The 110,575-nt window shown below is 67.2% G+C and carries 114 protein-coding genes, 1 pseudogene and 1 riboswitch (1 of these 116 running past the window's edge); of the genes and pseudogenes, 77 read left to right on the forward strand and 38 right to left on the reverse strand.

Features of this window, described 5'->3' with window-relative positions; translation table 11 throughout:
- From rpsL to rpsQ, 15 genes and pseudogenes are all read left to right on the forward strand, one after another.
- Positions 1 to 69, forward strand: a pseudogene (gene rpsL / locus WKR98_RS08050) (30S ribosomal protein S12); the annotation flags it as partial.
- 152 nt (positions 70 to 221) lie between these two features.
- Positions 222 to 692: a 30S ribosomal protein S7 gene (gene rpsG, locus WKR98_RS08055; protein ID WP_087838326.1), complete on the forward strand. Its 471-nt coding sequence runs from the start codon at positions 222 to 224 to the stop codon at positions 690 to 692.
- 78 nt (positions 693 to 770) lie between these two features.
- Positions 771 to 2,873, forward strand: a complete 2,103-nt coding sequence (fusA, locus tag WKR98_RS08060) for an elongation factor G (RefSeq protein WP_124687614.1) — start codon at positions 771 to 773, stop codon at positions 2,871 to 2,873.
- Between the two features lie 55 nt (positions 2,874 to 2,928).
- Positions 2,929 to 4,119, forward strand: coding sequence for an elongation factor Tu (gene tuf, locus WKR98_RS08065; RefSeq protein WP_124687615.1), 1,191 nt, complete (start codon positions 2,929 to 2,931; stop codon positions 4,117 to 4,119).
- Between the two features lie 138 nt (positions 4,120 to 4,257).
- The gene (gene rpsJ / locus WKR98_RS08070; protein ID WP_087779994.1) at positions 4,258 to 4,569 is read left to right on the forward strand and encodes a 30S ribosomal protein S10; all 312 of its coding nucleotides are present in this window, start codon (positions 4,258 to 4,260) and stop codon (positions 4,567 to 4,569) included.
- A 248-nt stretch (positions 4,570 to 4,817) separates the two neighbouring features.
- Positions 4,818 to 5,510: a 50S ribosomal protein L3 gene (rplC, locus tag WKR98_RS08075; protein WP_087838323.1), complete on the forward strand. Its 693-nt coding sequence runs from the start codon at positions 4,818 to 4,820 to the stop codon at positions 5,508 to 5,510.
- A gap of 2 nt (positions 5,511 to 5,512) precedes the next feature.
- Positions 5,513 to 6,136 (forward strand): 50S ribosomal protein L4, encoded by a 624-nt coding sequence (rplD, locus tag WKR98_RS08080; protein WP_087838322.1) that lies wholly within the window; start codon positions 5,513 to 5,515, stop codon positions 6,134 to 6,136.
- Entirely contained in the window at positions 6,133 to 6,432 is a 300-nt protein-coding gene (gene rplW, locus WKR98_RS08085) for a 50S ribosomal protein L23 (RefSeq protein WP_087779997.1), read from the forward strand. The genes rplD and rplW overlap by 4 nt, the downstream gene beginning before the upstream one ends.
- On the forward strand, positions 6,433 to 7,260 hold the full coding sequence (gene rplB / locus WKR98_RS08090; protein WP_124687616.1) for a 50S ribosomal protein L2: 828 nt from the start codon (positions 6,433 to 6,435) through the stop codon (positions 7,258 to 7,260).
- A gap of 12 nt (positions 7,261 to 7,272) precedes the next feature.
- Positions 7,273 to 7,548 (forward strand): 30S ribosomal protein S19, encoded by a 276-nt coding sequence (gene rpsS, locus WKR98_RS08095; protein ID WP_087838320.1) that lies wholly within the window; start codon positions 7,273 to 7,275, stop codon positions 7,546 to 7,548.
- Positions 7,549 to 7,553: 5 nt separating this feature from the next.
- Positions 7,554 to 7,883, forward strand: a complete 330-nt coding sequence (gene rplV, locus WKR98_RS08100; RefSeq protein WP_087838319.1) for a 50S ribosomal protein L22 — start codon at positions 7,554 to 7,556, stop codon at positions 7,881 to 7,883.
- Between the two features lie 9 nt (positions 7,884 to 7,892).
- Positions 7,893 to 8,753: a 30S ribosomal protein S3 gene (gene rpsC, locus WKR98_RS08105; RefSeq protein ID WP_341432597.1), complete on the forward strand. Its 861-nt coding sequence runs from the start codon at positions 7,893 to 7,895 to the stop codon at positions 8,751 to 8,753.
- Positions 8,754 to 8,755: 2 nt separating this feature from the next.
- Complete coding sequence (gene rplP / locus WKR98_RS08110; RefSeq protein WP_087780002.1) at positions 8,756 to 9,172, forward strand: 50S ribosomal protein L16; 417 nt, start codon at positions 8,756 to 8,758, stop codon at positions 9,170 to 9,172.
- A gap of 10 nt (positions 9,173 to 9,182) precedes the next feature.
- Entirely contained in the window at positions 9,183 to 9,374 is a 192-nt protein-coding gene (gene rpmC, locus WKR98_RS08115; protein WP_087838317.1) for a 50S ribosomal protein L29, read from the forward strand.
- A 2-nt stretch (positions 9,375 to 9,376) separates the two neighbouring features.
- On the forward strand, positions 9,377 to 9,640 hold the full coding sequence (gene rpsQ, locus WKR98_RS08120; RefSeq protein ID WP_124687618.1) for a 30S ribosomal protein S17: 264 nt from the start codon (positions 9,377 to 9,379) through the stop codon (positions 9,638 to 9,640).
- 92 nt (positions 9,641 to 9,732) lie between these two features.
- Here rpsQ and WKR98_RS08125 read toward each other — a convergent pair whose 3' ends face one another.
- Positions 9,733 to 10,575 carry an IclR family transcriptional regulator gene (locus WKR98_RS08125; protein WP_341432598.1) on the reverse strand — a complete coding sequence of 281 codons (843 nt, stop codon included), beginning with the start codon at positions 10,573 to 10,575 and terminating at the stop codon, positions 9,733 to 9,735.
- Between the two features lie 170 nt (positions 10,576 to 10,745).
- Here WKR98_RS08125 and WKR98_RS08130 point away from each other — a divergent pair, with 170 nt between their 5' ends.
- Positions 10,746 to 11,534 carry an RraA family protein gene (locus tag WKR98_RS08130; protein WP_124687620.1) on the forward strand — a complete coding sequence of 263 codons (789 nt, stop codon included), beginning with the start codon at positions 10,746 to 10,748 and terminating at the stop codon, positions 11,532 to 11,534.
- A 56-nt stretch (positions 11,535 to 11,590) separates the two neighbouring features.
- A complete protein-coding gene (locus WKR98_RS08135) occupies positions 11,591 to 12,556 on the forward strand; it encodes a Bug family tripartite tricarboxylate transporter substrate binding protein (RefSeq protein WP_341432599.1) in 966 nt (321 codons plus the stop codon).
- A gap of 33 nt (positions 12,557 to 12,589) precedes the next feature.
- On the opposite strand, the gene bglX is transcribed toward WKR98_RS08135, so the two are convergent.
- Complete coding sequence (gene bglX / locus WKR98_RS08140) at positions 12,590 to 14,884, reverse strand: beta-glucosidase BglX (protein ID WP_341432600.1); 2,295 nt, start codon at positions 14,882 to 14,884, stop codon at positions 12,590 to 12,592.
- A 419-nt stretch (positions 14,885 to 15,303) separates the two neighbouring features.
- On the opposite strand from bglX, the gene WKR98_RS08145 reads away from it, so the two are divergent.
- Positions 15,304 to 16,824 (forward strand): glucan biosynthesis protein G, encoded by a 1,521-nt coding sequence (locus WKR98_RS08145; RefSeq protein WP_124692193.1) that lies wholly within the window; start codon positions 15,304 to 15,306, stop codon positions 16,822 to 16,824.
- Positions 16,825 to 16,864: 40 nt separating this feature from the next.
- Positions 16,865 to 17,815 carry a dioxygenase family protein gene (locus tag WKR98_RS08150; RefSeq protein ID WP_124687623.1) on the forward strand — a complete coding sequence of 317 codons (951 nt, stop codon included), beginning with the start codon at positions 16,865 to 16,867 and terminating at the stop codon, positions 17,813 to 17,815.
- A 10-nt stretch (positions 17,816 to 17,825) separates the two neighbouring features.
- On the opposite strand, the gene WKR98_RS08155 is transcribed toward WKR98_RS08150, so the two are convergent.
- Positions 17,826 to 19,004: an MFS transporter gene (locus WKR98_RS08155; RefSeq protein ID WP_124687624.1), complete on the reverse strand. Its 1,179-nt coding sequence runs from the start codon at positions 19,002 to 19,004 to the stop codon at positions 17,826 to 17,828.
- Positions 19,005 to 19,112: 108 nt separating this feature from the next.
- Here WKR98_RS08155 and WKR98_RS08160 point away from each other — a divergent pair, with 108 nt between their 5' ends.
- From WKR98_RS08160 to yghX, 20 genes are all read left to right on the forward strand, one after another.
- Entirely contained in the window at positions 19,113 to 20,102 is a 990-nt protein-coding gene (locus tag WKR98_RS08160) for a LysR family transcriptional regulator (protein ID WP_341432601.1), read from the forward strand.
- Positions 20,103 to 20,394: 292 nt separating this feature from the next.
- Positions 20,395 to 20,763 (forward strand): 50S ribosomal protein L14, encoded by a 369-nt coding sequence (gene rplN, locus WKR98_RS08165; protein WP_087780015.1) that lies wholly within the window; start codon positions 20,395 to 20,397, stop codon positions 20,761 to 20,763.
- Positions 20,764 to 20,773: 10 nt separating this feature from the next.
- Positions 20,774 to 21,091 (forward strand): 50S ribosomal protein L24, encoded by a 318-nt coding sequence (rplX, locus tag WKR98_RS08170; RefSeq protein ID WP_124687626.1) that lies wholly within the window; start codon positions 20,774 to 20,776, stop codon positions 21,089 to 21,091.
- Between the two features lie 15 nt (positions 21,092 to 21,106).
- A complete protein-coding gene (gene rplE, locus WKR98_RS08175) occupies positions 21,107 to 21,646 on the forward strand; it encodes a 50S ribosomal protein L5 (protein ID WP_124687627.1) in 540 nt (179 codons plus the stop codon).
- Positions 21,647 to 21,657: 11 nt separating this feature from the next.
- Entirely contained in the window at positions 21,658 to 21,963 is a 306-nt protein-coding gene (gene rpsN, locus WKR98_RS08180) for a 30S ribosomal protein S14 (RefSeq protein ID WP_124687628.1), read from the forward strand.
- 11 nt (positions 21,964 to 21,974) lie between these two features.
- Entirely contained in the window at positions 21,975 to 22,370 is a 396-nt protein-coding gene (gene rpsH / locus WKR98_RS08185) for a 30S ribosomal protein S8 (RefSeq protein WP_087838306.1), read from the forward strand.
- Positions 22,371 to 22,379: 9 nt separating this feature from the next.
- Entirely contained in the window at positions 22,380 to 22,913 is a 534-nt protein-coding gene (rplF, locus tag WKR98_RS08190) for a 50S ribosomal protein L6 (protein WP_124687629.1), read from the forward strand.
- A gap of 18 nt (positions 22,914 to 22,931) precedes the next feature.
- On the forward strand, positions 22,932 to 23,297 hold the full coding sequence (rplR, locus tag WKR98_RS08195; RefSeq protein ID WP_124687630.1) for a 50S ribosomal protein L18: 366 nt from the start codon (positions 22,932 to 22,934) through the stop codon (positions 23,295 to 23,297).
- 11 nt (positions 23,298 to 23,308) lie between these two features.
- Positions 23,309 to 23,830, forward strand: coding sequence for a 30S ribosomal protein S5 (gene rpsE / locus WKR98_RS08200; RefSeq protein ID WP_087838303.1), 522 nt, complete (start codon positions 23,309 to 23,311; stop codon positions 23,828 to 23,830).
- A 3-nt stretch (positions 23,831 to 23,833) separates the two neighbouring features.
- Positions 23,834 to 24,022 carry a 50S ribosomal protein L30 gene (gene rpmD / locus WKR98_RS08205; protein ID WP_124687631.1) on the forward strand — a complete coding sequence of 63 codons (189 nt, stop codon included), beginning with the start codon at positions 23,834 to 23,836 and terminating at the stop codon, positions 24,020 to 24,022.
- Between the two features lie 10 nt (positions 24,023 to 24,032).
- A complete protein-coding gene (gene rplO, locus WKR98_RS08210; RefSeq protein ID WP_124687632.1) occupies positions 24,033 to 24,464 on the forward strand; it encodes a 50S ribosomal protein L15 in 432 nt (143 codons plus the stop codon).
- 17 nt (positions 24,465 to 24,481) lie between these two features.
- Positions 24,482 to 25,807 carry a preprotein translocase subunit SecY gene (gene secY / locus WKR98_RS08215; RefSeq protein WP_124687633.1) on the forward strand — a complete coding sequence of 442 codons (1,326 nt, stop codon included), beginning with the start codon at positions 24,482 to 24,484 and terminating at the stop codon, positions 25,805 to 25,807.
- 7 nt (positions 25,808 to 25,814) lie between these two features.
- On the forward strand, positions 25,815 to 26,033 hold the full coding sequence (infA, locus tag WKR98_RS08220; RefSeq protein WP_124687634.1) for a translation initiation factor IF-1: 219 nt from the start codon (positions 25,815 to 25,817) through the stop codon (positions 26,031 to 26,033).
- 36 nt (positions 26,034 to 26,069) lie between these two features.
- The gene (gene rpmJ, locus WKR98_RS08225) at positions 26,070 to 26,183 is read left to right on the forward strand and encodes a 50S ribosomal protein L36 (RefSeq protein WP_087780027.1); all 114 of its coding nucleotides are present in this window, start codon (positions 26,070 to 26,072) and stop codon (positions 26,181 to 26,183) included.
- Between the two features lie 42 nt (positions 26,184 to 26,225).
- Positions 26,226 to 26,591, forward strand: coding sequence for a 30S ribosomal protein S13 (gene rpsM / locus WKR98_RS08230; protein ID WP_087838299.1), 366 nt, complete (start codon positions 26,226 to 26,228; stop codon positions 26,589 to 26,591).
- A 29-nt stretch (positions 26,592 to 26,620) separates the two neighbouring features.
- Positions 26,621 to 27,022 (forward strand): 30S ribosomal protein S11, encoded by a 402-nt coding sequence (gene rpsK, locus WKR98_RS08235; protein WP_087838298.1) that lies wholly within the window; start codon positions 26,621 to 26,623, stop codon positions 27,020 to 27,022.
- A 322-nt stretch (positions 27,023 to 27,344) separates the two neighbouring features.
- On the forward strand, positions 27,345 to 27,968 hold the full coding sequence (gene rpsD, locus WKR98_RS08240; RefSeq protein ID WP_124687635.1) for a 30S ribosomal protein S4: 624 nt from the start codon (positions 27,345 to 27,347) through the stop codon (positions 27,966 to 27,968).
- Positions 27,969 to 28,147: 179 nt separating this feature from the next.
- Positions 28,148 to 29,134 (forward strand): DNA-directed RNA polymerase subunit alpha, encoded by a 987-nt coding sequence (locus tag WKR98_RS08245; protein WP_124687636.1) that lies wholly within the window; start codon positions 28,148 to 28,150, stop codon positions 29,132 to 29,134.
- Between the two features lie 211 nt (positions 29,135 to 29,345).
- Positions 29,346 to 29,735: a 50S ribosomal protein L17 gene (gene rplQ, locus WKR98_RS08250; protein ID WP_124687637.1), complete on the forward strand. Its 390-nt coding sequence runs from the start codon at positions 29,346 to 29,348 to the stop codon at positions 29,733 to 29,735.
- A 128-nt stretch (positions 29,736 to 29,863) separates the two neighbouring features.
- Positions 29,864 to 30,751 (forward strand): YghX family hydrolase, encoded by an 888-nt coding sequence (gene yghX / locus WKR98_RS08255; RefSeq protein WP_341432602.1) that lies wholly within the window; start codon positions 29,864 to 29,866, stop codon positions 30,749 to 30,751.
- A gap of 31 nt (positions 30,752 to 30,782) precedes the next feature.
- On the opposite strand, the gene WKR98_RS08260 is transcribed toward yghX, so the two are convergent.
- From WKR98_RS08260 to WKR98_RS08285, 6 genes are read right to left on the reverse strand one after another with little or no spacing between them, the layout of a single operon-like run.
- Positions 30,783 to 31,637, reverse strand: a complete 855-nt coding sequence (locus WKR98_RS08260; protein WP_341432603.1) for a fumarylacetoacetate hydrolase family protein — start codon at positions 31,635 to 31,637, stop codon at positions 30,783 to 30,785.
- Positions 31,638 to 31,656: 19 nt separating this feature from the next.
- The gene (locus WKR98_RS08265) at positions 31,657 to 32,610 is read right to left on the reverse strand and encodes a VOC family protein (RefSeq protein WP_341432604.1); all 954 of its coding nucleotides are present in this window, start codon (positions 32,608 to 32,610) and stop codon (positions 31,657 to 31,659) included.
- A gap of 10 nt (positions 32,611 to 32,620) precedes the next feature.
- Positions 32,621 to 33,604 carry a Bug family tripartite tricarboxylate transporter substrate binding protein gene (locus WKR98_RS08270; protein ID WP_341432605.1) on the reverse strand — a complete coding sequence of 328 codons (984 nt, stop codon included), beginning with the start codon at positions 33,602 to 33,604 and terminating at the stop codon, positions 32,621 to 32,623.
- Entirely contained in the window at positions 33,601 to 34,608 is a 1,008-nt protein-coding gene (locus WKR98_RS08275) for an alpha/beta hydrolase (RefSeq protein ID WP_341432606.1), read from the reverse strand. Before WKR98_RS08275 ends, WKR98_RS08270 begins: the two co-directional genes overlap by 4 nt.
- Entirely contained in the window at positions 34,605 to 35,942 is a 1,338-nt protein-coding gene (locus WKR98_RS08280; protein ID WP_341432607.1) for an amidohydrolase family protein, read from the reverse strand. The genes WKR98_RS08275 and WKR98_RS08280 overlap by 4 nt, the downstream gene beginning before the upstream one ends.
- Positions 35,939 to 37,447, reverse strand: coding sequence for an FAD-dependent monooxygenase (locus WKR98_RS08285; protein ID WP_341432608.1), 1,509 nt, complete (start codon positions 37,445 to 37,447; stop codon positions 35,939 to 35,941). Before WKR98_RS08285 ends, WKR98_RS08280 begins: the two co-directional genes overlap by 4 nt.
- A gap of 125 nt (positions 37,448 to 37,572) precedes the next feature.
- Between WKR98_RS08285 and WKR98_RS08290 the strand changes: the two genes are divergently transcribed.
- The gene (locus WKR98_RS08290; RefSeq protein WP_124687649.1) at positions 37,573 to 38,529 is read left to right on the forward strand and encodes a LysR family transcriptional regulator; all 957 of its coding nucleotides are present in this window, start codon (positions 37,573 to 37,575) and stop codon (positions 38,527 to 38,529) included.
- On the opposite strand, the gene WKR98_RS08295 is transcribed toward WKR98_RS08290, so the two are convergent.
- Both WKR98_RS08295 and WKR98_RS08300 read right to left on the reverse strand, forming a co-directional pair.
- Positions 38,526 to 39,008: a cupin domain-containing protein gene (locus WKR98_RS08295; protein WP_341433825.1), complete on the reverse strand. Its 483-nt coding sequence runs from the start codon at positions 39,006 to 39,008 to the stop codon at positions 38,526 to 38,528. The genes WKR98_RS08290 and WKR98_RS08295 overlap by 4 nt on opposite strands.
- Positions 39,009 to 39,197: 189 nt before the next feature.
- On the reverse strand, positions 39,198 to 40,148 hold the full coding sequence (locus WKR98_RS08300) for a LysR family transcriptional regulator (RefSeq protein ID WP_341432609.1): 951 nt from the start codon (positions 40,146 to 40,148) through the stop codon (positions 39,198 to 39,200).
- Positions 40,149 to 40,254: 106 nt separating this feature from the next.
- Between WKR98_RS08300 and WKR98_RS08305 the strand changes: the two genes are divergently transcribed.
- The 5 genes from WKR98_RS08305 (at position 40,255) to WKR98_RS08325 (ending at position 46,423) form a co-directional block, all read left to right on the forward strand.
- Positions 40,255 to 40,806 (forward strand): TRAP transporter small permease, encoded by a 552-nt coding sequence (locus tag WKR98_RS08305; RefSeq protein WP_341432610.1) that lies wholly within the window; start codon positions 40,255 to 40,257, stop codon positions 40,804 to 40,806.
- A complete protein-coding gene (locus WKR98_RS08310) occupies positions 40,803 to 42,080 on the forward strand; it encodes a TRAP transporter large permease (protein ID WP_124687653.1) in 1,278 nt (425 codons plus the stop codon). The genes WKR98_RS08305 and WKR98_RS08310 overlap by 4 nt, the downstream gene beginning before the upstream one ends.
- A 38-nt stretch (positions 42,081 to 42,118) precedes the next feature.
- A complete protein-coding gene (locus tag WKR98_RS08315; RefSeq protein ID WP_341432611.1) occupies positions 42,119 to 43,114 on the forward strand; it encodes a TRAP transporter substrate-binding protein in 996 nt (331 codons plus the stop codon).
- Positions 43,115 to 43,163: 49 nt separating this feature from the next.
- Positions 43,164 to 44,636 carry an aldehyde dehydrogenase family protein gene (locus WKR98_RS08320; RefSeq protein ID WP_124687655.1) on the forward strand — a complete coding sequence of 491 codons (1,473 nt, stop codon included), beginning with the start codon at positions 43,164 to 43,166 and terminating at the stop codon, positions 44,634 to 44,636.
- A gap of 107 nt (positions 44,637 to 44,743) precedes the next feature.
- Positions 44,744 to 46,423 (forward strand): GMC family oxidoreductase, encoded by a 1,680-nt coding sequence (locus WKR98_RS08325; protein WP_341432612.1) that lies wholly within the window; start codon positions 44,744 to 44,746, stop codon positions 46,421 to 46,423.
- Positions 46,424 to 46,429: 6 nt separating this feature from the next.
- Here the strand turns inward: WKR98_RS08325 and WKR98_RS08330 are convergent, their stop codons facing one another.
- Both WKR98_RS08330 and WKR98_RS08335 read right to left on the reverse strand, forming a co-directional pair.
- The gene (locus WKR98_RS08330) at positions 46,430 to 47,722 is read right to left on the reverse strand and encodes a D-amino acid dehydrogenase (protein WP_341432613.1); all 1,293 of its coding nucleotides are present in this window, start codon (positions 47,720 to 47,722) and stop codon (positions 46,430 to 46,432) included.
- Positions 47,723 to 47,769: 47 nt separating this feature from the next.
- Positions 47,770 to 47,879: riboswitch (glycine riboswitch) on the reverse strand.
- A gap of 133 nt (positions 47,880 to 48,012) precedes the next feature.
- On the reverse strand, positions 48,013 to 49,110 hold the full coding sequence (locus tag WKR98_RS08335; RefSeq protein ID WP_341432614.1) for a helix-turn-helix transcriptional regulator: 1,098 nt from the start codon (positions 49,108 to 49,110) through the stop codon (positions 48,013 to 48,015).
- Between the two features lie 145 nt (positions 49,111 to 49,255).
- Between WKR98_RS08335 and WKR98_RS08340 the strand changes: the two genes are divergently transcribed.
- The 4 genes from WKR98_RS08340 to dsbD all read left to right on the forward strand — a co-directional run bounded on the left by WKR98_RS08340 (position 49,256) and on the right by dsbD (position 53,409).
- Positions 49,256 to 50,215 (forward strand): ATP-binding cassette domain-containing protein, encoded by a 960-nt coding sequence (locus WKR98_RS08340; RefSeq protein WP_124687659.1) that lies wholly within the window; start codon positions 49,256 to 49,258, stop codon positions 50,213 to 50,215.
- A 116-nt stretch (positions 50,216 to 50,331) separates the two neighbouring features.
- Positions 50,332 to 51,126: an ABC transporter permease gene (locus tag WKR98_RS08345; protein ID WP_341432615.1), complete on the forward strand. Its 795-nt coding sequence runs from the start codon at positions 50,332 to 50,334 to the stop codon at positions 51,124 to 51,126.
- Positions 51,127 to 51,142: 16 nt separating this feature from the next.
- On the forward strand, positions 51,143 to 51,484 hold the full coding sequence (cutA, locus tag WKR98_RS08350; RefSeq protein ID WP_124687661.1) for a divalent-cation tolerance protein CutA: 342 nt from the start codon (positions 51,143 to 51,145) through the stop codon (positions 51,482 to 51,484).
- A complete protein-coding gene (gene dsbD / locus WKR98_RS08355; RefSeq protein ID WP_341432616.1) occupies positions 51,484 to 53,409 on the forward strand; it encodes a protein-disulfide reductase DsbD in 1,926 nt (641 codons plus the stop codon). The genes cutA and dsbD overlap by 1 nt, the downstream gene beginning before the upstream one ends.
- A gap of 18 nt (positions 53,410 to 53,427) precedes the next feature.
- Here dsbD and WKR98_RS08360 read toward each other — a convergent pair whose 3' ends face one another.
- From WKR98_RS08360 to WKR98_RS08380, 5 genes are all read right to left on the reverse strand, one after another.
- Positions 53,428 to 54,540 carry a helix-turn-helix transcriptional regulator gene (locus WKR98_RS08360; RefSeq protein ID WP_341432617.1) on the reverse strand — a complete coding sequence of 371 codons (1,113 nt, stop codon included), beginning with the start codon at positions 54,538 to 54,540 and terminating at the stop codon, positions 53,428 to 53,430.
- Positions 54,541 to 54,543: 3 nt separating this feature from the next.
- Positions 54,544 to 55,749 carry a magnesium transporter CorA family protein gene (locus WKR98_RS08365; protein ID WP_341432618.1) on the reverse strand — a complete coding sequence of 402 codons (1,206 nt, stop codon included), beginning with the start codon at positions 55,747 to 55,749 and terminating at the stop codon, positions 54,544 to 54,546.
- 4 nt (positions 55,750 to 55,753) lie between these two features.
- Complete coding sequence (hemB, locus tag WKR98_RS08370) at positions 55,754 to 56,764, reverse strand: porphobilinogen synthase (RefSeq protein WP_124687665.1); 1,011 nt, start codon at positions 56,762 to 56,764, stop codon at positions 55,754 to 55,756.
- Between the two features lie 81 nt (positions 56,765 to 56,845).
- Positions 56,846 to 57,469 (reverse strand): ribosome biogenesis GTP-binding protein YihA/YsxC, encoded by a 624-nt coding sequence (yihA, locus tag WKR98_RS08375; protein ID WP_341432619.1) that lies wholly within the window; start codon positions 57,467 to 57,469, stop codon positions 56,846 to 56,848.
- A gap of 72 nt (positions 57,470 to 57,541) precedes the next feature.
- The gene (locus tag WKR98_RS08380) at positions 57,542 to 58,066 is read right to left on the reverse strand and encodes a gamma carbonic anhydrase family protein (RefSeq protein ID WP_124687667.1); all 525 of its coding nucleotides are present in this window, start codon (positions 58,064 to 58,066) and stop codon (positions 57,542 to 57,544) included.
- A 334-nt stretch (positions 58,067 to 58,400) separates the two neighbouring features.
- Here WKR98_RS08380 and WKR98_RS08385 point away from each other — a divergent pair, with 334 nt between their 5' ends.
- The 6 genes from WKR98_RS08385 (at position 58,401) to WKR98_RS08410 (ending at position 64,901) form a co-directional block, all read left to right on the forward strand.
- Entirely contained in the window at positions 58,401 to 59,081 is a 681-nt protein-coding gene (locus WKR98_RS08385) for a c-type cytochrome (RefSeq protein WP_124687668.1), read from the forward strand.
- Between the two features lie 128 nt (positions 59,082 to 59,209).
- Positions 59,210 to 61,342 carry a cytochrome c biogenesis protein ResB gene (locus WKR98_RS08390; protein WP_192901818.1) on the forward strand — a complete coding sequence of 711 codons (2,133 nt, stop codon included), beginning with the start codon at positions 59,210 to 59,212 and terminating at the stop codon, positions 61,340 to 61,342.
- A 57-nt stretch (positions 61,343 to 61,399) separates the two neighbouring features.
- A complete protein-coding gene (ccsB, locus tag WKR98_RS08395; RefSeq protein WP_341433829.1) occupies positions 61,400 to 62,674 on the forward strand; it encodes a c-type cytochrome biogenesis protein CcsB in 1,275 nt (424 codons plus the stop codon).
- Between the two features lie 178 nt (positions 62,675 to 62,852).
- Positions 62,853 to 63,818 carry a protein-methionine-sulfoxide reductase catalytic subunit MsrP gene (msrP, locus tag WKR98_RS08400; RefSeq protein WP_124687670.1) on the forward strand — a complete coding sequence of 322 codons (966 nt, stop codon included), beginning with the start codon at positions 62,853 to 62,855 and terminating at the stop codon, positions 63,816 to 63,818.
- 10 nt (positions 63,819 to 63,828) lie between these two features.
- Positions 63,829 to 64,479 carry a sulfite oxidase heme-binding subunit YedZ gene (locus WKR98_RS08405; RefSeq protein WP_124687671.1) on the forward strand — a complete coding sequence of 217 codons (651 nt, stop codon included), beginning with the start codon at positions 63,829 to 63,831 and terminating at the stop codon, positions 64,477 to 64,479.
- A 74-nt stretch (positions 64,480 to 64,553) separates the two neighbouring features.
- Positions 64,554 to 64,901 (forward strand): DUF4870 family protein, encoded by a 348-nt coding sequence (locus WKR98_RS08410; RefSeq protein ID WP_124687672.1) that lies wholly within the window; start codon positions 64,554 to 64,556, stop codon positions 64,899 to 64,901.
- A gap of 17 nt (positions 64,902 to 64,918) precedes the next feature.
- Here WKR98_RS08410 and WKR98_RS08415 read toward each other — a convergent pair whose 3' ends face one another.
- From WKR98_RS08415 to WKR98_RS08430, 4 genes are all read right to left on the reverse strand, one after another.
- Positions 64,919 to 65,500, reverse strand: a complete 582-nt coding sequence (locus WKR98_RS08415; RefSeq protein WP_341432620.1) for a hypothetical protein — start codon at positions 65,498 to 65,500, stop codon at positions 64,919 to 64,921.
- An 18-nt stretch (positions 65,501 to 65,518) separates the two neighbouring features.
- Positions 65,519 to 66,019, reverse strand: coding sequence for a hypothetical protein (locus tag WKR98_RS08420; protein WP_341432621.1), 501 nt, complete (start codon positions 66,017 to 66,019; stop codon positions 65,519 to 65,521).
- Positions 66,020 to 66,151: 132 nt separating this feature from the next.
- Positions 66,152 to 67,387 carry an MFS transporter gene (locus WKR98_RS08425; RefSeq protein ID WP_341432622.1) on the reverse strand — a complete coding sequence of 412 codons (1,236 nt, stop codon included), beginning with the start codon at positions 67,385 to 67,387 and terminating at the stop codon, positions 66,152 to 66,154.
- A 44-nt stretch (positions 67,388 to 67,431) separates the two neighbouring features.
- Positions 67,432 to 68,367, reverse strand: a complete 936-nt coding sequence (locus tag WKR98_RS08430) for a LysR family transcriptional regulator (RefSeq protein WP_161567679.1) — start codon at positions 68,365 to 68,367, stop codon at positions 67,432 to 67,434.
- Between the two features lie 99 nt (positions 68,368 to 68,466).
- On the opposite strand from WKR98_RS08430, the gene WKR98_RS08435 reads away from it, so the two are divergent.
- The 6 genes from WKR98_RS08435 to WKR98_RS08460 all read left to right on the forward strand — a co-directional run bounded on the left by WKR98_RS08435 (position 68,467) and on the right by WKR98_RS08460 (position 76,058).
- A complete protein-coding gene (locus WKR98_RS08435) occupies positions 68,467 to 70,182 on the forward strand; it encodes a thiamine pyrophosphate-requiring protein (protein ID WP_124687677.1) in 1,716 nt (571 codons plus the stop codon).
- Between the two features lie 70 nt (positions 70,183 to 70,252).
- Positions 70,253 to 71,224: a Bug family tripartite tricarboxylate transporter substrate binding protein gene (locus tag WKR98_RS08440; protein ID WP_161567680.1), complete on the forward strand. Its 972-nt coding sequence runs from the start codon at positions 70,253 to 70,255 to the stop codon at positions 71,222 to 71,224.
- A gap of 17 nt (positions 71,225 to 71,241) precedes the next feature.
- Positions 71,242 to 72,372, forward strand: coding sequence for a mandelate racemase/muconate lactonizing enzyme family protein (locus WKR98_RS08445; protein WP_341432623.1), 1,131 nt, complete (start codon positions 71,242 to 71,244; stop codon positions 72,370 to 72,372).
- Between the two features lie 54 nt (positions 72,373 to 72,426).
- Positions 72,427 to 73,401: a tripartite tricarboxylate transporter substrate binding protein gene (locus tag WKR98_RS08450; RefSeq protein WP_341432624.1), complete on the forward strand. Its 975-nt coding sequence runs from the start codon at positions 72,427 to 72,429 to the stop codon at positions 73,399 to 73,401.
- Positions 73,402 to 73,410: 9 nt separating this feature from the next.
- Entirely contained in the window at positions 73,411 to 74,604 is a 1,194-nt protein-coding gene (locus WKR98_RS08455) for an alpha-hydroxy acid oxidase (protein ID WP_341432625.1), read from the forward strand.
- Positions 74,601 to 76,058: an aldehyde dehydrogenase family protein gene (locus WKR98_RS08460; protein WP_341432626.1), complete on the forward strand. Its 1,458-nt coding sequence runs from the start codon at positions 74,601 to 74,603 to the stop codon at positions 76,056 to 76,058. Before WKR98_RS08455 ends, WKR98_RS08460 begins: the two co-directional genes overlap by 4 nt.
- Before the next feature lie 260 nt (positions 76,059 to 76,318).
- Here the strand turns inward: WKR98_RS08460 and fdhF are convergent, their stop codons facing one another.
- A complete protein-coding gene (gene fdhF, locus WKR98_RS08465; protein WP_341432627.1) occupies positions 76,319 to 79,129 on the reverse strand; it encodes a formate dehydrogenase subunit alpha in 2,811 nt (936 codons plus the stop codon).
- A gap of 1 nt (position 79,130) precedes the next feature.
- A complete protein-coding gene (locus WKR98_RS08470; protein WP_341432628.1) occupies positions 79,131 to 80,867 on the reverse strand; it encodes an NADH-ubiquinone oxidoreductase-F iron-sulfur binding region domain-containing protein in 1,737 nt (578 codons plus the stop codon).
- Positions 80,868 to 80,994: 127 nt separating this feature from the next.
- On the opposite strand from WKR98_RS08470, the gene WKR98_RS08475 reads away from it, so the two are divergent.
- Positions 80,995 to 82,095 (forward strand): helix-turn-helix transcriptional regulator, encoded by a 1,101-nt coding sequence (locus WKR98_RS08475; RefSeq protein WP_124687685.1) that lies wholly within the window; start codon positions 80,995 to 80,997, stop codon positions 82,093 to 82,095.
- Here the strand turns inward: WKR98_RS08475 and WKR98_RS08480 are convergent.
- Positions 82,083 to 83,360: an NYN domain-containing protein gene (locus tag WKR98_RS08480; RefSeq protein ID WP_341432629.1), complete on the reverse strand. Its 1,278-nt coding sequence runs from the start codon at positions 83,358 to 83,360 to the stop codon at positions 82,083 to 82,085. The two genes, WKR98_RS08475 and WKR98_RS08480, sit on opposite strands and share 13 nt — an antisense overlap.
- A 197-nt stretch (positions 83,361 to 83,557) precedes the next feature.
- Here WKR98_RS08480 and WKR98_RS08485 point away from each other — a divergent pair, with 197 nt between their 5' ends.
- Together WKR98_RS08485 and WKR98_RS08490 are read left to right on the forward strand one after the other, a co-directional pair.
- Positions 83,558 to 84,523: an ABC transporter ATP-binding protein gene (locus WKR98_RS08485; RefSeq protein ID WP_124687686.1), complete on the forward strand. Its 966-nt coding sequence runs from the start codon at positions 83,558 to 83,560 to the stop codon at positions 84,521 to 84,523.
- Entirely contained in the window at positions 84,523 to 85,284 is a 762-nt protein-coding gene (locus tag WKR98_RS08490; protein WP_124692196.1) for an ABC transporter permease, read from the forward strand. Before WKR98_RS08485 ends, WKR98_RS08490 begins: the two co-directional genes overlap by 1 nt.
- A gap of 26 nt (positions 85,285 to 85,310) precedes the next feature.
- Here WKR98_RS08490 and WKR98_RS08495 read toward each other — a convergent pair whose 3' ends face one another.
- Positions 85,311 to 85,835 carry a MarR family winged helix-turn-helix transcriptional regulator gene (locus WKR98_RS08495; RefSeq protein ID WP_341432630.1) on the reverse strand — a complete coding sequence of 175 codons (525 nt, stop codon included), beginning with the start codon at positions 85,833 to 85,835 and terminating at the stop codon, positions 85,311 to 85,313.
- Between the two features lie 133 nt (positions 85,836 to 85,968).
- Between WKR98_RS08495 and WKR98_RS08500 the strand changes: the two genes are divergently transcribed.
- The 10 genes from WKR98_RS08500 (at position 85,969) to WKR98_RS08545 (ending at position 96,340) form a co-directional block, all read left to right on the forward strand.
- Positions 85,969 to 87,105, forward strand: coding sequence for a Rieske 2Fe-2S domain-containing protein (locus tag WKR98_RS08500; RefSeq protein WP_341432631.1), 1,137 nt, complete (start codon positions 85,969 to 85,971; stop codon positions 87,103 to 87,105).
- A 17-nt stretch (positions 87,106 to 87,122) separates the two neighbouring features.
- Positions 87,123 to 88,091: a Bug family tripartite tricarboxylate transporter substrate binding protein gene (locus WKR98_RS08505; protein ID WP_124687689.1), complete on the forward strand. Its 969-nt coding sequence runs from the start codon at positions 87,123 to 87,125 to the stop codon at positions 88,089 to 88,091.
- Positions 88,092 to 88,330: 239 nt separating this feature from the next.
- Positions 88,331 to 89,467, forward strand: coding sequence for an ABC transporter substrate-binding protein (locus WKR98_RS08510; RefSeq protein ID WP_238160276.1), 1,137 nt, complete (start codon positions 88,331 to 88,333; stop codon positions 89,465 to 89,467).
- Positions 89,468 to 89,492: 25 nt separating this feature from the next.
- Positions 89,493 to 90,365, forward strand: coding sequence for a branched-chain amino acid ABC transporter permease (locus WKR98_RS08515; RefSeq protein WP_341432632.1), 873 nt, complete (start codon positions 89,493 to 89,495; stop codon positions 90,363 to 90,365).
- Between the two features lie 118 nt (positions 90,366 to 90,483).
- Entirely contained in the window at positions 90,484 to 91,557 is a 1,074-nt protein-coding gene (locus WKR98_RS08520) for a branched-chain amino acid ABC transporter permease (protein ID WP_341432633.1), read from the forward strand.
- Complete coding sequence (locus WKR98_RS08525) at positions 91,554 to 92,351, forward strand: ABC transporter ATP-binding protein (protein WP_341432634.1); 798 nt, start codon at positions 91,554 to 91,556, stop codon at positions 92,349 to 92,351. Before WKR98_RS08520 ends, WKR98_RS08525 begins: the two co-directional genes overlap by 4 nt.
- The gene (locus WKR98_RS08530; protein ID WP_341432635.1) at positions 92,348 to 93,082 is read left to right on the forward strand and encodes an ABC transporter ATP-binding protein; all 735 of its coding nucleotides are present in this window, start codon (positions 92,348 to 92,350) and stop codon (positions 93,080 to 93,082) included. Before WKR98_RS08525 ends, WKR98_RS08530 begins: the two co-directional genes overlap by 4 nt.
- Before the next feature lie 112 nt (positions 93,083 to 93,194).
- Positions 93,195 to 94,421: an FAD-dependent monooxygenase gene (locus WKR98_RS08535; RefSeq protein WP_124687693.1), complete on the forward strand. Its 1,227-nt coding sequence runs from the start codon at positions 93,195 to 93,197 to the stop codon at positions 94,419 to 94,421.
- 16 nt (positions 94,422 to 94,437) lie between these two features.
- Positions 94,438 to 95,262: an alpha/beta fold hydrolase gene (locus tag WKR98_RS08540; RefSeq protein ID WP_341432636.1), complete on the forward strand. Its 825-nt coding sequence runs from the start codon at positions 94,438 to 94,440 to the stop codon at positions 95,260 to 95,262.
- Positions 95,263 to 95,275: 13 nt separating this feature from the next.
- Positions 95,276 to 96,340 (forward strand): 2,5-dihydroxypyridine 5,6-dioxygenase, encoded by a 1,065-nt coding sequence (locus WKR98_RS08545; RefSeq protein WP_124687695.1) that lies wholly within the window; start codon positions 95,276 to 95,278, stop codon positions 96,338 to 96,340.
- On the opposite strand, the gene WKR98_RS08550 is transcribed toward WKR98_RS08545, so the two are convergent.
- From WKR98_RS08550 to WKR98_RS08575, 6 genes are all read right to left on the reverse strand, one after another.
- Entirely contained in the window at positions 96,337 to 97,038 is a 702-nt protein-coding gene (locus WKR98_RS08550) for a TetR/AcrR family transcriptional regulator (RefSeq protein WP_124687696.1), read from the reverse strand. The genes WKR98_RS08545 and WKR98_RS08550 overlap by 4 nt on opposite strands.
- Before the next feature lie 70 nt (positions 97,039 to 97,108).
- Positions 97,109 to 98,101: an ABC transporter substrate-binding protein gene (locus WKR98_RS08555; protein ID WP_124687697.1), complete on the reverse strand. Its 993-nt coding sequence runs from the start codon at positions 98,099 to 98,101 to the stop codon at positions 97,109 to 97,111.
- A gap of 4 nt (positions 98,102 to 98,105) precedes the next feature.
- Entirely contained in the window at positions 98,106 to 99,113 is a 1,008-nt protein-coding gene (locus WKR98_RS08560) for a Bug family tripartite tricarboxylate transporter substrate binding protein (protein ID WP_341432637.1), read from the reverse strand.
- A gap of 70 nt (positions 99,114 to 99,183) precedes the next feature.
- On the reverse strand, positions 99,184 to 100,392 hold the full coding sequence (locus WKR98_RS08565; protein ID WP_124687699.1) for a M24 family metallopeptidase: 1,209 nt from the start codon (positions 100,390 to 100,392) through the stop codon (positions 99,184 to 99,186).
- Positions 100,389 to 101,369, reverse strand: a complete 981-nt coding sequence (locus WKR98_RS08570; protein WP_124687700.1) for a D-2-hydroxyacid dehydrogenase — start codon at positions 101,367 to 101,369, stop codon at positions 100,389 to 100,391. The genes WKR98_RS08565 and WKR98_RS08570 overlap by 4 nt, the downstream gene beginning before the upstream one ends.
- A gap of 164 nt (positions 101,370 to 101,533) precedes the next feature.
- Positions 101,534 to 102,223: a GntR family transcriptional regulator gene (locus WKR98_RS08575; RefSeq protein WP_124687701.1), complete on the reverse strand. Its 690-nt coding sequence runs from the start codon at positions 102,221 to 102,223 to the stop codon at positions 101,534 to 101,536.
- Between the two features lie 194 nt (positions 102,224 to 102,417).
- On the opposite strand from WKR98_RS08575, the gene WKR98_RS08580 reads away from it, so the two are divergent.
- Complete coding sequence (locus WKR98_RS08580; protein ID WP_202865583.1) at positions 102,418 to 103,176, forward strand: HD domain-containing protein; 759 nt, start codon at positions 102,418 to 102,420, stop codon at positions 103,174 to 103,176.
- Positions 103,177 to 103,210: 34 nt separating this feature from the next.
- On the opposite strand, the gene WKR98_RS08585 is transcribed toward WKR98_RS08580, so the two are convergent.
- The 6 genes from WKR98_RS08585 to WKR98_RS08610 all read right to left on the reverse strand — a co-directional run bounded on the left by WKR98_RS08585 (position 103,211) and on the right by WKR98_RS08610 (position 108,986).
- Positions 103,211 to 103,903, reverse strand: a complete 693-nt coding sequence (locus WKR98_RS08585) for a helix-turn-helix domain-containing protein (protein ID WP_124687702.1) — start codon at positions 103,901 to 103,903, stop codon at positions 103,211 to 103,213.
- Between the two features lie 59 nt (positions 103,904 to 103,962).
- Positions 103,963 to 105,039, reverse strand: a complete 1,077-nt coding sequence (locus WKR98_RS08590; protein WP_341432638.1) for a porin — start codon at positions 105,037 to 105,039, stop codon at positions 103,963 to 103,965.
- Positions 105,040 to 105,215: 176 nt separating this feature from the next.
- Positions 105,216 to 105,719 carry a RidA family protein gene (locus WKR98_RS08595; RefSeq protein WP_341432639.1) on the reverse strand — a complete coding sequence of 168 codons (504 nt, stop codon included), beginning with the start codon at positions 105,717 to 105,719 and terminating at the stop codon, positions 105,216 to 105,218.
- 30 nt (positions 105,720 to 105,749) lie between these two features.
- Entirely contained in the window at positions 105,750 to 106,142 is a 393-nt protein-coding gene (locus WKR98_RS08600; protein WP_341432640.1) for a c-type cytochrome, read from the reverse strand.
- A 23-nt stretch (positions 106,143 to 106,165) separates the two neighbouring features.
- Positions 106,166 to 107,770, reverse strand: a complete 1,605-nt coding sequence (locus WKR98_RS08605) for a flavin monoamine oxidase family protein (protein WP_341432641.1) — start codon at positions 107,768 to 107,770, stop codon at positions 106,166 to 106,168.
- 334 nt (positions 107,771 to 108,104) lie between these two features.
- The gene (locus tag WKR98_RS08610) at positions 108,105 to 108,986 is read right to left on the reverse strand and encodes an ABC transporter substrate-binding protein (RefSeq protein WP_124687706.1); all 882 of its coding nucleotides are present in this window, start codon (positions 108,984 to 108,986) and stop codon (positions 108,105 to 108,107) included.
- A gap of 200 nt (positions 108,987 to 109,186) precedes the next feature.
- On the opposite strand from WKR98_RS08610, the gene WKR98_RS08615 reads away from it, so the two are divergent.
- Complete coding sequence (locus WKR98_RS08615; protein ID WP_161567682.1) at positions 109,187 to 109,957, forward strand: FadR/GntR family transcriptional regulator; 771 nt, start codon at positions 109,187 to 109,189, stop codon at positions 109,955 to 109,957.
- 142 nt (positions 109,958 to 110,099) lie between these two features.
- Positions 110,100 to 110,575, forward strand: the 5' portion of a protein-coding gene (locus tag WKR98_RS08620) for an ABC transporter ATP-binding protein (protein WP_202865584.1). 364 nt of this gene lie beyond the right edge of the window; the window shows 476 of its 840 coding nt (coding positions 1-476); the start codon lies at positions 110,100 to 110,102; its stop codon lies beyond the right edge, outside the window.

The following is a 110,575-nucleotide window of genomic DNA, read 5'->3' on the forward strand; positions in this document are numbered from 1 at the left end:
CTGCAAGGCGTGAAGGATCGCAAGCAGTCCCGCTCGAAGTACGGCGCCAAGCGCCCCAAGAAGGCCTGATCTCCGGGTCTTGCCGCTTTACCCGTTGCGTTGCCGCGTCCTGATTCGCAGGGGCGGCGCGAGTAAGGGGCCCGTCGGGGCGCAAGCCCAACATGACAGGCCACGGCCGTAGGCGAAAGCCCGCGGTTCAACTGAAGACATAGGAAGTAGAAATGCCTCGTCGTCGCGAAGTACCCAAGCGTGAAATCCTGCCCGATCCCAAGTTCGGCAGCGTTGAACTCGCCAAATTCATGAACGTCGTCATGCTCTCCGGCAAGAAGGCCGTTGCAGAGCGGATCGTTTACGGCGCCCTCGAACAAATCCAGACCAAGACCGGCAAGGACCCCATCGAGGTGTTCGGTCAGGCGATCGGCAACGTCAAGCCCATCGTCGAGGTCAAGAGCCGCCGGGTCGGCGGCGCCAACTACCAAGTGCCGGTTGAAGTGCGCCCCGTGCGCCGCCTGGCCTTGGCTATGCGTTGGGTTCGCGAGGCCGCCAAGAAGCGTGGCGAGAAGTCCATGGACCTGCGCCTGGCCGGCGAGCTGATGGACGCATCCGAAGGCCGCGGCGGCGCGGTCAAGAAGCGCGACGACACGCACAAGATGGCCGAAGCCAACAAGGCATTCAGCCACTTCCGCTGGTAAGCAGCACTCTTCGTTTCTCAAATGGCCCGCGGCTGATCGCCGTGGGCCAACCAGTCCAGTCACCAAGGAAATCCGATCATGGCCCGCAAGACCCCGATCGAGCGCTACCGCAACATCGGCATCTCTGCGCACATCGACGCAGGGAAGACCACTACCACCGAACGTATCCTGTTCTATACGGGCGTCAACCACAAGCTTGGCGAAGTGCACGACGGCGCCGCCACGATGGACTGGATGGAGCAGGAGCAGGAACGCGGCATCACGATCACCTCGGCTGCCACCACCTGCTTCTGGAAGGGCATGGCGGGCAATTATCCCGAGCATCGCTTCAACATCATCGACACCCCGGGGCACGTGGACTTCACGATTGAAGTCGAGCGCTCCATGCGCGTGCTCGACGGCGCCTGCATGGTGTATTGCGCCGTGGGCGGCGTGCAGCCCCAGTCGGAAACCGTCTGGCGCCAGGCCAACAAGTACGGCGTGCCCCGTCTCGCGTTCGTCAACAAGATGGACCGTACCGGCGCGAACTTCTTCAAGGTCTACGAGCAGATGCGTCTGCGCCTGAAGGCCAACCCGATCCCGCTGCAAGTGCCGATCGGCGCCGAAGACTCGTTCAAGGGCGTGGTCGACCTGGTCAAGATGAAGGCCATCCTGTGGGATGACGCCAGCCAGGGCACCAAGTTCGAATACGGCGACATCCCCGCCGAGCTGGCCGATACCTGCAGCGAATGGCACGAGAAGCTGGTCGAGGCGGCTGCCGAGTCGTCCGAAGAGCTGATGAACAAGTACCTGGAATCCGGTGAACTGTCGGAAGCCGAGATCAAGTCCGCCATCCGCCAGCGCACCATCGCCGGCGAGATCCAGCCCATGCTGTGCGGCACCGCCTTCAAGAACAAGGGCGTGCAGGCCATGCTGGACGCGGTCATCGACTATCTGCCCTCGCCGGTCGACATCCCCCCGGTCGACGGTACCGACGAGAACGACCAGCCGGTGGTCCGCAAGGCCGACGACAAGGAAAAGTTTTCGGCGCTGGCGTTCAAGCTGATGACGGATCCGTTCGTCGGCCAGTTGACCTTCATCCGCGTGTACTCGGGCGTGCTGAACTCCGGCGACACCGTCTACAACGCGATCAAGGGCAAGAAAGAGCGCGTCGGCCGTATTCTGCAGATGCACGCCAACCAGCGTGAAGAAATCAAGGAAGTGCTGGCGGGCGACATCGCCGCGGCCGTGGGCCTGAAGGACGTCACGACCGGCGAAACGCTGTGCGATCCGGAATCGATCGTCACGCTGGAAAAGATGGAGTTCCCCGAGCCCGTGATCGCGCAGGCCGTCGAACCCAAGACCAAGGCCGACCAGGAAAAGATGGGCATCGCCCTGAACCGCCTGGCCGCCGAGGATCCGTCGTTCCGCGTGCGTACCGATGAAGAATCGGGCCAGACCATCATTGCCGGCATGGGCGAGCTCCACCTGGAAATCCTGGTCGACCGCATGAAGCGCGAATTCGGCGTGGACGCCAACGTCGGCAAGCCCCAGGTGGCCTACCGCGAAACCATACGCAAGGTCTGCGAAGAATCCGAAGGCAAGTTCGTCAAGCAGTCGGGCGGTCGCGGCCAGTACGGCCACGTGGTGCTGAAGGTCGAGCCGCAGGAAGCCGGCAAGGGCTTCGAGTTCGTCGACGCGATCAAGGGCGGCGTGGTGCCCCGTGAATTCATCCCGGCCGTGGAAAAGGGTTGTATCGACACCCTGCAGGCGGGCGTGATGGCCGGTTATCCGGTGGTGGACGTCAAGGTCACGCTGTTCTTCGGTTCGTACCACGACGTGGACTCGAACGAAAACGCGTTCAAGATGGCCGCCTCGATGGCCTTCAAGGACGGCATGCGCAAGGCCAACCCCGTGCTGCTCGAGCCCATGATGGCCGTGGAAGTCGAGACGCCGGAAGACTACGCCGGTACCGTGATGGGCGATCTGTCCTCGCGGCGCGGCATGGTCCAGGGCATGGACGACATGGTCGGCGGCGGCAAGGTCATCAAGGCCGAGGTTCCCCTGGCCGAGATGTTCGGTTATTCCACCGCGCTGCGTTCCGCGACCCAGGGTCGTGCGACGTACACGATGGAATTCAAGCACTACGCGGAAGCGCCGAAGAACGTCGCCGACGCAATCATCAGCGCCCGCGCCAAGTAATTGGCGACAGGCAAGTAATCGTTAAATCTCCAGGCAAACTGCAGGAAGAGAGAACATGGCAAAAGGCAAGTTTGAGCGTACCAAGCCGCACGTGAACGTGGGCACGATCGGTCACGTTGACCACGGCAAGACGACGCTGACGGCGGCGATCACGACGGTGCTGTCGAAGCAGTTCGGCGGCGAGGCGAAGGCGTACGACCAGATCGACGCGGCGCCGGAAGAGAAGGCGCGTGGTATCACGATCAACACGGCGCACGTGGAATACGAGACGCAGACGCGGCACTACGCGCACGTTGATTGCCCGGGCCACGCGGACTACGTGAAGAACATGATCACGGGTGCGGCGCAGATGGACGGCGCGATCCTGGTGGTGTCGGCCGCTGACGGCCCGATGCCGCAGACGCGCGAGCACATCCTGCTGTCGCGCCAGGTTGGCGTGCCGTACATCATCGTGTTCCTGAACAAGGCGGACCTGGTTGACGACGCCGAGCTGCTGGAACTGGTGGAAATGGAAGTTCGCGAGCTGCTCTCGAAGTACGACTTCCCGGGCGACGATACGCCGATCGTGAAGGGTTCGGCCCGTCTGGCGCTGGAAGGCGACAAGGGCGAACTGGGCGAGCCGGCCATTCTGCAACTGGCGGCAGCGCTGGACTCGTACATTCCGACGCCCGAGCGGGCGGTCGATGGCGCGTTCCTGATGCCGGTGGAAGACGTGTTCTCGATCTCGGGTCGCGGCACGGTGGTGACGGGTCGTATCGAGCGGGGCATCGTCAAGGTCGGCGAGGAAATCGAAATCGTCGGTATCAAGGACACGGTCAAGACGACGTGCACGGGCGTGGAAATGTTCCGCAAGCTGCTGGATCAGGGCCAGGCGGGCGACAACGTCGGTATTCTGCTGCGCGGCACCAAGCGTGAAGACGTCGAGCGGGGCCAGGTTCTGGCCAAGCCCGGTTCGATCACGCCGCACACGGAGTTCTCGGCCGAGGTGTACGTGCTGTCGAAGGAAGAAGGCGGCCGTCACACGCCGTTCTTCAACGGCTATCGTCCCCAGTTCTACTTCCGCACGACGGACGTGACGGGCACGATCGAGCTGCCCAAGGACAAGGAAATGGTGCTGCCGGGCGACAACGTGTCGATCACGGTCAAGCTGCTGGCTCCCATCGCCATGGAAGAAGGCCTGCGCTTCGCCATCCGTGAAGGCGGTCGTACCGTCGGCGCCGGCGTGGTCGCTAAAATTATTGCTTGATTTTAAGGGTCTCCCTTAAAAAAACGGCCCCACCCAGGACGCCGCGGATCCGGCTCTGCCGGTCCGCCAGCGTCGCCCCCCAGGGGGGCGCGCGTAAGCGCGTAGGGGGGGGTCCAACATCGCTCTTTAGGATATTTCATGAAAAAGCAGAAGATTCGCATCCGCCTCAAGGCGTTCGATTACAAGCTCATCGACCAGTCGGCCGCCGAGATCGTCGAAACCGCCAAGCGCACGGGTGCCGTGGTCCGTGGTCCGGTTCCCCTGCCGACCCGTATCCGCCGCTACGATCTGCTGCGTTCGCCGCACGTCAACAAGACGTCGCGCGACCAGTTCGAGATCCGCACCCATCAGCGCCTGATGGACATCGTGGATCCCACCGACAAGACCGTGGACGCGTTGATGCGCCTGGACCTGCCGGCTGGCGTGGATGTGGAAATCGCTTTGCAGTGACGTGGTATTTGCGCCCGGGGCTTGAAAAGGCTGCCGGGCGCAGGCTATACTAGCCGGCTAGCCCGTGGGTAAACCCCATGGGCTTTTGGCACGTATTTATTCCGGCGGGGGGTTCCCCGGCATTTTTCCCGGATCGTGCCGCCAGCAATCCTCATCGCATCAATGTTGGCGCAGCGCCTCTGGCGTTGCTGTCCGGCGCCGCACCTCGGTGTGACGCCATTTTTAGCCCCGGCCAATCGTAGTCGGGAATGGAGAAAACGATGTCGACCCAATCGACGGCCTCCACGCCAGCCGCATTCCGGCTCGGCCTGGTGGGTCGCAAGGTTGGCATGACCCGCATTTTCACGGACGATGGCGAATCCATCCCCGTGACCGTGCTGGACGTGTCGAACAACCGTGTGACCCAGGTCAAATCCCCGCAAACGGACGGTTATGCCGCCGTTCAGGTCACGTTCGGTACGCGCCGTGCTTCGCGCGTCACCAAGCCCCTTACCGGCCACTTCGCGAAAGCGGGTGCCGAAGCGGGCAGCGTGCTCAAAGAATTCCGCCTTGATCCGGCCAAAGCGGCCGAGTTCGCTCCGGGCGCAGTCATCACCGTGGAATCGGTCTTCACGGTCGGCCAGAAGGTCGACGTGACGGGCACGACCATCGGTAAGGGCTTCTCGGGCGCGATCAAGCGTCACAATTTCTCGTCGAACCGCGCTTCGCACGGTAACTCGGTGTCGCACAACTCGGCCGGCTCCATTGGTATGGCGCAGGATCCGGGCCGCGTGTTTCCGGGCAAGAAGATGGCCGGCCACTACGGCGACGTCACCCGCACCGTGCAGAACCTCGACGTGATCCGCGTGGACGCCGAACGCGGCCTGCTGCTGGTCCGTGGCGCCGTCCCGGGCCATGCCGGCGCGAACATCGTCGTTCGTCCCGCTGTGAAAGGAGCCTGAACATGGCAGATCTCAAGCTCCTGAATGACCAGGGCCAGGTCGCTGCGACCGTCAGCGCCCCCGATACGGTCTTCGGCCGCGAATTCAACGAAGCGCTGGTGCACCAGGTCGTTGTCGCCTACCAGGCCAACGCCCGCAGCGGCAACCGCGCCCAGAAGGATCGCACGGAAGTCAAGCACTCCACCAAGAAGCCCTGGCGCCAGAAGGGTACCGGCCGCGCTCGCGCCGGTATGACCTCGTCGCCGCTGTGGCGTGGGGGTGGTCGCATTTTCCCGAATTCGCCTGAAGAAAACTTCAGCCAGAAAGTGAACAAGAAGATGTACCGCGCCGGTGTGCGGTCGATCTTGTCGCAGCTGGCCCGCGAAGACCGGATCGCGATCGTCGAGAACTTCGTGGTCGATTCGCCCAAGACCAAGGTGGCCGCCGACAAGCTCAAGAGCCTGGGCTTGAACTCGGTCCTCATCATTACCGATACGGTTGACGAAAACCTCTATCTGGCCACGCGCAATCTGCCGCACGTGGCGGTGGTCGAGTCCCGTTATGCCGATCCGCTGTCGCTGATCCACTACAACAAAGTGTTGATCACCAAGCCCGCGATCGCTCAGCTCGAGGAGATGCTGGGATGAGCAACGACCGTCTGCTCCAGGTTCTGCTGGCCCCGATCGTCTCTGAAAAGAGCACGTTCATCGCCGACAAGAACCAGCAAGTGGCTTTCCGCGTCCTGCAAGACGCCACCAAGCCGGAAATCAAGGCTGCCGTCGAACTGCTCTTCAAGGTGCAGGTCGAGTCCGTGCAGGTTCTCAATACCAAGGGCAAAGTCAAGCGCTTTGGCCGCTTCATCGGTCGCCGTCGCAACGAGCGCAAGGCGTACGTGTCGCTGAAGCCGGGTCAGGAAATCGACTTTGCGCAGGAGGTGAAGTAAATGCCCCTCGTCAAGCTGAAGCCGACTTCCGCCGGTCGCCGCGCGATGGTGAAGGTGGTTCACCCCCACCTGCACAAAGGTCGCCCGCTCGACAGTCTGCTCGAAAAGCAGATGCAGAATGCCGGCCGCAACAACAACGGCCATATCACCACGCGTCATCGCGGCGGTGGTCACAAGCAGCATTACCGTGTGGTCGATTTCAAGCGCACCAAGGACGGCATCCCGGCCAAGGTCGAGCGCATCGAATACGATCCCAACCGTACGGCGCACATCGCTCTGTTGTGCTACGCCGACGGCGAACGTCGCTACATCATCGCCCCGCGCGGTCTTGAAGTCGGCGCCACGCTGGTGTCTGGTAGCGAAGCGCCCATCCGCGCTGGCAATACCCTGCCGATCCGCAACATCCCGGTCGGTAGCACCATCCACTGCGTGGAAATGATCCCCGGCAAGGGTGCCCAGATGGTGCGCTCGGCGGGTGGATCGGCCGTGCTGCTGGCCCGTGAAGGTACCTACGCCCAGGTTCGCCTGCGTTCGGGCGAAGTCCGCAAGGTGCACATCGAGTGCCGTGCGACCATCGGCGAAGTCAGCAACGAAGAGCATGGCCTGCGCCAGATCGGCAAGGCCGGTGCCACCCGTTGGCGCGGCATTCGCCCCACCGTTCGCGGTGTTGCCATGAACCCGATCGACCACCCGCACGGTGGTGGTGAAGGCCGTACTGGCGAAGCCCGTGAGCCGGTCAGCCCCTGGGGCACTCCGTCCAAGGGTTTCAAGACCCGCCGCAACAAGCGGACGAGCAATATGATCGTCCAGCGGCGCAAGAAGAAGTAAGCGAGGCGAGCCATGTCACGTTCGATTAAGAAAGGCCCGTTTGTCGACCTGCACCTTCTGAAGAAGGTTGAGTCGGCCACGGCCGGAAAAGACAAGCGCCCGATCAAGACCTGGTCGCGTCGTTCCACGATCCTGCCCGAGTTCATCGGTCTGACGATCGCGGTTCACAATGGTCGCCAGCATGTTCCCGTGTATGTCAACGAGAACATGGTCGGTCACAAACTCGGCGAGTTCGCGCTGACCCGTACGTTCAAGGGCCACGCTGCGGACAAGAAGGCCAAGAGGTAAGCGCGATGGAAACCACTGCGATTGTTCGTGGCGTACGCGTGTCGGCCCAGAAGGCCCGTCTGGTCGCGGATATGATCCGCGGCAAGTCGGTGGCCCAGGCCATCAACATTCTGACGTTCACGCCCAAGAAGTCCGCCGGCATCATCAAGAAGGCGGTCGAATCCGCCATCGCGAATGCCGAGCACAACGACGGTGCCGATATCGACGAGCTGAAGGTGAAAACCATCTACGTCGACAAAGGTGCGTCGCTCAAGCGTTTCGACGCCCGCGCCAAGGGCCGAGGCGTCAAGATCGAGAAGCAGACCTGCCACATCGTGGTCAAGGTCGGCAGCTAAGGAGCCACGATGGGACAGAAAATTCACCCGACCGGGTTCCGTCTCTCGGTCAGCCGTAACTGGTCTTCCCGCTGGTACGCCAGCGGAAGCGCCTACGCCGGCATGCTGGCGGAAGACATCAAGGTCCGCGAATACCTGAAGAAGAAGCTGAAAGGCGCTTCGGTGGGTCGCGTGATCATCGAGCGTCCTGCCAAGAACGCGCGCGTCACGGTCTACTCGGCTCGTCCGGGTGTCGTGATCGGCAAGAAGGGCGAGGACATCGAGATCCTGAAGGCCGATCTGCAGCGTCTGATGGGCGTGCCCGTGCACGTCAACATCGAAGAAATCCGCAAGCCGGAAGTCGACGCCCAGCTGATCGCCGATTCGATCGCCCAGCAGCTCGAAAAGCGCATCATGTTCCGCCGGGCGATGAAGCGCGCCATGCAGAACGCCATGCGCCTGGGTGCCCAGGGCATCAAGATCATGAGCGCCGGTCGCCTGAACGGTATCGAGATCGCCCGTACGGAATGGTATCGCGAAGGCCGTGTGCCGCTGCACACCCTGCGCGCCAACATCGACTACGGCACGTCCGAAGCCGGTACGACCTATGGTCTGATCGGTATCAAGGTGTGGGTCTACAAGGGCGACACGCTGGGCTCGGCCGAGCTGGCCGCCGCCCCTGAAGCAACCAAGGACGAAGAGCGCAAGCCGCGCCGCGGCCCGCGTAACGACCGTCCGGGCAATCGCCCCGGCGCCGGTCGTGGTCGCGGCGGCCGCCGGCCCGAAGGCGAGGCAGCAGCTGCTGCCGCGCCCGAGGGCGGTGCCCGGCGTGCGCCGCGCAAGCCGGCTGCTGCTGCTGATGCGGCCGCGCCTGCCAAAGACGGAGAATAAGCATGCTGCAGCCATCGCGCAGGAAATACCGCAAGGAACAAAAGGGCCGCAATACCGGCCTGGCTACGCGCGGCGCCAACGTTTCGTTCGGCGAATTCGGTCTGAAGGCCACGGGTCGTGGTCGCCTGACCGCTCGCCAGATCGAGTCGGCCCGTCGTGCCATCACCCGCCACATCAAGCGTGGCGGCCGTATCTGGATCCGCGTCTTCCCGGACAAGCCGATCTCGCAAAAGCCCGCCGAAGTCCGGATGGGTAACGGCAAGGGTAACCCGGAGTACTGGGTCGCCGAGATCCAGCCCGGCAAGGTGCTGTATGAAATGGAAGGCGTCAACGAAGAACTGGCGCGCGAGGCGTTCCGCCTGGCGGCTGCCAAGCTTCCGATCTCGACCGTCTTCGTGACGCGTCATCTCGGAACGTAAGGAGATAGCAATGAAGGCAAGCGAACTCCGTTCGAAAGACGCCGGCGAGCTCGGCAAGGAGCTCGAGGGTCTGCTTAGGGCTCAGTTCAGTCTGCGTATGCAACTGGCTACCCAGCAGCTTTCCAACACCAGCCAGCTCGGCAAGGTGCGTCGCGACATCGCGCGCGTCCGTACCGTGCTGCGCGAGAAAGCCGGGAAGTAATCATGAGCGAAACCAAGCTGAAGCGTACGCTGACCGGTCGTGTGGTCAGCGACAAGATGAACAAGACGGTAACCGTGATGGTCGAGCGGCGGGTCAAGCACCCGCTGTACGGCAAGATCGTCGTCCGGTCCGCCAAGTACCACGCTCACGACGAAACCAACCAGTACAAGACCGGTGATCTGGTCGAGATCTCGGAAACCCGTCCGGTTTCCAAGACCAAGGCCTGGTCGGTGGTCCGTCTGGTCGAAGCCGCACGCATCATCTGATCCGCGCAGGCTAGACGGGCATCGCAAGATGCCCGGCGAAAAAAAGCCGTGGAGGCAACTCCGCGGCTTTTTTGTTTTGGAGCTCGGATGGCTCAGCCGGCCGGCGGGGGCGCGTCGCCGTTGGACAGGCGTTGTTCGAGTTCGCCTATGCGCGCCGCATCGGCCTGCAAGCGGGGCACGAGCGCCAGCGCCTGGGCGCGTTCGGCTTCGGTATGGGCGGACAGCAGCAGCAAGCTGCCCGTTACCTGCCCGTCGGCATGGCGCACCGGAACGGCCAGCGCCAGGATGCGCGGATTGCGCCTGCCTACCGTGGCCACGTAGCCCTGCTTGCGGATGGTTGCCAGGGCGCCGCGGAATTCCTGCCAGTCCTGGCCCAGCCCCGATTCGGCGATCTCGGCCTGCTTGGCCAGATACAAGGCGCGGATCTGGTGCGGGGCCAGGTTGGCCAGGATGGCTTGCGAGCCCGCGCCCTGGAACAAGGGGAAGGCGGACCCACGGCCGCGATACAGCGGCATGCGTTCCCCGTCGTGGGTGATGTGGCTGGAGCCGACCTGGTGGGTGCACAGCACGCGATCGTTGTACAGGGTACAGAGCAGCAGCGCGCGGTTGTCGCAGATGTCCGCCATGCCGGCCATGACCGATTTGCCGGCATTCAGCAGGGGGTCCGACTGCTGCAGCAGCCTTTCGAGCTCGACGATGCGCGAGCCCAGCGAATAGCGGCCCTTGCCCCGCTGCGCCAGCAGCCCGCGGTCGCTCAATTCCTGCAGATACCGATAACAGGTGGAGCGCCCCACGCCCAGCCGCGCCGCCACGTCGTCCACCTGGACCTGCAGGTTGTCGGCCGTGAAGAGATCGAGAATGTTCAACAGGCGGCCCACCGCGCTTTCGCCGGTGGCCGGCGGGGGTGTGGCATCGGCCGGGGTGGAAGGGGGCACGGTTGAAGTGGAGGAGCGGGCAGGCATCGGCACGGGTGGAATCGGGATTTTCCTATGATCGCACAACATGGCACTTCTCTGCGAATCCGGGAAAATAAGAAATTCTCTTTTTGACGGAAAAATTTATTTCTCTTATTATGCGAAAAAATTATCCGACGAAAGGAAACGTCATGAGCCGAGAGGAAGTGCTGAAGGATTACGAGGAATACCGGAGCCAGGGCCGGATCTGGGGCCAGGTGCCGGTCGAGCGCATCACCCGCATCAAATTTCCGCGCGTTTCGCGGGCGGTCGTGGAGCGTTACCTGGCGCTGCCGGACCTGACCACCACCGTGTCCGACCTGCTGGACGGCTTCGGGGTGAGCGGCGTGGTGGCCGCCTCGCACATCAAACCGCTGCAAAGCGGCAGGAAGATCGTGGGCCACGCCGTCACCCTGCGCTCCATGCCCGAGCGCAAGACGCCCACTCAGGGCTATCTGGACAAGGAGCCCATCAAGATGTCCACGCGCGAGATCTACTACCTGTCCGAGCCGGGCGACGTGCTGGTGGCCGACTTCGGCGGTGATCTGAACGTCTCGAACATGGGCGGGCAATCGGCGCTGGTGGCCAAGACTCACGGGTTCGCGGGCGCGATCGTCAACGGCGCGGTGCGCGACCTGCCGGCCATCCGCGAGATCGACTATCCGGTCTGGGCCGCGGGCGTGACGCCCATCACCGGCAAGTTCAGGATGGAGGCCATGGAGATCAACGGACCGGTGCGCGTGCACGACGTCGTGGTCTATCCGGGCGACCTGATCGTGGCCGACGATTCGGGCATCTGCGTGGTGCCGGCCCAGTTCATCGAACCGTTGATCGACGAAGCCGAGAAGGTCGGCGGCGCCGAGGACCAGATGCGGGAGCTGATCGTGTCCAAGGCGCCCATTTCCGAACTGCGCCCCTTGTTCCGCAAGCGCTACGACTGACCGCGACCATCGGGACGGCCGCGTGGGCCGTCCCAGGACAAGAACAGGAGACTTTCATGCATCGCTTGCGTATTCTTGCGCCGCTGCTGCTGGCGGCGCCGTGGTCCATGGCGCTTGCTCAGCCTTTTCCCTCGGCCCCGGTCAAGCTGGTGGTGCCGTTCGCGCCGGCGGGCGGCACGGATGCCGTGGCCCGCGCGGTGGCGCAGTCGCTCGGCAAGCAGCTGGGACAGCCGGTCATCGTCGAGAACCGGCCGGGCGCGGCCGGGGCGCTGGGGTCGCTGGCCGTGGTGCGGGCACCGGCCGACGGCTATACCCTCTTGCTGGGCAGCAATGGCCCCATCGCCATCAGTCCCAGCCTGGATCCCAAGCTTCCCTACGACCCCGCGCGCGACCTGCGCCCGGTGGCGGCGGTGGCCGCGGTGCCGTTCATGCTGGTGGCGAACCGCAACCTGCCGGCCGATGACGTGAAGGGGCTGGTGGAGCTGGCCCGGCGCAAGCCCGGGGCCATCAACTTCGCCTCGCCCGGCACGGGCACGACCAACCATCTGGTGGGAGAGCTGCTCAAGACGATGGCCAAGGTGGAGATGGTCCACATTCCCTACAAGGGCGCTTCGCCGGCGATGAACGACGTCGCCAGCGGCGTGGTGCAGTTCATGTCGGGCGACATCAACACCTTGCTGCCCATGATCCAGGGCGGCCGGCTCAAGCCCCTGGCGGTCACGGGCGCCGCGCGCAGCAGCCTGGTGCCCGACGTGCCCACGGTGGCCGAGAGCGGCATCGCGGGTTTCGAGGCCACCGGCTGGTTCGGCCTGTTTGCGCCGGCCGCGACGCCGGGCCCCGTGGTGGACCGGCTGGCCGCCGCCGTCGCCGCGGCGCTGAAGGATCCGGAGGTGGATGAGCGCATCAAGGCCTTGGGGGGCGCGCCGCTGGCGCTGTCGGGCGATGCCTTCGGCGCCTACGCGGCCAAGGAACGCGCCAAGTGGAAGCAGGTCATCGACGCCCACCAGATCAAGCCCGACTAGCGGGCGGCCGCCCGGCGGGGCGGCTCGCCTGCGTCAGCGCAGCGCGAAGCCTGCGCGCTTGACGTCCTGGGAGTCCAGTCCGATCTGGACCTCGAAGTCTCCGGATTCCGCGACGTACTGGAGGCGGGCATCGTAGAACTTCAGGTCGTCCTCGTCGATCTCGAAGCGCACGGTGCGCATCTCGCCCGGGTCCAGCGCGACGCGCTGGAAATCCCGCAGTTCCTTCACCGGCCGCACGACCGAGGCGGCCGCGTCGTGGATGTATAGCTGCACCACCGTCTCGCCGCGCCGCGTGCCGGTGTTCTTCAGGTTGACCTGGGCTCCGAGCTTGCCGCCCCGGGCCATCGTGGCGCCGTCCAGCACGACGTCCGACAGGCTGAAATCGGTGTAGCTCAGGCCGTACCCGAACGGGTAGAGCGGTCCGTTCTTTTCCTCGAAGTACTGCGAGGTGTAGTTGCCCGGCTTGCCTTCGACGAAGGGCCGGCCCACGCGGGGATGGTTGTAGTAGGTCGGGATCTGGCCGATCGAGCGGGGGAAGGAGATGGGCAGCTTGCCGGCCGGGTTGTAGTCGCCGAACACGACGTCGGCGATGGCGTGGCCGCCCTCGGAGCCGCTGTACCAGGTCTCGAGTAGGGCGTCGGCGTTGGCGCTTTCCCATTGCAGGTCCAGCGGCCGGCCGTTCATCAGCACCAGCACCAGCGGCTTGCCCGTGGCCTTGAGCGCATGCAGCAGCGCGCGCTGGCTGGCGGGGATGTCCAGGCGGGTGCGGCTGGACGATTCGTGCGACATGCCGCGCGATTCGCCCACCGCGGCGACGATGACGTCGGCTTGCCGGGCGATGCGGACGGCCTCGGCGATCATGTCGGCGGGCGGCCGCGGGTCCTGGAAAACTTCCTTGTGGTCCCAGTTCAGGAAGTTCAGGTAGTCGACCATGCGCGCATCGTCGGTGACGTTGGCTCCGCGCGCGTACAGCAGGCGGCCCTGGCCGCGCATCGCTTCTTCCATGCCTCGTCGCAGCGTGACCGACGACTCGCTCTTGCCGGCCGCCGACCAGCTGCCCATCATGTCCAGCGGCGAATCGGCCAGCGGGCCCACCAGCGCGACGGTGGCCGTCCTGCCCAGGGGCAGCGTCCGGTTGCGGTTCTCCAGCAGGACCAGCGACTTGCGCGCCACCTCGCGCGCGTCGGCGCGGTGCATGCGGCTTTCGGCATAAAGATCGGGCGGATCGTCGGCCGCGGCGCCGATGCGCAGGTAGGGATCGTGGAACAGGCCCATGTCGTACTTGGCGCTCAGCACGTTGCGCACCGAGCGGTCGATCTCGGCCACGGTGACCTCGCCCGACTTCACCAGGCCCGGCAGTTCCTGGAGATACAGCGTATCGGCCATGCTCATGTCCACGCCCGCCTTGATGGCTAGCCGCGCGGCTTCGCGGTCGTCGCGCGCCACGCCATGGCGGACCAGTTCGGTGATGGCGCCGTGGTCGCTGATGGCGATGCCGCGAAAGCCCCAATCCTTGCGCAGCAGGTCCTGCAGCAGCCAGGTGTTGGCGCTGGCGGGGATGCCGTTGATGGAGTTCAGCGCCACCATCACGCCGCCGGCGCCGGCGTCGATGGCCGCGCGGTAGGGGGGCAGGTAGTCCTGGTACATGCGCAGCGGGCTCATGTCGACCACGTTGTAGTCGCGGCCGCCTTCGACCGCGCCGTACAGCGCGAAGTGCTTGACGCTGGCCATGATGCTGTCGGCGCGCGCCGGCGACGGGCCCTGGTAGCCCTTGACGGTGGCCCGCGCGATGCGCGAGACGAGGTAGGGGTCTTCGCCGAAACCTTCCGAGGTGCGGCCCCAGCGCGGATCGCGCGAGATGTCCACCATGGGAGCGAAAGTCATGTCCAGGCTGTCGGCGGCGGCCTCGATGGCGGACACGCGCGCGGCGCGTTCGATACCGCCCATGTCCCAGCTCGACGCCAGGCCCAGGCCGATGGGGAAGATGGTCCGGTGGCCGTGCACGACGTCGTAGGCGAAGAACAGCGGGATCCGGAGCCGGCTGTTCCTGGCCGCGGCATCCTGCATCATGCGGTTGTCGACGTGGACCACCGAGTTGAACGTGCCGCCGATGCGGCCGGCGGCGATTTCCTTGGCGATCTTCTCGCGCGGCATGTCGGGGCCTATGCTGATCAGGCGCAGTTGGCCGATCTTCTCGTCCAGCGTCATCTGCGACATCAGGTCGGCGATGAAGGCCTCCTTGTCGTTCAGCAGAGCCGGATTGGCCGCGGCGTGGGCGCCGCAGGCGAGCAGGAAGCCGCACAGGCCCAGGGCGAGCCGTCTTGCCATCGACCTGCCTGCGGCGCCGGCGGTCCCGCGCGGGGGGCGGGCGAGGGAAAGATTGCGGGGAAGGCGGAATCGGTGGGAAGAGCTTGGCGCCAAGTGGTCGTCCTCCATGGGGCGGGGTCGTCCGATTGTACGGGTGCACGGCGCGATTCTGCGCCCGCGCGCCCTGGCGCGGCGCCTGGCTGTGATACTTTCCGTTTCGCCCGCGCCGCGTGGCGGCGGGGCGCGCGGGCGGTGACGCGCCAGACGGCTTGTTACAACCGCGTCCGTCCGGGCTGCCGGGATCAAGGAATCATCGGGCCTTGCGGCGGTCGTAACCCGACTCGGGGTTTCATCGACCACATCGTTCCAGGGAGAAACTAGTGGGTTTTGCAGACGTAGCCACCTTCGCGCGCAACAGGTTCGCGCCTGTCTCGCTCGGGATCGCCACGGTCTTGTTGTCCTTGCTGGGCGCGGCCGCGGCACACGCCTTTTCGCTCGACGACGTGACGGCGCGCGCCAGGACGCTCGCCGACCGGGCCTACCAGGCACCGGTCAGCAACCTGCCGCCGGCCTTCAGCAAGATGCAGTTCGCCGACTATCTGCGCATCCAGCCGCGCCGCGACCAGTTCGAGTGGCACGACCGCGACACGCCGTTCAGGCTGGCGTTCTACCACCAGGGCATGCATTTCTCCACACCGGTCGGCATCAACGAGGTGGTCGACGGCCAGGTCCACGAGATCAAGTACGACCCCGCCAAGTTCGATTTCGGCGGCATGTCCTTCGATGCGGACACGACGCGCAACCTGGGCTACGCGGGCTTTCGCGTGCTCTATCCCATCAATCGCGACGGCGTGCACGACGAGATCATGAGCATGCTGGGCGCGAGCTATTTCCGCGTGATCGGCAAGGGCCAGGTGTACGGCCTGTCGGCGCGCGGACTGGCGCTGGACACCGCGTGGAAGGACGGCATGGCCGAGGAATTCCCGCGCTTTCGCGAGTTCTGGATCGAGCGGCCCAAGCCCCAGGACCGCTTCCTGGTGATCTACGCCCTGATGGATTCGCCGCGCGCCACCGGCGCCTATCGCTTCGTGCTGCGTCCGGGCGAGGATGCCGTGCTGGATGTCGAGTCGCGCGTGTTCCTGCGCGGCCAGATCAACAAGCTGGGCGTCGCGCCGCTGACCAGCATGTTCCTGTACGGCCCGAACCAGGGCGTGCGGGGCAACAACTTCCGTCCGGCGCTGCACGACTCCAACGGCCTGGCTATCCACACCGGCAGCGGCGAGTGGCTGTGGCGCCCCCTGAACAACCCGCCCACGCTGTCGGTCAGTTCCTTCCAGGTGGCCGATCCCAAGGGCTTCGGCCTGCTGCAGCGGGGGCACGAGTTCTCGCGCTACGAGGACCTGGCCGACCGCTACGACCTGCGCCCCAGCGCCTGGATAGAGCCCAAGGGGAACTGGGGGCCGGGCAAGGTGGAGCTGGTCGAGATCCCGACGGCGGACGAGACCAATGACAACATCGTCGCGTTCTGGACGCCCGACGTGCTGCCGCCCAAGGGCCAGCCCATGCGCCACGATTACCGCATCCACTGGACGATGGACGAGCCCGCGCTGATCAAGAAGGACGTGGGCTGGGTCAAGCAGACCCTGCGTACCGACGGCGAGATCCGCCAGGCCAACCTGATCCGCCACCTGGACGGCAGCACGGCCCTGATCGTCGACTTCGAGGGGCCGGTGCTGGCGCGGCTCTCGCCCGACGCCCCGGTGGGGGCCGAAGTCAGCGTGGGCGACAACGCCGAGCTGATGGAAAACGTCCTGCAGCGCAACCCCGCCATCCAGGGCTGGCGCCTGACGCTGCGGGTCAAGGTCAAGGATCCGAAACGGCCGGTCGAGATGCGGGCCGCGCTGGTCGAGGGCAAGCGAGCGCTGACCGAGACCTGGAGCTATCAGCTGCCGGCGCGGTAATCTGGAGGGTCCGCAAGCCGAGTTTCCCGACGGACCCACCATGATCATCAAGAACCAGGAAGACGTCACCCGCGCGGTGCTGGCCGAGGCCGCCCGCGCGCCCGATGCGCGTTTCCGCGAAATCCTGTCGGCGGGTATCCGCCATCTGCATGCCTTCGCGCGCGAGGCGCGGCTGACCGAGGCGGAGTTCCACCAGCTGTGCGGCGTGATCGCGCGGCTGGGGCAGGCGACCACCGCCTCGCACAACGAGGTGGTGCTGGCCGCCGGTTCGCTGGGGCTGTCTTCGCTGGTCTGCCTGCTCAACAACGGCGACAACGGACAGACCGAGACCACCGCCAATCTGATGGGGCCGTTCTGGCGCATGGGCTCGCCGCAGACGCCCAACGGCGGCTCCATCGTGCGGTCCCCCACACCGGGCGATCCGGTATTCGTCCAGGCCTGGGTGCGCGACCGCGAGGGCCGGCCGGTCCAGGGCGCCGAGGTCGACGTCTGGCACAGTTCGACCGAGGGCTTCTACGAGAACCAGGACCCATCGCAGGGCGACATGAACCTGCGCGGCAAGTTCACCACCGACGGCGACGGCCGCATCGCGTTCCGCAGCATCAAGCCCGCCGGCTATCCGATCCCGGTGACCGGGCCCGTGGGCGAGCTGATCCAGGCCCAGGGCCGGCACAACATGCGCCCGGCCCACATCCACTTCATGATCCACAAGCCCGGCTTCAAGACCCAGTTCTCGCAGGTCTATTCCAGCGACGATCCCAACCTGGAGACCGACGTGCAGTTCGGCGTCACGCAGGCGCTGGTGGGGCGATACGTACTGCACGACAGCGCCGCCGAGCCCGCGCCCGACCCCGAACTGCGGGGCAGGTGGTATTCGATGGACCACCACTTCGTGATCGAGCCCGGCGAGGCCCGGCTGCCCCGGCCGCCCATCACCGGCAAGGCGGACGGCGAGCGGCCCGTCCTGACCGTGCTGTCGCGGCATCCTTGACGGGCATGCTTCAGGCGCACTGCTGCGGCTGGCCGAGGGCCGGCGCCGAGACCGACATCCGGCCGCTCCACAGCGCCAGCAGCAGGCCCACGCCCGTGAGCGCGGCGCCGGCCCAGCCCACGGACACCAGGCCCAGGCCCGACAGGGTCAGGCCGCCCACCCAGGCACCCAGGGCATTGCCCAGGTTGAAGGCGGCGATGTTCAGGCTGGAGACCAGCGTGGCGCCGGCGGGGCCGGCCTGCTGCAGCACCCGCATCTGCATCGGGGCGACGGTGGCGAAGGCCACGGTGCCCAGCACGATGGTGTAGGCCATGGCCATCAGGGGCTGGCCGAAGGCCCAGGGGCCGAGCGCCAGCGCCGCCATCAGTCCGGCGGTGGTCAGCAGCAGCGCCCGCATGACGCCGCGATCGGCCATGCGTCCGCCCAGCAGATTGCCGGCGGCCAGGCCCGCGCCGAACAGCAGCAGCGTGACCGCGACCAGGTTGTCGCTCATGCCGGTGACCTGCTTGAGCAGCGGCTCGATATAGGTATAGAGCGCGAACACGCCGGCAAAGCCGAACACGGTGATGCCCAGGCCCGCCCAGACCTGGACGCGGCCCAGCACGGCCAGTTCCTGGCCCAGCGGCGAGGGCTGCGGACGGCCCTGATCGCGCGGGACGAACAGGGCCAGGATGGCGTAGGCGGCCAGGCCCACCACGGCCACCGCGACGAAGGCCGAGCGCCAGCCGAAGTGCTGGCCGATCCAGGCGCCGGCGGGAACGCCCAGCAGGGTGGCCAGCGTCAGGCCCGAGAACATCAGCGCGATGGCCGAGGCCCGCTTGTGGGCCGGAACCAGGCCGGTCGCGACCACGGCGCCCACGCCGAAGAAGGTGCCGTGCGTGAGCGAGGTCAGCATGCGGGCGGCCATCAGCCAGCCATAGCCGGGCGCCGCCGCGGCCGCGACGTTGCCGGCGATGAAGATGAGCATCAGCGACAGCAGCAGCCGCTTGCGGGGCCAGGTCCGCGTCAGCAGCGTCAGCACGGGCGCGCCCACGGCGACGCCGATCGCGTAGCCCGAGATCAGCGTGCCCGCCGTGGGAAGGGAGATACCCAGGTCCGTGCTGACCTGGGTCAGCAGGCCCATGATGATGAATTCCGTGGTGCCGATGCCGAAGGCACCGGCGGCTAGCGCCATTAAAGAGAGCGGCATGGTTGCGTCCTGTATGCGGATTTCGTTCGACAGCGACACTGTGGGGGTGGGCGTGATCCTTGTGTAGATGGAATAATGGAACGACATTTGTTCCTATAAGGAAAAGCTGTGCCGACATCCGACAAGGCCGTCCGCAACCGCACCGAGCCGGCCCCGGGGGAGGCCAATCGGTCGGGCGAGCTGGAGACCTTCGTGCTGGTGGCCGAACGCGGCAGCCTGTCGGCGGCGGCGCGCCGGCTGGGGGTCTCGCCCTCGGCCGTGAGCAAGGTCATGTCCCGGCTGGAGGCACGGCTGGGCGTGCAGCTCCTGCAACGCAGCACCCGGCGGGTGCTGCTGACGGCCGAAGGCACCCAATACTATGAGCAGGGCAAGCGCGTGCTGGCCGACCTGGACGAACTGGAAACCTCGGTGGCGGGGCAGGCCGAACCCCGCGGGCTGGTGCGGATCACCGCCAGCACGTCGACCGGGCAGACGCTGCTGGGGCCGCTGATTCCGCGGTTGCTGGCGGCGCATCCCGGGCTGCGGCTGGACCTGAGCTTCACCGACCAGGTCGTGGACCTGCTGGAAGCGGGGGTCGACATCGCGATCCGCTGGGGGCGGCTGCCCGCCTCGGACGTGGTGGCGCGGCTCCTGGGCCGCACCCGCCAGGTCGTCGTCGGCAGTCCGGGCTATCTTGCCGCCCACGGCGTCCCCCGGCATCCCGACGACCTGCGCACCCATCTGCGCCTGGGCTGGAACTACCGGCGCGAGGTGCCGCGCTGGCCTTTCGAGGTGGACGGGCGGCGGATCGAGGTCGAGATCGGCGAGATCGTCCGGGTCAACGACGGCGAGGTGATGCGCCGGCTGGCCCTGGACGGCGCCGGGCTGGCCCGCCTGTCGGTCTACCATGCCTGGGACGACCTGCGGGCCGGCCGCCTGGTGCCCGTGCTGGAGTCCTGCAATACGGGCGACCTCGAACCCATCCATGCCATCTACATGGGCAAGCCTGGCCGGCTGCCGCCCCGCACCCGGGCGGTGCTGGATTTCCTGCAGGCCAGCGTCGACCTGCGATACGCCGAACGGACCCCGCCGCGGGAGGGTGCGGAAGGCGGTGGCTGAGAGGGGCGGGGGTGTGGGGGATATCCCGACAAAAGGCTTGCTAAGTGGTTGCTTGCCGGGTATGATGGCAGGCTTACCTATGGGTTCGTGCCTTTTTGCCAGCCGTGCGCGTGGCGGGGGGCGGGAGTCCGGGGTGGGTAGTAACTGGCCTGGCACCGCGTTCTTGCGGTGTCCGCTTCAGAATTTCAACCCAGGGTGCGCAAGTCGCATTGCCGCCTGACGGGACCAAAACTGATCGGAAGGTTTGGCGCTCGCGCCGGGCATTTCGGGTTAAGTTGGAACAGGGTAAACCATGATTCAAATGCAGACCACGTTGGACGTGGCCGACAACACCGGTGCGCGCTCGGTTATGTGCATCAAGGTGCTCGGCGGCTCCAAGCGCCGCTATGCCGGCATCGGCGACGTCATCAAAGTGAGCGTCAAGGATGCGGCCCCCCGCGGTCGCGTGAAAAAGGGCGAAATCTACAACGCCGTGGTGGTTCGTACCGCCAAGGGCGTCCGTCGCAAGGACGGTTCGCTGATCCGTTTCGGTGGCAATGCCGCCGTGTTGCTCAACGCCAAGCTCGAGCCCATCGGCACTCGCATCTTCGGACCCGTTACGCGTGAACTGCGTACCGAGCGTTTCATGAAGATCGTGTCGCTGGCGCCCGAAGTGCTGTAAAGGTGCCGCGATGAACAAGATCCGCAAAGGTGACGAAGTCATCGTCCTGACCGGCAAGGACAAGGCGAAGCGCGGCGTCGTGCTGAGCGTTGCCGAAGACCGCGTCCTGGTCGAAGGCATCAACGTCGTCAAGAAGAATGTGAAGCCGAATCCGATGGCCAACCAGCCCGGCGGCATCATCGACAAGACCATGCCCATCCACGTGTCCAACGTGGCGATTTTCAACCCCACCTCCGGCAAGGCCGATCGGGTGAGCGTGAAGAAAGTCGACGGCAAGAATGTGCGCGTTTTCCGTTCCAATGGCGAAGCCATTGCGACGAAAGCGTAAGCGGGAGCAAACACAATGGCCCGTCTTCAAGACATCTACCGCGAGAAGGTCGTTGCCGACCTGACCAAGCAGTTCTCGTACAAGTCCGTGATGGAAGTGCCCCGCATCACCAAGATCACCCTGAACATGGGTGTCTCGGAAGCGGTCGCTGACAAGAAAGTCATCGAGCACGCCACCGGCGACCTGACCAAGATCGCTGGCCAGAAGCCCGTCGTGACCAAGTCGCGCAAGGCTATCGCTGGTTTCAAGATCCGCGAGAACTACCCGATCGGCTGCATGGTGACCCTGCGTGGCGCCCGCATGTACGAATTCCTTGATCGCCTGATCAGCGTAGCGCTGCCGCGCGTGCGCGATTTCCGTGGCGTGTCCGGCCGTGCTTTCGACGGTCGCGGCAACTACAACATCGGTGTGAAAGAACAGATCATCTTCCCCGAGATCGAGTACGACAAGATCGACACGCTTCGTGGGCTGAACATCAGCATCACGACCACGGCCAAGACCGATGAAGAAGCCAAGGCGCTGCTGTCGGCCTTCCGCTTCCCGTTCCGTAATTAAGGGGTGAAATAGTGGCTAAGCTTTCACTCATCAACCGCGATATCAAGCGTGTCAAGCTGGCGGCCAAGTATGCCGCCAAGCGCGCCGCGCTCCAGGCTATCGTCGACGATGCGTCCAAGTCGGACGAAGAACGTTACCAGGCTCGCCTGAAGATTCAGCAGCTGCCCCGTAACGCCAACCCCACCCGCCAGCGCAACCGTTGCGCGGTGACCGGTCGCCCCCGTGGCGTGTTTCGCAAGTTCGGTCTGGCTCGTAACAAACTGCGCGAGATGGCTATGCGCGGCGAAGTTCCGGGCATGACCAAGGCCAGCTGGTAGGAGAGTCATTCATGAGCATGAGCGATCCGATCGCCGATATGCTGACGCGCATCCGCAATGCGCAGCGCGTAGATAAGGCGTCCGTGTCCATGCCCTCCTCGAAGCTGAAGGTGGCGATTGCCACCGTGCTGAAGGACGAGGGCTATATCGACGGTTTCGAGGTCAAGGCCAACGATGGCAAACCCGAACTCGAAATCTCCCTGAAGTACTACGCCGGCCGTCCGGTCATCGAGCGCATCGAACGCGTCTCGAAGCCTGGCCTGCGTATCTACAAGGGCCGTCATTCCATTCCCCAGGTCATGAACGGCCTGGGCGTGACCATCGTGTCCACCTCTCGTGGCGTGATGACCGATCGCAAGGCGCGCGCCAACGGCGTGGGCGGCGAGGTCCTCTGCTACGTGGCGTAAGGAGCCGACATGTCGCGTATAGCAAAATATCCCGTCGAGCTGCCCAAGGGCGTCGAAGCCACGATCGCTGCCGACCAGATCACTGTCAAGGGTCCCCTGGGCACGCTGGTCCAGGCCCTGACCGGTCAGGTCACGATCGCGCAAGACGCCGGCAAGCTGACTTTCGTCGCCGCCAATGACAGCCGCGAAGCCAAGGCCATGTCCGGTACCATCCGGGCCTTGGTCAACAACATGGTGACCGGCGTGAGCAAGGGCTTCGAGCGCAAGCTGACCCTGGTCGGCGTGGGCTATCGGGCCCAGGCGCAAGGCGATGCCGTCAAGCTGCAGCTCGGTTTCTCGCACGATGTCGTGCACCAGATGCCTGCCGGCGTGAAAGTCGAGTGCCCCACCCAGACGGAAGTGATCGTCAAGGGCGCCAACAAGCAGCAGGTTGGTCAGGTGGCCGCTGAAATCCGCGCCTACCGCTCCCCCGAGCCCTACAAGGGCAAGGGCGTGCGCTATGCGGACGAACGGGTCATCATCAAAGAGACCAAGAAGAAATAAGGCGGGCAAGGACGAATCATGGACAAGAAGCAAGCTCGTTTGCGTCGTGCGGTACCTACCCGCCGGAAGATCGCCGAGTTGCGTGTGCATCGCCTGTCGGTGTTCCGCACCAACCTGCACATCTACGCAAACATCATTTCGCCTGAAGGCGATAAGGTGCTGGTCAGTGCCTCGACCGTCGAACCCGAAATCCGCCAGCAACTGGCGGGAGATTCGGGCAAGGGCGGCAACGTGGCCGCAGCAACCCTGGTGGGCAAGCGCGTGGCCGAGAAGGCCAAGGCCGCCGGTATCGAGACCGTCGCGTTCGATCGCAGCGGTTTCCGCTACCACGGCCGCGTCAAGGCCCTGGCTGATGCCGCGCGTGAAGCCGGCCTGAAGTTTTAAGCGAGGATTACATGGCCAAGATGCAAGGTAAGAATGCAGCGGCTGAGGAACGCGACGACGGTCTTCGCGAGAAGATGATTGCCGTCAACCGCGTCACGAAAGTCGTGAAGGGCGGTCGTATCCTCGGTTTCGCAGCGCTGACGGTGGTCGGCGATGGCGACGGTCGCGTCGGCATGGGCAAGGGCAAGGCCCGGGAAGTCCCGGTCGCGGTCCAGAAGGCAATGGAAGAAGCCCGCCGCAAGATGGTCAAGGTGCCCCTGAAGAACGGCACCCTGTACCACAATGTGGTCGGCAAGCACGGCGCCTCGACCGTTCTGATCTCGCCCGCCGTCGAAGGTACCGGCGTGATCGCCGGTGGTCCGATGCGCGCGATTTTCGACGTGCTGGGTGTTCGTAACGTGGTGGCCAAGAGCCTCGGCTCGACCAACCCGTACAACCTGGTGCGCGCGACGCTCAACGGTCTGAGCGCAAGCTCGACTCCGGCCGACGTCGCCGCCAAGCGCGGCAAGTCGGTCGAAGAGATCCTGGGGTAAGCCATGACGACGAAGAAAAACGTCAAAGTGACGCTCGTGCGTTCCCCTATCGGAACGCCCGAATCGCACCGCGCCACGATCCGTGGCCTGGGACTGCGCCAGCTGAACAGCTCGCGCGTCCTGGTCGACACGCCCGAAGTGCGCGGCATGATCCGCAAGGTGTCGTATCTGATCACCGTGTCGGAAGCCTGAGAGGTCTAGCATGCAACTCAATACGCTCAAGCCCGCCGAAGGCGCCAAGCACGCCAAGCGCCGTGTCGGTCGTGGTATCGGTTCCGGCCTCGGCAAGACCGCCGGCCGCGGCCACAAGGGTCAGAAGTCCCGTTCGGGTGGCTTCCACAAGGTTGGCTTCGAAGGCGGCCAGATGCCGCTGCAGCGCCGGCTGCCCAAGCGTGGCTTCAAGTCGCTGGATCAGCACCTGTATGCGCAGGTCCGCCTGTCCGAACTGCAAGCCCTGCCGGTCGACGAAATCGACGTGCAGGCGCTCAAGCAGGCCGGCGTGGTCGGCCAGCAGGTCCGCTACGTCAAGGTCATCAAGACCGGCGAGCTCTCCCGCAAGGTGGTGCTCAAGGGCATGACGGCGACGGCCGGTGCCAAGGCGGCGATCGAAGCCGCCGGCGGCTCCCTGGTCTGATAACCGAGGACTGAGCTTTGGCTAATGCGAACGCACTGGGCAAGACCGGCAGCAAGTACGGCGACCTGAAACGCCGGCTGGTCTTCCTGTTGCTCGCCCTGGTGGTGTACCGGATCGGTACGCACATCCCTGTTCCCGGGATCGATCCGGTCCAGTTGACCTCCCTGTTCCATCAGAACCAGGGCGGGATTCTGGGCCTGTTCAACATGTTCTCGGGCGGTGCGCTTTCGCGTTTCTCGATCTTTGCATTGGGGATCATGCCGTACATCTCGGCGTCGATCATCATGCAGCTGATGACGGTCATCGTGCCGTCGTTGGAAGCGATCAAGAAGGAAGGCGAGGCCGGGCGGCGCAAGATTACGCAGTACACGCGCTACGGTACGCTGGCGCTGGCGCTGGTGCAGTCGGTCGGCATTTCGGTCGCGCTGGAGTCGCAGCCCGGGCTGGTCATCGATCCTGGCCTGATGTTCCGGGCCACCACGATGATCTCGCTCGTCACGGGAACGATGTTCCTGATGTGGCTCGGTGAACAGATCACCGAGCGGGGCCTGGGCAACGGCATCTCGATCCTGATCTTCTCGGGTATCGCGGCCGGCCTGCCTCATGCGTTGGCCGGGCTGTTCGAGCTGGTCAACACGGGTGCGATGGCTGTCCTGTCGGCGTTGTTCATCGTCGTGCTGGTGGTGCTGGTGACGGCTTTCGTGGTGTTCGTGGAACGCGGACAGCGCAAGATCGTCGTCAACTACGCCAAGCGCCAGGTGGGCAACCGGGTGTATGGCGGACAAAGCTCGCATCTGCCGCTGAAGCTGAACATGGCAGGGGTGATTCCGCCGATCTTCGCGTCGTCGATCATCCTGTTCCCGGCTACGGTGGTCAGCTGGTTCTCGAGCGGTGACGGCCTGCGCTGGCTGAAGGACCTGGCCGCCGCGTTGTCGCCCGGACAGCCGCTGTACATCACGCTGTATGCCATTGCGATCGTGTTCTTCTGCTTCTTCTACACGGCGCTCGTGTTCAACAGCCGCGAGACCGCCGACAACCTGAAGAAGAGCGGCGCGTTCGTCCCGGGTATCCGTCCGGGCGAGCAGACCGCGCGGTACATCGACAAGATCCTGATGCGCCTGACTTTCAGTGGCGCCATCTACATCACGTTGGTGTGCCTGCTGCCGGAGTTCCTGGTCTTGAGGTGGAACGTGCCGTTCTACTTCGGTGGTACGTCTTTGCTGATTATCGTTGTGGTCACGATGGATTTCATGGCCCAGGTGCAGGCTTACGTGATGTCGCACCAATATGATTCGCTGCTCAAGAAGGCGAACTTCAAGGGCGGAAATCTACCGGTGCGGTAACGAGAAAATGTCCAAAGACGACGTTATTCAGATGCAGGGCGAGGTCGTGGAAAACCTGCCCAACGCGACGTTTCGTGTCAAGCTCGAGAATGGCCATGTCGTGCTGGGACATATCTCGGGAAAAATGCGGATGAATTACATCCGTATCCTGCCGGGGGATCGTGTGACGGTCGAACTGACGCCATACGATCTATCGCGAGCAAGAATCGTGTTCCGCTCGAAGTAAGCCTGGGGCTTACCGGGTAAGAATTAGGAGTCAATCATGAAAGTAATGGCATCGGTCAAAGCAATTTGCCGGAACTGCAAGGTCATCAAGCGCAAGGGCGTGGTGCGGATCATCTGCACCGACCCGCGCCACAAGCAACGTCAGGGCTGAGCCTAGGCTCGGTTCTACGCTAAAGGTATTCAAGGAAACGTTATGGCCCGTATTGCTGGCATCAACATTCCGCCGCATCAGCACACCGAAATCGGTCTGACGGCTATCTTCGGCATCGGCCGTTCGCGCGCTCGCAAAATTTGCGAAGTGGCCGGCGTGCCGAGCAACAAGAAGGTCAAGGATCTGAACGACGCCGAACTCGAGCGGATTCGCGAACAGATCAACACCTTCACCGTCGAAGGCGATCTGCGTCGTGAAATCCAACTGTCGATCAAGCGTCTGATCGACCTCGGCTCGTACCGTGGCTTCCGCCACAAGCGCGGCCTGCCCGTGCGTGGCCAGCGTACCCGTACGAACGCCCGCACCCGCAAGGGTCCGCGTCGCGCCGCCGCGTCGCTCAAAAAGTAATCGGCTGACACCCAGTCAAGGATCCAGAAATGGCGAAATCCCCGAACAGCGGCGCCCAGCGCGTTCGCAAGAAAGTCAAGAAGAACGTCTCGGACGGCATCGCGCACGTTCACGCGTCCTTCAACAACACCATCATCACGATCACCGATCGCCAGGGCAATGCCCTGTCGTGGGCGACGTCGGGCGGCGCCGGCTTCAAGGGCTCGCGCAAGTCCACCCCGTTCGCGGCCCAGGTCGCGGCGGAGTCCGCCGGTCGCGTGGCGATGGAATACGGCATCAAGACGCTGGAAGTGCGTATCAAGGGCCCCGGTCCCGGCCGCGAATCGTCGGTTCGCGCCCTGAACGCCCTGGGCATCAAGATCTCCAGCATCGCCGACATCACGCCGGTGCCGCACAACGGCTGCCGTCCGCCGAAGCGCAGAAGGATCTAAGCCCACCCCCTACCCGCTGCGCGGGCCCCCTCAAGGGGGCGGCACTGGCGGACCGGCGGAGCCGGATCCGCTGTGCCCTGGGTCTTTCGCTTTGCGGCCCTTTGGGCCGCTCGCTGTGGGAGCTTCGGGCAAAGCGCGGTAGAATAAAGGGCTTTGCTGTTTGCGGTACGTAGTTTTTATTGTTTTATGGGGGCGCAGCCGGCATGGGTCGGGTGCGCCGAGTAAGACCACCGTTTGCCGCGTTCTGGTTCATCGAACGTAAATGACCAAGGCAAACTCCTCGCCATGCGTGTACATGGCCTGACAGAGAAAAGGATACATCGTGGCACGTTATATTGGCCCCAAATGTAAGCTTTCCCGCCGCGAAGGCACGGACCTCTTCCTGAAGAGCGCCCGCCGTTCGCTGGATTCCAAGTGCAAGCTCGAGAGCAAGCCCGGCCAGCATGGCCGCACCTCGGGTGCCCGTACCTCGGACTACGGTCTGCAGCTGCGCGAGAAGCAAAAGCTCAAGCGCATGTACGGCATTCTGGAAAAGCAGTTCCGCAAGTACTTCGAAGAAGCCGAGCGCCGCAAGGGCAACACCGGCGAAAACCTGATCCAGCTGCTCGAGTCGCGCCTGGACAACGTGGTCTATCGCATGGGCTTCGGCTCGACCCGCGCGGAAGCGCGCCAGTTGGTCAGCCACAAGGCGCTGATGCTGAACGGCCACACCGCCAACGTGCCGTCCATCATCGTCAAGGCCGGCGACGTGATCACCATCCGTGAGAAGGCCAAGAAGCAGGCCCGTATCCAGGAAGCGCTGCAACTGGCCTCCAGCCAGGGCATGCCGCAGTGGGTCAGCGTCGACGCGACCAAGCTGGAAGGCACGTTCAAGCAGGCCCCGGATCGCGCCGATGTCGCCCGCGACATCAACGAATCCATGGTCGTGGAACTCTATTCGCGCTAATAACTGAAGCCGGCTCTAGGTGCCGGCTTTCCCATCCCTGGGCACAGCGGATCCGGCTTTGCCGGTCCGCCAGTGCCGCCCTTTGAGGGGCGCGCGGAGCGCGTAGGGGTGGGCCTATTTTTCCCCCAGCCTTATCGGTGTAACGAGCCGAGGGTATTGATAAGGAATAAGGAAGATTCATGGCGAATGCCGCATTTCTGAAACCGCGCAATATCGACGTCGAGACCATCGGCTCGAATCATGCCAAGGTGATCATGGAGCCGTTCGAACGCGGCTACGGTCATACCCTGGGCAATGCGCTGCGCCGCATCCTGCTGTCGTCGATGGCGGGCTACGCGCCGACCGAAGTGCAGATCACCGGTGTCGTGCACGAATACTCGGCCATCGATGGCGTGCGCGAAGACGTGGTCGACATCCTGCTGAACCTCAAGGGTGTGGTGTTCAAGCTGCACAACCGCGACGAAGTCGTCCTGACCCTGCGCAAGCAAGGCCCCGGCGTGGTCACGGCCGCCGATATCGAACTCTCGCACGACGTCGAGATCATCAACCCCAACCACGTCATTGCCAACCTGACGGACAACGGCCGTCTGGAAATGCAACTGAAGGTGGAGAAGGGCCGCGGCTACGTGCCGGGCAACCTGCGCAGCTTCGCCGATGACCATGCCCGCACCGTGGGCCGCATCGTGCTGGACGCCTCGTACAGCCCGATCCGCCGCGTCAGCTACACCGTCGAAAGCGCCCGCGTCGAGCAGCGTACCGACCTGGACAAGCTGGTCCTCGACATCGAGACCAACGGCGTGATCTCGCCCGAGGAGGCCGTGCGCCAGTCGGCCCGCATCCTGATGGACCAGCTGTCGGTGTTCGCCGCGCTGGAAGGCTCGACGGAAACCATCGAAGCGCCCGCCCGTGGCACGCCGCAGATCGACCCGATCCTGCTGCGCCCGGTCGACGACCTCGAACTGACCGTCCGCTCGGCCAACTGCCTGAAGGCCGAGAACATCTACTACATCGGCGACCTGATCCAGCGTACCGAGAACGAACTGCTGAAGACCCCGAACCTGGGTCGCAAGTCGCTCAACGAGATCAAGGAAGTCCTGGCTGCCCGCGGCCTGACCCTGGGCATGAAGCTCGAGAACTGGCCGCCTCTCGGCCTCGAGCGGCCGTAGAGGGCCCCCCCCGCTACGCCCTACGGGCGCCCCCCAGGGGGCGGCACTGGCGGACCGGCGGAGCCGGATCCGCTGTGCCTTGGGTAGCGGAGCTTCTTTCGTTACGTAGTTGTAGTACCAACAATTTTTCCACCGGCCCGCGGCGCTTTGCCGATAGAAGAGCTGGAAACCTCGCGGCACAGCCGCTCTTAGATTCATAAAGGAAGTCATCATGCGTCACCGTCACGGTCTCCGTAAACTGAACCGCACCAGCAGCCACCGTCTGGCCATGTTCCGCAACATGGCTGTCTCGCTGCTCACGCACGAAGCCATCAAGACCACCCTGCCCAAGGCCAAGGAACTGCGCCGCATCGTCGAGCCGCTGATCACCCTGGGCAAGGAACCGACCCTGGCCAACAAGCGCCTGGCGTTCGCCCGCCTGCGCGATCGCGACCTGGTCGTCAAGCTGTTCGCCGAAATCGGCCCCCGCTTCAAGGAGCGCAACGGTGGTTACACCCGCATCCTGAAGATGGGTTTCCGCCAGGGCGACAACGCTCCCATGGCCTACATGGAGCTGGTCGACCGCGCGCCGGAAGCCGAAGAAGCCGCCGACGCCGAGTAAGCAAGGCGGGGCCGGGCTGGCGCCCGGTCCGATGTCTGGTTGAATGAAAACTGCGAGCTTGTCTCGCAGTTTTTTTTCGTCCGGTGTATGTTGTCCGCACTCGCGGACCTTACCGAAAAGGGCATGCCATGGCTCGTCTGACTGCGCAGGACTTCGACCCTCGACTGCTGGAGCTGTACGACTACTACGTCCATGGCAGGATCTCCCGGCGGGAGTTCCTGGACCGGGCGGCCAGGTACGCGGTGGGCGGGCTGACCGCCGCCGGGCTGCTGGCTTCGCTCAGCCCGGATTATGCGCTGGCCGAGCAGGTGTCCTTCACCGATCCGGACATCGTCGCCGAATACGTCGGCTATCCGTCACCCAAGGGCCACGGCACGGTGCGCGGCTACCTGGTGCGGCCGGCGAAGGCCGCGGGCAAGGTGCCGGGCGTGGTCGTGGTGCACGAGAACCGTGGCCTGAACCCCTATATCGAGGACGTCGCGCGCCGGCTGGCCAAGGCGGGCTTCCTGGCGCTGGCGCCCGACGGCCTGAGTTCGGTGGGCGGGTATCCGGGCAATGACGACAAGGGGCGGGACCTGCAGCGTCAGGTCGATCCGGCCAAGCTCATGAACGATTTCTTCGCCGCGGTCGAGTTCCTGATGCAGGGCGACAGGACGACCGGCAAGGTGGGGATCACCGGCTTTTGCTACGGAGGCGGCGTGGCCAATGCCGCCGCCGTGGCGTATCCCGAACTGGCCGCGGCCGTGCCCTTCTACGGCAGGCAGGCGAGCGCGGCGGACGTGCTGCGCATCAAGGCGCCGCTGCTGCTGCACTACGCCGAGAACGACAAGGGCATCAACGACGGCTGGCCGGCCTACGAGGCGGCCCTGAAGGGGGCTGGCAAGACCTACGAGGCCCACGTCTATCCGGGCACGAGCCACGGCTTCCACAACGATTCCACGCCGCGCTACGACGAGGCGGCGGCCAGGCTGGCCTGGGACAGGACGATCGCCTGGTTCAAGCGCTACCTGGCCTAGCCGCCGGGACTGGCTCGGTGGTCGCCAGGCCTCAGGCCTCGTCGATCACCGGGTTGCGCAGCACACCCACGCCTTCCACCTCGATCTCGCACACGTCGCCGGGCTTGAGCCACACCGGCGGCTTGCGCGCCAGGCCCACGCCCGACGGGGTGCCGGTGATGATCATGTCGCCCGGTTGCAGCGCCATGCCGTCCGAGCAGGCGGCCACCAGGGTGGCGACGTCGAAGATCATGTCGCGGGTGTTGGCGTCCTGCATGACCTGGCCGTTCAAGCGGCACTGGATCTGCAGGCCGGCGGCGCCGGGGGGCAGTTCGTCGGCGGTGACGAATTCCGGGCCGAAGCCTCCGGTGCGGTCGAAGTTCTTGCCCCACAGCCACTGGTTGGAGCGGAACTGGTAGTCGCGGATCGAGCCTTCGTTGAACAGCGAATAACCCGCCACGTGCTCGAGCGCGCGCTCCTTGGGAATGTAGCGGCCGCCCTTGCCGATCACCGCGACCAGTTCGGCCTCGTAGTCGAACTGCACCGAGACGCGGGGGCGTTCGATGGCGACGCCGTGGGCCACCCAGGACGAGGGGAAGCGCTGGAACAGCACCGGATGCGCGGGCGGCGCGAAGTTGCTTTCGGCGGCGTGGTCCACGTAGTTCAGGCCGATGGCGAAGGCCTTGGCGGGCTGCTGCAGCGGCGGCAGCAGGGCGAGGCCGGCCAGGGCCAGGCGTTCGCCCGGCGCGTCGGCGGCCGCGCGGGCGGCATCCAGGCCGCCGGGGTCGCGCAGCAGTTCGTCCAGCGTGGCGGGCAGGCCGCGCGCGGTCAGGTCGACCACGTCGTTGCCGATGCGGGCGCCCAGCGTGGGCGCTCCGGCCTGGTTCTTGAAGGCGATCAGTCTCATGGTTTGCCTCGTTGCCCCGTCAGCCGGGGTATTCCTGGTTGGTGATGAAGTCGGCCGGCAGGGGCGGACCCCAGACGTAGAGCGAGTCCTCGGGGGGATGGTCGGCGGCGGGCCAGTCCAGTCCGGCCGGGACGTAGTCGATATCGTACGAGTATTCGGCCCAACTGCCCCAGGGGTCGCGCACATAGTAGAAATAGTTCGAGCCCAGCACGTGCCGGCCGACGCCCCATCCCTGTTGGTAGCCGGCGATGCGCATCTGTTCGGAGCCGCGGCCGACCTCGTCCAGGCTACCGACGTCCCAGCTCGAGTGGTGCAGGCCGCGCGCGTGCGACTTGGCGAAGGCCACGAGGTGGTGGTCGCTGCCGTGGATGCCGTGCATGAAGGCAATGAGGTCGCCGGAATGGTCCGACACGCGCAGGCCCAGGACGGTCCGGCAGAAGTCCACCATGCGCGTGACGTCGGGCGTGAAGAACAGGACGTGCGACAGGTGGCGCGGCCGCACCGGCTGCACGCGGCTGCGGGCCGGCGCGGCGCCCTGGCCTGGCGGGACCGGGACGACGGGGGTGGACTGGCTCTTGGCGGCGGGCGAGACCTTGTCCGCCACCACCAGTTGCAGCGGCGTGCCGTCCGGATCGCGCAGCCACAGGCCCTGGCCGTCCGACAGCTCGTGCGGGGTGGTCCGCAGGCCCGAGGCCTCGATGCGCCGGTGCATCTCGTCCAGGTCCCGCGCGTGGATACCGTAGCGCACGTATTGCAGGCGCTTGGCCGTGCCTTCCTCGTGGACGCGGCTCCAGACGTGGGGATGGCCGTGCGTGCGCAGTTCGAGATGGTCGGCGCGGCGCCGCGCGTCCAGGCCGAACGCCAGATAGAAGTGCTCGGCCTCGGCCAGGTCGGGCACCGAGTACACGAAGCAGTCCACCGAATGCACGGCGGCGCGGCGTTCGAGGTGGGTCGTCAGGGCAGAGGCGCGCATCGGCGTGCTCCTATTCCGGCTTGACGCCCGCCATGTCGACGGCCGCGCGCAGGATGGCGGTGTCGTCGCGCAGCGACGCGGCGAAGGCTTCGGGGCTGCTGCCGATCACGCTCCAGTGCTGTTCCTCGATCTTGGCACGCACGTCGGGCTGCTGGAGCACGGCCTTGAAGGTGTCCGCCAGTTTGGCGACGATGGGCGCGGGCGTGCCCGCGGGCGCGACGAACCCCATCCAGTTGCCGAAGGGGCGGAAGTCGGGAAAGTCTTCGGTGATGGCGGGTACGTCGGGGTGCAGCGGGTGGCGCTTGGGCGTCATGAAGGCCAGCACCTTGATCTGTCCTGCCTTCCATTGCCCGAGCAGGCTGCCCACGCTCAGGATGGTGGCGTCGAGCCGGCCGGCCAGCAGCTCCATGGCGATCTGCCCCGCGCCCTGGTAGGGCACGTGCAGCATGTCGACGCCGGCGGCAGCCTTGAACTGTTCGCCCAGCAGGTGGTTGAACGAGCCGTTGCCGACGCTGGCGAAATTGAGCTTGCCGGGATTGCGCTTCAGGTAGTCGACGAATTCGCGCGTGGTGTTGGCCGGCACCTTGGCGTTGACCATCAGCGCGACGGGCAGGTCGGCCACGGCGGTGATGGGCGTGAAGCTCTTGAGCGGCTCGTAGGGCAGGTCCTTGCGCAGGTAGCTATTGAGCAGCAGGGCCGAGGTGGTGGTCAGGTGGATGTTGTAGCCGTCGGGTGCCATGCGGGCGGCATAGCTGGTGCCGACGATGCCGTTGGCGCCCCCGCGGTTCTCGAACACCAGCGGCTGGCCCAGCAGCTTGCCGGCCCGGTCGGCGATCAGGCGGCCGATGGCATCGATGGGCGATCCGGTGGGATAGGGAAACACCACGTGGATGGGCTTGTTGGGGTAGGGCTGCTGCGCGCCCGCCTGCAGCGGGCAGGCCAGGCCGAGCAGCGCGGCCAGCGCTCCGGCGATCAGTTGCTTGGCGTGTCTCATCGTGGGTCCTCTTGAGGGGCTATATGGCCGGGGGGCATGGCCCCGGCCTGGGGAAGGGATGCCAGGCAGGCGCGGAACGCCCGGCAGAGTTCATCGTTGGCGCGGCGTGCCGCGGCCGAGGCTTCGAAGAAGCCCAGGAAAGGGTGGAACATGTCGTCGTGGCGCAGCAGCGTGACGGGCACGCCGGCGCCGCGCAGCCGGTCGGCGTAGGCCAGGCCTTCGCCTTGCAGCGGGTCGTGCCCGGCCACCGCGATGACGGCGGGCGGCAGCCGGCCCAGGTCGGTGGCGCGCAGGGGCGAAGGCGGAAATCCGGCGGCTTCCCCGGTGCGATCGCCCATGTACAGGCGGGCGATGTCGCGCAGGTCGGCCGGGGAAAGCATGGGGTAGTCGCGGCCGTCCGCGTCCAGGCTCCGCGTGTCGCGGGCCATGTCCAGGCCGGGCACGACCAGCAGTTGCGCCGCCAGCGGCTGGCCGGCGTCGCGGCACAGCAGGGCGGCGCTGGCGGCCAGGTTGGCGCCCGCGCTTTCGCCGGCCACCGCCACGCGGGCCGGGTCGCCGCCCAGTTCGCGGGCATGCGCCTGCACCCAGCGCGTGGCGGCCAGGGCGTCGTCGTGCGCGGCCGGGTAGGGATGTTCGGGCGCCAGCCGATAGTCCACCGAGACGACCACGGCATCCAGGTCGCGGCACAGCTTGCGCGCGATGTCGTCCATCAGCTCGACGCTGCCCAGCACGAAGCCGCCGCCGTGGAAGAAAACCACGGTGGCATGCGGACCCGAGGTGGCGGGACGATAGACGCGGCCGGGCACCGGGGCTTCGGTCAGGTCGCGCACGGCGCCCACTTCGGGCAGGCCATGACGCTCGCGCGCGGCCAGGATGGCGCGCGTCATGCGCCGGCGCGCCTCGGGCGCACTGCCGGCGAAGGGCGGCGGCGCGTCCTGTGCGCGCAGGGCGGCCACGATGCGGGCCAGGTCCGCGTCCAGCGGAACGGCTGGAGCGGCCGTCATGCCGGCAGCTCCAGCACGTGCGCCTGCGAGGCCCGGGCGCGCCGCCGCAGGGCCTCGACGTCGACGTGCAGCAATTGCCCGGCGCGCTTGACGGCGCGGCCGGCCACGAAGACGGTGTCGACATTGCCCGGGTGGGCCGCCAGCACGACGGCGCCCACGGCGTCCGACACCGGCGTCAGGTTCAGGTCGTCGCCGCGGATCAGCACGATGTCGGCTTCTTTGCCGGGAGTGAGCGAGCCGGTCTTGTGGTCCAGGCCGGTGGCGCGCGCGCCGGCCAGCGTGGCGAATTCCAGCACGTCGCGCAGCGTCAGCGTGGCGGGCGCATCCGGCTCGCGGGAATGGCCGCCGCCCATCCACGAACGGTAGTAGGCGAAGGCGTGGCGCATCTGGGTGAACATGTCGCCCGAGCATTTGGTTTCGGTATCGCCGCTCAGGCTGGGCCGGATGCCGGCGGCCAGCAGGCGGTCGAAGGGGATGTCGCCGATGCCCTGGGCGTTCATCTCGCAATGCACGCCCAGCGATGCGGTGACGCCGGCATCGGCCATCATCGCGATCTCGTCGCGGCCGCAGAAGCAGCAGTGCACGAAGGTCAGGTCCGGACCCAGCGCGCCCTCGGCCTGCATCTGCGCGATCGCGCGTATCGGCGCATTGCGCGCGTAGGCGCCCATGTGGATGCTGGAGCGCAGGCCCAGTTCGCGCGCCAAGCGCAGGTCGTCCAGCCAGATCTCCCGGCGGGCCATTTCCGGGCCGCGCGCCGCCATGGCCAGCGTCAGCAACTGGTCGTCCGAGGAAAAGAAATCGCGCCGCAGCCGGCGGATGTCCTGCGGATGGCCGCGCTGGCTGTCGAACATCCAGCTCGCGCCCTCGACCAGCGGCCAGCCGTGGCCGAACACGGCGCGCAGGCCGGCGTCGCGCAGCGCCTGGACGGCGGCGTCGCTGTGCTCGGGGCTGTTCTGCACGTGCGACCAGTCCATCATCGTCGTGATGCCGCCGTCCAGCGCCGAGACCGCGCCCAGCAGCGTGCCCGTGTAGACGTCTTCGGCGCGGAAGGCCGCGCCCTTGGCGCCCAGCATCTCGGCGAAATAGATCTGCGGATCGATATCGGCGTAGCGGTGGCGCACGCAGGTCTGCCAGGTATGGCGGTGCGTGTCGACGAAGCCGGGCAGGACGATCATGCCGCGGGCGTCGATCTGTTCGGCATCCTCCACCGTCAGTCGCGGGGCGATCGCGGCGATGCGGCCGTCCTCGATCAGCAGGTCGCCCTGGCGCAGGTCGCCCACCTGGGGATCGACGCTGACGATCCAGCCCTGGCGGATGAGCGTGCGGCGGGTCATGCCCGGGCCCCGCGCAGCCAGCGGGCCAGTTCGGCGCGCGCTTCGCCGGCCTGTTGCACGGAGGTGCCGGCCCAGGCGATGTAGCCGTCCGGCCGCACCAGCATTCCCTTGACGTCGGCCAGCGCGGCGGGCGCGCGGCCCAGGCGGGCCTGCACGCAGCGCACGGGCAGGCCCTCCAGCGGCAGGCCGGCGTATTGGTTGCTGTAGCCTTCCAGGTCCAGCAGCACGAAGCGCCGCTCGCGCAGCAGCTCGGCCAGGCGGACCGACTGGCCGTCCAGTCCGATCAGGTCGATGTCCGGCGCGTGCTGCCCGGCCAGCGGATGGCTGCCCGTCGGCGCGGGATAGGGCCGGGTCAGGCCGCACAGTTCGCGCACCAGCTTGCGCTGCACGTCGGGCAGCGGAATGTACTCGCGCTGCATGCGCCGCTTCAGCGCGACGCCCTCGGGTTCGAAATTGAATTGCAGCGCACACTGGGCCGCGACGCTGTCGAGCAGGTCGTGCATGACCGGCAGGCGTTCCGCGTCATAGCTGTCCAGGATCGCGGCGTCGCTATGGCCCTGCACGACGTGGGCCAGCTTCCAGCCCAGGTTGAAGGCGTCCTGCAGACAGAAGTTCATGCCCACGCCGCTGGCGGGGTAATGGATGCGCGCCGACTCGCCCACCAGGAAGACGCGGCCGCTGCGCAGCGTGGGCACGGCGCGCATCTGGTCGTCGAAGCGCGAGGCCCAGCGGTGGCCGCGGATGCCGTAGTCGGTGCCGTGCACGTCGCGTATGCATTGCAGGGCCTCTTCCAGCGTGACGGGTTCATCCTTGGATGCATGCCGCCGGTCGCGGTGCACGATATTGAAGCGAGTGATGCCGTCGCCGAAGGCGTAGCCGCGCACCCAGCCCATCTCGTTGTCGACGTTGACACGGCCGCCGGGCCAGGGCGCGTCCAGTTCGGCGTCGATCACGATGCCGCGGAACGAACCGCCGCGGCCGTCGAAGGGCAGGCCGGCCTGGCCGCGCACGACACTGCGGCCGCCGTCGGCGCCGACCAGATAGCGGGCGCGCAGGGTCGTCATGGTGCCGTCTTCGCTGCCTGCGTCGACCTCGACTCCGTCCGCCGACTGCCGCACGGCCCGGACCTCGGCGCCGCGCCGTATCTCGGCGCCGCTTTCCTCGGCCCAGGTCCACAGGATTTCCTCGGTCAGGTTCTGCGGCAGGCCCAGCGTGAAACCGTAGCGGGTCTCCAGGTAATGCCATTCGATGGGGTGGAAGCCCGCCCAGATGTGAGAGGGGCGGAACGGGTAGGGGCTGATGTCGCGCGTGCGCCGGATGAAGCGGTCGGCGATGCCGCGCGCGTCGAACAGTTCCAGCACGCGCGGCAGCAGGGTGCCGGCGCGCGACTGCACGCCCTCGGTGCGCCGTTCCAGGACCAGCGTCTTCGCTCCCGAGCCGGCCAGTTCGGCGGCCATGGTCAACCCCGACGGGCCGCCACCGACCACGATCACATCCCACTGCATTGTCTGTCTCCAGCTTTCTCGTCATGGCGGCTTCAAGCCGCATGCCTCGCATGGTGGCGAGCCCATCGACAGACGTAAAGTTAATTGTTTAAATTCTAACCATTTGTTTGGTAAATGGATGCGCCATGCGCTTCAACAAGCTGGACCTGAACCTGCTGGTGGTGCTCGACGCCCTGCTGGCCACCCGCAGCGTGAGCCGCGCCGCCGAGCGCATCTTCCTGAGCCAGCCCGCGACCAGCCTGGCGCTGGGGCGGCTGCGCGAGTATTTCGACGACGAGCTGCTGGTGCCGGTGGGCAAGACCCTGGTGCCGACTCCGCTGGCCGAGCAACTGGTCAAGCCGGTGCGCGACGTGCTGCTGCAGATCCAGACCGTGACGCGCGCCCGGCCCACCTTCGATCCCGCCACGGCCACGCGCCGCTTCACGATCGAATCCTCGGACTACGTGATCACGGTGCTGCTGGCCGAAGTGGTGCGGCGCGCGGCCCGGCTGGCGCCGCTGATGCAGTTCGACCTGCGGGCGATCAGCCCCCAGACGCCCGAGCACCTGGACAGCGGCGGGATCGAGCTGCTGATCGCGCCGGAGTTCGCGGTGGTGGCGGGGCACCCGGCCGAACCGCTGTTCGAGGATACGTTCTCCTGCCTGGTGTGCGAGGCGCATTTCGCGCCGGACTTCGATCTATCGAGCGAGGCGTATTTCGATGCGACGCATGTGGGTGTCGAATGGGGAGGCGGGCGGCGGATCACCTACGACGCGAAGATGCTGTCGCGGGGCCGGCGCGAGCGCCGCCAGGACGTGATCGCGCCCAACTTCACGCTGGTGCCGGAGCTGTTGGTCGGCACGCCGCGCATCGCGACCCTGCCGACCCGGCTGGCGCGCCACATGGCGGCGCGCTTTGCGCTGCGGGTGGTGCCTTGTCCGATTGCGATTCCCCGTTTCGCGGAGAATCTGCAATGGCATAAGTACCAGGAGCGGGATCCGGCCATTTCCTGGCTGCGGGGGTTGTTGCGGGCCACGGCCGCGGACTTGCCGCGCCTGGAGGTCCCGCCGCAGGCTCCGCCGCGGCGCCGGCGCGGAGCCTAGCGCTTGACCCGCGACAGCGGATCGTCCGGCTTGTAGGTCGGCGTCTGCGGCCTGGGCGAGCCCAGCATCACGCACATCAGCGCTTCTTCGTCGCCGATATTGACCTCGCCTCGGTAGACGCCGGGCGGGACCGAGATCAGGTCGCGTTCGCCGGCCTCGATCTCCCAGTATTCGCCTTCCTTCGATTCGCACATGATGCGGACCTTGCCGCGCAGCACGAAGAAGACTTCCTCGGTGTCCTCGTGCAGGTGCAGCGGGCCGATGTGGCCGGCGGGGATGATCATGGTCGAGAAGGTGAAATGCACCGCTGGCACGGTATTGGAATCGCTGGCGACGCCGGTGGCCCCGGTGCCGAGGTAGCGCATCTGCGCGCGGCCGTACTTGGGGTCGTGGTCGGCCTGGAATTTCAGGGCGTTCCAGTCGTACTTGCGGGTGGAGCGCTGGACACAGCGCGAATTCATCCAGTCGCCGAAGCTCATGCCCTCGGGGCGCCGGAGGGTGGGTTTGGCGGCATCGATCAAGGTGTCGACGGAATCGTTCATGGGGCAGCTCCTGCTTGCGGCATGGGGGAAACGGGAACTGCCAGTCTAGGAAGGATGGCCGGCCGAGGCCTTGATCTAGATCATGAATGTTTTATTAATAAACCGACGTCTTATATATAAAACAAATCATCCCTCCATGGGATTGCCCTGGAAAGGCTTGAGGCCAGGCGGCCGGGCTTTTTCGATATGCCGTTTCAGCGCCAGCTGGAACTCCGAGAATTCCTTGTCCTCGCGGCTGGCCAGGTAGAGCGGCAGCGTGAGCGCGAGGCCGGGCGTGCGCACGCAGCGCAGTTCGCCACGAGCCAGGTCGCGTTCCACCGCCGTCTTGGAGAAGAAGCACACGCCCAGGTCGCGCCGCACGGCTTCCTTCTGCGCTTCCGGATGGCCCAGGTTGAGCACGATGCGCCGCGATGGGATGCCGTTGGCGCGCAGTTGTCCTTCCTCCAGCTGCTGCATGACGGTGCTGTTCGCGGTGCTGATGAAGGGCAGACGCGAGATGTCCTCGCGCCGCGCCTCGTCGCCCACCCAGCGGCTGTCCGGGGCGCTGACCAGCAGCAGGTCCTCGTCCCACAGCGGGCGCACCGCCAGGCCATCCAGGTTCTGCGTGGGAGCGATGATGAGAACGGCGAAGTCGCAGGCGCCGGTGCGCGTGGCCTCCAGCGCCACCTGTGGGTTCGAGATCGACACATGGACCTGGCCGTCGGGGCGCAGCACCTGGAAGTCGCAGATCAACTGGCTCAGCAGATAGGTGCCCACGCTCATGGACGAGCCGACCACCACCTGGCCCGGCGCGAGATCGGTCGAGCCGCCCAGTTCCCGCTCCAGTTCGCGCGTGCGGGTGACGACTTCCTGCGCCCATTTGTAGACGCGCTGGCCGGTGGCGGTCAGCGCGATGCCGCGGCCTTCGCGGCGGATCAGCGTGGTGCCCAGTTTTTCTTCCAGGCTGCGGATGTGCGAGGTGACGACCGGTTGGGTAACGAACAGGTAGTCCGCGGCGCGCGTCACGCTCTGCAATTCGGCCACGACGCAGAAGACTTCCAGCTTCTGCAAGGTGAGGTAGGGATCGAAGCGAGCCATGGAGATTCAATCCATAGTTGAACGGCTATGTAATAAGGTAAATATTTGAATTAGACGAATGGTTGGCGTCAACCTAGGATCTCTCCCCACAACGAGAGGAGACATCATGTCCAGTACCCAGCCCGGCGGCGCGCGGCGCATCCTGCGCGGCCTGGAGCGCGCCGCCACCAGCCTGGAGCGCGCCCTGGCCAGCGCGCTGCTGGCCGCGGTCGCGATCAACGTCGCCAACGTGGTGGCGCGCTACGTGTTCGGCCGTTCGATCACCGGCGCCGACGAACTGCAGGTCTACCTGATGGCCGGGCTGGCCTTCTTCGGTTCGGCGGTGGCGGCGGTGCGGGGACAGCATTTGCGCATGGATGTGCTGAACCGCTACTTCCCGGAGGAGCTGCGGCGCTTCCTGTCCACCTTCGAGGCGCTGGCGGCGGTGGCGCTGTGCGGCTTCGTCTGCTTCATCTCGTCGGAATACGCCTGGCGCATCTACCAGATCGGCAGCGTGAGCGAGAACGGCCACATCCCGATGTGGATCCCGCATTCGCTGGTGGCGGTGGCGTTCGCTGCCATGGTGGTCGTCGGCCTGTTCGACGTGGTGCTGCGCGTGGCCGGCGGCGGCCTGCGCCAGCCCGATCCGGTGGATGCCGCCGAGGAGGCGTTGTCATGAGTTTCGCGCTCGGTTTCCTGCCCCTGGGCCTGCTCCTGCTGGGCTTTCCCATTTTCCTCGTGCTGCTGGCGTCGGTCAGCGTGGCGCTGCTGTTCTTCATGGACGTGCCGCTCACGGCCTTGCACCAGAATCTCTTCGGCGCCATCGATGCCTATGCGCTGCTGGCGATTCCGTTCTTCATCTTCGCCGGCGAGCTGATGGGGCGGGGTTCGGTCGCGGACCGGCTGGTGAACTTCGTCAACGCCGGCGTGGGTTCGGTGCGCGGCAGCCTGGCGGTGACCACCGTCGGCTCCTCGGCGCTGTTCGGCGCGATCTCGGGCGTGAGCGCGGCCACCGTGGCCACCATCGGGCGCGTGATGCTGCCCGCGCTGCGGCGCAATGGCTATCCCGAGAAGTTCTCGGCGGGGCTGCTGACGGCGGTGGGGGCCATCGACATCATCATCCCGCCCAGCATCCCGATGATCGTCTACGGCGCGGCCGCGCAGCAGTCGGTTCCCCGGCTGTACGCGGCGGGCGTGCTGCCCGGGCTGCTGCTGGCCGGCATGCTTTGCGCCTACGTCATGTGGTATGCCCGCCGCCATCGCATCGGCGGCGGCGATCGCTTCTCGTGGGCGGCCTTCGGCCGCGCCGCGGCGCGCGGCCTGGGGGCGCTGGGCGCGCCCGTCATCATCCTGGGCGGCATCTACGGCGGCGTGTTCTCTCCCACCGAAGCGGCCGCGGTGGCCTGCCTGTACGCCATCGTCGTGGCGCGCTACTTCTACCGCGAACTGTCGTGGCGCGACATCCTGGCCAGCGCCGGCACGACGGCGGTGTTCACCGGGCAGATCCTGATCATCGTGGCCTGCGCCAACGTGTTCGGCTGGCTGCTGACGGTGCACCAGGTGCCCGCCGCGCTGGTGCAGTGGCTGACCGACCTGCACCTGCCGGGCTGGTCGCTGCTGCTGGCGATCAACGTGCTGCTGCTGGCGGTAGGCTGCTTCATCGATCCGCTGTCGGCCATCCTGCTGCTGTCGCCGCTGCTGATGCCGCTGGTCACCGCCATCGGCGTGGACCCGGTGCACTTCGGGATCATCATCACGGTGAACCTGTCCATCGGCCTGTTCCATCCGCCCTTCGGCATCAACATCTTCGTCGCGCAGAGCGTGCTCAAGCTGCCGCTGGAAAGCATCTACCGCGGCATCGTGCCGTTCGTCGTCATTTACCTGATCGCGCTGGGGTTGATCACCTACATCCCGGACATATCCCTCTGGGGCATGCGCTTGCTGTTGAACTGAAGGCCGTCCGCCGGCCACCCACCACTGGAGACATCACCATGAATCGCCGTCTATGCCTGGCGCATCTGGCCGGCCTGGGAGCGCTCGCGCTCCTGCCCACCGCCCGCGCGCAGAACCTGGTCATGAAGCTCACCACCACCACGTCCGACGACCTGGGCGTCGACTGGCTGAACGCCTACAAGGTCAACCTGGAGGCGGCCACGCAGAGCAAGGTCAAGGGCCAGGTGTACCCGGCCAGCCAGCTCGGTACCGCGCAGCGCACGATCGAAGGCGTGAGCATGGGCACCGTCGAGATGGCGCTGAACGCCTCGGGCATGTACGAGGGCCTGGACGCGCGCTTCGGCGCGCTGGCCGTGCCCGGCGTGTTCGACAGCATCGATCATGGCATGAAGGTGCTGGCCGATCCCGAGGTCAAGGCTCGGCTTGCGTCCATCGCCTCGAAGAAGGGCGTCGAGGTGCTGACCACGCTCGTGCATTCCCAGTGCAGCATCGTCTCGCGCAAGCCCATCCGCAAGCTGTCGGACCTGGCCGGGCAGAAGATCCGCGTGCCCGGTTCCTCGATCCTGATCGCGCAACTGCGGCAACTGGGCGCCAATCCGGTGTCGATGTCGCTGGGCGAGGTGCTGCCCGCGTTCCAGAACGGCACGCTGGATGGCGTCTATTCCGGCACGCCCATTCCCTCGGCGCTGAAATACTTCGACGTCGCCAAGTCGCAGACGCTGCTGCCGTCCACCTACATCGCCATCGTCGGGCTGGCCAGCCCCACCTTCCTGAAATCGGCCGGTCCGCTGGAGCAGCCGCTGCGCCAGGCCGCGCGCAAGACCGATGTCGAGATCGGTCCGCGCGTGCACGCGCGCGTGGCCGAGGCCCGGGCGATCTGGGAGAAGGGCGGCGGCGAGATGATCGAGCTGCCGTCGGCCGACGCCAAGGCCTACCTGGACGCGGTGATTCCGGCCGCGATGAAGGAGTTGTCGGCCGATGCCCGCAAGGACTACGAAGCGCTGCGCGCCGCCGCTGTCCGTCTTCGGACTTGAGGCGAACGGCGCGATGAATACCCACATGCACTGATACACCGGAGACGCCATGCGCGCACACGAGATTCCCGCCGGCATCCTGCCGACCCACCGCCAGCTTTTCTATGGGGGAGCCTGGCACGAGCCCCTGGCCGGCGTCTACGCGCCGACCATCAATCCCGCGTATGACGAGCGGCTGGCCGATGCGCCGGTTGCCGATGCGCGCGACGTCGACGCCGCGGTGCGGGCGGCCCAGGACGCCTTTCCCGCCTGGGCCGCCACGCCGCCGATGGAGCGCGGCCGCATGCTGCGCCGGGCGGCGGACATCCTGCGGACCCATGCGCAGGAGCTGGCGCTGCTGGATGCGCTGAACAATGGCAATCCGGTGTCCATCCTGGCCAAGGACGCGGGCTTCGCGGCCGACAGCCTGGAGTATTTCGCCGGCCTGGCCACCGAGGTCAAGGGCGAGACCCTGCCCATGGGGCCCGGCTACCTCGACTACACCGTGCGCGAGCCGCTGGGCGTGGTGGCGCGCATCGTCGCCTACAACCATCCGCTGATGTTCGCCGCCATGCGCCTGGCCGCGCCGCTGGCGGCGGGCAACACGGTCGTGGTCAAGTCGCCCGACCAGGCGCCGCTGTCCATCATTCGCCTGGCCGAACTGATCGGCCACGTGTTCCCCAAGGGCGTGGTCAACTTCCTGTGCGGCAGCCGGGAATGCGGGCAGGCGCTGGCCGAGCACCCGCTGGTGCGCAAGATCACGCTGATCGGCGGTGTGCCCACGGGCAAGTCCGTCATGAAGACGGCGGCCGACGGATTGAAGCCGGTGCTGCTGGAGCTGGGCGGCAAGAATGCGCTGGTGGCCTATCCCGACGCGGACCTGGACAAGCTGGTGGACGGCATCGTGGGCGGCATGAACTTCACGTGGTCGGGCCAGAGCTGCGGCTCCACCAGCCGGGTGTTCCTGCATGAAAGCATCCACGACGAAGTCCTGGCGCGCGTGGCCGAACTGCTGCCCCGGCGGCACCGGCCGGGCATTCCGACGGACCCGGCCACGACCATGGGATCGCTGGTCAGCCGGGCGCAGCTCGAGAAGGTGCAAGGCTTCGTGCAGTCCGCGCTGGACGAAGGCGGCCGGCTGGTGGCCGGCGGCCGGCGGCCCGACGATCCCGCGCTGCGCGACGGTTTCTTCTTCGAGCCCACCATCTTCGCCGACATGCGGCCGGACATGAGGCTGGCGCGCGAGGAAGTGTTCGGTCCCATCATGTCGGTGTTCCGCTGGTCCGACGAGGACGCGATGTGGGCCGACGTCAACGCCGTGGACTTCGGCCTGACCGGTTCGATCTGGACGCGCGATCTCGAGACCGCGCACCGCGCGGCCCGCCGCATCCATACCGGCTATGTCTGGATCAACAACACCAGCCAGCACTTCATCGGCGCGCCGTTCGGCGGCGTGAAGCAGTCGGGCATCGGCCGCGAGGAGTGCTTCGAGGAACTCCTGGAGTTCACCTACACCAAGAACGTCAACCTGAAACTGAACTAGTCCCCCCCTACGCCCTTCGGGCGCCCCCAGGGGGCGGCGCTGGCGGACCGGCGGAGCCGGATCCGCGGCGCCCTGGATCGACATGCGCTGGCGGCTTGGAAAATGACATGAACAACTACGACTACATCATCGTGGGCGCGGGCTCCGCGGGGTGCACGCTGGCCTACCGGCTGGGTGCCGACCCGGCGCTGAAGATACTGGTGCTGGAGGCCGGCGGCCCCGACCGTTCGCCCGTGATCCGGATTCCGCTGACTTGGGGCCTGATCCTCAAGCACCGGATGTACGACTGGGGCTATTTCACCGAGCCCGAGCCCGGCATGGACGGCCGCCGCATCGAATGTGCGCGCGGCAAGGTGCTGGGCGGCTCGACCTCGATCAACGGCATGGCCTATGCGCGCGGCGCCCGCGAGGACTACGACCATTGGGCGCGCGGCCTGGGGCTGGAAGGGTGGTCCTATGACGACGTGCTGCCGTATTTCCGCCGCAGCGAGTCGTGGGAGGAAGGTGCCAGCGATCTGCGCGGCGGCGACGGCCCGCTGACGGTGACGCGCCTGCACTACGAGGACCCGCTGGTGGACGCCTTCCTGCGCGCCACGGACCTGGCCGGCCATGGACGCAACGACGACTACAACGGCGCCAGCATCGAAGGCTTCGGCCCCATGCAGGCGACCATCCGCCGCGGCCGCCGCTGGAGCGCGGCGTCGGCCTACCTGAAGCCGGCGGTGGCGCGCGGCAACGTCACGGTGTGGACCGGCGCGTTGACCACGAAGGTGCTGATGGAGCAGGGCCGCGCCGTGGGCGTCGAAGTCCAGCGCGGCGGCCGCCGCGAGCAGGTGCGGTGCGAACGCGAAGTGCTGCTGGCGGGCGGCGTGATCAACTCGCCGCAGCTCTTGATGCTGTCGGGTATCGGCGACGCCTCGGAGCTGGGACGGCACGGCATCGCGACCCGGATCGACCTGCCCGGCGTGGGGCGCAATCTGCAGGACCATGTGGTGTGCGACGTCCGCTGGCGGCGCAAGGAAACGGGACCCCTGCACCGCGCGCTGCGGCTGGACCGCATCGGCTTCGACCTGCTGCGGACCTGGATGTTCGGCTCGGGCCTGTCCAGCAAGGTGCCCGCTGCGGCCGTGGGTTTGGTGCGCAGCCATCCCGAGCTGCCGCTGCCCGACCTGCAATTGCTGCTGGCCGCCGCGCCCATGGACGCCGGCCCGCATTTCGGTCCGCTGCTCAAGCCCTACGTCGATGCGTTCGCCATCAAGGGGGTCTTCATCACGCCCGAGAGCCGGGGCAGTGTCTCGTTGGCGAGCGGCGATCCCACGGCCCCCGCCGTGATCCGCCAGAACTTCCTGTCCACTGATTACGACCGGCGCGCCGTGCGCCAGATGGTACGCATCATGCGGGCCATCGGCGAACAGCCGCCGCTCGCGCCGTTCCGGGCCGAGGAACTGGCGCCCGGTCCGCAGGCCACGAGCGATGCCGACATCGACGCCTTCATCCGGCGCACGGCCATCACCCTGCACCACCCGGTGGGCACCTGCCGGATGGGCAGCGATGCCGATCCCGACGCCGTGCTCGACGCGCAGTTGCGGGTGCGTGGCGTGGACGGCCTGCGCGTGGTGGATGGATCGGCCATGCCGCGCGTGGTGCGGGGGCCGACCAACGCCCCCATCATCATGATGGCGGAAAAGGCGGCGGACCATATCCTGGGCCGGCCGCCGCTGGCGCGCGACAGGCGCGGGGCGCCGGCGTCGCGCCCGTTCCCCGCGGGCGAAACCGTCCCGGCCTGACCCGCGTCAGGCCGCCGCCAGCCGGGGTGCCGGCTGCATCGCTTCGCGGCCGGTGAAGGCGAAGTCCACCTCGGGCTGGCGGCCGTCGATGATCTCGGCCACCGCGCGGCCCGAACCGCAGCCATGCGTCCAGCCCAGGGTGCCGTGGCCGGTGTTCAGGTACAGGCCGCGCACCTTCGAGGCGCCGATGTAGGGCACGTTGCCCGGCGTGGCCGGCCGCAGTCCGGCCCAGTACTGCGCCAGCTCAGGCCGGCTCATGCCGGGAAAGATCTCCAGCGTGCGCTTGACCAGCGCCTCGCAGCGCACGGGGTTCAGCGCCAGCCCGTAGCCGTTCAGTTCGGCGGTGCCGGCCACGCGCAGGCGGTCGCCCAGGCGCGAAAACACCAGCTTGTATTCGTCGTCGGTCAGGCTGACCTCGGGCGCCAGCGCGGGGTCGAGTACGGGCAGGGTGGCCGAATAGCCCTTGGCCGGATAGATGGACAAGGGGACGCCGGCCTGCCGCGCCAGTTGCGGGCTGAAGCTGCCCAGCGCCAGCACGTAGGCGTCGCCCGTCACGGTTTCATAGCCGCCGGTCTCGCTGGCGATCTCGACGCCGGTCATGGACCCCGCCTCGGTGCGCAGCGCCTGCACGCGCACGCCGTAGCGGAAGTTCACGCCGCGCTGCGCGCACAGTTCGGCCAGGCGGGTGGTGAACAGGTGCACGTCGCCCGATTCGTCGGCGCTGGTGTAGGTGGCGCCCGCCAGGCGGGGGGCGATCTGCGCCAGCGCGGGTTCGAGGCGCACGACTTCGTCGCGGTCGATCACCTGCCGCTCGCAGCCCATCTCGCGCATGATGCGGGCCGGTTCGAGTGCGGCGTCGAACTCTTTCTGGCTGGTGTAGAAATGCAGGATGCCGCGTTGCAGGTGGTCGTAGCGGATGCCGGTCTCGGCGCGCAGTTCCTGCAGGCTGGAGCGGCTGTAGGTCCCCAGGTTCAGGATCTGGATCATGTTGTGCCGCGATCGCGCCGAGGTGCATTCGCGCAGGAATTGCAGGCCCCATTTCCATTGGTCGGGATCGGCGCGCAGGCGGAACAGCAGGGGGGCGTCCTCGCGGCCCAGCCAGCGCAGCAGTTTCAGCGGCGCGGACGGGTTGGCCCAGGGTTCGGCGTGGCTGACGGAGATCTGGCCGCCGTTGCCGAAGCTGGTTTCGCGCGCGGCGCCCGCGTTGCGTTCCAGGACGAAGACCTCGTGCCCGGCCTTGGCGAGATACCAGGCCGACGTGACGCCGGTGATGCCGGCGCCCATGACGATGACTTTCATTGCAGGCTCTCGGGAAAAAAACAGGGGCAAGCGGCAGATATCTGCCGCTTGCCCCTACTGTCCTTTTGCCTGAGAGATTCGCGCGCGCCGGTCGGCGCCGCTTGCCCCTTCGGCGGCCGCGCCGGTTCAGGGCGCGACGCTCTCCAGTTGTTTGGTTGCCAGTCTCGTGACCTGAGCGTTTCAGGGGATACGCCTTCGGTAGAAGCGGCAAGCCGCTTCGTTCTCCTGGTGCGAAGCAGGATAGCATGGGCCTTGCGCCAGTGCCATCCCGGGTATCGCGCAGGCGCGCGTCAATGCCGCGCGAGCCGCAGCAACAGGCTTACCAGCTCGCCCTGGCGGTGCGTGCCGGTCTTCGTGAACAGCGCGCGCAGCTGCGTGCGCGCGGTGCTGAGCGCGATGCCGTGGCGTTCGGCGTATTCGGCCAAGCTCAGCCCTTCCTGCAGCTTGGTTGCCAGGCGCGCCTCGGCCCGGCTGAACTGGAAAAGGTCGTTCACGCGGAGATTCTGTTGCTCGGGATCGACCACGCTGACCGCGACCAGCGGGCGTTGCAGCGGATTGTCGGGGTGGTCCTCGGACAGCGGCGTGACCACGACGTCCGGACCACCGGCGGTGGGCGGCGCGATGCGCGAGGCACGGCGCGATCCGGAATGTCCCGTGGCTTGCAGGATGGCCGTTTCGAGCCGGCTGGCGGCGGCATGGCGGGGGCGGATCTGGCCGTTGTGTTCGCACAGCGCGCCATCGGGTAGCGCGGCATGCCGTTGGGCCGCGGCATTGCGGTAGGCCACCCGCCGTCCTTCATCGAGCAGCCACAGCGGCGTGGGCAGGCTGTCCAGCACCTGGTCGCGCAGCGCCAGGCCGTCGCGCAGCCCGGTCAGCGTGTCGTACAGCGTGCCGGCGCGCTGCAGGTGCGGCGCGATGCGCGCCAGCAGGTCGTCCTGGCAGGGATCGGGCCGCACGCCGATGGCGGTCAGCAGCGCGACGTAGACGCAGGCGCCCTGGCCGTTCAGCCGGATCGAGGCGCGGTCGTCCATGCCCTGGACCCGCTGGAATTCCTGGTAGTAGGGGTGGTGGTCGAGCGTTTCGGCGGGCAGCTCGCGGCGGTCGTGGTTCCACCGCCCGTCGTCCGTTGCCGCGATCAGCTCGCGCATCGGGTCGATGGCGCCATAGTGGACGTTGTAGGCCTGGATGGCGGCGGGATCGCACCGAGCCGCCAGCGTGACGGTAGCCGCGGCTTCGCCGGGATGGTTGATGGCGATCGCGCCGAACTGCCTGCCGCTGGCGGCGGCCAACGCGTCGAGCAGCGCCGGCCATCGGGCGCTGTCCAGCACGCTTTCATAGCAGAGTCCGACGAGGGCGTCGTAGGTTTCCTGGGAGGGAGCAATGCCCATGGTAGTCATGTGGTTGAACGGGTGGTTACATCATGTTACGCAACATGCGAAGCGGGCAATCACTTTCATCGATCCGTCCACATCAGGAAAACCCTGCGCGCGGATGTCGCAGCCGGCGCGGGCGGGCTGCGGGTACTATCGGCGCATGACCACCAATTCGCTGCACGCGGGGGCCAGGCCCCTGGCATCCCCCGGACCCGCGCTGCGGGTCGAGCGGCTGGACAAGCGCTACGGCGGCCGCGCGATCGTGGACGCCTTGTCCTTCGAGATCGCGCGCGGCGAGTGCTATGGCTTGCTGGGGCCTAACGGCGCGGGCAAGACCACCACCCTGCGGTCGATCCTGGGCCTGACGCCGGTGGACGGCGGCTCGATCCGGCTGCTGGATTACCCGGTGCCGGCGCGGGCGCGCCAGGCCCGGGCGCGCATAGGCGTGGTGCCGCAGATCGACAATCTCGATCCCGATTTCACCGTCGAGGAAAACCTGCTCGTGTTCGGCCGCTATTTCGGCCTGGCCGACGGCGAGATCCGCCGCCGCATCCCCGGTCTGCTGGAATTCGCCTCGCTGGCCGCCAAGCGCACGGCGCGCATCAACGAGCTGTCGGGCGGCATGAAGCGGCGCCTGACGCTGGCGCGGGCGCTGGTCAACGATCCCGACCTGATCGTGATGGACGAACCCACGACCGGGCTGGACCCGCAGGCGCGCCACCTGATCTGGGAGCGCCTGAAGACGCTGCTGGCGCAGGGCAAGACCATTCTGCTGACCACGCATTTCATGGACGAGGCCGAGCGCCTGTGCGATCGGCTGGGCCTGCTGGACCGGGGCCGGATGATTGCCGAAGGGGCGCCCCAGGACCTGATCGCGCGTCATGTCGAACCCGAGGTGGTGGAGGTGTTCGGGGAAGGGGCCCGGGATTGGCTGGCGCGCCATCGCGCCGCCATGCCGGACCGCGTCGAGGTCAGCGGCGAGACGGTCTATTGTTATACGGCCGAACCGGATCGCGTGCTGGCGCTGCTGCGCGAGGGAGGCCGGGTGCGCTATCTGCACCGACCGGCCAATCTGGAAGACCTCTTTCTAAGGCTGGCCGGCCGCGATTTAAGAGAATGATAGGGCCCCCCCGTACGCGCTGACGCGCGCCCCCCAGGGGGCGGCACTGGCGGACCGGCGGAGCCGGATCCGCTGTGCCCTGGATTGAGGGCTGAGATGATATGAGTGAATGGGCGATGGATGTTTCGCGATTGGGGATCTGGGGGCTGCCTCGGCCGGGGCGGGGGTGCGTGCCGGTGCTGCGGCGCAATTTCCTGGTCTGGCGCAAGACGGCGTTGACCACGGTGCTGGGCGACGTCATGGATCCGATGGTGGCGCTGCTGGCGCTGGGCTATGGCCTGGGCAGCCTGCTGCCGGGTATCGATGGCGTGCCGTACGTGACGTTCCTGGCCGCCGGTTCGATCTGCATGGGGGCGCTGTACGCGGCCACCTTCGAGGCGACCTACAGCGCCTTTTCCCGGCTGCACATCCAGCGTTCCTGGGATGCGATGCTGAACACGCCGCTGTCGCTGGACGACGTGGTGTTCGCCGAGATCCTGTGGGCCGCGGCCAAGAGCATGAAGAGCGGGCTGGCGATCCTGCTGGTGGTGGTGGCGCTGGACATCTCGCGCGCCGTCACGCTGCTGTGGATCCCGCCGGCGCTGGTGCTGCTGGGGGTGACCTTCTCGGCGCTGGCGCTGGTCATGTCGGCGCTGGCCAGGGGCTTCGATTTCTTCATGTATTACTTCACGCTGGGCGTGACGCCCATGGTGTTCCTGTCCGGCGTGTTCTTTCCCGTGTCGCAACTGCCCGAGGCGCTGGTGCAGGCGGCCCGGCTGCTGCCCCTGGCCCCGGCCATCGAGCTGGTCAGGCCGCTGGTGCTGGGCCGGATGCCCGACCAGCCCTGGGAACAGGTGCTGCAGCTGGCGCTGACCGCGGCCGTCGCCATCTGGCTGGCCACCGCGCTGATGCGCCGCCGCCTGCTGCGCTGAAATCCTGGAGACCGCCATGTCGTCGCCGTCCGAGGCCGCCCGCCAAGTGGTGCTGGTATTCTGCAATGCCCCCGATGCCGATACCGCCCGGGACATCGCCCGCCGCCTCGTCGAAGACGGGGTGGCCGCCTGCGTGAACGTCGGCGCGCCGGTGTTGTCCATCTACCGGTGGAAGGGGGAGGTGGAGTCCGCCGACGAGATTCCGCTGTTCATCAAGACCACGGCGGCCCGCCAGAGGGCCGTGCAGGAGACGATCGCCCGGCTGCACCCCTACGAGGTGCCCGAGATCATCGCCGTGCCCGTGACCGAAGGATTGCCGGCCTATCTGGATTGGGTCCGGCAGGAAACGAAGAACTGATGTCCATATTCCGTTTGCGGGCGGTCGGCCCGCGCGCCCACTGGCTCCTGGCCTGCCTCGTGTGGGCCTGCGCCGCGCTCCTGCCGCGTTCCGCGCCGGCGGAGGATTTCCTGCCGCCCGAGCAGGCCTTCCGTTTTTCCGCGCGCGCCGTGGCGCCCGACGCCATCGAGCTGTCCTGGGCGATCGCGCCCGGCTACTACATGTACCGCGAGCAGTTCCGGTTCGTCGCGGATCCGCCGGAAGTCGCGTTGGGCGAGCCCCAGTTGCCGCCCGGACAGGTCAAGTTCGACCAGACCTTCGACAAGGAGGTCGAGACCTACCGCGACAAGGTGGCGGCCCGACTGACGATCCCCACCGGCACGGCCTTCGCGCTGGCCGTCACCAGTCAGGGCTGCGCCGACGCCGGCCTGTGCTATCCGCCGGCCGAACACAAGGTGCGCGTCGTGGCCGCCTCGGCGCCCGGCGGCCTGCCGCAGGTCGAGGGCGGGGCGGGGACCGGCCTGCGCTGGTCGGCGTTCGCCGGCGCCGACGACGTGGGCCTGGCCGACATGCTGGCCGGCAGCGGCCTGGCCCGCACGGCGCTGATCTTCCTGGGCCTGGGCATCCTGTTGTCGCTCACGCCCTGCGTGCTGCCCATGGTGCCCATCCTGTCGGCCATCGTGGTCGGCGACGCCGCCGGCCATGCCCGGCCCCGCCTGCGCGGGCTGGGGCTGGCCGCGGCCTATGTGCTGGGCATGTCGGTGGTCTACACCGCTGTCGGCCTGCTGGCGGCGCTGAGCGGCGTCAGCCTGGCGGCCACCTTGCAGACGCCCTGGGTGCTGGGCGTGTTCGCCGCGCTGCTGGCCGTGCTGGCCCTGGCCATGTTCGACGTGTTCACGCTGCAATTGCCGTCCAGTTGGCAGACTTCCCTGTCGGACCGCGTCTCGCGCCTGCCCGGCGGCCGCGCCACCGGAGCGCTGGCGATGGGCGCCGTGTCCGCGCTGATCGTCGGGCCGTGCGTGGCCGCGCCGCTGGCGGGCGCGCTGCTGTATGTCTCGCAGACGGGCGACGTGCTGCTGGGCGGCGTGGCGCTGTTCGCGCTGGCCTGGGGCATGGGCGTGCCGCTGTTGGCGGCGGGGGCCTCGGCCGGCGCGTTGTTGCCCAAGGCGGGAGTCTGGATGGACGGTGTGAAGCGCTTCTTCGGCATGCTGCTGCTGGCCGTGGCGTGGTGGATGCTCTGGCCCGTCCTGCCGGGCTGGGTGCAGATGTCGGGCTGGGCGGTGCTGGCCATCCTGGCCGCCACCCTGCTGCACGCCTTCGATGCCCTGCCCGCCGACGCGGGCACGGGCCGCCGCGTGCTCAAGGGTGTGGGCATCCTGTTCGCGCTGATCGGCGTCCTGCAGGCCGTGGGCGTGGCCAGCGGCGGCCGGGATCCGTGGCAGCCGCTGGGCCATCTGGCCGCGTCGGGCGGCGCGGGCCCGGTTCCCGTCCTCGCGCCGCCTGTGCCGGGGCCCGCGCCGGCGCAGGACGGGGACGGCTTGTGGCGTCCTCCCGGCGGCGCCTCGTCGCGGCCCGGCGCCGCGGCGTCATTCGAGCGCGTGCGCTCGGTGGCAGAGCTGGATGCGCTGCTGGCGGCGTCCGACCGCCCGGTGATGCTGGATTTCTATGCCGACTGGTGCGTGTCGTGCAAGGAAATGGAGGCACTGACCTTTCCCCGTCCCGAGGTCGTGCAGCGGCTGGCGGGCATGCGTCTCGTGCAGGCGGACGTGACCGCCAACAACGCCGACGACCGCGAGCTACTCAAGCGCTTCCGGCTGTTCGGCCCGCCCGGCATCGTGTTCTTCGCGCCGGGCGGCGCGCCGCTGCCGCAGCGGGTGATCGGCTTCCAGGGGGCGGAGCGCTTCGCCCGCGTGCTGGACGACGTGCTGGCGACGGCCGCGCGCTGAGTCGGCCCCGGGTGGGGTTCAGGCCAGCGTCCGGATCAACTGCACCAGCTCGACCTGTCGCCGGCAGCCGGTCTTGCGGAACAGGTTCTTCAGGTGGCTGCGCGCGGTTTCCGGCGAGACGGCCTGCGCGGCGGCGTACTCCTTGATGGTCTGGCCGGTGGCCAGCGCCAGGGCCAGGCGTGCCTCCGCCGGCGTGATGCCCAGCGCCCGGACGATGAGCTGGGTGTCCAGCGGCAGGCGGTCGGTGGGTACGGAGAATATGACCAGGGCCAGCGGCGTGTCGCGCAGTCCGGCCAACAGGTGCAGGGTGTCCAGCGGCAGGACGGTGATCCAGACCGGCAGCGGCCCGCCGGTGGAGAACAGGTCCGCCTTCCTGGCGGTCGAGCAGGCCTGGCTTAGCGCGGCCTGCAAGCGCCGCTGGGTGGCGGCGTCCCGCATGCCCAGGATGCCGCCTTTAGGCGCCAGCCATGGCGACGTGCGTAGGTATCGTTCGGCGCGCGCATTGGCGTATTCGATCCGGCCACGGGCATCGACGACCGCCACGCCTCGTGGCAGGCCGTCCAGGGCGGCGCGGCCGACCAGCGCCTCGCGCTGCAACTGCCTCATGCGCGCGCGCAGCCGTGCCGCGCGAACCATGTCGGGCATGACGAGTTCCAGCAAGGCGCGTTCGCGATCCCCATAGGGGCGGTGGTCCGCCGGGCGCATGATGCCCAGATAGTCGCGCGTCTGGCCGTCGTCGCGTTGCAGGATGCACAGGGTATGGCGCAGGTCCACGCTTCGCAGGAAGTCCGCGTAGACCGCGGAGCGCGACATCTGCCGGCTGTCCAGGTGCTCATGGTCCAGGATGAAGCTGCCTTCCCGCAGGTGCGCGAAAAGCGCCAGCCGTTCGTCGCCCTGGACGTAGTGCTCGGCGTATTCGTCGAACTTGTGCAGCGGCGCGGCGTCGCAGATCACGCGGTCCGGCACGCTGCCGTCGCGCAGGTCCACCGTCACCTGATGGAAAGCCTGGCCGCCCACCTTGGCGGCCAGCAGGCCCAGCCCGGCCTGCCATTGGTCGGGGGCCGCGATGCCTTCATACAGGCGCGCGGCGATCGACTGGGAACACTCCAGGAGCGACAGGCGGGGTGGCATGGCTCAAAGCCTGTCGGTGGTGTCCGGATCGTCCTTGCCGGCCCGCAGTCCCGCCTTGCGCGCCAGTGCCTCCGCCACCCGGTAGGGCCGCATTTCCAGGAAGCGGCGCGCCGAGAACCAGCTCCACAGAAGCAGCGCCAGCAGCACCATGCCGACCATGATCCACCAGAACGATCCGCTGTCGTGGACGAAGGGCAGGTGGTCCACGTTCATGCCGAAGATGCCGGTGATGAGCGTGAGCGGCATGAAGATGACCGTGACCACGGTCAGGATGCGCATGATCTCGTTGGTCCGGTGGGCCGTGGCGGAGAAGTGCAACTGCACGGCGGTTTCCACCGACGATTCCATGCGCCGCGCGTGGCTCAACACGCGGTTCACATGTTCCATGACGTCGTTGATGCGGACCAGCAGCGCATCGCGCCGCTGGTCGAAGGCGCCGGAGCCCCAGGCATCCTCGCTGCGGTCCATGGCCGCGTCGCGCAGCTCGGACAGCGCGTCGTACTGTTCCTCGCAGATGTTCTCCAGGCGCCGCAGCACGATGCGGGCATCGAGCAGCGCCAGCCAGTTGCGGAAACGGCCGTTGGGATTGAGCAGTTCGCGCTGCCAGCGATCGAGCTGCAAGGTCAGGGGCTGGCGCAGCGCCAGGTACTTGTCGACCATGCCGTTCAGCAGCCGCAGCATCAGTTCGGCGGGGCCCGACGGGACGCGGCCCAGCGGGCCGATGCTGCTGGGCGCGCGGTCGCGCCGCCCCTCGGCCGGGACCTCGCCGCGCTGTTCGGCCAGGCGGCGCTTCATTTCCTGGCAGGTGGCGCTATAGCCGTGGCGGACGGTGATCAGCGCCTGCCCGAGCACGAAGAACGACACCGGCTGCGTGCGCAGGCTGGCCAGCAGCGGGATGCCCGTCTTGCCGTTGGCCGCGGGGCGCGGCTCGGCTGCCGGCGCGTCGGTCACGATGCGCCGGAACACCACCATCTCGTAGGTGGTCGTGTTGTCGAAGTACGAGGGGTGGACCGGGTTGGCGGCATCCTGCAGGTGCAGGTCGTGCAACTGCACGCCGGTCAGCCGCGCGATCTCGTCGCGCCAGGCGTCGGGGTTGGCCGCCAGGTCCTCGGCCCCCGCGTCTATCCACAGGTAGCCCTTGCTGGCGGCCAGTTGCGCCGCGTTATGTGGACGGGGCCCTCCGTTTTCCGAGATCCAGAGGACGTCCATGGCTTCAGCCTTTCAGCTTGCGGGCGGCGTCGAGCGCGAAATAGGTCAGGATGCCGTCGGCGCCGGCGCGCTTGAACGCCAGCAGGGCTTCCATCACGACCTTGTCCTCGTCCAGCCAGCCGTTGGCGCTGGCCGCCTTGATCATCGCGTATTCGCCGCTGACCTGGTAGGCGAAGGTGGGGACGCGGAAGGTGTCCTTGACCCGCCGCAGCACGTCCAGGTAGGGCATGCCGGGCTTGACCATGACCATGTCCGCGCCCTCGCGCAGGTCCAGCGCGACCTCGCGCAGGGCCTCGTCGATGTTGCCCGGGTCCATCTGGTAGGCGGCCTTGTTGGACTTGCCCAGGTTCGAGGCCGAGCCGACCGCGTCGCGGAAGGGGCCGTAGAACGCGCTGGCGTACTTGGCCGAGTAGGCCATGATGCGGGTGTGGATGTGGCCGTTGCCTTCCAGCGCCTGGCGCACGGCGCCGATGCGTCCGTCCATCATGTCGCTGGGCGCGACGATGTCCACGCCGGCCTCGGCCTGCGCCAGGGCCTGCTTGACCAGGATCTCGACGGTGGGCTCGTTCAGCACGTAGCCGGACTCGTCGATCAGGCCGTCCTGCCCGTGGCTGGTGTAGGGGTCGAGCGCGACGTCGGTCAGGATGCCCAGCTCAGGCAGGCGCTTCTTGAGTTCGGCCACCACGCGCGGGATCAGGCCGTCGGGCCGCGTCGCGGCGATGCCGTCCGGCGTCTTCAGTTCAGGCGCGATCACGGGGAACAACGCCAGGACCGGGATCCCGAGCTCGACGCATTCCTCGGCCACCGGCAGCAGCGTGTCCAGGCTGTAGCGTTCCACGCCCGGCAGCGACGGCACCGGCTGGCGCAGCCCCTTGCCCTCGGCCACGAACACGGGATAGATGAGATCGTCGGCCGACAGCCGGTTCTCGCGCACCAGGCGGCGGGTGAAGTCGTCGCGCCTCAGGCGGCGGGGGCGTCCGGCGGGAAAATCGGCGAATACTTCGTGTTGGCTCATTGCGGTTGTCGTCCTGTCAATGCTGCGCGGCGAGGGACGGACCCCCTGCCATCGCAAGATACCATTGCGTCCCCGCGGGCGTCATGCCGCGACCTGGGGCATCAGCCAGCCCTCGATGTGGGCGGTCGCTTCGTCCAGGCCGAGGCGGTGGGTCGAGGAAAACGGCACGGTGTGCAGCGCGCCGATGGCGGCCAGTTCCTTCTTGACGGCGAACTGGGCCTTGATGCGCTGGCCGTAGGGAAATTTGTCGGCCTTGGTCAGCAAGGCCAGTACCGGCTTGCCGGACGGCGCGATCCAGTCGATCAGGTTGCGGTCCAGGTCGGTCACGCCGCGGCGGATGTCCACCAGCAGCACGACGCCGGCCAGCGAGGACCGGTTGCGCAGGTAGCCGCCCAGCACCTGGGCCCACTGCGAGCGGTCTTCCCGGGCCACCGAGGCATAGCCGTAGCCGGGCAGGTCGACCAGGAACCCCAGGTCGCGCTCGGGCTCGAGCGGGTCGGGCAGGCCGAACATGTTGATCAGCCGGGTGCGGCCCGGCGTCTTGCTGGAGAAGGCCAGGCGCCTTTGCTGGGTCAGCACGTTGATCGCCGACGACTTGCCGGCGTTGGAGCGGCCGACGAAGCAGACCTCCGGCGCCCCGGGCGGGGGCAACTGGTCGAGCCGGGCGGCGGACGTCGTGAAATGGGCGCGATGGAGAATGGACACAGGGCGTCGCCGGCCGGCGAAGTTAAGCAATAACCCGCTATTGTACGGCCGGCCCCGCGGCGCGGTCGCCCGTCAGCCGACCCGCTTCAATTCCTTCTTGAACAACTGCTGCCGCTTCACGTAGCTTTCCACGCCGGCCCGGATGCGGGCGATGTCCTCGTCGGTCAGCTGGCGCACGACCTTGGCGGGCGCGCCCAGGATCAGCGAACGGTCGGGGAACTCCTTGCCCTCGGTCACGATGGCGCCCGCGCCCACCAGGCAGTTCTTGCCGATGACCGCGCGGTTCAGCACCACGGCCTGGATGCCGATCAGCGAGCCGTCGCCGATGGTACAGCCGTGCAGCATGGCCTGGTGCCCGACGGTCACGTAGTCGCCGATGGTGAGCTTGAGCCCCGGGTCGGTGTGCAGCACCGCGCCTTCCTGGATGTTGCTGGAGTCGCCCAGGACGATGTCGTCGTTGTCGGCCCGGATCACCGCGCCCGGCCAGACGCTGGCGTTCTCGCCCAGCCTGGCCTTGCCGATGACGGTGGCCTGCTCGGCCACGTATGCCGAGTCCGGAATGCGGGGCGCGTCGGCGCCGAGCTGGTAGACAGCCATGATGGTCCTTCCCGAATAGTTTTCTATGGGCTACGTTGTAGTTGCTATAATAAGCGGTTACTTAACATAGGAAAGCGCCGTTGGGCTTGCCTATGCGTTCCCCGCGGGAGCGGGGGCGAACCAGGTTTGCAGTAGAACAAAACTCGCAGTAGAAGAACGATCACCTCCGGCGCGAGCCGGGACGAATCGATAAACGGAGTAGGTGGGGGGTAGGTGGGCCCCGCGGAGACACCTGCAGGAGAATTCCTGCCGCACGTCGGCTGGAGCAGCAGGAGCAGGGCATCCGTGAGTCGCGTATCCGTAGCCTGATTGTGGAATTTAGGTCGAGGTTTTCATGAAGCGTGTGCTGTCCCTGATGCTTGTCGCGAGCGGTGCAATCCTGGGTGCGACGATGGCTCTGCCGTCCCTGGCCGCCGATGCCCAACCCCGTCCCAAGGTCGACGCGGCCAAGGGCGAGCAGTTGTTCACCAACGGCGACGCGGCCCGCAACATCATTTCCTGTGCCAGTTGCCATGGCCCCGGCGGCAATAGCGCCGGCGCCGCCAATCCCAAGCTGGCCGGCCAGCATCCCGACTACATCTACAAGCAGCTCGTCAATTTCAAGGTCAAGGAAGGCGCCAAGACGCCCGAGCGCGTCAATGCCGTCATGAACGTCAACGCCGCCGGCCTGACCGACGAGGACATGCGCAACATCTCGGCCTACCTCGGCGCCCAGACCCTCAAGCCCGCCGTGGCCAAGAGCAAGGACACCGTCGAACTCGGCCAGCGCATCTTCCGCGCCGGCATCGCCAGCAAGGGCGTTCCGGCCTGCGCCTCCTGCCACAGCGCCAACGGCGCCGGCATTCCCTCGCAATATCCGCGCGTGGGCGGCCAGTTCGGCGAGTACACCGAGGCCCAGCTCGTGGCCTTCCGCAGCGGCGCGCGGCACAATAACGTGCCGATGGCGCAGATCGCCAACAAGATGACCGACGCCGAAATCAAGGCCGTGGCCGACTACATCGCCGGCCTGCGCTGATCCGCGCCCGGAACCACTGCTGTCGATCGCGGTCATTGAAGGGGCGGATCTTCCGCCCCTTTGCTTTTGCATGATTTGGCAGGTTTTCAGCGGCAACCGACCTGTCCGAACCGAGGTCCGCAGCACCCATCATGACCACCGCCACTTCCTCCGCTTCCCGCCCGGCCTCGCGCGGCCTCGGCGCCGATCTGCTAGAACTGCTGGCTTCGATGCGGTTCGCCGTCAGCCTGCTGGTCTTCATCTGCCTGGCCAGCATCGTCGGGACGGTGCTGGTGCAGAACCAGCCGTCGAACAACTACGTCAACCAGTTCGGGCAGTTCTGGTTCGAGGTGTTCGAGACCTTCTCGCTCTACCACGTCTACAACGCGTGGTGGTTCCTGCTCATCATGGGTTTCCTGGTGGTCTCCACCAGCCTCTGCATCCTCCGCACCGCGCCCAAGATGGTGCGCGACATGCGTTCGTTCCGCGAACACGTGCGCGAAAGCAGCCTGCGATCCTTCCATCACCGAGCCGAGTTCGCGTCGCCGGCGGCACCGGCCCAACTGGCCGGCTCGCTGGCCGAGCTGCTCAAACGCCAGGGCTATGCGGTGCGCGCCCGGACCGAGGGCCCGGCCACGCTGCTGGCGGCCAAGCGGGGCAGCGGCAACCGGCTGGGCTACATCTTCGCCCATACGGCCATCGTCATCGTCTGCATAGGCGGCCTGCTCGACAGCGAGCTGCCGATACGGCTGCAGATCTGGCTGGCCGGCAAGAAGCCCCTGTTCGAGAACATGGCCATCGCCGACGTGCCCGCCTCCGGGCGCCTGGGCCTGGGCAACCCCAGTTTCCGCAGCAGCGTGCTGGTGCCCGAGGGCGGCAAGGCCCGCAACGGCATCGTCATGGTGGACGACGGCGCGCTGGTCCAGCCCCTGCCGTTCACGCTGGAGCTGAAGAAATTCATCGTCGAATACTATTCCACGGGCATGCCGCGCCTGTTCGCGAGCGAGGTCGAGGTCACCGACAACGAGACCGGCGAACACTTCCCCGCCACCATCAAGGTCAATGAACCGCTGCGCTACAAGGGCGTGACGGTCTACCAGTCCAGCTTCGACGACGGCGGCAGTACCCTGGAGCTGACCGGTTACGCACTGCGCGGCGGCCAGCCCTATACCTTCCCGGTGTCGGGCAAGGTCGGCGGCACGGCGCAACTGGTGGCCGACGGCGCCCCCGCCAGCGACGCGCTGAAGGACCTGACCGTCGAGTTCAGCGGTTTCCGCCCCATCAACGTCGAGAACTTCGCCAACGGCCGCGTGGGCGCGGCCGAGCCCAAGGCCTTGCGCGAGCACGTCGCGGCGGTGTCCGGCAGTGCCGCCCGGGTGGGCCAGAACGAGGATTTCCGCAACGTCGGCCCCAGCGTGCAGTACAAGCTGCGCGACGCCAGCGGCCAGGCGCACGAATTCCACAATTACATGCTGCCGGTCGACGTCGATGGCGTGAAGGTCTTCCTGTCCGGGGTGCGCACCAACCCCGACGATGATTTCCGCTACGTGCGCATGCCGGCCGACGCCGACAATTCCCTGAAGGAATTCCTGGGCCTGCGCGCCATCCTGCAGGATCCGCAGGCCCGCGCGCTGGCCGCGCGCCGCTTTGCCCACGCCAACCGGCTGGCCGCGGGCAGCGCCGCCGACAGCGAACTGACCGCCCAGTTGCAGGCTTCGGCCGAGCGGGCGCTGGACACCTTCGCCGACGGCGGCCTGCAATCCATCGCCCGTTTCCTGGAAACCAACGTGTCGTCCGGCGAACAGCAGCGCGCGGCCGACGTCGTGGTCAAGCTGCTGGGCGGCGCGATGGGCGAGCTGCGCGCGGTCGAGCGCGAGCGCGCGGGGCTGCCCGCGCTGCCCACCAGCGGCCCCGAGGGCGCCGAGGCCGCGGCCTGGACCCAGGCGGCCGTGGGCGCGATGTCGGACCTGTTTCTGTATCCGGCGCCGGTCGTGCTCAGCCTGAAGGATTTCCATCACGTCCAGGCCAGCGTGTTCCAATTGAGCCGGACCCCCGGCAAAAATGCGGTATACCTGGGCTGCGTGCTGCTGATCCTGGGCGTATTCTCGATGTTCTACATCCGCGAGCGCCGCGTCTGGCTGTGGGTCAAGCCGGGGCAGGACGGACAGGGTGCGCACACCATGATGGCCATGACTTCCCAGCGGCGCACGCTGGATTTCAACCAGGAATTCGAACGGCTCAAGGCGGATATCGCCGCCTTGCCGCCGCAGCAGAAAGGGTAGCTAATGGAACTGACCTCATCCGCCCGCGACGGCGCCGTCCGGACTCCCCGCCGGGGCATGGACGGGCCCCGGGGGCTCGACTGGACCGACATCGCCTTCGCCGCGCTGCTGGCGGCGGGCGCCGCCTTCGCGTTCCAGCGGGTAGGCGGGATCATGAACTACTACGACAAGGCCATCCTGGCCGGCACGGCGGTCGTGCTGGCCTGGCTGGCCTGGCTGTGGCGTCCGCTGCGCGCGCTGATGATCGCGGTGGCCATCAGCGGCGGCCTGGCCGTCACCCTTTACCAGGGCGACCTCGCGCGGGCCGACCAGGCCTTCTTCCTGAAATATCTGCTGTCCTCGCAGTCCGCCATCCTGTGGATGTGCGCGCTGTTCGTCATCGCCACCGGATGCTACTGGATAGGCCTGATCGCCCGCAGCGGCACGGCAGCCTGGCTGGGGACGGCGCTGACCTGGAGCGCGGTGTTCGCCGGCCTGACGGGCCTCCTGGTGCGCTGGCACGAAAGCTACCTGCTCAGCCCGGACATCGGCTACATCCCCGTCAGCAACCTGTACGAAGTCTTCATTCTTTTCTCGCTGATCACGGCGCTGTTCTACCTGTACTACGAGCGCAAATACGACACGCGCAGCCTGGGCGGCTTCGTACTGCTGGTCATCGCCTCGGCCGTCGCCTTCCTGGTCTGGTACACCTTCGACCGTGGCGCGCAGCAGATCCAGCCGCTGGTGCCGGCCCTGCAAAGCTGGTGGATGAAGCTGCACGTGCCCGCCAACTTCATCGGCTACGGTACGTTCTCGCTGGCCGCCATGGTTGCCTTCGCCTACCTGGTCAAGGCGCACGGCAAGACCTCCTCGTGGGTGAAGCTGGCGCCGCTGTTCATCCTGGGCGTGCTGCTGGCGGTCGAGCCGCTGATCTTCCGCCAGACCGGCATGCCGGCTTACTGGATGACCTACGCCGGCGTGGCCGCGCTGATCGTCGGCGGCATCCTGCTGGGCCGCCGCCAGCTGGCCGAGCGCCTGCCCGCGCTCGAGGTGCTGGACGACATCATGTACAAGGCCATCGCCGTGGGCTTCGCGTTCTTCACCGTCGCCACGGTGCTGGGCGCGCTGTGGGCGGCCGACGCCTGGGGTGCCTATTGGCAGTGGGATCCCAAGGAGACCTGGGCGCTGATCGTCTGGCTGAACTACGCGGCCTGGCTGCACATGCGGCTGATCAAGGGCCTGCGCGGCAACGGCGCCGCCTACTGGGCCCTGGTGGGCCTGCTGGTAACGGGTTTCGCCTTCCTGGGCGTGAACATGTTCCTGTCGGGACTGCACTCCTATGGAGAGCTCTGACATTGGCTCACGGTTGCTACCGCTGGCAGCCAGCGATAGCAACGGAACCACACCCCAAGATAGCGGTCCTAGACCCAGGATGCGGTGGATCCGGCTTTGCCGGTCCACCCGCGTCGCCCCCTTGAGGGGGCCCGCGTAAGCGGGTACGGGGTGGGCTTTATACGGACTGGAGACCGTCATGCTGATACGCAGGCCTGCCGATGTTTTGCCTTCCGAGATCACGCCCGAGGCGGTCTATCGCGAGCGGCGGCGGTGGATGTTGCAGGCGGGGCTGGCCGCGTCGGCGCTGGGGCTGGCGGGGTGGAGCGACCGGCAGGCGTTCGCGCAGACGACGGGCGTGAAGCTGGCGGCGCAGCGCAATGGCGCGTTCGTGGTGATGGACAAGCCGACCTCGCAGAAGGACGTCACCACCTACAATAATTTCTACGAATTCGGCACCGACAAGGGCGATCCCTCGGACCACGCGGGGCGTTTCCGCACCTCGCCCTGGACCGTCGCGATCGAGGGCGAGGTCAAGAAGCCGCAGGTGCTGTCCCTGGACGACCTGCGCAAGCTGGCGCCGCTGGAAGAGCGGGTCTACCGGCTGCGTTGCGTCGAGGGCTGGTCCATGGTGATTCCCTGGACCGGGTATTCGCTGGCGGCGCTGATCCGCCGGGTCGAACCCACCGGCAATGCCCGCTTCGTCGAATTCGTCACCGCCGTGCAGCCCGACACCATGCCCGGCCTGCGCGCGCGCGTGCTCGACTGGCCCTATGTCGAGGCGCTGCGCATGGACGAGGCCATGCAGCCGCTGACTCTGCTCACCTTCGGCGTCTACGGCGAAACGCTGCCCAACCAGAACGGCGCCCCCGTGCGCGTGGTGGTGCCCTGGAAATACGGTTTCAAGTCGGGCAAGTCGCTGGTGAAGATACGCTTCGTGGAAAAACAGCCCGCCACCAGCTGGGTCAAGGCCGCGCCGCAGGAATACGGCTTCTACGCCAACGTCAATCCCAACGTGCCCCATCCGCGCTGGAGCCAGGCGTCCGAGCGCCGCATCGGCGAGGACGGCCTGTTTTCGCCCAAGCGCAAGACCTTGATGTTCAACGGCTACGGCGACCAGGTCGCCAGCTTGTACGCCGGCATGGACCTGGCCCGCGACTACTGAGATGGCGGACATGCCCGTCGCGCCGCCGCGTACCGCCACCCGGGCAGCGCCGTCCGAGCCGCGCGTGTTCGGGCTGGCCGTGGGGCGCTTCAAGGTCCTGCTGTTCGTCGTCGCGCTGCTGCCGCTGGCGCGCTGGATCTGGCTGGGGGCGACGGATGCGCTGACGGCCAATCCCGTGGAGTTCCTGACCCGTTCCTCGGGCACCTGGACCCTGGTGGCGCTGCTGGTCACGCTGGCGATCAGCCCTTTGCGCGTCCTGCTGGGCCAGCCGGCCCTGCTGCGGGTGCGCCGCATGTGCGGGCTGTTCGCTTTCTTCTACGCCTGCCTGCATTTCACCACCTACATCTGGTGGGACCAGTGGTTCGATCTGATGTCCATCGCGCGCGACGTGGCCAAGCGTCCGTTCATCACGATGGGGTTCGCCGGCTTCCTGGGATTGTGCGTGCTCGCGGCCACGTCCACGCGCGGCTGGATGCGGCGCCTGGGCTCGCGCTGGCAGTCGCTGCACCGGCTGGTCTACCTGATCGGCGTGCTCGTGCTGTTGCACTATTGGTGGCAGAAGGCCGGCAAGAATGATTTTTCGGCGGTGTTTCTCTACACTGTGGTCTTCGCGGGGTTGATGGGATGGCGCCTGGTGCGCCGGCGTGCCGCCAGGCCGTGACTGCAGCAGGCGGCGCGGGCCGCCCGACCATGCGGTTCCCGATGCCCGCTACCCACAACAACAAGAGGTGCATCATGAACGACGTCACGGTCGACACCGCCAAGCTTCAATCCGCCAAGAACCTCACCACCGTGGTCTATGCGCTGTACGCGCTGGCCATCCTGATCGGCCTGAGCAGCATCGTCGCGATCATCATCAACTACGTCAAGAAGGGCGACATGGCGGGCACCTGGCTGGACAGCCACTTCCGCTGGCAGATCCGCACGTTCTGGTTCTCCGTGCTGTGGGCCATCGTGGGAGCGCTGACGGTATGGGCCTTCATCGGCTGGGTCGTGTGGTTCGTGGCCTTCATCTGGTACATCTACCGCATCGTGAAGGGCTGGCTGAACCTGAACGACAACAAGCCGATGTACCCAGCCTGAGGGGCCGGGTTTCCAGACTATTTCTTCAGCGTTGCATCGGCCAGCAAGGCGTCCCGCATTTTCAGCAGGGCGCTTTCCGTCGACCGCTGCGCCGCAAGATTGAAGTTGGTCTTGAACTCGTCGAATTCTGCGAGTCCTTCTCCCATTACGCTGACCGTGGTCACCGGGTTGCCCGCGGCATCCGTGACGACGCAGGTCAACTGGGTCTGGAAGCGCGTCGGTGGCCAGGTGAGCAGGCTTTCGGAAGACGAGGCAGTCAGTATCTCGGGCGTGATCACGTAGCTGACGTTCTCCGTGGCGGCTGGGGGGACGGCCTTCGTCTTGGTGACCTGCGCGAAGACGTTGCCCAGCATCACATAGAAAGCGGCTTCCATGTCCTTGTACGGCTTGTACTGGACCTTGTCTCCGCCTCCGCCCGCCGTGATGACGTCCTTATCCTGTAGCGAATCGGGAATGTGGTAGGCCACGCGGGCCTCGATCCGCCGCCCGCTTTCGCTGGGGGCGAGCTTGGCGACGTCGGGCGCGATCGATATGGGATGGGCGCAGCCGGCCAGGACCAGGACCGCCGCCAGCGCGCCCAGGCGCTTGATGAGATTCATGCGGAAACTCCGTGTCGATTACTTGAGCGCGTCCAGGAACGCCTTGTCGCTGAACAGCGTGTCCAGCAGCGTTTGCACGAGCTTGGGATAGGACTGCGCGGCGGCGGGGATTGCAACGGCACCCACGAAGGAGGAAGGCCAGGTGATCGTGGCGGACTTGACCTGGTCGTACGCGACCTGCCCACCCTTCCTGACCACCACGCGCGCGGCGATGAGGCCGTCACCGGTGGTGAACGATCCCGCGTTCAGGTCGTTCTTCTGGAGTTCACCCGAGATTTCCACGTTCGAGGCCTGCGAGTACTTGCCCGCGAGCGTGAGCTCCTGCTTGATGGCCTCGGTCAGGTAGGCGGAATAGGACTTGCCGTAAGGCGACTCGAGGCGATCGGCGCGCAGGGAAATCGGGTTGGCATTGTCCTTGGCGGCCAGGCTGCTGAAGTCCGCCACCTTGGCGTCCCGGAACTCCGCATCCTTCAGCTTGATCACATTATCCATGCGGGCCGAATACTGCGGCGCATTCATGGCGCAGCCAGAAAGCACTATCGCGACAACCATCGCACCAACACTGCGTATCATTCCACTCCCCTCGTCGATTCAGGTTACTAATAATTTGACACATATAGTAACCTTTTGGCGGGAGGGAAAAGCCGCGATTCAGTCCGTCTGAAGCGCTGCCCTGGCCGGCGATGGCGGGAAGGCGAAGGCCATCGCGACCGCGCCTAGGCCGACCGCGGCCGAGCCCAGGTACAGCCAGGCATAGTCGTTGAAATGGTCGAAGATCCAGCCTCCGGCCAGCGGTCCGAAGGCCATGCCCAGGCTCGAGGCCATGACCGCGGCGCCGAAGATGCTGCCCATGATGCGCGGGCCGAAGTAGTCCCGCGCCAGCACCGCGTACAGCGGCATCACACCGCCGTAGGCGGCGCCCAGCAGGATGGACAGGCCGTAGAACTCGCCGATCAGGCGGGCCTGCGAATAGACGCCTATCACCACGGCCTGCAGCAGCAGGCCGGCTATCAGCACGCGCTTGGTGCCCAGCCTGTCGGCCAGCGCGCCCAGCAGCAGCCGTCCTCCCAGTCCCGCCAGTCCTTCCACGCTGTAGATGGTCACGGCCGCCATGGGCGCGATGCCGCAGAACGTGGCGAAGCTGACCACGTGGAAGATCGGGCCGGAATGGGCGGCGCAGCACAGGAAGAAGGTCAACGCCAGCGCGATGAAGGGCGCCGATCGCAGGGCCTGTCGCACCGACAGGCCGGGGCCGGCCGCTTCGGGCTGGGCCTGCCGGGCCAGCCGCGCGGCGGGCGGCTGGCGGATGAGCAGGGCGGCGGGAATCAGGAGCAGCAGGGCGGCGATGCCTGTCGTGGCCATCGCCGTGCGCCAGCCGTATTCCAGGATGAGCCAGCTCGCCAGCGGCGAGACCGTCATGGGGGCGACCCCCATGCCCGCCGATACCAGCGAGACCGCCAGCGCCCGGTGGCGTTCGAACCAGGTCGTGGCCAGGGCCATCAGCGGGGCGAAGAACGCGCCGCCCGCCACGCCCACCAGCACGCCATAGCCGAGCTGGAAGGCCGGCAACGAGGTGGCGCGGCTGGCCAGCAGCAGGCCCAGGCCCAGCAGCAGCGACGCGGCCAGCACCACGGGGCGCGTGCCGTAGCGGTCGCTCAGCGTGCCCCAGCCGAAGGCGGCGACGCCCATCACCAGGAAATCGAGCGTCATCGCCGCCGAGATGCCGGCGCGCGACCAGCCGGTGTCGGCCGAGATGGGCTGGAGGTAGACCGCCAGCGAGAACATGGCGCCGGCCGCCACGCAGGTGATCAACGCGCCCGCGGCGACGATGACCCAGCCGTAGCCGCCATCGCTACGGCTGGCGGGGTCCGTATCGTGTGTGTCCATGGACAGGCAACATAGCAACGGGCCGTCCGGGATGTCGAGTCCGGTTACAGAGCCGCCTGCGCCGGCGGGAGCCGGCCGAACAAGTCGCGGAGCACGGTCCGCAGCCAGACCAGCCCGGGCTCGCGCGCATAGCGCTCGTGCCAGAACTGCGACACGTCGTAGGCGGGAAGCCGCATCGGCGGTGCGTACATCCTGACGCCCCAGGCGGTCTCGAAGGTGGCGGCCAGGGTGCGCGGGATGGTGGCGATGTAGTCGGTCTGGGCGACGATGCGGCCGATCGACAGGAAGTGGCCCACGCGCAGGGCGACGGATGCGCCCACCTTGCGCGAGGCAAGGATGCCTTCCAGCACGTGCGCATGGCCCGTCATCGAACCTTCCGAGATCACATGGCCGAGCTGGCGGAAGTTCGCCATGGTCATCCGGCTGCCTATGGCGGGGTGGTCGCTGCGGGCGATGCAGGCATAGCGGGCGGAGAACAGGCGGTCGGCCTGCAGGCCTTCCGGGTCCAGCCGCAGGTGGCCGATGGCCAGGTCCACGCTGCCGTCCGCCATGGCGTCGCGCAGCGCCTTGCCCTGCAACTGGCTGGTGCGCAGGTGCACGCCGGGCGCCTGTTCCGCCACCCGCCGGGCCAGGCCGGGCAGGAACACCTGCTCGCTGACGTCGGACATCGCCAGGGTGAACACGCGCCGTTCGTTGGCCGGGACGAAGGCCGGCGTGTGCAGCGTCCAGCGCACGATGTCCAGGGCCTGGTGCAGCGACGAATTCAGGCTGTCGGCGAAGGGCGTGGGAAGCAGGCCGTGCGGCTGGCGCACGAACAGCGGGTCGCCATAGGCGTCGCGCAGGCGGGCGAGGGCGCGGCTCATCGCGGGCTGGCTCAGTCCCAGTTCCCGGCCGGCGGTGGTGAGGTTGCGGCTGCCGTACACCGCCAGGAACAGCTCGAGCAGGTTCAGGTCGACCTGGTGCGAAAGACGTTTGGCCATGGAGAAGATATACCTCTGGTGCATGTCAGACATCAGCTCATTTCATTTTACGGATTTCACTGCCATTCCTAAGATGGGCGAACCCCTACAGGAGACCCCATGTACAGCAGCGCCCACTACTTGCTCCAGGGACTCACCGACCTCGGCATCGAGTACGTGTTTTCCAACCTGGGCACCGACCACGCCTCCGTCATCGAGGAACTCGCGCGCTGGCGCGAGCAGGGGCGCAAGCACCCCCGCTTCATGCTTTGTCCGCACGAGAACGTCGCGATCCACATGGCCGCCGGCTACGCGGCGATGACCGGGCAGGGGCAGGCGGTGATGGTCCACGTGGACGCCGGCACGGCCAACGCCGCCATGGGTATGCACAACATGTTCCGCTCGCGGCTGCCGGTCATGCTGATGGCGGGGCGGGCGCCGGGCACCGTGCGCGGCGAGCTGCCGGGATCGCGCGACAACTATGTGCACTTCGTGCAGGACCCGTTCGACATGGCCAGCCTGGTGCGCCCCTACGTCAAATGGGAATACTCGCTGTCGACCGGCATCAATGCCCGCGAGGTGGTGCGTCGCGGCCACTCGGTCATGCAGAGCGATCCGCCGGGCCCGGTCTACCTGACGCTGCCGCGCGAGGCGCTGACCCAGGAATGGGCCGAGGAGCAGGTGCAGGCCTTCGGCCAGGATCGCTATGGCCCCGTGGCCGCCGGCGGCATCGACGAGGCGCGCGCCGCGCAGATCGCCGAGGCCTTGATGAGTGCCGAGCGGCCCATGGCCGTCACCGCCTATCTCGGCCGCAAGGCCGAGGCGGTCGAGGCGCTGGAGGAGCTGGCCCTGCTGTGCGGCATCCGCGTCTTCGAATTCGCGCCCAGCTACCTGGGCATCTCGCGCGATTCGCCGTGCTTCGGCGGCTTCGATCCCGGCGCGGCGCAGGCCGATGCCGACCTGGGCCTGCTGCTGGACGTGGACGTGCCCTGGCTGCCCAAGTACGTGGCCGAACGGCCCGGCATGCGCTGGCTGCATGTCGACGTCGATCCGATCAAGAAGGATTTCCCCATGTGGGGATTCGCGACCGACATGCGGGTGCAGGCCGATTGCGCCACGGTGCTGCGTCAGGTTATCGACATCGTCCGGGCCCGGGCCGGGCAGGATTTCCACGAGCGGGTGCGTGCGCGCCTGGACGGCTATCGGGCGCAGGCCCAGGCCCGTGCCGAGGGCCTGTCCCAGGCCGCGGGCAAGCGTGGCGCGCGTGGCGCGATCTCGCCCGCCTACCTGTGCGCGCAGTTGAGCGCGGCGCTGTCCCAGGACGACGTGGTCATCAACGAAGCCATCCGCAACGCGCCCGCGGTGCTGGGCCACATCCGCCGGACCCGGCCGCTGACGCTGCTGGGCACGGCCGGAGGCGGCCTGGGCTACAGCGGCGGCATGGCGCTGGGCGTCAAGCTGGCGCGGCCGGATGCGCGCGTGGTGCAGATGGTCGGCGACGGCGGCTTCCACTTCGGCACGCCCACCTCGGTCTACGACGTCGCGCAGCGCTACCGGCTGCCCATCCTGACCGTGGTGCTGGACAACGGCGGCTGGCAGGCGGTGAAGGAGGCCGTGCTGCGCGTGCATCCGGATGGCACGGCGGCCGATACGGACGAGTTCCACGCGCGCCTGCATGGCGAGACGCGCCGCTTCGAACTGGTCGCCCAGGCCTTCGGCGGCCATGGCGAGATGGTGGAGGACCCCGACGACGTGCCGGCCGCGATCGCCCGCTGCCTGCGCGCCGTCGATGAAGGCCGGGCCGCCGTGCTGCACGTGCGCATCGGCGGGATCTAGCGGCGCGGGCGGCAACTGCCGCCCGTGGCCGGAAACGAGGGAACGCACGAGTCCCATGGAAGGAGACACCATGCAAGTACGCCGCATCCTGAACCTGGCCGCGCTGGCGCTGGCCATCTCGCCGCTCGGCCTGCCGGCCGCGCACGCGCAGCCGTCCTATCCCGCGCGTCCCATCACGATCATCATCGGCTACGCGGCGGGCGGGGGCAACGATGTCCTGGCGCGGATCGTGGCCGAGGAAATGACCAAGGGGCTCAAGCAGCCCGTGATCGTCGAGAACCGGCCCGGCGTGGCCTCCATCGTGGGCGCGGCCTACGTGGCCAAGGCCAAGCCCGACGGCTACACGCTGTTCTGGGGGGCCAGCGGCCCCATCTCGTTCAATCCGGCCCTGTACGCCAAGCTGCCCTACAAGGTCGAGGACTTCACCCCCATCTCGCTGACGGCGAAGTTCCCGCTGGTGCTGGTATCGGATGCCTCGCTGCCGATCAAGTCCGTGAGCGATCTGGTGGCCTATTCGAAGCAGCATCCGGACAAGGCGAACTACGGCTCCAGCGCCGCCTCGTTCCAGCTCGTGACCGAACTGTTCAACGGCAAGACCGGCGCGCGCTTCGCGCACATCCCCTACAAGGGCAGCAACGAGTCGATTCAGGCGGTCATGGCGGGCAACGTCACCATGGCCATCACCGATCCGGCGCCGGCCATGACGGGCTTGCAGGGCAAGCGCGTGCGGGCGCTGGCCGTGACCTCTCCGCAGCGGGCCGGCTTCCTGCCCGAGGTCCCGACCATGCGGGAGGCGGGGGTGGACCTGGATGTCGAGTTGTGGGCGGGCCTGCTGGCGCCGACCGGCACGCCGGCGGATGTGGTCCAGGTATTGCAGCGGGAGATCGCGCGCGTGGTCGCCCTGCCCGAGGTGAGCAAGAAGATGTCCGCCCTCGGCTGCTCGGCCCAGGCCAGCACCTCCGACGAGTTCCGCCGCCTGATCGAGAAGGAGGTGCCGCTCTGGACCAAGGTGGCGCGGGACAACGACATCAAGGTCGAGTAGGGCACACGGGAGCGGACATGAAGATCACACGAGTCGCCGCGGTGCCGATCAAATGGCCCGTGCAGGTCGGCATCGCCGGGACCGCGCCCGTCGAGCAGGAAATCCGCGCCTGCCTGGTGCGGGTGGAAACCTCCACCGGGCTGTGCGGCCACGGGCTGACGTCCATCACCAACGAACGGGTCGTGGCCGCGGCCGTGAACGACGTGGCCGCGCCGGCGCTGGTCGGCGAGGACCCCATGAACCACGAGGCGCTGTGGGACCGCCTGTACTGGCTGCTGTCCCCCCGGGGGCAGACCGGCCACGCCGCCCACGCCATGGCGGCCGTGGATATCGCCTTGTGGGACATCAAGGGCAAGGCGCTGGCGCAGCCGGTATGGCGGCTGCTGGGCGGCGCCCGCGCGCGCGTGCCCGTCTATGCGACCTTCGGCTTCGATTTCCTGGACCGCGACGCGCTCGGCCAGGCGGCTGGCACGCTCCGGGCCCAGGGCTACCAGCACCTGAAGATGGTCGTCGGCCACCAGGCACTGCAGCGGCGCGATCGCGGCGGCCCTTCGCTGGACGAGGTCATCGCCGAGGACGAACGCCGGGTGCGTACCGTGCGCGAGGCCGCGGGCGCGGACGCGCAGATCTACATCGATGCCAATTGCAGCCTCGACGCCTTCCATGCGCAGCGCCTGGCGATGAACCTGTCCGATTGCCGCATCGCCTTCTTCGAGGAGCCGGTCACGCAGAACGACATTCCCGCCATGGCGGACCTGCGCCGCCGCTGCGGCATCGCGGTGGCGGCGGGGCAGAACGAAGGGCTCGCCTTCCGCTTCCGCGACATGCTGGTCCACGGCGCGGTGGATTTCATCCAGCCCAATGTGGTGATCGGCGGCGGCTACACGCAATGTGTCAGCATCGCGGGACTCGCCAGCGCGTTCAACGTCCCGATCACCAACGGCGGCGCCTTTCCTCTGCACAACATGCACCTGCACGCGGGGCTGGCCAACGGCGGCAAGGTCGAGTGGCACCTGCCCACGGTCGCGCTGATGCGCCGCCTTTTCACCGGCTTTCCCGAGCCCGCCTCCGGCTGGCTCGACCTTCCGGATACGCCCGGCCTGGGCTTCGAGCCCGGCGCCGAGATGCTCGATCTGTTTCGCGCATGAACGGCGGCGCCCCGGGGCGGGGTGCCGCTCATCATTTCGACTAGGGGAGACAGCATGGCTTGGATAAGGCTGGGGGGAAGCATCGTCCTGGGGCTGGCGGCAGCCACGGCCGCGACGGGGGGAGAGGCCTGGACGGCACAGCCGGTGCGGCTGGTCGTGCCGGCCTCGCCCGGGGGATCGATGGACCAGATGGTGCGGCCGCTGGCCGCCGCCATGAGCCGCTTGTCGGGGCAGACCTTCATCGTCGACAACCGCAGCGGCGGCGCCGGCGTGCTGGCACGGGAATTCGTGGCGCACGCGCCCGCGGACGGGACTGTCTTCCTGCTCGGCAGCGTCCACGAGCTGACCCGGCTGGCGCTGACGCCGTCGCTGTCCTATCCCCTGACCGGGCCGGACTTCCTGCCCATCGGGCGGTTCGCCACCATGCCCAATCTGGTGGTGGTCAAGGCCGGGACCGGCGTCGATACCCTGGACGCGTTCGTGGCCAAGGCGCGCGGCACCCCCCAGGGCATCAGCTACGGCGTGGGCAGCCTCGGCAATCTCCAGCACCTGGCCGGCATCACCTTCGCGCAGAGCGCCGGCATCCATATGGTCGCCATTCCCTACAAGGGCAGCGCGCCGGCGCTCAAGGACCTCGTGGGCGGGCAGATCGACGTCCTGTTCGATACCATGCCGGCCGCCTCCACCTTCGTGCGCGAGGGCCGGCTGAAAGCCCTCGCCGTCACGTCCGACCGCCGCTCGCCGTTGTTTCCCGACGTTCCCTCCGTCAAGGAGCTGGGGCTGGACCGGATGGTGCTCGGTACCTGGTACGGCGTGTTCGCGCCGTCGGCGACGCCGCCGCGCATCGCCGATGCCATGGCCGACCTGCTGAACCGGGCGCTGGCCGACCCGGACATCCAGCGCATGTGGGAAGGTTGGGGGAGCGAGAAACCCGTGCCGCAGTCGCGCGCCGAGTTCGCCCGCTTCGTGAGCGGCGAGGCCGGCCGATGGACGGAAGCGGTCCGGCGGGCCGGCGTCAAGGTGGAGTAGGGCGGCCCGATGCTCGCGCTTGCCGACTTCGAACGCGAGGCCAGGAGAAGGCTGCCGCGCAGCATCTATGGCTTCGCCGCGCACGGCGCGGAGGACGAACGTTCCGTGCGCGCCAACGCCGAGGCCCTGTCCCGGCTGGAACTGGTGCCCCGCGTCCTGGTCGACGTCGGCGCCAGGTCCACGCGCTGCGAGCTGTGGGGCCGCGAGTACCGCGCGCCCTTCGGCATCGCGCCCATGGGCGGTGCGGCCCTGTTCGCGTATCGGGCCGACCTGGCCCTGGCCGAGGCGGCCGCCGCCGAGCAGGTCCCGTTCGTGCTGAGCGCGGCCTCGTCCGTGCCGCTGGAAACCATCGCGGCGCGGTCGCCCGGGGCGTGGTACCAGGCCTATCTGCCGGGGGACTCCGGGCGGATCGACGGCCTGCTCCAGCGCCTGGAACGCGCCGGCATCGAGGTGCTGGTCGTGACCGCCGACGTGCCCGTCGCGGCGAACCGCGAGAACGACCTGCGGCAGGGCTTCGGCATTCCGGTCACGCCCGGCCCGCGGTTGCTGGGCGACGTGCTGGCGCATCCGCGGTGGATGGCGAGCGTGGTGCTGCGCACGCTGCTGCGTGACGGCATCCCGCGCTTCGAGAACTTCGGCGCCGATCGCGGCGGCCCCATCGTGGCCCCGCCCAGCCCCGGATTCCGCGTCGGCCGGGATCGCCTGACCTGGGACAACCTGCGGTATATCCGGCGCCGGTGGCGGGGCAGGCTGCTGGTCAAGGGCATCCTCCACGAGGACGACGCCCGCGCCGCGCTGGATGCCGGCGTGGACGGCATGATCCTGTCCAACCACGGCGGCAGGCAGCTGGACAGCGCGGTGTCCCCGTTGCGCATGCTGCCCCGGATCGCGGCGCTGCGAGGCGGCGCCAAGCTGATCGTGGACGGCGGTTTCCGCCGCGGGACCGACGTCGTCAAGGCGCTGGCCCTGGGCGCCGATTTCGTGCTGATCGGCCGGCCGTTCCTGTACGCGGCATCCGTGGGCGCCGCCGCCGGCGTGCGGCGGGCGATCGGCCTGCTGCACGCCGAACTGGACCGCGACCTGGCGCTGATCGGCCGCGCCGACATCCGCGATATCGATGCGTCGTGCCTGGCGCCCGGATCGCGACCCAATCCCCCTTTCGAGCCGCGCAACGCGGCCCTGTCCCACATGGAGCAACCATGACGACCCGACATCACTCCGGCCTGATCATCGCCGGCAATCTGCAGGAATCCGGCGCGGCGCCGGTCCTGGACAACATCAACCCCGCCAACGGCGAGACCGTCGGTACCGTCGCCACGGCCGACGCCGCCACCGCGCGCGCCGCCATCGGCGCGGCCCGCCAGGCCTTCGAGGAGTCGGCCTGGGCGAGCTCGCCCCGCCTGCGGCAGGATGTGCTGCTGCAATGGGCGCGCAACCTCGCCCCGCGCGCCCAGGAACTGGCGATGCTGCTGACGATGGAGAACGGCAAGGTCATTGCCCAGTCCACCGGCGAAATGCACGGCGCCATCTCGGAAATCAACTACTACGCCGGCCTGGCGCGCTACATCGCCGGCAATGCCCAGGAGGTCAGCCGCGGCGTCCTGTCGACTCTGCTGCGCGAACCGGCAGGCGTGGCCGGCATCATCGTGCCCTGGAACGCTCCCGCGCTGCTGCTGGTGCGCAGCCTGGCCCCCGCGCTGGCGGCGGGATGCACCACGGTCATCAAGCCCGCCTGGCAGACCGCGCTGGTCACCTGCGAGATGCTGAAGGAACTGATCAGGATCCCCGGCCTGCCGCCGGGCGTGGTCAACATGGTGGTCGAGGACGGCATCGACGTGTCGCAACTGATCTGCCAGTCCGACGACGTCGACGTCATCAGCTTCACCGGCTCGAACGAGACCGGCCAGCGCATCTATGCCTCGGCCGCGCCCACCATGAAGAAACTGTCGCTGGAACTGGGCGACAAGGCCAGCTGCATCGTCTTCGACGACGCGCCCATTCCCGAGGTCATGCGCAAGATCGCCGATGCCGCCACCATCATCTCCGGGCAGCAATGCACCGCGGCCCGCCGCGTGCTGGTCCACGCCAACGCCTACGACGCCGCCCGCATCCACCTGCGCGACGCCCTGGCCGCCCTGAAGACCGGCCCCGGCTGGCTACCCGGCCAGCATCTCGGCCCCCTGATCGACCGCGCCTCGCGCGACCGCGTCCAGTCCCAGATCCACCGCGCCATGAACGAGGCCGACGAGGTCCTGCTGGAGGGCTCCACGCTGGACAGCCAGCACCCGCACGGTGCCTTCCTGACGCCATCCCTGGTCGCCCACGGCGACACCGGCGCCTTCTTCGTCCAGCAGGAAATCTTCGGCCCCTTCGTCGTCCTGGAGAAATTCCACGACGAAGCCGAAGCCGTCGCCCGCGCCAACCACACCGTCTATGGCCTGTCCTCCAGCGTCTGGACCCGCGATGGCGCCCGCGCCCAGCGCGTCGCCCGCAAGCTGCGCCGGGGCACGGTGTGGATCAACGATCACAACAAGCTGATGGCCGAAGCGGAAACCGGCGGCTATCGCCGCAGCGGACTGGGGCGCCTGCATGGGCATGAGGCGCTGAACGACTTCACGGAGTCGAAGATCATCTACCAGGACAGCAATCCGCTGTGAGGTTGTTGGCGGTGGGGGGAGGGGCGGTGTATGGCCGCCCGCTTTCATTGTTCGCTCGGGAACTGACTTCCATGGCGAGGCAAGCCAGGAGGCTGGCGCCTGGCCTGGCCCGGGATGCGGTGTATCTTGGAGACGAACGCGGACGGGTACAGGACATTGCCCAGTTCGTGGTCACTCAAGCCGAACGACTGATTCGGATCGCGCCGGAAGTGTCCAAGGTTGACCGGGGCTTGTTGTGACCCTTTTCACCAACGGCCGGCTCAAGCACCCAACCCCAATATCTGCCCACCTCCATAACTGCTCTGCACCGGCTCCATCCCTCCCGCCCGGATCCGTATCGCGCAATACTTGAACTCCGGAATCTTCCCGAACGGATCCAGCGCCGCATTCGTCAGCTTGTTGATCGCCGCCTCGTAATAACAGAACGGCACGAACACCGCCCCCCGCGGCGTTCCTTCCTCCGCCCGCGCATACAACGACACTTCCCCGCGCCGCGACTCCAGCGTGATCACATCCCCCGGCCGCACCCCGATCTCTTCCAGGTCCAGCGGATGCACCAACGCCACCGGATCCGGCTCGATCGCATCCAGCACCGACGCCCGACGCGTCATGCTTCCCGTATGCCAGTGCTCCAGTTGCCGCCCGGTGATCAACACCCGCGGATACTCCTCATCCGGCCGCTCATTCGCCGGAATGATGTCGGCAGGCACGAAACGCGCGCGCCCCGTCTCCGTCGGGAACGTGCTGGTGAACACCACGGGATCGCCCGCGTCGCCCTCCACCAGGCACGGATATGTCACCGCATGCTCCGCCTGCAGGCGGTCCCACGTGATGCCGCCTATGCTCGGCATCGAATGACGCATCTCGTCGAACACCTCCGACACGTCGCGATAGCGCCAGTCCAGCCCCATGCGCGCCGCCAGTTGCTGGATGATCCACAGGTCCTGGCGCGCGTCGCCCGGCGGATCCAGGGCCTGCCGGCCCATCTGCACCACCCGGTCCGTATTCGTGAACGTTCCCGTCTTCTCCGGAAACGCCGAGGCCGGCAGGATGACGTCGGCCAGATAGGCGGTCTCGGTCAGGAAGATATCCTGCACCACCAGATGGTCCAGCGCCGCCAGTGCCTCGCGCGCGTGATTGGCATCCGGATCCGACATCGCCGGATTCTCGCCCATCACATACATGCCCCGCACCGTGCCGGCCTTGATCGCGTGCATCACCTCCACCACCGTCAGCCCCGGCTGCGGATCCAGCGGCATGCCCCACAACTGTTCGAACTTGCGTCGCGCGTCCGCGTTGTCCACGCGCTGGTAGTCCGGATACATCATCGGAATCAGTCCCGCGTCCGACGCCCCCTGCACGTTGTTCTGGCCGCGCAGCGGATGCAGGCCGGTGCCCGGGCGGCCGATCTGGCCGGTCATCAGCGCCAGCGCGATCAGGCAGCGTGCGTTGTCCGTACCGTGCACGTGCTGCGAGACTCCCATGCCCCACAGAATCATCGATCCCTTGGACGTCGCGTACAGCCGCGCCACCTCGCGCAGCGTGTCCGCGGGTATGCCGCAGATCGGCGCCATGCTCTCGGGGCTGTAGCCTTCCACGTTCCTGCGCAGCTCGTCGTAGCCGATGGTGCGGCTGGCGATGAAGTCCTCGTCCACCAGGCCTTCATGGACGATCACGTGCATCATCGCGTTCAGCATCGCCACGTCGGTGTCCGGCTTGAACTGCAGGAAGCGGTGCGCCAGCCGCGCGAGGTCCGAGCGGCGCGGATCGGCCACGATCAGCCTGGTGCCGTTCTTCACCGCGTTCTTGATCCAGCTCGCCGCCACCGGGTGGTTGACCGTGGGGTTGGCGCCGATCACGATCACCACCTCGGCCTTGCCCACGTCCATCACGGGATTGGACACCGCGCCCGAGCCTATGCCCTCCAGCAGCGCCGCCACCGACGAAGCATGGCACAGCCGCGTGCAGTGATCGACGTTGTTGCTGCCGAAACCCGTGCGCACCAGCTTCTGGAACAGATAGGCTTCCTCGTTGCTACCCTTGGCCGAACCGAAGCCGGCCAGCGCACGCTTGCCGTGCGTGTCGCGGATCGACCGCAGTTGCTCGCCCACCCGGTCCAGCGCCTCCTCCCACGTCGCTTCGCGGAACACCTCCATGACGCGGTCCGGGTCCATGACCGCGTCGCCGCGCTTGGGCGCGTCCGCGCGGCGGATCAGCGGCCGGGTCAGGCGATGGGGATGATGGGCGTAGTCGAAGCCGTAGCGGCCCTTCACGCACAGGCGCTCGTGGTTGGCCGGGCCGTCGCGGCCCTCGACGTACAGGATGCGGTTGTCCTTGACGTGGTAGGTCAGCTGGCAGCCCACGCCGCAATAGGGGCAGACCGAATCGACCGCCTTGTCCGGCACCTGTAGCGCCACCTCGCGCGCGGGCATCAGCGCGCCGGTGGGGCAGGCCTGCACGCATTCGCCGCAGGCCACACAGGTCGAGGCGCCCATGGCGTCGTCCATGTCGAACACGATCCTGGCATGGTCGCCCCGATGGGCCAGCCCGATCACGTCGTTGACCTGTTCGTCGCGGCAGGCGCGCAGGCAGCGCGTGCACTGGATGCAGGCGTCCAGGTTGACGGCGATGGCCGGGTGCGAGGTGTCGGCGGCCACCGGCGCGCGCGGCGCGAAGCGCGGCTTGCCCACGCCCAGCTTGCGGGCCCAGAGGTCCACTTCGTTGTCGCGCGTGTACGAGGTCTCGGGCATGTCGGCCTGCAACAGCTCGAGCACCATCTTCTGCGCGCGCACCGCGCGCTCGCTGTCGGTCGTGACCTCCATGCCGTCGCGCGGCGTGCGGCAGCACGACGGCGCCAGCACGCGCTCGCCGGCGATCTCGACCACGCACGAGCGGCAGTTGCCGGCCGGCTCCAGGCCGTCGGCATGGCACAGGCGGGGAATCTCGATGCCCAGGCGGTCGGCGACCTGGATCAGGGTTTCGTTGTCGGCGGCGCTGACCTCCTGCCCGTTCAGGCGGAAGTTCACGGTAACGGCAGAGAGGCCGAGTTCGCGGCGATTGATGGCATTCATGTCAATTGTCCGTGGCACGGCCAGACGGCCCGGGATGCAGTTCTTCTGAAAAGTATTTGATGACGCAGTCCACGGGATTGGGGGCGGCCTGGCCCAGTCCGCATATCGAGGCGTCGCGCATGACGGCGGACAGTTCCTCCAGCAGCGGGATGTCCCAGTCGGGCTGGCGGATCAGCTCCAGCGCCTTGGCCGTACCCACGCGACAGGGCGTGCACTGGCCGCAGGATTCGTCCTTGAAGAAGCCCATCATGTTGCGCGCCGCGCCCACGGCGGTGTCGCGATGGGACAGGACCATGACCGCCGCCGAGCCGATGAAGCAGCCGTAGGGTTGCAGCGTGTCGAAATCCAGCGGGATGTCGTTCATCGACGCCGGCAGGATGCCGCCCGACGCGCCGCCCGGCAGGTAGGCGTAGAAATCGTGGCCATCCTGCATGCCGCCGCAGTATTCGTCGATCAGTTCCTGGATGGTGATGCCGGCCGGCGCCAGGTGGACGCCGGGCTGGCGTACGCGTCCCGACACCGAGAACGAGCGCAGACCCTTGCGCCCGCGCCGGCCTTGCGAGGCGAACCAGGCGCCGCCGCGTTCGAGGATGTCGCGCACCCAGTGCAGCGTCTCGAAGTTGTGCTCGAGCGTGGGGCGGCCGAACAGGCCGACCTGCGCGACATAGGGCGGACGCAGCCTGGGCATGCCCCGCTTGCCCTCGATGGACTCGATCATGGCCGATTCCTCGCCGCAGATGTAGGCGCCGGCGCCCCGCCGCAATTCGATGCGGGGCAGGCCGGGAACGGGCGGATCATTGCGCAGGCGGTCCAGCTCCGCTTGCAGGATGGCGCGGCAGCCGTGGTATTCGTCGCGCAGGTAGATGTAGACGGCCTGCGCCTCGACGGCCCAGGCCGCGATCAGCAGCCCTTCCAGGTGGCGATGCGGATCGCGTTCCAGATAGTAGCGGTCCTTGAAGGTGCCGGGCTCGCCCTCGTCCACGTTGACCGCCATCAGGCGCGGCGCGGGTTCCGCGCGCACCGCGCGCCACTTGCGGCCGGCCGGGAAGCCGGCGCCACCCAGGCCGCGCAGGCCCGAGTCCTCCATGGCCTTGAGCACGGACTCCACGTCGCGCTGGCCGGAGGCGCATTCGCGCAGCACGCGATAGCCGCCCTGCGCGACATAGCCGGCGTAGTCGATGTAGGCGCCGGGTAGGTCGCGGGTGTCGCCGCTGGCAACGGCCGCCTGTACCGCTTCGGGCGTCGCACGGGAAACAGGGCGCTGGCCGACCATCGCCACGGGGGCCTGTTCGCAGCGCCCCAGGCACGGCGCCGGCACGACCCGCACGCCGGTGCCCAGCAGTTGCGGCAGGCGTTCCAGCAGCGGTCCGGCGCCCGCCAGTTCACAGGACAGGCTGCCGCACACCCGCACGGTCAGAGGCGCGGTGCCCGATTCGGCCTGGCCGTCGTCGCGCACCACGTCGAAGTGGTGGTAGAAGGAGGCCACCTCATAGACCTCGGCCTGCGCCATGCGCAGTTCCTGGGCCAGCGCCGCCAGGTGGCGGGTACCCAGCTGGCCGTAGCGGTCGTTCACGCGATGCAGGTGTTCGATCAGCAGGTCGCGCCGGCGCGGCGCGTCCCCCAGTAGTGCGCGCACCTCGGCCAGCGCGGCGGGATCGACGCGCCGGCCCTTGGGTTGCTGGCGCCTGCGTTCGCGCGTGGGCGCCGCCGCGACGATGGGGATGACTTTCTGGTCCATGGGGTTCCATGCCGTGCGTCGCGGTGGGCGGAAACGGCTAATATATGAAATTCAGAACATATGTCTTGCTACGCGACCCACTCTAACAAAGAAACTTCCCGCGAAAAATATGTTCAGGATTACATAAATGTTCAAGATCGCGATTCAACCCGGCTGGCACATCCAGGGGACGGGGGCCGAGTCCTCATCCGCGGTGGATACGTCCCTGTTGCTGCGCCTGCTGGCCAGCATCCGCGAGTCGGGCTCGATCGCGGCGGCGGGGCGCCTGGAAGGGCTGTCCTACCGTCACGTATGGGGCCTGCTGCGCAGCGCCGAGCAGTTGTTCGGCACGCCGCTGCTGGAGAAGCGGCCGGGGAAGGGCACGCGGCTCAGCCACCTGGGCACGGTCCTGCTGCTGGCCGAGGACCGCATCCGTGCCCGCCTGTCGCCCACGCTGGACAGCCTGGCCTCGGAACTCGAGGCCGAGATCCGCAAGGCCGTGGCGCCCGAGCGCTCGCCGCTGCGGCTGTACGCCAGCCACGGTTTCGCCGTGGCGGCGCTGGTGGACTGGATCAACACCGCGCAGATGCCGGTGGAGCTGCGCTACCGCAACAGCACCGAGGCGGTGGCCGCGCTGGCCCGCGGCGAATGCGACCTGGCCGGTTTCCACGTGCCCATCGGGCCGTTCGAGCAGGACGCGGTGCGCCAGTACCTGCAATGGCTGGATCCGCGCAAGCACGTGCTGGTCCAGCTCGCGCTGCGGGTGCAGGGGCTGTGCGTGGCGCCGGGCAATCCCAAGCGCATCCGGGCGCTGGGCGACCTCGCGCGGCCGGGCGTGCGCTTCGTCAACCGGCAGGCGGGGTCGGGCACGCGCATGTTGCTGGAGCTGATGCTGGCGCGCGACCAGGTGCCGCAGCAAGCCATCAACGGCTTCGACAGCACCGAGTTCACGCACGCGGCCGTGGCCGCCTACATCGCCAGCGGCATGGCCGACGTCGGTTTCGGCATCGAGACCGCGGCCCGGCGCTTCGGGCTGGATTTCGTGCCACTGGTGACCGAGCGCTACTTCTTCGCGGTGGAGCAGTCGGCGCTGGACGCCCGGCGGCTGGACGATGTCCTGGCCATTCTGAAGGCGCCGGGCTTCATACGGCGCCTGGAAGCGCTGCCGGGCTATGAGCCGGTGGCGACCGGCGAAGTGCTGACGCTGGCGCGCGCCTTCGGCGGTCGTCCAGGCGCTCAGCCCTCCTGAGCCTTCGCCGCGGTCTTGCGCGCGCGGGGACGCGCGGGCGTCTTGCGGGCGGTCTTGCGTGCAGCCTTCTTGGCCGGCGCGCTGGCCGTGGCGTCGGCCGTACCGGCAGCATCGGGGCCGGCGCTGGCGGTTTCAACGGCGGGCAGCTGGACCGGCTCGGGCGGCGCCGCGACCGGCGCGGGCTGGGCCTCGGGTTCGGACCGTGCGGCCGGTTCGGCGGCAAACAGCGGCAGGGCGGCGGATTCCTGCCGCGCCGTTTCCCCGGCCGCCTCGGCCTCGGGCCGTCCGCGGCGGGAAGCGCTCTTGCCGGCGCCGCGGGTGTTGCGCCGCTTGTCCGCCCGGGGGGCCGGTGTCTCGGCTGCGGGCGCCTCGGCGGGTTCGACGGCGGGAGCCGGGGCGGGCACTGCCGCCGGCCTGGGCGCCGCCGGCTCGACCGGCGCGGCTTCGCCGTTGGCGCGATACACATAGGCGCCGGACTTGTCGTCGCGGCCGAACTCCAGCAGCCCGCGTGACTGGGCCGCTTCCAGCAGGTTGCCGAAGGCGCGGAAGCCGTAATAGGACTCGTTGAAGTCGGGCCGCCGCCGCTTGATGGCCTCTTTCAGCACCGAGGCCCAGATCTTGCCGGTGTCGCCGCGCTCGGCCAGCAGCGCGTCGAAGGTCTCGACCGCCAGCGCGATGCCTTTCTCGCGCCGGGCTTCCAGTTCGTCCTTGCGCGACTTGTCTTCGTCGTGCGGACGGCGGCTGGCCGGCTGCGTGCCGCGCGGCTCGCGCCGGGCGGCCTGGTGCGTCTCGCGGACCAGGTCGTCGTAGAAGATGAATTCGTCGCAATTGGCGATCAGCAGGTCCGAGGTGGACTGCTTGACGCCCAGGCCGATGACCTGCTTGGCGTTCTCGCGCAGCTTGGAGACCAGCGGCGAGAAGTCGGAGTCGCCGCTGATGATCACGAAGGTGTTGACGTGCGACTTGGTGTAACAGAGGTCCAGCGCGTCGACCACCATGCGGATGTCGGCCGAGTTCTTGCCGGACTGGCGCACGTGCGGAATGTCGATCAGCTCGAAGTTGGCCTCGTGCATGGTGGCCTTGAAGCCCTTGTAGCGGTCCCAGTCGCAATAGGCCTTCTTGACCACGATGCTGCCCTTGAGCAGCAGGCGTTCGAGCACCAGCTTGATGTCGAAGCGCTCGTACTTGGCGTCGCGCACGCCCAGGGCCACGTTCTCGAAGTCGCAGAACAGCGCCATGCTGACGTTTTCCGGGGGATGGTTCATGGGGAATGCTCCGGTCGTGCGGCGGCGGGCGGATTGCCGGCCGCGAAAACAGGATGATAACGGGTCGGCCCGTCGGGAAATGTCCCTGCTGGCGGAACAGGCTTGAGGACGCGTCCGGACCTATCCTATACACTCGACTTCCGCCGCCGGGACCGTGCCGTTCCCCTCCCATTCCCCCGCGGCGCGCTCATCACGCCATGCAGCCAGTCTCGACCCGCCCCCCGCTTCCCGGCGAGGCGCCCGCGATCGTTTCCATCTCGGGCCTCGCCAAGACCTACGCCAATGGCTTCCACGCGCTCAAGGGCGTGGACCTGCAGATACGCAGGGGCGAGATCTTCGCCCTGCTCGGCCCCAACGGCGCCGGCAAGACCACCTTGATCAGCATCGTCTGTGGACTGTCGCGCCCGACCGCCGGCACCGTGCTGGTGGACGGCCACGACATCGTCCTTGACTACCGCGCGGCGCGCACCCGCATCGGCCTGGTGCCGCAGGAACTCGCCACCGACGCGTTCGAGTCGGTGTGGGCCACCGTCAGCTTCAGCCGCGGCCTGTTCGGCCACCCGGCCAATCCGGCGCGCATCGAAAGCATCCTGCGCGACCTGTCGCTGTGGGACAAGCGCAATGCCAAGATCATGACGCTGTCCGGCGGCATGAAGCGGCGCGTGCTGATCGCCAAGGCCCTGGCCCACGAACCCAAGGTGCTGTTCCTGGACGAGCCGACCGCGGGCGTGGACGTCGAGCTTCGGCGGGACATGTGGAAGATGGTGCGCCGCCTGCGCGACGAAGGCATGACCATCATCCTGACCACCCACTACATCGAGGAAGCCGAAGACATGGCCGATCGCATCGGCGTCATCAACAAGGGCGAACTGGTGCTGGTCGAGGAAAAGCGGGCGCTGATGCGCAAGCTGGGCAAGAAGCAGCTGACGCTGCAATTGCAGGCGCCGCTCCAGGCGCTGCCGCCGGCGCTGGCCGGCTACGCGCTGGAACTGGCCGACGGCGGCAACGCCCTGGTCTACACCTTCGATACGCAGGGCGAGGCCACCGGCATCGCCTCGCTGATGCGGGCCCTGAACGAGCAGGGCATCGATTTCAAGGACCTGCATTCCAGCGAGAGTTCGCTGGAGGATATTTTCGTGAGCCTGGTGCGGGAGCAAGCATGATCAATTTCTACGCGATCCGGGCGATCTACCGGTTCGAGATGGCGCGCACCTTCCGCACGCTGACCCAGAGCATCGCCTCGCCGGTACTGTCCACCTCGCTCTACTTCATCGTGTTCGGCACCGCCATCGGTTCGCGCATGGGCGAGATCGGCGGCGTCAGCTACGGGGCCTTCATCATCCCCGGCCTGATCATGATGTCGCTGTTGAACGAGAGCATTTCCAATGCGTCGTTCGGGATCTACCTGCCCAAGTGGACAGGCACCATCTACGAGCTTCTGTCGGCGCCGGTGTCGCCCGTCGAGGCCGTGGTCGGCTACGTCGGGGCGGCGGCCACCAAGTCGATGATGCTGGGCCTCCTGATCCTGGTCACAGCCCGCCTTTTCGTGCCGTATCACATCGAGCATCCCGTCTGGATGGTGGGCTTCCTGGTGTTGACCGCCGTCACCTTCAGTCTGTTCGGCTTCATCATCGGCCTGTGGGCCGACGACTTCCAGAAGCTGCAGATCATCCCGCTCATGGTCGTCACGCCGCTGACCTTCCTGGGCGGCGCGTTCTACTCCATCAGCATGCTGCCGCCGATCTGGCAGAAGATCACGCTGGCCAACCCCGTGGTCTACCTCATCAGCGGATTCCGCTGGAGCTTCTATGGCCAGTCCGACGTCAACGTCGTGGTCAGCCTGGGCATGACGCTGGTGTTCCTGCTGGTGTGCCTGGGCATCGTGGCCTGGATCTTCCGCACCGGCTACAAGATGAAAACCTGATGGGCCGCGAGCGATGCACCGAAATACTATGAATCAATAGTATTTTCGGTGCCTTCGTTCTTGATGTCCGCCGACGATTCGACCGCACGCAGGTTCTGCCTGACCCGCATCAGGTAGCTGCACAACTGCGCCACCTCGAAGTGCTCGAATCCTTCCACCATCCGGGCTGTCAACTCGTCCGCCTTGGGCATCAGTTCGTGTCCCAGCGCGCGGCCGCGCTCGGTCAGGTAGATGTTGATCTTGCGCCGGTCGTCGGCGTTGCGCACGCGCCGGATCAGGCCGCGGTTCTCCAGCTTGTTCAAGGCCGAGCCCGCCGCGGCTTCCATGATGCCTACCCGCCGACCGACCTCGCGTTGCGTCAGTCCGTCCTCTTCCCAGATCGTGCGCAGGAATATCCAGGTTCCCGCGGGAACGTCCAGCCGGGCGACCTGCGCCTGCAGCGCGCGGTTGAGCACGCGGTAGGTGGCGCTGAGCTGGTAGCCGACGCTGTCTTCGGATGACTGGGTGGCGATTTTCCCGGGGGAGGGCTTGCTGCTCGTTGATTTGTTCATGGCTGGACGTTGGGGGAAATACTAGTGCGGGGCGAACGAAATAAGCATTGTGGATTCTTTGCGCCAAATTTACCATTACTATGAAAGCATAGTATTTAAGGTAACGAATCCGACGTTTTCGAGGAACTCCATCATGAGTCTGTACCCCGATGTCGACTTCGCCCGGGTCGAAGGCGGCGCGCTCGCCGGTCGCCTGGTGGCGCGCTTCTGGCAGCCGGTCGCCCTGGCTGGAAAGTGCGTGGCTGGCCGCGCGATGCGCGTCAAGCTGCTGGGCACGCATTACACGCTCTACCGCGGCGAGGACGGTCAACCGCGCATGACGCAGGATCGGTGCCCCCACCGGGGGACGAGCCTGGCCTACGGCTGGGTCGAAGGCAACGGCATGCGCTGCCGCTACCATGGCTGGAAGTTCGATGCAGAAGGAAGGGGGGAGGAGTTTCCCGCCGAGAGCGAGGCCTATGCGCGCAGCTTGTCGCTGCGCAGCTATCCGGTCCGGGAGTATCTGGGCCTGATCTTCTGTTATGTCGGGGAAGGAGAACCGCCGGAGTTTCCCCGCTTCCCCGAGCTGGAGGACGACAGCCGAGGCACGCTGCTGACCCAGGCGGTCGTACTCGACTACAACTTCTTCCAGCGGGTGGAGAACGATCACGACGAAGCGCATGTGTTCTTCACTCACAAGCATTTGATGGCGAAGTACGGTCTGGACCAGATCCCCAAAGTCGCCGCGGAAGAAACCGAACATGGGCTGGTGGTTGTTTCCACGCGCCAGGATGGCCGCAAGCGCGTCGGCTACGGTTTCATGCCGAATGTCCTGCTACGCGAGGTTCCCATTCCGCAGGACCGCACGAAGATGTCCATCCTGCTCGCCTGGCGCGTGCCGATGGACGATACGACGACCTTCAGCGCCATGGTCAACCGCGTCGGCACCTTCAACGCAGCCTTGCCCGATCTGGGCGAAGTGGAGGATCCAGCCGAGATCGCCGCGCGCGTCATGCGTTGCGAAATAACGCTCGACGAGGTGGACCAGAACCATCCGCTGCTGCCGATTATCCAGGACACGGTCGCGCTGGGTGGGCAGGGTGTGATCGCGGACCGTGGCGCCGAGCATCTTGGGCAGTCGGACAAGGCCATCGCGGTATTGCGCCGCATGTGGGCGCGCGAGATGCGCGCGTTGCGCGACGGCAAACCGCTGAAGACCTGGCGTCGGCCCGGCGATTTCGAATTCGGCAAGGAGATTGCCGGCGCCGAATTGCCGGCGGTCGCCCACTGAAATCAGGAGACCTTCATATGATCAAGCCCTTGCTCTTGCTGGCGGCAGCATTGGCGTGTGGAACGCTGCAAGCGGCCGAGCCTTTTCCCGGCCGGCCGATCACCCTTGTCGTGCCGCAGCCGGCGGGCGGCGCCGCCGATGCGCTGGCGCGCACCCTGGGCGAGGAAATGGGACGCCGGCTGGGCGCGACGTTCATCGTCGAGAACAAGCCGGGCGCATCTGGCATGCTGGGCACCAATGTGGTGGCGCGCGCCAAGCCCGACGGCTACACCCTGCTGGTCACGAACTCGACGCCGGTCCTGACGCTGCCCTACATATTCGACAAGGTTCCCTACGACGTGAACCGCGACCTGCGTTTCATCACGCAGATCTCCAGCGGTCAACTGGTCCTGGTGGTCAACCACGAGATACCGGTGCGCAATATGAAGGAGTTCATGGAGTGGGCCGCGCAGAACCGCGGCAAGGTCAACTACGGTTCATTCGGCGTGGGCACTTCGGGCCACCTGGTCGCTTCCTATCTGAGCCATTCGCGTGGCCTGGACATGACGCACGTGCCTTTCAAGGGCGAGGTGCCGCTGATCCAGGAACTGGTGGGGGGCAGGGTGTCGTGGGGATTCACGACTCTGGGGCCGGTCGTGCCGCATTTGCAGACCGGTCGGCTGCGCGCTATCGCCGTGATTGCCGATCAGCGGCCCAAGGAGCTTCCCAGCGTGCCCACCATGGCGGAAGCGGGTATGAAGGATACCGAGTTCAAGCCCATGGGATGGTTCGCGATGCTGGCGCCGGCGGGCACGCCCGAGGCGGTATCCAGGCGGCTGGAACAGGAAGCGCGCGCCGCGATCGCGACACCCGAGATGCAGGCGCGCATCCAGGCCTACGGCATGGATGCGATCGGCAACTCGGGTGAAGATGCCCGCAAGGAGTACGAGCTGCTGGCGCCCGTGGTCGAGCGGATGGTGAAGACGTCGGGCGCCAAGCTGGAGTAGCCCTGTCTCGCCGCCTGCGCCATGCCGGTGCGCGCGCCCCGCCGCTGGTGCGGGGCGCGCACCGCGCTGGCTTCCGGCGGGCGTGCTGGCCGGGCAGGCGCGCTGGCACTTTTCATGCTTACGAAGCGATGGTCTCATCCCGATTGCCGTAAACCCTAATTCATCCATAAATTAATTACTTGTTTAATTAATCGCGGGCGGTAGGCAATTCTCAATCGAAACCTTTGCGAGAGGTCGCTATGCGTAAGCTGTCTTGGGCACTGTTGCTGGCGGGAACCATGGGCGGGGCAGCTCCCGCGGCGTGGGCGCAGGAAACCATCAAGATCGGCGTCATCCAGCCCCTGACGGGTTCGGTTGCCTACAACGGACTGACCTACGTCAACGGCGCCAAGCTGGCGGTCGAACGCCGCAACGCCGCCGGCGGCGTGCTGGGCAGGAAGATCGAGCTGGTCATCGAGGACGGGCAATGCCGTCCCGCCAACTCGGTGAACGCCGCCGAGAAACTGATCGTGCGCGACAAGGTCGTGGCGCTGACGGGCGCCTTCTGCAGTTCGGCCACGGCGGCGGTCATGCCCGTGGCCGAGAAGTACAAGCTGCCCATGCTGACCGGGGTGTCGTCCAAGGCGGACCTGACCGAGAAGGGGCTCCAGTACTTCTTCCGCTCGGCCGAGACCGACCGCCTGATGTCCAGGACCTTCAGCAAGATCCTGGCGCAGAAGCTGCAACTGAAAACGGTGGCCTACATCGGCGTCAACGACGACTGGGGCCGCGGCGGCGTGGAGGATTTCTCCAAGGACCTGTCCGCGCTCGGGGTCAAGACCGTGATGAAGGAATACTTCGACCACGGCGCCACCGACTTCTACACCTTGTTGACCAAGCTGCGCGCGGCCAAGCCCGACGGCGTCTTCGTCGCCGCAGAAACCCAGGACGGCTCCATCCTGGTCAAGCAGTTCAAGGAGTTCGGCATCCAGACCAAGATCTTCGGCGTCGGGTCTTGGGCGACGTCCGACTTCATCGGCCTGACGGGCGATGCCTCGGAAGGCATCTACGCGGCCGTGCCCTATGCCTCCAGCATGCCGGGCGAGCGCAACCAGGCCTTCGTCCAGTACTACAGCGCCGCCTACAAGGAAAAGCCCGGCAAGTACGGCGCCGCCGGCTACAACGCGCTGAACATCGTGATGGAGGCCATCGCGCGGGCGGGCAACACGAAGCCCGACGCCATCCGCGATGCACTGCGCAAGACCGACTACGCCGCGCCCAACGGCCATTTCAAGTTCACCGAGAAGGGCGAGGGCTACGGCTTCGAGGTCGTGCTGGTACAGATCCAGAACCGCGAACCCAAGGTGGTGGCGCAGTCCCCCACCGAGCGGCCCTGATTCGCGCGCCGAGTCGGGAGAAACCATGGATTTGCTGCCACAGTTCCTGGCCAACGGATTGGTGATCGGTTCCTTCTATGCGCTCTCGGCGCTGGGGCTCACGCTTATCCTCGGCCTGATGCGCGTGGTCAACTTCGCCCACGGCGAGTTGTACATGCTCGGGGGCGTGCTGGGCTGGTGGGTGACCACCGCCCTGGGCCTGGATTTCCTGACAGGCCTGGCATTGGTGGCCCTGATCATGGGCGTGTTCGGCTGGCTGGTCGACCGCGTGCTGATCGAGCGCATCCGCGGCCAGGGCGAAGAGCCGGGCATCCTGCTGACCATCGGCCTGTCCATCTTCCTGGCCAATACCGCGCTGCTGGTGGTGGGCACCGCGCCGCTGAAGGTGGAAGGGCCGGTGTCCAGCGGGCCGGTGTTCCTGGGGCCCATCGTGGTCACCAAGATCCGGCTGTTCGCCGTCGCGGTGTGCGCGGTGCTGATCGTGGCCGCCTACCTGCTGATCCAGAAGACCCGCCTGGGCCGCGCGATGCGGGCGACGTTCCAGGATCCGATGGCCGCGCAGCTGGCGGGGATCAGGACGGCGAACGTCTATGCCTGCACCTTCGCGCTGGGAACGGTCATCGCCTCGCTGGCGGGGATGCTGCTGGGGTCCATCTACTCGGCGCAGGTGTCGGTGGGCGGGCTGGTCAGCATGAAGGCCTTCGTGGTGGTGATCCTGGGGGGCATGGGCAGCTTCGCCGGCGCCATCGTCGGCGGACTGGTGCTGGGCGTGGCCGAGGCGCTGTGGGGCGGCTACGTTGCTACCGGCTGGGTCGACATCATCGGTTTCGTCATCGTGATCCTTACCCTGGTGTTCCGGCCCTATGGCCTGTTCTCCAAACGCGCCGAGAGAGCCTAGATGACCCCCCCTACGCCCTTCGGGCGCCCCCCAGGGGGCGGCGCTGGCGGACCGGCAAAGCCGGATCCGCGGCGCCCTGGATCGGGCAGAGCATTTGCATACGTCATGGGGAGTTGAGATGCAGTTCGAACGTAACGCGATTTTGGTCGCGCTGCTGGGGGCGGGGCTGCTGCCGCTGGTGGTCCACGACCAGTACCTGTTGCATGTGGCCATCATGGTGCTGTTCTATGCGGTGCTGGCCACCAGCCTGAACCTGGTCGTGGGCTATGTGGGCGAGTTCTCGCTCGGCCATACGGCCTTCCTGGGGACGGGCGCGTATGCCGCGGCGCTGCTGTCCACCCAGCTGGGCTGGCCGATGTGGGCCACGATTCCCGCCGCCGGCGTGCTGGCGGCGGCCATGGGCCTGCTCATCGGCAGCATCACGCTGCGGCTGCAAGGGCCGTTCTTCGTCATCGTGACGCTGTCGTTCGCCGAAGTGCTGCGGCTGGTGGCGGACAACTGGGTCGCCTTCACCAACGGTCCGATGGGCATCGCCGGGGTGCCGCAGCCGGCGTGGCTGGCCCAGGCCGGCAACCTGGCGACCAAGCAGTTCTTTTTCTACCTGGCCTGGGCCGTGCTGGCGGTCTCGCTCTACCTGGCGTATCGCTTCGTCTATTCCAATGCGGGCCGCGCCGCGGTGGCCGTGCGCGAGAACCGCTACGTCGCGCAGTCCATCGGCATCCGGCCGTTCCGCTACGCCATGCTGGCGTTCGTGCTGGGCGCCTTCCTGGCCGGCATGGCGGGCGGGTTCTACGCGCACTACATCTCGTTCGTCGGGCCGGAAGTCTTCCGCTTCGCCTTCATGGTCAGCATGATCATCATGGTGCTGGTCGGCGGCAAGGGGACTCTGATCGGACCGCTGATCGGCGCGCTGCTGGTGACCTTCCTGGAGGAATACCTGCGCGAGGCCAAGGAACTGCGGCTGTCGCTGTTCGGCCTGGCGGTGATGGCCATCGTGCTGTTCCTGCCGCGCGGCCTGATGGGATTCCTGACGACCCGCCGAGAGATGAGGACTCCCCCCTACGCGCTGTCGCGCGCTCCCCAGGGGGCGGCACCGGCGGACTGGCGGAGCCAGATCCGCTGTGCCCTGGACCGGGGGGGCGCCATTCTATCCGGTGTAAGCGGCGCGTGGCGCCTTGGGAAACCGAAATGACAACTGTGCATGCAATAGGCCACGCCCCCATGCTGGACGTGCGCGGGCTGTGCAAGACCTTCGGCGGCATCAAGGCGGTCAAGGACATCAGCTTCCAGGTCGGGGCCGGCGAGATCGTCGGCCTGATCGGGCCCAACGGCGCCGGCAAGACGACCTGCTTCAACCTGATCACCGGGTTCTACGCGCCCACCTCGGGCGAGGTCCACGTCAAGGGCGAGAACCTGACCGGCGCCAAGCCCTACCAGATGGCCAGGAAGGGCATCGTCCGCAGTTTCCAGAAGACGAACATCCTGAAGTCGCTGTCGGTGTTCGAGAACATCCTGGCCGGCCACTACCTGAGCGCGCGCCAGGGCCTGTTGCAGACCTTCTTCCCGGGCCGCGCGGTCCGCGCCGCCGAACACGCGGCGCGCGAGGAGGCCGAGCGCATCGTTCACATCATGGGGCTGGGCGAGCGCATGAACGCGCCAGCCTACCTGCTGTCCTGCGGCGAGCTGCGCTTGCTGGAAGTCGGCCTGGCGCTGGCGGCCAAGCCGGACATCCTGATGCTGGATGAGCCGGCCGCGGGGCTCAACAGCCAGGAGGCCATGGAACTGGGGTGCATCCTGAAAAGGCTGCGGGGCACGCAGGTGCGGTCCATCCTGATCGTCGAGCACAACATGGGGCTGGTCATGAGCGTATCGGACCGCGTGGTCGTCATGCACTTCGGCGAGAAATTGGCCGAGGGCGTGCCGGCGGACGTGCAGCGCGACCCGCGCGTGATCGAGGCCTATCTTGGGGGAGGGCGCGCGGCATGAGTACCGTTCAGGCTTCATCCGCTCCACTGCTGGAGCTGGACAATCTTCACGTCGGCTATGGCAAGACCGCCGCGCTGCATGGCGTGAGCCTGCGCGTGCAGCCGGGCGAAACCGTGGCGCTGATCGGCGCCAACGGGGCGGGCAAGAGCACGACGCTGCGCGCCATCTCGGGACTGCTCAAGCCCACGCGCGGCAGCATCCGCTTCAACGGGCGCGACATCGGCGGCATGGCGCCGGACCGCATCGTCGGGCTGGGCATCGCCCAGAGCCCGGAGGAGCGCCATGTCTGGCCTTCGATGACGGTGTATGAAAACCTCGTGCTCGGCGCCTATCTGTGCCGCTCGTCGGCCACGGTGCTGCAACGCGTGGCCAAGGTGTACGAACGTTTTCCGCGACTGAAGGAGCGCCACCAGCAACTGGCGGGCACGCTCAGCGGCGGCGAGCAGCAGATGCTGGCGATCGGCCGGGCCCTGATGTCCGAGCCCGTGCTGTTGCTGCTGGACGAGCCCAGCCTGGGGCTCAGCCCCAAGATGGCCGACGAGGTATTCGACGTGGTGCGCGAGATCAGCCGGCAGGGCGTGACCGTCCTCCTGGTCGAACAGAACGTGCACAACGCGCTGACCGCCGCGTCGCGCGCCTACGTGTTCGAGACCGGCCGGGTCGTGGCGGAGCGCGAGTCATCGGGCTTGCTGGAGGATCCGGAACTGTTGACCGCCTATCTGGGCGGCTAGGCGCGGGACGGGGCCCAGGCTCCGTCCTGTCTATTATTAATTTTCTGTTTAATTATTTATTGGGAACCGACGGGCCGCCGGTTTCCGCAGGAAGGAAAAAAGGAGAAGCCGTATGAGTCGTCCTTTGCGCGTAGGCATCGTGGGTGGCGGGATCGGGGGCGTGGCGCTGTCGCGCGCCTTGGCGCTGCGCGGCATCGAGAATCATGTGTTCGAGCGGGCGTCGGCCTTCGGCGAGGTGGGCGCCGGCGTGCAGGTCACGCCCAACGCGGTCAAGGTGCTCAAGGCGCTGGGCCTGGCCGATGACCTGCAGCGGGTGGGCTTCCTGCCGCAGGCCATGGTCGGCCGCAACTGGCGCTCGGGGCGGGAGCTGTTCCGCACGCCGTTGAAGGAAAGCTGCCCGCAGATCTACGGCGCCGAGTTCTATCACGTCCATCGCGCCGACCTGCACGCCATCCTGTCGCAGCACCTGGCCGCCGGCAAGGGCGCGACGCTGGGCACCCACTGCACCGGTGTCCGCACCGAAGGCGACACCGCGGTGGCGACCCTGAGCGACGGCAGCGAATACGAGGCCGACCTGATCGTGGGCGCCGACGGCGTGCGCTCGGTGGTCCGCGACGCCTTGTTCGGCACGGAGTCGGCGCAGTTCACCGGCCACATGTGCTGGCGGGCGCTGGTGCCGGTGGATCGCCATCCGCTGAAGTTCGTCAGCCCGGACGCGGCGTTCTGGATGGGGCCGCACGGGCACCTGGTCACCTATTACGTCAATGGCGGCGCGGCGGTGAACATCGTGGCCGTGAACGAATCGCGCAACTGGGTGGAGGAATCCTGGAACGTGCGCAGCAGCCGGGAAGAACTCACCAAGGCCTATGAGGGCTGGCATCCCGACGTGATCGAGCTGTTCAGCCGGACCCAGGACGTCTACAAGTGGGGGCTGTTCGACCGCGACCCGATGCAGGCCTGGTCCAAGGGCCGCGTCACGCTGCTGGGCGACGCCGCGCATCCCATGCTGCCCTTTCTTTCGCAGGGCGCGGCCATGGCCATCGAGGACGGCTACGTGCTGGGCGCGGCGCTGGAGCACTACGGCCGCGACATCGGCGCGGCGTTGCAGGCCTACGAGGCCGAGCGCCGGCCGCGCACCAGCCGCGTGCAGCTGGAGGCCCGCGAGCGCGGCAAGACCTACCACCTGCCGTCGCCCTGGGCGCAGTTCAAGCGCGACCTGCTGTACCGGTGGCGCGAACTGATGAATCCCAATGCGGTGGGCATCCAGGCCAACTGGGTCTACATCTATGACGCGACCACGTGCGCGCAGCGTTTCGGCCGGCAGGCGCTGGCGGCGTGAGAGGCGGAGGATATCCATGACATTCCACCATTACGCGGCCAGCACATTTCTGTACGGCGCCAACGTGCACGCCAATGGCATACGCCAGCATTACCTGCGCTTCGGCGGCAAGGGCCGGCCCCTGGTGCTGGTGCCCGGCATCACCAGTCCCGCGGTGACCTGGGCCTTCGTGGCCGAGCGGCTGGGGCGGCAGTTCGACACCTACGTGCTCGACGTCAGGGGACGCGGCCTGTCCGAGACCGCGACGGGCATGGACTACAGCCTGGAGGCTTGCGCGGCCGACGTGGGCGCCTTCGCGCAGGCGTTGGGCCTGGCGGACTATTTCCTGGTCGGGCATTCGATGGGCGCGCGCATAGGCGCCATCGTGGCGGCGCATCACGCGCAAGGGCTCGCGCGCCTCGTCATGGTGGACCCGCCCGTGTCGGGGCCGGGCCGCCGGCCCTATCCCGCCAGGATCGACTGGTACGTGGACTCCATCCGGCTCATGCGTCAGGGCGCCGACTGGGAAAAGCTCAAGCCTTTCTCGCCCACCTGGACCGAGGCGCAACTGCGCCTGCGGGCCGAATGGCTGCATACCTGCGACGAGGACGCCATCGTGTGCGCCTACCACGCCTTCGGCACGCACGACATGCATGCCGACCTGCCGGCGATCGCGGTGCCCGCGCTGCTGATGGTCGCGGGCAAGGGCGGCGTCATCGAGGCGGGCGACATCGACGAGATCCGGGGCCTGGTGCCCCGGCTGGAAGTGCGCACCGTGCCGCAGGCCGGACACATGATCCCCTGGGACGACGAAGAAGGCTTCTTCCAGGGCTTCGGCACTTTTCTGGGAACCCCCGTTTAGCGAGGAGCAGGCTATGGCTGTCAGCGATTCCGATTTGATCCAGGCATGGACCCAGGTGCTTACGCTGTCGCGCCTGAAGCGCGGTGACACCGTTACGGTTTTGACCACCGAGGGCGTGACCCATCCCCAGACCCTGCGCTGCGCGGTGACGGCGGCCGGCCTGCTGGGCGCGCGGGTGAACCGGCTGGACCTGGCGCCGGTCAATGGCGAGAAATCGCTCAGCCGCGATTCGCTGGCCTATCTCGGTACCACGCCCCTGAGCGGCAACCGCGCGGCCATCGCCGCGCTCAAGGCCAGCGACCTCGTCGTCGACCTGATGACGCTGCTTTTCTCGCCCGAGCAGCACGACATCCTGCAAGGCGGCGGCAAGATCCTGCTGGCGGTCGAGCCGCCCGAGATCCTGCTGCGCATGGTCCCCACCGAGGCCGACCGCGCGCGCGTGCTGGCCTGCGGGGCGTTGCTGGAACGCTCGCGCGAGATGCGGGTGACGTCGGCGGCGGGCACCAACCTGGTGTGTCCGCTGGGCGAGTTCCCGGTGGTCAAGGAATACGGTTTCGTCGACGAGCCGGGCCGCTGGGACCACTGGCCCAGCGGCTTCGCGCTGACCTGGCCGAACGAGCGGGCCACGCGCGGCCGCATCGTGGTGGACAAGGGCGACATCTTGCTGCCGATGAAGTCGTACGTGAACGATCCCATCGTGATGGAGGTGGCGGACGGCTACGTCACCTCCATCACGGGCGGCATGGATGCCGAATTGCTTCGCGACTACATGGAGTCCTTCAACGACCCGGAAGCCTATGCCATGTCGCACATCGGCTGGGGCGCGCAGAACCGCGCGCGCTGGTCCACGCTGGGCCTGTACGATCGCGAGGCCACGATAGGCATGGATGCGCGCGCCTATGCCGGCAACTTCCTGTTCTCGCTCGGGCCCAACAACGAGGTGGGCGGGTCCCGCAGCACCGCCTGCCACATGGACATCCCGCTGCGCCGCTGCACGGTGGCGCTGGATGGCCGCGACGTGGTGGTCGAGGGGCGGCTGATCGAGGAACGGCTGGCCGAGGTATCGGCCAGCCGCTAGGGCGCCTGCATGCCGCCGGTCACGAAGCGGGTGACCTGGTCGATCAGGCTGTTGGTGTCGTCAGGGTCGTACAGGCCGGCGGGCGCCATTTCTTCCATGCGGTGGGTATCCGAGAACGCATAAAGATACGTGCCCACCATCAGGGTGACGCGCCAGTAAGCGTCCAGCTCGGGCAGGTTGGGCAGGGCCTTGCGCACCGCTTCCACATAGAGCCGCGTGGAGTTGCCGTAGGCGTCGGTGCGCAGCTTGTAGGAAATCTGCGGCGGTTCGGTGTGCAGGCGGGCCTGCAGGCGCAGGAACGACCGGCCCTCGGGCGTCGAGCGGAAGGCCAGCGTCGGCATCAGGAAAGCCTGTACGACATCGCGTACCTTGGGCCGGCCCGGTTTGGCCTGCAGTTGCGCCAGGTTTTCCAGGCGCTGCTGCGAAATGATCTGGCTACGGCGCATGAACACGGCTTCGTACAGGCCGTACTTCGAACCGAAGTAGTAGTTGATCAGTGCCTGCGTGACCTTGGCCTGGTCGGCGATCTCCCGCAGAGTGGTGCCCGCGTAGCCCAGGTTGGAGAAGAGTTCTTCCGCTGCGTCAAGAATGTCGTCCCGGACGACGCTGGTGCCCTCGGGGCGGCCGGGGCCTTTCTGCCCGGCCTTGCGCCTGGTTTGGGCTGCGGGGGTGCCCCGGCGGCCGCTGACCAATTTCATAAGCGGTTAATTAATTATTGGCTGCGAAGCCTCCATGCTAAGGCTTTTCACGGGCGCGGGCTATGTTCCGCTACGCCCGCGGGTGGGGCAGTGGCGCGAACACCTCGTCCGGCGGCAACGCGCGATCCAGGTAGCCATCGTCATGCAGCATGGCGGAGAAGGCGTCCAGCGTCGCGAGGTTGGGTTCCACGCCATAAGGCCATGGGTCCGCGCCGAACGCGGCCACGGTCTCTTCGACGTGGTCCATCAGCCAGGGCAGCGTGGCGGCCAGCGCGCCGCTGAAACGCAGCCGCTGCCAGGCCTGGTCCTTGGCCTGCTCGCAGGCCCGCACCAGCGCCGGAGCCAGCCACGGATGCGCCTCGTGGCGGTCGCGCCGCAGCACCAGGGCATGCATGATGGGGAACACGCCGGTCTTCGCGTGATAGGCGGCTTCCGCGCGCTTGTAGTCCGGGAACAGGCGCTGCACGGCGGGGTGCTTGCCGTACGAGCGCGGGATGAAGGCGCCGATGAGCGCATCGATGCTGCCCTCGGCCAGCATGTCCGACAGGCAGGTGGTGGCCGGGATGCGCTGCCATCGCAGGGGGTGGCTGGGCCGCAGTTCCATGATGTCGCCGCCGGCGACGCCGTATTCGTTCACGCCCCCTTCGTACCATTCGACGTCCGCCAGGTCGACGCCATGGCCGTCGCGCAGCAGTCCCCGTATCCAGACCGCGGCCGTCATCTGGTGGCCCTGCACGCCTATGCGCTTGCCCGCCAGGTCGGCGGGCGAGCGGATGCCGGCCGCCTCGTTCACGAAGATGAAGCCGTGGCGGAACATGCGCGACGGGAACACCGGCAGCGTGACGAAGTTGGCGCGGCGCTGCGCGGTCAGGGCATAGCAGTGCGTGAGCGACATCTCGGCGATGTCGAAGGCGCCGTGCTCGATCATGGGGCTGAAGATGTCCACCGGACGCTGGCGGACGTGCGGCACGATGCGCACGCCGTCGATCGCCACGCTGCCGTCGTACAGTCCTTGCAGGCGGTCGTACGGACCCGCCGCGAAACTGAGCTCGAGTCCGCTCATGGCGCTATTCCAGCTTGACGCCGGCCTCGCGCACCATCGCGCCCCAGCGGTCGAACTCCGACTTGAGCATGGCCTTCATCTCGGCCGGGCTGTTCGGCTTCGGGTCGTGCGAGGCGGCATGGACGCGGTCGACCAGGTCGGGCGATTTCAACGCGGCGGCGACTTCGGCATTGAGCTTGTCGACGATCTCGGGCGGGGTGCCCGCCGGCGCGAACAGCGCGATGGCCGAGTCGATCTTGAAGCCCGGCACGCCGGCTTCTTCCATCGTCGGCACGTCGGGCATGGCCGAGGCCCGCTGGCTGCCGGTCACGGCCAGCACGCGCACCCGCTTCGACTGGAGCAGCGGCTGGATGGGGCCGGAGTCGGTGATGCCCGCCTGTACCTCGCCCGCCGCCACGGCCGCCGCGGCGGGGCCGCCTCCCTTGTACTGCACGGGGACCATGTCCAGGTTCAGCGAACGCTTGAGCAGTTCGCCCGCCAGGAAGGTCTGGCTGCCCACGCCGGTCACGGAATAATTGATGGTGCCCGGCTTGGCCTTCGCCGCGGCGATCAGGTCGCGCACCGACCGGATGGGGGAGTCTTCCTTGACCGAGAGCACGAGGCCGCTGGTCGCCAGTAGCGAGATGGGCGCGAGATCCTTCAGCGGATCGTAGCCGGCCTTGGTCAGATGTACCGTCACGGTCACCGCGCCCAGCGAGGTCAGCAGCAGCGTATAGCCGTCGGGCTTGGCGCGCGTCACCGCGCTCACGCCTATCGTGCCGCCGGCGCCGGCGCGGTTCTCGATGAACACCGTCTGGCCCATGCGCTCGGTCAGCTTCTGCGCCAGGGAGCGCGCGATCACGTCCACGCTGCCGCCGGGCGCGTAGGGCACGATGACCTGCACCGGACGCTCCGGGTAGCGTTGCGCGTGGGCCGCGGGGGCGGCCAGCGCGAGCGCCGTGGCGGCGGTCAGGGTGGGCGCGAGGATGTATCGCGCGGGAAGGCGGAAAGGGGTCGATCCGTTGCGTTGCATGGCGTGCCTCCAGATGGGGAAGGGCAGGGGAAGTGCGCGAAGCGCCGCGCGGGCTGCGCGGCGGGTGGGCTCAGAGTTCGATGATGGTCTTGGGCGTCTTGTGCAGGCATTCCCCGGGGCCGTCGGCGCCGATGATGTAGTTGTCGCAGACGGTGGTGAAGACGCTGGGGGTGGCATGGCCGGGGTGGACCACGATGTTCATGCCGGCGGCGATGGGCATGGTCTCGTCCTCGCGTATCAGCGGCCGCTCGACCATGTCGTAGCCCTGGCCGTGGGCATACAGGCGTGTTTCCTCGCGCATGCCGCGGGCCCGCATGAAGGCGTTGTGGGCGGCCAGGATGTCGGCGGGCATCGCGCCGGGCTTCAGGTGGTCCAGCGTGTGGCGCTGGGCCTCGACCAGCAGGGCCATGGTGTCCAGCAGTTCCTGCGAGGCCTTGCCCAGCACGAAGGTGCGGGCGAGTTCGCCGTAGTAGCCGCCGGGTCCGTTGTTCTCGATCAGCAGGGTGAAGGAATCGCCTTCGCGCATTTCGCGGCCCTGCAGGTGGCGCGGCTTGTACATCGCGGCGCGGCCGGCGGGCGAGGACGAGCCGATGAACAGCCCCTGCTCGCTGCCGCGCAGCTGGCCCGCGTACTGGGCGTAGGCGGCGACCTCGAAGTCCTTCATGCCGGGGCGGATGTGCCGGGCCAGGGCCTGCAGCACCTCGTCCTGCATGGCCGCCATGCGGCCGATGGCCTCGATCTCGTCGGCGCTCTTGATGGCCTTGATGTGATCGACCATGTCGGTGGCGTCGACGAAGCGCACCGAGCCCGCCGTCTGCTTCAGGTGGGCGCAGAAGTCGTGGTACATGCAGGCCGTGCCGACCAGGCCCACGGTCTTGTAGCCGCGGCGGCGCAGTTCCGCCTGCACCAGTTCCGCGTCATAGGTCCCGGTGTAGTGGATGGACGCATAGCTGGGCGTGAACACGATCTTCTCGACGCCGCGGTCGACCACGTCGTCGGGCGGGACCTCGCGGATGCCGCCGGTCGGGCCCTGCTCGACCGACACCATGCGGCCGTCTCGGGGGAACACGATGGCGCGCGGATAGGCGTTGGTGGCGGGACGGTCGGTGAACCATTTCACATAGCCGCCCAGCCAGTCGTTGGAGTTCTGCATGACCAGCGCGTCGATGCCGAGTTCGTCCATGCGCTCGCGGACCGCGCGCCAGCGGCGCTCCAGCTCGCGCGTGGGGATGGGGTGCAGGACCCGCTGCTCGGGCGAGTCGGGAAGGGGATGGCTCATCGTGCTTCCAGGGAGTGAAGGGCCGCCGGGGTGGCGCCGCGCAGGACGATGTTCTTCATGTCGTCCAGTCGGCCGTCCAGGTAGCAGGCCACGTTGTGTTCAAGGATGGGCATCACCTGCTCGACATAGATGTCGGTGGTGCCGCCGTGCTTGGGGGAAATCAGGATCCGGGGCTCGAGCCAGAACGGATGGCTGGCGGGCAGGGGCTCGACGGCGAAGGCGTCCAACCCGGCGCCGGCGATGGTGCCCGACCGCAGCGCATCCAGCAGCGCGGCCTCGTCCACCACGCTGCCGCGCGACATGTTGACGAAGCAGGCCGAGGGACGCATGGCGCGGAAGAACGCGGCGCCGATCGAGCCGTCGGTCTCGGGGCCGGCCGGCAGCAGGCTGACCACGTAGTCGGCCTGCGCCAGCTCGGCGTGCAGGTCGGCGCGCGGCGCCACGCGATCGAAGTGGGGGACGGCGCGGGGCGTGCCGGAGACGCCGACCACTTCCATGTCGAAGGCCTTGCAGCGCCGGGCCAGGCCCTCGGCGATGACGCCCACGCCCAGGATCAGCACGCGCTTGCGGTACAGCAGCGACTGCGGCCACCGCTCCCAGCGGCTGTCCGCCTGGTTGCGCAGCATCCGGGGCAACTGGTGGGCCAGCGCCAGCATGTGGATGAACGCCATTTCCGACATCTGCGGGGCGTGGATGCCGCGGGCCGACGTTACCGTTACGCCGGGCGGCAGCACCGACAGCGCCTGTATCGCGTCCGTGCCGGTGGTAAGCGCCTGGATCCACCGCAGCGAGGCCATTCGCGAGACCAGCGCGTCGTTGAACAGATGGCCCAGCGCGAACACCGCTTCGGCGCTGTCGTGCGCGGCGGCAACTTCAGCGAAGCTGCGGCCGTGCGCGATCTCCAGGCCGGGAAACCGGGATTGCAGGGCCTGGGCGTACGCCTGGCTGAAATAGTGGTCGACGATCAGTAGCTTCACCGGGCCTCCGTGGCAGGTCTATGGCCGCACTCTATAACTAAGATTCTAGTATGTCAATTGGGGCGAAACCGCTGAACCAGGGCTGCGACGGAGCTCAGCTGTGTGCGCACCCGCCGCGGTGGGCGCAAGGAAAGGCCGTCAGGCGGCCGGAGGGGAAGCGGGGATCAGAGCAGGCCGACGCGGTGCGGTTTGCCCAGCACGTGCAGTTCCATGGCGCGTTCGGCACCCTGCGCGTCGCGTTCGGCGATGGCGGCCACGATGCCGGCGCGTTCGCGGTTGCCAACGGTGCGCACGGATTCGGGATAGTCGCGCTGGCCGTTGCGCAGGATGTAGTTGGCCATGTGCCAGAACTTGCCGATGCGGTTGGCCAGGGCCGGCGTGCGGGCCATGTGGCGGATGACGCTGTGGAAATGGCTGACGCTGTCCAGGTTCCAATGGCCGCCGCCGGTGGGTGACTGTTCGAAGCTGGCCTGGGCGGCGCGCAGCTGGACCATGTCGGCGTCGTCGTGGCGTTCGGCGGCCATGCCCGCCATGCGTCCTTCCATCTTCGCGAAGACCGAGAAGAAATCCTGGATCTCGTTGCGGTCGGGCGCGGCGGCTTCGCAGCCGACCTGGGGCGTGATGATGACGAAGCCGTCGCCGGCCAGGTCGCGCATGGACGTCATGATGGGCTGGCGGCTGACGCCGAACTCGTGGGCCAGGTCCACCACCGAGAGCTTTTCGCCGAAGCGGTAGTGCCCGCTGGCGAAGCGCGCCTGCAGGATCTGCAGGATCCTGCCCGTCTTGCCCGCGGGCGCGCCGAGGTCGGCACCGTTGGGCGGGAAGGCGGCTGGATGGGGCAGGGGGCTCGACATGCGGCGATCTCGGATGAATGCGTGGCGTGCGTCGCGCGACGGGCTGGAATCTTAGCAGACTGCCTTCGCACCCATGCCGGGCTTGCCCAGTCTTGACACTTTTCGTTAAGACGCATACTGTATGCTAATTAGCTGAGGCCATCGTCATACAAGGGCCGCGGCGCGGAAATCCAGTACCTGCTAAGGACGCAATCATGGCAATGACCTTGTCCCAGCGCGCGGACGCGCTCGAACACCAGATGATCGAGGAACTCGATCGCAAGGTGGTGAAGTCCGTGCTGTTCACTTCGGGTGAAAAAGACCCGAGACAACCCATCATGCCGCAGGGGGCGGCGCGCGACCAGGGCAAGCCCAAGCATTTCATGATGGGCGACGATCCGCGCCTGCCCAGGATGCCGGAGAACCCTACGCTGCTGGACTTCTTCAAGTACCGCTTCGCGCCGGCCAACCACCTGCTGCAAAGCGCCACCCATGCGCTCAAGGGCGGGCACAGCGAGAAGGTCGTGCTGGCCTGTCTGCTGCACGACATCGCCGTGTCCGGCTTCATCCGCGTCGACCACGGCTACTGGGGCGCGCAATTGCTCGAACCCTACGTGGACGAGGAAGTGAGCTGGGCCATCCGCTACCACCAGGCGCTGCGCTTCTTCCCCGACGAGTCCGTGGGCTATGCCTATCCCGATGCCTACATCCGCTACTTCGGCGAAGACTACCGGCCCGAGCCTTATGTGGAGCAGGCCTACCAGGAGGCGCGCAACCACAAGTGGTACATGACGAGCCGGCTGATCACGCTGAACGACATCTATTCGTTCGATCCGAACGCGGTGGTCAGCATGGACGACTTCATCGACATCATCGGCCGCAACTTCAAGCAGCCCAAGGAAGGCCTGGGCTTCGACGGCAGCCCGGTGGCGCACATGTGGCGCACGATCATCTGGCCGACCAAGTTCCTGTGATCCGCAAGCGGGGGCGCATGGCCCCCGCTTTTTTCTACCCTTTGCCCGAACCGCCGGAGACGGCCCAGATGATGACCACGGCATCGCGTCCGTGGTTGGCGTGGCGGTGCGGCGTCGTGCTGGGATAGCTGAAGCTGTCGCCCGCGTTGACGACGAAGTGATCGTCCCCCACCCACAGGTCCAGGCTGCCGCTGACCACGTAGCCGCCTTCCTCGCCCTGGTGCGCATAGGCGTCGCCGCTGCGCGCGCCGGGTTCCAGCACCGAATAGAACAGCTTGAGCTGGCCATCCAGATTGGCCGACAGCAGGAAGTCGGACACGCCGGCGTTCGAGGTCAGCTGGCGCCGGCGCGAGGCGCGGACGACCACGCCGCGGTCGGTGGGGTCGCTGGGCTGGCCGCTGGGAAAGAACCAGCCCAGCGGCACGTCCAGCGCGAGGCTGACCTTCTTCAGGAAACCGATCGAGGTCTTGGCCAGGCCGCGCTCCATCTGGCTGAGATAGCCGATGGAAAAGCCGGTCGCGCGGCTGAGCTCGTCCAGCGAAAGGTTGCGCGCCTTGCGCAGGCTGCGGATCTGCCCGCCTATCCAGACGAAGGTCTCGTCCACCGGGACGGCATCCTTGGCCTTGTCCCGCGCCGCCGGTTGGTCCTTCGACGCGGTCCGGCGGCGCGAGGGTTCGGCCGCCTTGCGGGATGGTGCTGCACGGCGGTCGGTGGCGCGAGTCGACATCGTTCCTAGGTGGGTGTGCTCGATCTTCGCGAGTTTACTGGACCCCGTCACGATGTCTATCAGAAACGGTGGCGCAGGCCGATCGCGACACCGGTCTGACTGTTCCCGCCGGGGATGTCGACGCGTGCCGCATCCTTGACCTTGTTGTAGTCGACGGTGGCGTACAGCGTCGTGCGCCGCGACAGGTAGTAGTCGGCCAGCAGCACCAGCGCATAGCGCGTGCCCTCGCCGGCGTCCCCCTGGACCGCGCGCACGTTCTTGCTGCGGTCGTAGTAGAACGCGCTGGTCAGCTTGAGCGATGGCATGACGTCGTAGGTAAGGCCCGTGAACCAGGCGTTGTCGCGGCGCGGAGCCGTGGCGCTGGGCGTGGCGCCGCCGTTCAGGAACGCGTCGACGAAGCCCGTGTGGTCCTTGCTGTTGAAGTGGCCCAGGAACAGCGTGGCGGGCCCGAGCTTGTAGCGCAGGTTCAGGTTGTAGACGGTCTGCTTGTTGCCCAGGGCGTCATGCGTCAGGACGAAGCCGCCGCCGGTGCTGAACGGACCTTTCGTATAGGACACCGTGCCGCTCCAGGCCTCGTTCTTGCGGTGGTTGTCGGGCTGTTCGCCCATGCCGTAGAACGCAGCGACCCGGAAATCGCCGAAGGTGTTCGTGTACTTGATCGAGTTGTCCTTGCCGCGCCGGCCGGCCACGCTGAACACCGTGCCCATCCAGGAGTTCTGGCTGTAGTTGCCCAGGGTCATGGGGTCGTAGGGGCCGACCATGAAGTCGAACAGCGGGTTGTTCTGCAGGCCGAAGGTCAGCGTGCCCGCGGTGCGGCTGCTCAGGCCCATGAACGACTGCCGGTTGAAGATCCTGCCGGCGGTCGACTGGGTGCCGTCGTCCAGGTTCATGCCGCCTTCCAGGTTGAAGAGGGCGGACAGGCCGTTGCCCAGGTCCTCCACGCCGCGGAATCCCCAGCGGCTGTTCGAGACGGCGCCGTTCTCCATGGACAGCTTGCTGCGCCCGGTGGCGCGGTCGGCATGGGTGAGATACCGGATGCTGACGTCGGCGACGCCGTAGATGGTCACGCTGGACTGCGCGTGGACCTGCGTGGACAGAAGTGCCGCGGCCCCCGCGACGAGTATCCTCTGGTACATGGTCTGCTCCTCGTTTTATGTCGTTGTTCCGGATTCGCGCTTTTTCGGGCGCGAGCTCCCCCCTCGGCGGCGATGCGCCGATGTCCGGACTGCGTGGTGTATCCGTATCGCCGGACGCGTCCCGCGTCAGCGGGCGTCGTGGCCTACGAGGCGCGTCCGGTGTGCGTGGCGTGGATTCAGGGGGCCTTGGCGGCGATGACCTCGATCTCGACCAGCCAGCCGTCATTGGCCAGGCGCGCCACCTCCATCACCGAACGGGCGGGCAGGTTGGGCTGGGTCTTGCCGAAGAACTTGCCGTAGCCGGCCATGAAGCCGCGGAAATCCATCTTGTTGTTCTTCTGCGGATCGGCCACCAGGAACACCTGCATCTTGACGACGTCCTTCATGCCCAGGCCCAGGGGCTTCAAGGCGGCCTCGATGCGTTCGAGCACGCTGATGGTCTGGGTCTCGGTGTCGCCGAACGCTTCGCGCGATTCGCGCGGCGCGTTGGGATTGACGGCGGCGGGGACCTGGCCGCTCAGGTAGTAGGTGGTGGCCGATGGCGGGATCTGGACCGCCGAGGACATCGGCGCGTTCGGGTTGGACGAGGCATGGCGCACGATGTCCTGGGCCTGGGCGCCTTGTGCAAGCAGGAGGGCGGAGGGAAGAATCATGAGCGCGGCGCGAGCGGTGAAAGACATGGGGTTTCCTTGTTGTCGTCGGGGGTGGGATCAGTTGTTGGGGCGGGCCTGCGACTGGCTGTACTGCACGGCATTGCCACCCTTGCGCACGGCGGCGACCTGGGCGGACTGCACCGGGCCGGCCTTGCCGTTCCAGTCGTCGCGCAGATAGGTGGCCACGGCGGCGATCTGCTCGTCGTTCATCGATCCGGCGAAGGCGGGCATGCCGCCCCGGCCCTTCAGGATGGTCGCCAGCAGTTCGGTCCGGTCGCCGGCGACGAAGGCGCTGCCGGCCAGCGCGGGGAAGGCACCGGGGATGCCTTGCCCCTTGGCCTGATGGCAGGCCAGGCAGTTCTTCTGATAAAGCGACGCGCCCGATTCCTGGGCCTGCGCGGCGTAGGGAATGGCCAGCGCGAACAGCGCGATGAGCGGCTTGAGCATCATGTGTCGGTTTCCTTGGTATGGGGTCAGGCGGCGTTGCGCGCGTGCATGCGTTCGATCTGCTGCCACGAGGATTCGATCGCGCCGGCCATCCAGCCGCCCAGGTAGCTCATGTGCTCGCCCGCCAGCAGGGTCCGGCCTTCACCCTCGAGCAGGCGCGGGAAGGCGGTCTTGCGCGATTCGCCCGACCAGGTGGAGAAGCCGCCCAGGCTGTACTGCACGCGATGCCACGCGACCGAGAACGACTTGGCGAAATGCTTGCGATAGTCGCCGGGGAAGATCTTCTCGCCCGCGGCCAGCGCGAGTTCGGTCCGTTCCTTGTGCGACAGCGCGCTGACCTCGGCGGCCGTGGCGCCGAAGTTGTAGTAGCCCAGCATCGTTCCCTTCGGCCCCTGCCACTGCGTGGAGGGCAGCGAGATGATGCCGATGTTCTTGATGTCGTTGCCGATGTGGCCGCCGTAGATCTGGTGGTCGAGTTCCCAGAAGCGGCGATTGAATTGCAGGCCCATCTTGCCAGTGGGCATGTAGGCATTGCCCTGCATGGCCTGCTTGAACTCGGTGGAGAAGTCGGTATCCATCTGCTTGAGCACGGACATGGGAATGGTGCACAGGCAGAAGTCCGCCTCCAGGGTGCGCAGGGCGCCGGTCTTGAGGTCCTTGCACTGGACCGTGACCTTGTCCTTGCCGTTGCGGATCTGCGTGACCTCGGTGCCGTAGCGGATGAGATGGCCCACCTTGCGCTCGAAGGCCTTGGCGATCTGGTCCATGCCGCCCACCGCCTGCAGCATGGTGGACTGGCTCATGATGTCGTTGACGGAGCGGTAGATGCGGCCCAGCTTGGACTTCAGCAGGTCGCCGAAGCCCAGCGGATCTGATTCCACGCCGGGTTGGTTGCCGGCTCCGGGGTAGATCTTGTAGCCGCGGCCGTTGGTGCCGCGATAAGTCAGGTCGTCGCGGTTGAGATAGCCTTCGTTGACCAGGTACTCCAGCAGCAGGGTCTTGTCCTCGGCGCTCAGCGTCTGGTCCATCTGGCCGTTGCGGATGGACTTGGCCAGCAGTTCGTCCACGTTGCCCCGCATGTCCGCCTTGACCTCGAAGCGGCGCAGCCGCTTGCCCGACAGCGGGCCGGCGTTCTCGTAATAGATGTAGGCGGCGTCGTTGTCGTTGTTGTAGAGCTCCAGCGGCACGCCCAGCTCGGCGGCGTAATGCAGCGTGGAGCGATGGCAGAAGGGGATGCGCCACGGACCGTGGTTGATGTATTGCCCTTCGTCGAAATCGCAGACCTGGGTCTCGCCGCCCAGTTCGCTCAGCGTGAAGCCGCGGCGTGCCGTCTGGCAGCGCCCGCCGGCGTAGCTGCGCGCCTCGATCACCTCGCACTGGTAGCCCGCCTTGCCCAATTCCAGGGCGGCGGTCATGCCGGCCAGGCCCGCTCCCAGGATGACCACTTTCTTGCCGCGGCCGCCGCCTTGCAGCACCGGCGGGGCGCCGGCGGTCGAGGCGATGCCCGCGCCCCACGCGTTCATGGTCGCCAGCAGCAAGCCGCTGCCGCCCGCGGCCAGGGCCTTCACCAGGAATTCGCGGCGGGTCGTGCCCAGGCCGGACTGGCCCAGGTTGTCGAAGAATGCGCTCATGGATGTCTCCTCCGGAAATGACGTATGAATCGAAGCGATGGCGGCCCGGGTCGGGGGCGCGCGGTTCGTGGCTGCAACCGGTCCTGCCGGCACGCGCGAGCGGACTCCCCGCGATCGGGGCGGTCGGGTTGCGGATGCAGCGGGTCTTGCTGGAACTGAGGTCTGGATACGCCCCGGGGGGTAGGGGGCGGAGCGGATCGCGTGTGACGATCCGCCTTTACTTTTAATATGACAATAAAAGTATATGCGTGTTTTTGAGGTTAGTAAAATTTTTTAGTTGTTTTTTTACTTTCGCTCGCAAACGCAGGCGGGGCGCCAGGCGGCGCCCGCGTGTTCAGGCGTGCAACACCGAGTCGCCGTAGCCCATGCGCTGCTCGGGCTTGTCGTCGAAGATCTGCCAGTCGTTCACCCATTGCTGGGTCTCTTCGAAGATCTGCTGTGTGTAGGGCAGGAAGACGAGGCGTTCGCCCGGGCCGTACAGGCGGGTATCCATCCGGTCGCGGTACTTCTCGGGCATTTCGCGCTTGTAGTAGTGCGTGTAGCGTTCGAAGCGCAGGTCGATGTCCTGCTGCGCGCGCTGGAGCGCGCGGAAGTACTTGGCGATGTCCTCGGTGGCGGCATCGCCGGGCACGACCGAGGCGATCATGAACGTGCAGTCGATGACCTTGCGAAAGCCGAGCTGTTCGGCGAAGTACATCGGCGCATTGAACATCGTGGCGGCGGGAACCTGGCGATCGACCAGGAGATCCAGGCGGTGCATCAGCATGCCGCCGAAATGCAGCTTGATCTGATCGCGCGGCAGGACCGCCTCCAGCGCCTGCAGCGTCGCGTAGTGGCTGCCCGACTGATAGCCCACGGTGATGGGCACGCCCGCCAGGTCCTCCGGCTGGCGGATGGGCGAATCCTCGGGAACGTAGATGCCGGCGGAGGCGACCGAGTAGGCGTCCGCCCACAGCTTGCCGTGTCCCGCGGCGGCGGCCATGTTGACCGTCCAGTGGCAGGCGCTGGATACGTCGCAGGTGCGGCCTTCCTCGATGGTCTGGTAGGCGCCGCGGATCTGGTCGCGCGGCAACTCCACCGCCGATTTCACCGACAGGTTCTTCGAGCCGCCCTTGGCGACGAACTCGTAGTCCAGGCCTTCGTCGGCGAAATAGCCTTTTTCCTCGGCAACCCACTCCTGCAACCGCATGTGCGGCCCGATCAAAAACTTGCCCATGGTGTGTCTCCTTTGATGGCGGGAATGATGCAACGGCTGCCGAAGTGCCAGCAGCTCGATCAATAAAATATCATAATAACGATTGATGAAAAGAGAGATTTGTTAGAGATTGGCTAAATTATCATTGGAGAACATCAAGAATTCGCTTCATAAAAATAATATCTTTAAGGTGGGGCGAACTTATGGCTATGATCTCTTTCATGAAAATTCCAACTTCGGGCGCCGGCCAGGATCCGGCCGCCGAACCCCGGCGCGCGGCTGGCGTCGCCCATGCGGCCACGCCGCCCGAGACGCTGTCCTGGCGCATCGTGTCGCACATCCGCGAGGCCTTGTTCGCGGATGAACTCAAGAGCGGCGATTTCCTGGGCACCGAGGCTTCGCTGGCCGAACGCTATGGAGTCAGCCGCATGGCGGCGCGCGATGCGCTCAAGTCGCTGGCGGCCCTGGGCGTGGTGGCGATCCGCCCCGGCAAGCATGGCGGGGCGTGGATCGCCAACGGCAAGCTCGACCGCTTCGCCGATGCGCTGGCGATCCAGCTCAAGCTGATCAGCATTTCCCGGGAAGAGATGCTGGAGACCCAGGCGGCGGTCGAGATCCATGCCGCGGGCCTGGCCGCGGCCCGGGCCACGCGCGACGACCTGGCGCGCATGCAGGCCATCCTGGATGGCATGCCCGATCGCATCGACGACCCCGCAGCCTTCGCGGCGAGCGCGATGGATTTCCACGCCGCGATCGTCGAGGCCGCGCACAACCGTGGGCTCTCGGCCCACTTTCGCGCGCTGCGCCACGTCCTGCAGCCGGCCTACTCGATGTCGAACAAGAAAGAGATCGCCGAACGGGTGATCGCCGACAACGTCCGCCTGTACGCCCTGATCGCCAACGGCGATGCCGAGGGCGCGCGCAAGGCGATGACCCGGCGGCTGGCGCGGGTAGGCGCCGCCGCGGCATGGCGCGCGCCGACGCGCGGCTGAAACCTTGCGTCCGTTGAACGTTCATCCCGTAAGGGAGGCGCTGTCGCGCGCCGCTCCCGTGGAAATCCCTAGGCCGATGAGAACAATATAACTATATTATATTCATAAGAATAGGCAGGGCGTGATCCACGAAGGAGACGGTATGAACGCGGTAGCGGCGCAGGTCCAGCGACACGCGGCCACAAGCCGGTCGAAACTGGCGATCGATCACATGACCTATCGTTACTGGGTCGAGCGCAACCAGACGGAATTCCTGGCCTTCGACGATGTGTCGCTGGACGTGCGCGAAGGGGAGTTCGTCTGCATCGTCGGCCCCAGCGGCTGCGGCAAGACCACCTTGCTGAACATCGTGGCGGGCCTGCTGCGCTACCAGGAAGGGACCATGCGCATCAACGGCGAACTGGTCAACGGTCCCGGCGTGGGGCGCTCGATGGTGTTCCAGTCCGCCAGCCTGCTGCCATGGCGCACCGTGCGGGGAAATGTCCGTTACGGCATGGAAATGCAGCGCCGCTTCGACCGCGCCACGATGGATGCCCGCACCGAACAGTTCATCAGGATGGTGGGCCTGTCGGGCTTCGAGGAACGCTATCCGTCCGAACTGTCCGGCGGCATGCAGCA

It is taken from the genome of Pigmentiphaga sp. YJ18 (assembly GCF_038066655.1).
GTDB lineage: Bacteria > Pseudomonadota > Gammaproteobacteria > Burkholderiales > Burkholderiaceae_B > Pigmentiphaga.

Coding starts and splice junctions, on each gene's coding strand:
- WKR98_RS08410 (WP_124687672.1), top strand. CDS start 64,554: ATGAACGACGTCACGGTCGACACCGCCAAGCTTCAATCCGCCAAGAAC.
- WKR98_RS08300 (WP_341432609.1), bottom strand. CDS start 40,148: ATGGCTCGCTTCGATCCCTACCTCACCTTGCAGAAGCTGGAAGTCTTC.
- WKR98_RS08560 (WP_341432637.1), bottom strand. CDS start 99,113: ATGCAACGCAACGGATCGACCCCTTTCCGCCTTCCCGCGCGATACATC.
- WKR98_RS08595 (WP_341432639.1), bottom strand. CDS start 105,719: ATGTCTTTCACCGCTCGCGCCGCGCTCATGATTCTTCCCTCCGCCCTC.
- WKR98_RS08590 (WP_341432638.1), bottom strand. CDS start 105,039: ATGTACCAGAGGATACTCGTCGCGGGGGCCGCGGCACTTCTGTCCACG.
- WKR98_RS08425 (WP_341432622.1), bottom strand. CDS start 67,387: ATGGACACACACGATACGGACCCCGCCAGCCGTAGCGATGGCGGCTAC.
- rpsE (WP_087838303.1), top strand. CDS start 23,309: ATGGCCAAGATGCAAGGTAAGAATGCAGCGGCTGAGGAACGCGACGAC.
- WKR98_RS08580 (WP_202865583.1), top strand. CDS start 102,418: ATGGCAATGACCTTGTCCCAGCGCGCGGACGCGCTCGAACACCAGATG.
- WKR98_RS08495 (WP_341432630.1), bottom strand. CDS start 85,835: ATGAACAAATCAACGAGCAGCAAGCCCTCCCCCGGGAAAATCGCCACC.
- WKR98_RS08320 (WP_124687655.1), top strand. CDS start 43,164: ATGCGCGCACACGAGATTCCCGCCGGCATCCTGCCGACCCACCGCCAG.
- WKR98_RS08485 (WP_124687686.1), top strand. CDS start 83,558: ATGCAGCCAGTCTCGACCCGCCCCCCGCTTCCCGGCGAGGCGCCCGCG.
- WKR98_RS08135 (WP_341432599.1), top strand. CDS start 11,591: ATGCATCGCTTGCGTATTCTTGCGCCGCTGCTGCTGGCGGCGCCGTGG.
- WKR98_RS08310 (WP_124687653.1), top strand. CDS start 40,803: ATGAGTTTCGCGCTCGGTTTCCTGCCCCTGGGCCTGCTCCTGCTGGGC.
- WKR98_RS08360 (WP_341432617.1), bottom strand. CDS start 54,540: ATGCCACCCCGCCTGTCGCTCCTGGAGTGTTCCCAGTCGATCGCCGCG.
- rplR (WP_124687630.1), top strand. CDS start 22,932: ATGGACAAGAAGCAAGCTCGTTTGCGTCGTGCGGTACCTACCCGCCGG.
- rpmJ (WP_087780027.1), top strand. CDS start 26,070: ATGAAAGTAATGGCATCGGTCAAAGCAATTTGCCGGAACTGCAAGGTC.
- WKR98_RS08365 (WP_341432618.1), bottom strand. CDS start 55,749: ATGGACGTCCTCTGGATCTCGGAAAACGGAGGGCCCCGTCCACATAAC.
- WKR98_RS08415 (WP_341432620.1), bottom strand. CDS start 65,500: ATGAATCTCATCAAGCGCCTGGGCGCGCTGGCGGCGGTCCTGGTCCTG.
- infA (WP_124687634.1), top strand. CDS start 25,815: ATGTCCAAAGACGACGTTATTCAGATGCAGGGCGAGGTCGTGGAAAAC.
- rpmC (WP_087838317.1), top strand. CDS start 9,183: ATGAAGGCAAGCGAACTCCGTTCGAAAGACGCCGGCGAGCTCGGCAAG.
- WKR98_RS08435 (WP_124687677.1), top strand. CDS start 68,467: ATGTACAGCAGCGCCCACTACTTGCTCCAGGGACTCACCGACCTCGGC.
- WKR98_RS08340 (WP_124687659.1), top strand. CDS start 49,256: ATGACCACCAATTCGCTGCACGCGGGGGCCAGGCCCCTGGCATCCCCC.
- fdhF (WP_341432627.1), bottom strand. CDS start 79,129: ATGAATGCCATCAATCGCCGCGAACTCGGCCTCTCTGCCGTTACCGTG.
- WKR98_RS08265 (WP_341432604.1), bottom strand. CDS start 32,610: ATGCGCGCCTCTGCCCTGACGACCCACCTCGAACGCCGCGCCGCCGTG.
- WKR98_RS08290 (WP_124687649.1), top strand. CDS start 37,573: ATGCGCTTCAACAAGCTGGACCTGAACCTGCTGGTGGTGCTCGACGCC.
- WKR98_RS08615 (WP_161567682.1), top strand. CDS start 109,187: ATGAAAATTCCAACTTCGGGCGCCGGCCAGGATCCGGCCGCCGAACCC.
- cutA (WP_124687661.1), top strand. CDS start 51,143: ATGTCGTCGCCGTCCGAGGCCGCCCGCCAAGTGGTGCTGGTATTCTGC.
- WKR98_RS08315 (WP_341432611.1), top strand. CDS start 42,119: ATGAATCGCCGTCTATGCCTGGCGCATCTGGCCGGCCTGGGAGCGCTC.
- rpsC (WP_341432597.1), top strand. CDS start 7,893: ATGGGACAGAAAATTCACCCGACCGGGTTCCGTCTCTCGGTCAGCCGT.
- yghX (WP_341432602.1), top strand. CDS start 29,864: ATGGCTCGTCTGACTGCGCAGGACTTCGACCCTCGACTGCTGGAGCTG.
- rplB (WP_124687616.1), top strand. CDS start 6,433: ATGCCCCTCGTCAAGCTGAAGCCGACTTCCGCCGGTCGCCGCGCGATG.
- rplD (WP_087838322.1), top strand. CDS start 5,513: ATGGCAGATCTCAAGCTCCTGAATGACCAGGGCCAGGTCGCTGCGACC.
- WKR98_RS08450 (WP_341432624.1), top strand. CDS start 72,427: ATGGCTTGGATAAGGCTGGGGGGAAGCATCGTCCTGGGGCTGGCGGCA.
- WKR98_RS08540 (WP_341432636.1), top strand. CDS start 94,438: ATGACATTCCACCATTACGCGGCCAGCACATTTCTGTACGGCGCCAAC.
- WKR98_RS08520 (WP_341432633.1), top strand. CDS start 90,484: ATGCAGTTCGAACGTAACGCGATTTTGGTCGCGCTGCTGGGGGCGGGG.
- WKR98_RS08525 (WP_341432634.1), top strand. CDS start 91,554: ATGACAACTGTGCATGCAATAGGCCACGCCCCCATGCTGGACGTGCGC.
- WKR98_RS08270 (WP_341432605.1), bottom strand. CDS start 33,604: ATGAGACACGCCAAGCAACTGATCGCCGGAGCGCTGGCCGCGCTGCTC.
- tuf (WP_124687615.1), top strand. CDS start 2,929: ATGGCAAAAGGCAAGTTTGAGCGTACCAAGCCGCACGTGAACGTGGGC.
- rplP (WP_087780002.1), top strand. CDS start 8,756: ATGCTGCAGCCATCGCGCAGGAAATACCGCAAGGAACAAAAGGGCCGC.
- WKR98_RS08505 (WP_124687689.1), top strand. CDS start 87,123: ATGATCAAGCCCTTGCTCTTGCTGGCGGCAGCATTGGCGTGTGGAACG.
- WKR98_RS08510 (WP_238160276.1), top strand. CDS start 88,331: ATGCGTAAGCTGTCTTGGGCACTGTTGCTGGCGGGAACCATGGGCGGG.
- WKR98_RS08385 (WP_124687668.1), top strand. CDS start 58,401: ATGAAGCGTGTGCTGTCCCTGATGCTTGTCGCGAGCGGTGCAATCCTG.
- rpsK (WP_087838298.1), top strand. CDS start 26,621: ATGGCGAAATCCCCGAACAGCGGCGCCCAGCGCGTTCGCAAGAAAGTC.
- WKR98_RS08500 (WP_341432631.1), top strand. CDS start 85,969: ATGAGTCTGTACCCCGATGTCGACTTCGCCCGGGTCGAAGGCGGCGCG.
- dsbD (WP_341432616.1), top strand. CDS start 51,484: ATGTCCATATTCCGTTTGCGGGCGGTCGGCCCGCGCGCCCACTGGCTC.
- WKR98_RS08440 (WP_161567680.1), top strand. CDS start 70,253: ATGCAAGTACGCCGCATCCTGAACCTGGCCGCGCTGGCGCTGGCCATC.
- rplV (WP_087838319.1), top strand. CDS start 7,554: ATGGAAACCACTGCGATTGTTCGTGGCGTACGCGTGTCGGCCCAGAAG.
- rpsH (WP_087838306.1), top strand. CDS start 21,975: ATGAGCATGAGCGATCCGATCGCCGATATGCTGACGCGCATCCGCAAT.
- WKR98_RS08295 (WP_341433825.1), bottom strand. CDS start 39,008: ATGAGCTTCGGCGACTGGATGAATTCGCGCTGTGTCCAGCGCTCCACC.
- WKR98_RS08305 (WP_341432610.1), top strand. CDS start 40,255: ATGTCCAGTACCCAGCCCGGCGGCGCGCGGCGCATCCTGCGCGGCCTG.
- WKR98_RS08325 (WP_341432612.1), top strand. CDS start 44,744: ATGAACAACTACGACTACATCATCGTGGGCGCGGGCTCCGCGGGGTGC.
- WKR98_RS08380 (WP_124687667.1), bottom strand. CDS start 58,066: ATGGCTGTCTACCAGCTCGGCGCCGACGCGCCCCGCATTCCGGACTCG.
- rplN (WP_087780015.1), top strand. CDS start 20,395: ATGATTCAAATGCAGACCACGTTGGACGTGGCCGACAACACCGGTGCG.
- WKR98_RS08420 (WP_341432621.1), bottom strand. CDS start 66,019: ATGAATGCGCCGCAGTATTCGGCCCGCATGGATAATGTGATCAAGCTG.
- WKR98_RS08345 (WP_341432615.1), top strand. CDS start 50,332: ATGGATGTTTCGCGATTGGGGATCTGGGGGCTGCCTCGGCCGGGGCGG.
- WKR98_RS08275 (WP_341432606.1), bottom strand. CDS start 34,608: ATGACGGCCGCTCCAGCCGTTCCGCTGGACGCGGACCTGGCCCGCATC.
- WKR98_RS08565 (WP_124687699.1), bottom strand. CDS start 100,392: ATGAGCCATCCCCTTCCCGACTCGCCCGAGCAGCGGGTCCTGCACCCC.
- WKR98_RS08330 (WP_341432613.1), bottom strand. CDS start 47,722: ATGAAAGTCATCGTCATGGGCGCCGGCATCACCGGCGTCACGTCGGCC.
- ccsB (WP_341433829.1), top strand. CDS start 61,400: ATGGACGGGCCCCGGGGGCTCGACTGGACCGACATCGCCTTCGCCGCG.
- rpsJ (WP_087779994.1), top strand. CDS start 4,258: ATGAAAAAGCAGAAGATTCGCATCCGCCTCAAGGCGTTCGATTACAAG.
- rpsG (WP_087838326.1), top strand. CDS start 222: ATGCCTCGTCGTCGCGAAGTACCCAAGCGTGAAATCCTGCCCGATCCC.
- WKR98_RS08335 (WP_341432614.1), bottom strand. CDS start 49,110: ATGGGCATTGCTCCCTCCCAGGAAACCTACGACGCCCTCGTCGGACTC.
- rplX (WP_124687626.1), top strand. CDS start 20,774: ATGAACAAGATCCGCAAAGGTGACGAAGTCATCGTCCTGACCGGCAAG.
- rplW (WP_087779997.1), top strand. CDS start 6,133: ATGAGCAACGACCGTCTGCTCCAGGTTCTGCTGGCCCCGATCGTCTCT.
- WKR98_RS08550 (WP_124687696.1), bottom strand. CDS start 97,038: ATGAAATTGGTCAGCGGCCGCCGGGGCACCCCCGCAGCCCAAACCAGG.
- rplE (WP_124687627.1), top strand. CDS start 21,107: ATGGCCCGTCTTCAAGACATCTACCGCGAGAAGGTCGTTGCCGACCTG.
- WKR98_RS08480 (WP_341432629.1), bottom strand. CDS start 83,360: ATGAACCATCCCCCGGAAAACGTCAGCATGGCGCTGTTCTGCGACTTC.
- rplQ (WP_124687637.1), top strand. CDS start 29,346: ATGCGTCACCGTCACGGTCTCCGTAAACTGAACCGCACCAGCAGCCAC.
- WKR98_RS08585 (WP_124687702.1), bottom strand. CDS start 103,903: ATGTCGACTCGCGCCACCGACCGCCGTGCAGCACCATCCCGCAAGGCG.
- WKR98_RS08455 (WP_341432625.1), top strand. CDS start 73,411: ATGCTCGCGCTTGCCGACTTCGAACGCGAGGCCAGGAGAAGGCTGCCG.
- WKR98_RS08530 (WP_341432635.1), top strand. CDS start 92,348: ATGAGTACCGTTCAGGCTTCATCCGCTCCACTGCTGGAGCTGGACAAT.
- rpsQ (WP_124687618.1), top strand. CDS start 9,377: ATGAGCGAAACCAAGCTGAAGCGTACGCTGACCGGTCGTGTGGTCAGC.
- WKR98_RS08405 (WP_124687671.1), top strand. CDS start 63,829: ATGCCCGTCGCGCCGCCGCGTACCGCCACCCGGGCAGCGCCGTCCGAG.
- WKR98_RS08260 (WP_341432603.1), bottom strand. CDS start 31,637: ATGAGACTGATCGCCTTCAAGAACCAGGCCGGAGCGCCCACGCTGGGC.
- WKR98_RS08515 (WP_341432632.1), top strand. CDS start 89,493: ATGGATTTGCTGCCACAGTTCCTGGCCAACGGATTGGTGATCGGTTCC.
- WKR98_RS08150 (WP_124687623.1), top strand. CDS start 16,865: ATGATCATCAAGAACCAGGAAGACGTCACCCGCGCGGTGCTGGCCGAG.
- WKR98_RS08470 (WP_341432628.1), bottom strand. CDS start 80,867: ATGGACCAGAAAGTCATCCCCATCGTCGCGGCGGCGCCCACGCGCGAA.
- WKR98_RS08285 (WP_341432608.1), bottom strand. CDS start 37,447: ATGCAGTGGGATGTGATCGTGGTCGGTGGCGGCCCGTCGGGGTTGACC.
- WKR98_RS08430 (WP_161567679.1), bottom strand. CDS start 68,367: ATGGCCAAACGTCTTTCGCACCAGGTCGACCTGAACCTGCTCGAGCTG.
- WKR98_RS08475 (WP_124687685.1), top strand. CDS start 80,995: ATGTTCAAGATCGCGATTCAACCCGGCTGGCACATCCAGGGGACGGGG.
- WKR98_RS08280 (WP_341432607.1), bottom strand. CDS start 35,942: ATGACCCGCCGCACGCTCATCCGCCAGGGCTGGATCGTCAGCGTCGAT.
- WKR98_RS08610 (WP_124687706.1), bottom strand. CDS start 108,986: ATGGGCAAGTTTTTGATCGGGCCGCACATGCGGTTGCAGGAGTGGGTT.
- WKR98_RS08445 (WP_341432623.1), top strand. CDS start 71,242: ATGAAGATCACACGAGTCGCCGCGGTGCCGATCAAATGGCCCGTGCAG.
- rplC (WP_087838323.1), top strand. CDS start 4,818: ATGGAGAAAACGATGTCGACCCAATCGACGGCCTCCACGCCAGCCGCA.
- bglX (WP_341432600.1), bottom strand. CDS start 14,884: ATGGCAAGACGGCTCGCCCTGGGCCTGTGCGGCTTCCTGCTCGCCTGC.
- msrP (WP_124687670.1), top strand. CDS start 62,853: ATGCTGATACGCAGGCCTGCCGATGTTTTGCCTTCCGAGATCACGCCC.
- WKR98_RS08155 (WP_124687624.1), bottom strand. CDS start 19,004: ATGCCGCTCTCTTTAATGGCGCTAGCCGCCGGTGCCTTCGGCATCGGC.
- fusA (WP_124687614.1), top strand. CDS start 771: ATGGCCCGCAAGACCCCGATCGAGCGCTACCGCAACATCGGCATCTCT.
- WKR98_RS08130 (WP_124687620.1), top strand. CDS start 10,746: ATGAGCCGAGAGGAAGTGCTGAAGGATTACGAGGAATACCGGAGCCAG.
- hemB (WP_124687665.1), bottom strand. CDS start 56,764: ATGAGCCAACACGAAGTATTCGCCGATTTTCCCGCCGGACGCCCCCGC.
- WKR98_RS08605 (WP_341432641.1), bottom strand. CDS start 107,770: ATGAGCGCATTCTTCGACAACCTGGGCCAGTCCGGCCTGGGCACGACC.
- rpsM (WP_087838299.1), top strand. CDS start 26,226: ATGGCCCGTATTGCTGGCATCAACATTCCGCCGCATCAGCACACCGAA.
- rplO (WP_124687632.1), top strand. CDS start 24,033: ATGCAACTCAATACGCTCAAGCCCGCCGAAGGCGCCAAGCACGCCAAG.
- WKR98_RS08460 (WP_341432626.1), top strand. CDS start 74,601: ATGACGACCCGACATCACTCCGGCCTGATCATCGCCGGCAATCTGCAG.
- rpmD (WP_124687631.1), top strand. CDS start 23,834: ATGACGACGAAGAAAAACGTCAAAGTGACGCTCGTGCGTTCCCCTATC.
- rpsS (WP_087838320.1), top strand. CDS start 7,273: ATGTCACGTTCGATTAAGAAAGGCCCGTTTGTCGACCTGCACCTTCTG.
- WKR98_RS08245 (WP_124687636.1), top strand. CDS start 28,148: ATGGCGAATGCCGCATTTCTGAAACCGCGCAATATCGACGTCGAGACC.
- WKR98_RS08545 (WP_124687695.1), top strand. CDS start 95,276: ATGGCTGTCAGCGATTCCGATTTGATCCAGGCATGGACCCAGGTGCTT.
- WKR98_RS08575 (WP_124687701.1), bottom strand. CDS start 102,223: ATGTCGAGCCCCCTGCCCCATCCAGCCGCCTTCCCGCCCAACGGTGCC.
- rplF (WP_124687629.1), top strand. CDS start 22,380: ATGTCGCGTATAGCAAAATATCCCGTCGAGCTGCCCAAGGGCGTCGAA.
- WKR98_RS08555 (WP_124687697.1), bottom strand. CDS start 98,101: ATGAGCGGACTCGAGCTCAGTTTCGCGGCGGGTCCGTACGACCGCCTG.
- WKR98_RS08535 (WP_124687693.1), top strand. CDS start 93,195: ATGAGTCGTCCTTTGCGCGTAGGCATCGTGGGTGGCGGGATCGGGGGC.
- WKR98_RS08600 (WP_341432640.1), bottom strand. CDS start 106,142: ATGATGCTCAAGCCGCTCATCGCGCTGTTCGCGCTGGCCATTCCCTAC.